The 112,002-nt window shown below is 73.2% G+C and carries 102 protein-coding genes, 2 pseudogenes and 1 riboswitch (2 of these 105 cut by a window edge); of the genes and pseudogenes, 61 read left to right on the forward strand and 43 right to left on the reverse strand.

The genetic code is table 11. From position 1 onward, the window contains the following. The 4 genes in view from ACF1AL_RS08170 to ACF1AL_RS08185 are tightly spaced (at most 17 nt apart) and all read left to right on the forward strand, a layout consistent with a single transcriptional unit that may run on beyond the window. Nucleotides 1-60, forward strand: partial view of an ABC transporter ATP-binding protein gene (locus tag ACF1AL_RS08170; RefSeq protein WP_391825596.1) — the 3' portion only. 1,020 nt of this gene lie to the left of the window's left edge; 60 of the gene's 1,080 nt are visible here — the last part of the coding sequence; the start codon falls outside the window, past its left edge; the stop codon is at nucleotides 58-60. Nucleotides 61-77: 17 nt separating this feature from the next. Next, on the forward strand, nucleotides 78-1,268 hold the full coding sequence (locus tag ACF1AL_RS08175; RefSeq protein ID WP_391825597.1) for an ABC transporter substrate-binding protein: 1,191 nt from the start codon (nucleotides 78-80) through the stop codon (nucleotides 1,266-1,268). A 4-nt stretch (nucleotides 1,269-1,272) separates the two neighbouring features. Further along, entirely contained in the window at nucleotides 1,273-2,166 is an 894-nt protein-coding gene (locus ACF1AL_RS08180) for an ABC transporter permease (RefSeq protein ID WP_391825598.1), read from the forward strand. A 16-nt stretch (nucleotides 2,167-2,182) separates the two neighbouring features. Next, nucleotides 2,183-2,998, forward strand: a complete 816-nt coding sequence (locus tag ACF1AL_RS08185) for an ABC transporter permease (protein WP_391695636.1) — start codon at nucleotides 2,183-2,185, stop codon at nucleotides 2,996-2,998. 22 nt (nucleotides 2,999-3,020) lie between these two features. Here ACF1AL_RS08185 and ACF1AL_RS08190 read toward each other — a convergent pair whose 3' ends face one another. Next, on the reverse strand, nucleotides 3,021-4,307 hold the full coding sequence (locus tag ACF1AL_RS08190; protein WP_391825599.1) for an MFS transporter: 1,287 nt from the start codon (nucleotides 4,305-4,307) through the stop codon (nucleotides 3,021-3,023). A 169-nt stretch (nucleotides 4,308-4,476) separates the two neighbouring features. Between ACF1AL_RS08190 and ACF1AL_RS08195 the strand changes: the two genes are divergently transcribed. Both ACF1AL_RS08195 and ACF1AL_RS08200 read left to right on the forward strand, forming a co-directional pair. Next, the gene (locus ACF1AL_RS08195) at nucleotides 4,477-6,531 is read left to right on the forward strand and encodes a phosphocholine-specific phospholipase C (protein ID WP_391825600.1); all 2,055 of its coding nucleotides are present in this window, start codon (nucleotides 4,477-4,479) and stop codon (nucleotides 6,529-6,531) included. A 95-nt stretch (nucleotides 6,532-6,626) separates the two neighbouring features. After that, nucleotides 6,627-7,472, forward strand: coding sequence for a phospholipid scramblase-related protein (locus ACF1AL_RS08200; protein ID WP_386584815.1), 846 nt, complete (start codon nucleotides 6,627-6,629; stop codon nucleotides 7,470-7,472). Between the two features lie 19 nt (nucleotides 7,473-7,491). Here ACF1AL_RS08200 and ACF1AL_RS08205 read toward each other — a convergent pair whose 3' ends face one another. Further along, nucleotides 7,492-8,547: a hypothetical protein gene (locus tag ACF1AL_RS08205; RefSeq protein WP_391695643.1), complete on the reverse strand. Its 1,056-nt coding sequence runs from the start codon at nucleotides 8,545-8,547 to the stop codon at nucleotides 7,492-7,494. Further along, nucleotides 8,544-9,371: a phosphatase PAP2 family protein gene (locus ACF1AL_RS08210; RefSeq protein WP_386911560.1), complete on the reverse strand. Its 828-nt coding sequence runs from the start codon at nucleotides 9,369-9,371 to the stop codon at nucleotides 8,544-8,546. Before ACF1AL_RS08210 ends, ACF1AL_RS08205 begins: the two co-directional genes overlap by 4 nt. Before the next feature lie 165 nt (nucleotides 9,372-9,536). Between ACF1AL_RS08210 and ACF1AL_RS08215 the strand changes: the two genes are divergently transcribed. Beyond that, nucleotides 9,537-10,151: a TetR/AcrR family transcriptional regulator C-terminal ligand-binding domain-containing protein gene (locus ACF1AL_RS08215; RefSeq protein WP_366834740.1), complete on the forward strand. Its 615-nt coding sequence runs from the start codon at nucleotides 9,537-9,539 to the stop codon at nucleotides 10,149-10,151. 149 nt (nucleotides 10,152-10,300) lie between these two features. Here the strand turns inward: ACF1AL_RS08215 and ACF1AL_RS08220 are convergent, their stop codons facing one another. The 3 genes and pseudogenes from ACF1AL_RS08220 to ACF1AL_RS08230 all read right to left on the reverse strand — a co-directional run. Continuing rightward, nucleotides 10,301-11,185, reverse strand: coding sequence for a hypothetical protein (locus ACF1AL_RS08220; RefSeq protein ID WP_391696259.1), 885 nt, complete (start codon nucleotides 11,183-11,185; stop codon nucleotides 10,301-10,303). 372 nt (nucleotides 11,186-11,557) lie between these two features. Then, nucleotides 11,558-11,728: pseudogene (locus ACF1AL_RS08225) on the reverse strand (DUF2510 domain-containing protein); the annotation flags it as partial. Nucleotides 11,729-11,896: 168 nt separating this feature from the next. Beyond that, nucleotides 11,897-12,085, reverse strand: a pseudogene (locus ACF1AL_RS08230) (hypothetical protein); the annotation flags it as partial. A gap of 264 nt (nucleotides 12,086-12,349) precedes the next feature. On the opposite strand from ACF1AL_RS08230, the gene ACF1AL_RS08235 reads away from it, so the two are divergent. Further along, on the forward strand, nucleotides 12,350-15,043 hold the full coding sequence (locus ACF1AL_RS08235) for an ATP-binding protein (RefSeq protein WP_391825601.1): 2,694 nt from the start codon (nucleotides 12,350-12,352) through the stop codon (nucleotides 15,041-15,043). Between the two features lie 218 nt (nucleotides 15,044-15,261). Here ACF1AL_RS08235 and pcaD read toward each other — a convergent pair whose 3' ends face one another. From pcaD to ACF1AL_RS08270, 7 genes are read right to left on the reverse strand one after another with little or no spacing between them, the layout of a single operon-like run. Next, on the reverse strand, nucleotides 15,262-16,386 hold the full coding sequence (pcaD, locus tag ACF1AL_RS08240) for a 3-oxoadipate enol-lactonase (protein ID WP_391825602.1): 1,125 nt from the start codon (nucleotides 16,384-16,386) through the stop codon (nucleotides 15,262-15,264). After that, on the reverse strand, nucleotides 16,383-17,717 hold the full coding sequence (gene pcaB, locus ACF1AL_RS08245) for a 3-carboxy-cis,cis-muconate cycloisomerase (RefSeq protein WP_391825603.1): 1,335 nt from the start codon (nucleotides 17,715-17,717) through the stop codon (nucleotides 16,383-16,385). The genes pcaD and pcaB overlap by 4 nt, the downstream gene beginning before the upstream one ends. Beyond that, nucleotides 17,714-18,316, reverse strand: a complete 603-nt coding sequence (gene pcaG / locus ACF1AL_RS08250; protein ID WP_391695657.1) for a protocatechuate 3,4-dioxygenase subunit alpha — start codon at nucleotides 18,314-18,316, stop codon at nucleotides 17,714-17,716. Before pcaG ends, pcaB begins: the two co-directional genes overlap by 4 nt. Before the next feature lie 6 nt (nucleotides 18,317-18,322). Further along, entirely contained in the window at nucleotides 18,323-19,096 is a 774-nt protein-coding gene (gene pcaH, locus ACF1AL_RS08255) for a protocatechuate 3,4-dioxygenase subunit beta (protein WP_391825604.1), read from the reverse strand. An 8-nt stretch (nucleotides 19,097-19,104) separates the two neighbouring features. Further along, nucleotides 19,105-20,307, reverse strand: coding sequence for a thiolase family protein (locus ACF1AL_RS08260; RefSeq protein ID WP_391818575.1), 1,203 nt, complete (start codon nucleotides 20,305-20,307; stop codon nucleotides 19,105-19,107). Continuing rightward, nucleotides 20,304-20,948: a CoA transferase subunit B gene (locus ACF1AL_RS08265; protein ID WP_391695662.1), complete on the reverse strand. Its 645-nt coding sequence runs from the start codon at nucleotides 20,946-20,948 to the stop codon at nucleotides 20,304-20,306. The genes ACF1AL_RS08260 and ACF1AL_RS08265 overlap by 4 nt, the downstream gene beginning before the upstream one ends. After that, nucleotides 20,948-21,703 carry a CoA transferase subunit A gene (locus tag ACF1AL_RS08270; protein WP_366834748.1) on the reverse strand — a complete coding sequence of 252 codons (756 nt, stop codon included), beginning with the start codon at nucleotides 21,701-21,703 and terminating at the stop codon, nucleotides 20,948-20,950. Before ACF1AL_RS08270 ends, ACF1AL_RS08265 begins: the two co-directional genes overlap by 1 nt. 176 nt (nucleotides 21,704-21,879) lie before the next feature. Between ACF1AL_RS08270 and ACF1AL_RS08275 the strand changes: the two genes are divergently transcribed. After that, on the forward strand, nucleotides 21,880-22,347 hold the full coding sequence (locus ACF1AL_RS08275; protein WP_391825605.1) for a MarR family winged helix-turn-helix transcriptional regulator: 468 nt from the start codon (nucleotides 21,880-21,882) through the stop codon (nucleotides 22,345-22,347). A 111-nt stretch (nucleotides 22,348-22,458) separates the two neighbouring features. Here ACF1AL_RS08275 and ACF1AL_RS08280 read toward each other — a convergent pair whose 3' ends face one another. Beyond that, nucleotides 22,459-23,508 carry a DUF3048 domain-containing protein gene (locus ACF1AL_RS08280; protein ID WP_391825718.1) on the reverse strand — a complete coding sequence of 350 codons (1,050 nt, stop codon included), beginning with the start codon at nucleotides 23,506-23,508 and terminating at the stop codon, nucleotides 22,459-22,461. A 365-nt stretch (nucleotides 23,509-23,873) separates the two neighbouring features. On the opposite strand from ACF1AL_RS08280, the gene ACF1AL_RS08285 reads away from it, so the two are divergent. Further along, nucleotides 23,874-25,064, forward strand: coding sequence for a zinc-dependent alcohol dehydrogenase (locus ACF1AL_RS08285; protein WP_391658232.1), 1,191 nt, complete (start codon nucleotides 23,874-23,876; stop codon nucleotides 25,062-25,064). Between the two features lie 188 nt (nucleotides 25,065-25,252). Here ACF1AL_RS08285 and ACF1AL_RS08290 read toward each other — a convergent pair whose 3' ends face one another. Continuing rightward, nucleotides 25,253-26,317, reverse strand: a complete 1,065-nt coding sequence (locus tag ACF1AL_RS08290) for an ATP-dependent DNA ligase (protein ID WP_391825606.1) — start codon at nucleotides 26,315-26,317, stop codon at nucleotides 25,253-25,255. A 52-nt stretch (nucleotides 26,318-26,369) separates the two neighbouring features. Here ACF1AL_RS08290 and ACF1AL_RS08295 point away from each other — a divergent pair, with 52 nt between their 5' ends. Together ACF1AL_RS08295 and ligD are read left to right on the forward strand one after the other, a co-directional pair. After that, nucleotides 26,370-26,768 carry a nuclear transport factor 2 family protein gene (locus ACF1AL_RS08295; protein WP_391825607.1) on the forward strand — a complete coding sequence of 133 codons (399 nt, stop codon included), beginning with the start codon at nucleotides 26,370-26,372 and terminating at the stop codon, nucleotides 26,766-26,768. A gap of 63 nt (nucleotides 26,769-26,831) precedes the next feature. Next, nucleotides 26,832-27,872, forward strand: coding sequence for a non-homologous end-joining DNA ligase (ligD, locus tag ACF1AL_RS08300; RefSeq protein WP_391780407.1), 1,041 nt, complete (start codon nucleotides 26,832-26,834; stop codon nucleotides 27,870-27,872). Nucleotides 27,873-27,888: 16 nt separating this feature from the next. Here the strand turns inward: ligD and ACF1AL_RS08305 are convergent, their stop codons facing one another. Next, entirely contained in the window at nucleotides 27,889-28,581 is a 693-nt protein-coding gene (locus ACF1AL_RS08305; RefSeq protein ID WP_391825608.1) for a TetR/AcrR family transcriptional regulator, read from the reverse strand. 53 nt (nucleotides 28,582-28,634) lie between these two features. On the opposite strand from ACF1AL_RS08305, the gene ACF1AL_RS08310 reads away from it, so the two are divergent. Further along, nucleotides 28,635-29,753, forward strand: a complete 1,119-nt coding sequence (locus tag ACF1AL_RS08310; RefSeq protein ID WP_391825609.1) for an FAD-dependent oxidoreductase — start codon at nucleotides 28,635-28,637, stop codon at nucleotides 29,751-29,753. 101 nt (nucleotides 29,754-29,854) lie between these two features. On the opposite strand, the gene ACF1AL_RS08315 is transcribed toward ACF1AL_RS08310, so the two are convergent. Then, nucleotides 29,855-31,951, reverse strand: coding sequence for a HEAT repeat domain-containing protein (locus tag ACF1AL_RS08315; RefSeq protein WP_391825610.1), 2,097 nt, complete (start codon nucleotides 31,949-31,951; stop codon nucleotides 29,855-29,857). 171 nt (nucleotides 31,952-32,122) lie between these two features. On the opposite strand from ACF1AL_RS08315, the gene ACF1AL_RS08320 reads away from it, so the two are divergent. Further along, on the forward strand, nucleotides 32,123-33,208 hold the full coding sequence (locus tag ACF1AL_RS08320; RefSeq protein ID WP_391780404.1) for a LacI family DNA-binding transcriptional regulator: 1,086 nt from the start codon (nucleotides 32,123-32,125) through the stop codon (nucleotides 33,206-33,208). 110 nt (nucleotides 33,209-33,318) lie between these two features. On the opposite strand, the gene ACF1AL_RS08325 is transcribed toward ACF1AL_RS08320, so the two are convergent. Further along, a complete protein-coding gene (locus ACF1AL_RS08325; protein WP_366834758.1) occupies nucleotides 33,319-34,104 on the reverse strand; it encodes a VOC family protein in 786 nt (261 codons plus the stop codon). 191 nt (nucleotides 34,105-34,295) lie between these two features. On the opposite strand from ACF1AL_RS08325, the gene ACF1AL_RS08330 reads away from it, so the two are divergent. Then, on the forward strand, nucleotides 34,296-34,541 hold the full coding sequence (locus ACF1AL_RS08330; RefSeq protein ID WP_384205597.1) for a WhiB family transcriptional regulator: 246 nt from the start codon (nucleotides 34,296-34,298) through the stop codon (nucleotides 34,539-34,541). Nucleotides 34,542-34,626: 85 nt separating this feature from the next. On the opposite strand, the gene ACF1AL_RS08335 is transcribed toward ACF1AL_RS08330, so the two are convergent. The 5 genes from ACF1AL_RS08335 to ACF1AL_RS08355 all read right to left on the reverse strand — a co-directional run bounded on the left by ACF1AL_RS08335 (nucleotide 34,627) and on the right by ACF1AL_RS08355 (nucleotide 41,569). Further along, nucleotides 34,627-35,601 (reverse strand): acyl-ACP desaturase, encoded by a 975-nt coding sequence (locus ACF1AL_RS08335; protein ID WP_366834760.1) that lies wholly within the window; start codon nucleotides 35,599-35,601, stop codon nucleotides 34,627-34,629. Between the two features lie 216 nt (nucleotides 35,602-35,817). Further along, the gene (ddaH, locus tag ACF1AL_RS08340; RefSeq protein ID WP_366835053.1) at nucleotides 35,818-36,594 is read right to left on the reverse strand and encodes a dimethylargininase; all 777 of its coding nucleotides are present in this window, start codon (nucleotides 36,592-36,594) and stop codon (nucleotides 35,818-35,820) included. 178 nt (nucleotides 36,595-36,772) lie between these two features. Continuing rightward, nucleotides 36,773-39,028, reverse strand: a complete 2,256-nt coding sequence (locus ACF1AL_RS08345; protein WP_391825611.1) for an ATP-binding cassette domain-containing protein — start codon at nucleotides 39,026-39,028, stop codon at nucleotides 36,773-36,775. 10 nt (nucleotides 39,029-39,038) lie between these two features. Further along, nucleotides 39,039-40,661, reverse strand: coding sequence for an ABC-F family ATP-binding cassette domain-containing protein (locus ACF1AL_RS08350; protein WP_391825612.1), 1,623 nt, complete (start codon nucleotides 40,659-40,661; stop codon nucleotides 39,039-39,041). A 491-nt stretch (nucleotides 40,662-41,152) separates the two neighbouring features. Beyond that, nucleotides 41,153-41,569 (reverse strand): SsgA family sporulation/cell division regulator, encoded by a 417-nt coding sequence (locus ACF1AL_RS08355; protein ID WP_391658242.1) that lies wholly within the window; start codon nucleotides 41,567-41,569, stop codon nucleotides 41,153-41,155. Nucleotides 41,570-41,797: 228 nt separating this feature from the next. Between ACF1AL_RS08355 and ACF1AL_RS08360 the strand changes: the two genes are divergently transcribed. Together ACF1AL_RS08360 and ACF1AL_RS08365 are read left to right on the forward strand one after the other, a co-directional pair. Beyond that, nucleotides 41,798-42,892, forward strand: coding sequence for a WD40/YVTN/BNR-like repeat-containing protein (locus tag ACF1AL_RS08360; protein ID WP_391825719.1), 1,095 nt, complete (start codon nucleotides 41,798-41,800; stop codon nucleotides 42,890-42,892). 73 nt (nucleotides 42,893-42,965) lie between these two features. Further along, nucleotides 42,966-43,289, forward strand: coding sequence for a plasmid stabilization protein (locus tag ACF1AL_RS08365; protein ID WP_366834764.1), 324 nt, complete (start codon nucleotides 42,966-42,968; stop codon nucleotides 43,287-43,289). A gap of 9 nt (nucleotides 43,290-43,298) precedes the next feature. Here ACF1AL_RS08365 and ACF1AL_RS08370 read toward each other — a convergent pair whose 3' ends face one another. Continuing rightward, complete coding sequence (locus ACF1AL_RS08370; protein WP_391825613.1) at nucleotides 43,299-43,595, reverse strand: YciI family protein; 297 nt, start codon at nucleotides 43,593-43,595, stop codon at nucleotides 43,299-43,301. A gap of 50 nt (nucleotides 43,596-43,645) precedes the next feature. Here ACF1AL_RS08370 and ACF1AL_RS08375 point away from each other — a divergent pair, with 50 nt between their 5' ends. After that, a complete protein-coding gene (locus ACF1AL_RS08375) occupies nucleotides 43,646-44,356 on the forward strand; it encodes an endonuclease V (protein WP_391695708.1) in 711 nt (236 codons plus the stop codon). Here ACF1AL_RS08375 and ACF1AL_RS08380 read toward each other — a convergent pair. Further along, a complete protein-coding gene (locus ACF1AL_RS08380) occupies nucleotides 44,317-44,505 on the reverse strand; it encodes a hypothetical protein (protein ID WP_391825614.1) in 189 nt (62 codons plus the stop codon). The genes ACF1AL_RS08375 and ACF1AL_RS08380 overlap by 40 nt on opposite strands. Nucleotides 44,506-44,718: 213 nt before the next feature. On the opposite strand from ACF1AL_RS08380, the gene mmpA reads away from it, so the two are divergent. Continuing rightward, nucleotides 44,719-44,865 carry a morphogenic membrane protein MmpA gene (mmpA, locus tag ACF1AL_RS08385; protein ID WP_366834768.1) on the forward strand — a complete coding sequence of 49 codons (147 nt, stop codon included), beginning with the start codon at nucleotides 44,719-44,721 and terminating at the stop codon, nucleotides 44,863-44,865. 68 nt (nucleotides 44,866-44,933) lie between these two features. On the opposite strand, the gene ACF1AL_RS08390 is transcribed toward mmpA, so the two are convergent. Then, nucleotides 44,934-46,112 (reverse strand): saccharopine dehydrogenase family protein, encoded by a 1,179-nt coding sequence (locus ACF1AL_RS08390; protein ID WP_391825615.1) that lies wholly within the window; start codon nucleotides 46,110-46,112, stop codon nucleotides 44,934-44,936. Nucleotides 46,113-46,234: 122 nt separating this feature from the next. On the opposite strand from ACF1AL_RS08390, the gene ACF1AL_RS08395 reads away from it, so the two are divergent. The 4 genes from ACF1AL_RS08395 (at nucleotide 46,235) to ACF1AL_RS08410 (ending at nucleotide 51,399) form a co-directional block, all read left to right on the forward strand. Further along, a complete protein-coding gene (locus ACF1AL_RS08395) occupies nucleotides 46,235-46,615 on the forward strand; it encodes an MmcQ/YjbR family DNA-binding protein (protein ID WP_391825616.1) in 381 nt (126 codons plus the stop codon). Between the two features lie 114 nt (nucleotides 46,616-46,729). Beyond that, entirely contained in the window at nucleotides 46,730-47,938 is a 1,209-nt protein-coding gene (locus ACF1AL_RS08400; RefSeq protein ID WP_391825617.1) for a CaiB/BaiF CoA transferase family protein, read from the forward strand. Next, complete coding sequence (locus ACF1AL_RS08405) at nucleotides 47,935-49,149, forward strand: acetyl-CoA C-acetyltransferase (protein ID WP_391825618.1); 1,215 nt, start codon at nucleotides 47,935-47,937, stop codon at nucleotides 49,147-49,149. Before ACF1AL_RS08400 ends, ACF1AL_RS08405 begins: the two co-directional genes overlap by 4 nt. Before the next feature lie 51 nt (nucleotides 49,150-49,200). Further along, nucleotides 49,201-51,399, forward strand: coding sequence for a 3-hydroxyacyl-CoA dehydrogenase NAD-binding domain-containing protein (locus tag ACF1AL_RS08410; RefSeq protein WP_391825619.1), 2,199 nt, complete (start codon nucleotides 49,201-49,203; stop codon nucleotides 51,397-51,399). 45 nt (nucleotides 51,400-51,444) lie between these two features. On the opposite strand, the gene ACF1AL_RS08415 is transcribed toward ACF1AL_RS08410, so the two are convergent. Continuing rightward, nucleotides 51,445-52,143: a MerR family transcriptional regulator gene (locus tag ACF1AL_RS08415; protein WP_366834774.1), complete on the reverse strand. Its 699-nt coding sequence runs from the start codon at nucleotides 52,141-52,143 to the stop codon at nucleotides 51,445-51,447. A 249-nt stretch (nucleotides 52,144-52,392) separates the two neighbouring features. On the opposite strand from ACF1AL_RS08415, the gene ACF1AL_RS08420 reads away from it, so the two are divergent. Continuing rightward, the gene (locus ACF1AL_RS08420) at nucleotides 52,393-53,859 is read left to right on the forward strand and encodes an amino acid permease (RefSeq protein WP_391780394.1); all 1,467 of its coding nucleotides are present in this window, start codon (nucleotides 52,393-52,395) and stop codon (nucleotides 53,857-53,859) included. Nucleotides 53,860-53,901: 42 nt separating this feature from the next. Beyond that, on the forward strand, nucleotides 53,902-54,378 hold the full coding sequence (locus ACF1AL_RS08425) for a macro domain-containing protein (protein ID WP_391780393.1): 477 nt from the start codon (nucleotides 53,902-53,904) through the stop codon (nucleotides 54,376-54,378). Nucleotides 54,379-54,529: 151 nt separating this feature from the next. Here ACF1AL_RS08425 and ACF1AL_RS08430 read toward each other — a convergent pair whose 3' ends face one another. Next, entirely contained in the window at nucleotides 54,530-56,026 is a 1,497-nt protein-coding gene (locus ACF1AL_RS08430) for a M1 family metallopeptidase (protein WP_391825620.1), read from the reverse strand. A gap of 188 nt (nucleotides 56,027-56,214) precedes the next feature. Here ACF1AL_RS08430 and ACF1AL_RS08435 point away from each other — a divergent pair, with 188 nt between their 5' ends. From ACF1AL_RS08435 to ACF1AL_RS08445, 3 genes are all read left to right on the forward strand, one after another. Next, on the forward strand, nucleotides 56,215-58,158 hold the full coding sequence (locus ACF1AL_RS08435) for a Xaa-Pro dipeptidyl-peptidase (RefSeq protein WP_391825621.1): 1,944 nt from the start codon (nucleotides 56,215-56,217) through the stop codon (nucleotides 58,156-58,158). A gap of 144 nt (nucleotides 58,159-58,302) precedes the next feature. Beyond that, nucleotides 58,303-59,310 carry an oxidoreductase gene (locus ACF1AL_RS08440; RefSeq protein WP_391825622.1) on the forward strand — a complete coding sequence of 336 codons (1,008 nt, stop codon included), beginning with the start codon at nucleotides 58,303-58,305 and terminating at the stop codon, nucleotides 59,308-59,310. Between the two features lie 81 nt (nucleotides 59,311-59,391). Beyond that, on the forward strand, nucleotides 59,392-61,029 hold the full coding sequence (locus tag ACF1AL_RS08445) for an ABC-F family ATP-binding cassette domain-containing protein (RefSeq protein ID WP_391658252.1): 1,638 nt from the start codon (nucleotides 59,392-59,394) through the stop codon (nucleotides 61,027-61,029). A 6-nt stretch (nucleotides 61,030-61,035) separates the two neighbouring features. Here the strand turns inward: ACF1AL_RS08445 and ACF1AL_RS08450 are convergent, their stop codons facing one another. From ACF1AL_RS08450 to ACF1AL_RS08460, 3 genes are all read right to left on the reverse strand, one after another. Next, the gene (locus ACF1AL_RS08450) at nucleotides 61,036-61,608 is read right to left on the reverse strand and encodes a putative glycolipid-binding domain-containing protein (RefSeq protein ID WP_366834782.1); all 573 of its coding nucleotides are present in this window, start codon (nucleotides 61,606-61,608) and stop codon (nucleotides 61,036-61,038) included. A gap of 70 nt (nucleotides 61,609-61,678) precedes the next feature. Then, the gene (locus ACF1AL_RS08455) at nucleotides 61,679-64,048 is read right to left on the reverse strand and encodes a Tex family protein (protein ID WP_391825623.1); all 2,370 of its coding nucleotides are present in this window, start codon (nucleotides 64,046-64,048) and stop codon (nucleotides 61,679-61,681) included. A 167-nt stretch (nucleotides 64,049-64,215) separates the two neighbouring features. Next, entirely contained in the window at nucleotides 64,216-64,347 is a 132-nt protein-coding gene (locus ACF1AL_RS08460) for an LPFR motif small protein (RefSeq protein WP_366834784.1), read from the reverse strand. A gap of 274 nt (nucleotides 64,348-64,621) precedes the next feature. Between ACF1AL_RS08460 and ACF1AL_RS08465 the strand changes: the two genes are divergently transcribed. Continuing rightward, nucleotides 64,622-65,581 (forward strand): GlxA family transcriptional regulator, encoded by a 960-nt coding sequence (locus ACF1AL_RS08465; protein ID WP_391825624.1) that lies wholly within the window; start codon nucleotides 64,622-64,624, stop codon nucleotides 65,579-65,581. Nucleotides 65,582-65,592: 11 nt separating this feature from the next. Next, nucleotides 65,593-66,228: a DJ-1/PfpI family protein gene (locus ACF1AL_RS08470; RefSeq protein ID WP_391780387.1), complete on the forward strand. Its 636-nt coding sequence runs from the start codon at nucleotides 65,593-65,595 to the stop codon at nucleotides 66,226-66,228. On the opposite strand, the gene ACF1AL_RS08475 is transcribed toward ACF1AL_RS08470, so the two are convergent. Next, nucleotides 66,215-66,964 (reverse strand): enoyl-CoA hydratase/isomerase family protein, encoded by a 750-nt coding sequence (locus tag ACF1AL_RS08475; protein ID WP_391825625.1) that lies wholly within the window; start codon nucleotides 66,962-66,964, stop codon nucleotides 66,215-66,217. The two genes, ACF1AL_RS08470 and ACF1AL_RS08475, sit on opposite strands and share 14 nt — an antisense overlap. Before the next feature lie 350 nt (nucleotides 66,965-67,314). On the opposite strand from ACF1AL_RS08475, the gene ACF1AL_RS08480 reads away from it, so the two are divergent. Next, entirely contained in the window at nucleotides 67,315-67,824 is a 510-nt protein-coding gene (locus ACF1AL_RS08480) for an ATP-binding protein (protein ID WP_366835055.1), read from the forward strand. A gap of 49 nt (nucleotides 67,825-67,873) precedes the next feature. Here the strand turns inward: ACF1AL_RS08480 and idi are convergent, their stop codons facing one another. Together idi and ACF1AL_RS08490 are read right to left on the reverse strand one after the other, a co-directional pair. Beyond that, entirely contained in the window at nucleotides 67,874-68,470 is a 597-nt protein-coding gene (gene idi, locus ACF1AL_RS08485) for an isopentenyl-diphosphate Delta-isomerase (protein ID WP_366834788.1), read from the reverse strand. A gap of 210 nt (nucleotides 68,471-68,680) precedes the next feature. Further along, on the reverse strand, nucleotides 68,681-69,619 hold the full coding sequence (locus ACF1AL_RS08490) for a cation diffusion facilitator family transporter (protein ID WP_391825626.1): 939 nt from the start codon (nucleotides 69,617-69,619) through the stop codon (nucleotides 68,681-68,683). A 757-nt stretch (nucleotides 69,620-70,376) separates the two neighbouring features. On the opposite strand from ACF1AL_RS08490, the gene ACF1AL_RS08495 reads away from it, so the two are divergent. The 19 genes from ACF1AL_RS08495 to ACF1AL_RS08585 all read left to right on the forward strand — a co-directional run bounded on the left by ACF1AL_RS08495 (nucleotide 70,377) and on the right by ACF1AL_RS08585 (nucleotide 91,645). Beyond that, nucleotides 70,377-72,209: a DUF5941 domain-containing protein gene (locus ACF1AL_RS08495; protein WP_391825627.1), complete on the forward strand. Its 1,833-nt coding sequence runs from the start codon at nucleotides 70,377-70,379 to the stop codon at nucleotides 72,207-72,209. Then, nucleotides 72,206-72,958, forward strand: a complete 753-nt coding sequence (locus ACF1AL_RS08500) for a phosphocholine cytidylyltransferase family protein (RefSeq protein WP_366834791.1) — start codon at nucleotides 72,206-72,208, stop codon at nucleotides 72,956-72,958. The genes ACF1AL_RS08495 and ACF1AL_RS08500 overlap by 4 nt, the downstream gene beginning before the upstream one ends. Further along, nucleotides 72,946-74,007, forward strand: coding sequence for an iron-containing alcohol dehydrogenase family protein (locus ACF1AL_RS08505; protein ID WP_366834792.1), 1,062 nt, complete (start codon nucleotides 72,946-72,948; stop codon nucleotides 74,005-74,007). The genes ACF1AL_RS08500 and ACF1AL_RS08505 overlap by 13 nt, the downstream gene beginning before the upstream one ends. Continuing rightward, nucleotides 73,985-74,764 carry a CDP-alcohol phosphatidyltransferase family protein gene (locus tag ACF1AL_RS08510; protein ID WP_391658256.1) on the forward strand — a complete coding sequence of 260 codons (780 nt, stop codon included), beginning with the start codon at nucleotides 73,985-73,987 and terminating at the stop codon, nucleotides 74,762-74,764. The genes ACF1AL_RS08505 and ACF1AL_RS08510 overlap by 23 nt, the downstream gene beginning before the upstream one ends. After that, entirely contained in the window at nucleotides 74,761-75,645 is an 885-nt protein-coding gene (locus ACF1AL_RS08515) for a glycosyltransferase (protein ID WP_366834794.1), read from the forward strand. Before ACF1AL_RS08510 ends, ACF1AL_RS08515 begins: the two co-directional genes overlap by 4 nt. Before the next feature lie 102 nt (nucleotides 75,646-75,747). Further along, on the forward strand, nucleotides 75,748-76,677 hold the full coding sequence (locus tag ACF1AL_RS08520; protein ID WP_366834795.1) for an ABC transporter permease: 930 nt from the start codon (nucleotides 75,748-75,750) through the stop codon (nucleotides 76,675-76,677). Then, nucleotides 76,670-77,458 (forward strand): ABC transporter ATP-binding protein, encoded by a 789-nt coding sequence (locus ACF1AL_RS08525; protein WP_366834796.1) that lies wholly within the window; start codon nucleotides 76,670-76,672, stop codon nucleotides 77,456-77,458. Before ACF1AL_RS08520 ends, ACF1AL_RS08525 begins: the two co-directional genes overlap by 8 nt. Before the next feature lie 384 nt (nucleotides 77,459-77,842). After that, nucleotides 77,843-78,778, forward strand: a complete 936-nt coding sequence (gene hpnC / locus ACF1AL_RS08530) for a squalene synthase HpnC (protein ID WP_391825628.1) — start codon at nucleotides 77,843-77,845, stop codon at nucleotides 78,776-78,778. After that, entirely contained in the window at nucleotides 78,775-79,725 is a 951-nt protein-coding gene (gene hpnD / locus ACF1AL_RS08535; protein WP_384213089.1) for a presqualene diphosphate synthase HpnD, read from the forward strand. Before hpnC ends, hpnD begins: the two co-directional genes overlap by 4 nt. A 247-nt stretch (nucleotides 79,726-79,972) precedes the next feature. Beyond that, nucleotides 79,973-81,406, forward strand: coding sequence for a hydroxysqualene dehydroxylase HpnE (hpnE, locus tag ACF1AL_RS08540; RefSeq protein ID WP_391825629.1), 1,434 nt, complete (start codon nucleotides 79,973-79,975; stop codon nucleotides 81,404-81,406). Next, nucleotides 81,406-82,542, forward strand: a complete 1,137-nt coding sequence (locus tag ACF1AL_RS08545) for a polyprenyl synthetase family protein (RefSeq protein WP_366834800.1) — start codon at nucleotides 81,406-81,408, stop codon at nucleotides 82,540-82,542. The genes hpnE and ACF1AL_RS08545 overlap by 1 nt, the downstream gene beginning before the upstream one ends. A 119-nt stretch (nucleotides 82,543-82,661) precedes the next feature. After that, complete coding sequence (gene shc / locus ACF1AL_RS08550; protein WP_391825630.1) at nucleotides 82,662-84,686, forward strand: squalene--hopene cyclase; 2,025 nt, start codon at nucleotides 82,662-82,664, stop codon at nucleotides 84,684-84,686. Next, entirely contained in the window at nucleotides 84,686-85,327 is a 642-nt protein-coding gene (locus ACF1AL_RS08555; protein WP_384213096.1) for a 1-hydroxy-2-methyl-2-butenyl 4-diphosphate reductase, read from the forward strand. Before shc ends, ACF1AL_RS08555 begins: the two co-directional genes overlap by 1 nt. Nucleotides 85,328-85,332: 5 nt before the next feature. Then, a complete protein-coding gene (gene hpnH, locus ACF1AL_RS08560; RefSeq protein ID WP_366834805.1) occupies nucleotides 85,333-86,355 on the forward strand; it encodes an adenosyl-hopene transferase HpnH in 1,023 nt (340 codons plus the stop codon). A 4-nt stretch (nucleotides 86,356-86,359) separates the two neighbouring features. Next, entirely contained in the window at nucleotides 86,360-87,523 is a 1,164-nt protein-coding gene (ispG, locus tag ACF1AL_RS08565; protein WP_391658261.1) for a flavodoxin-dependent (E)-4-hydroxy-3-methylbut-2-enyl-diphosphate synthase, read from the forward strand. Nucleotides 87,524-87,554: 31 nt separating this feature from the next. Continuing rightward, a complete protein-coding gene (gene dxs, locus ACF1AL_RS08570) occupies nucleotides 87,555-89,456 on the forward strand; it encodes a 1-deoxy-D-xylulose-5-phosphate synthase (protein ID WP_391695775.1) in 1,902 nt (633 codons plus the stop codon). Then, nucleotides 89,453-90,838 (forward strand): aspartate aminotransferase family protein, encoded by a 1,386-nt coding sequence (locus ACF1AL_RS08575; RefSeq protein ID WP_366834808.1) that lies wholly within the window; start codon nucleotides 89,453-89,455, stop codon nucleotides 90,836-90,838. Before dxs ends, ACF1AL_RS08575 begins: the two co-directional genes overlap by 4 nt. A 70-nt stretch (nucleotides 90,839-90,908) precedes the next feature. Next, entirely contained in the window at nucleotides 90,909-91,529 is a 621-nt protein-coding gene (locus ACF1AL_RS08580; protein WP_391825631.1) for a helix-turn-helix domain-containing protein, read from the forward strand. Beyond that, entirely contained in the window at nucleotides 91,526-91,645 is a 120-nt protein-coding gene (locus ACF1AL_RS08585) for a DUF6126 family protein (RefSeq protein ID WP_366834810.1), read from the forward strand. The genes ACF1AL_RS08580 and ACF1AL_RS08585 overlap by 4 nt, the downstream gene beginning before the upstream one ends. Nucleotides 91,646-91,741: 96 nt before the next feature. Here ACF1AL_RS08585 and ACF1AL_RS08590 read toward each other — a convergent pair whose 3' ends face one another. Further along, nucleotides 91,742-92,539 carry a tyrosine-protein phosphatase gene (locus ACF1AL_RS08590; RefSeq protein WP_391825632.1) on the reverse strand — a complete coding sequence of 266 codons (798 nt, stop codon included), beginning with the start codon at nucleotides 92,537-92,539 and terminating at the stop codon, nucleotides 91,742-91,744. Between the two features lie 458 nt (nucleotides 92,540-92,997). Continuing rightward, nucleotides 92,998-93,159: riboswitch (cyclic di-AMP (ydaO/yuaA leader) on the forward strand. A 5-nt stretch (nucleotides 93,160-93,164) separates the two neighbouring features. On the opposite strand from ACF1AL_RS08590, the gene ACF1AL_RS08595 reads away from it, so the two are divergent. Together ACF1AL_RS08595 and ACF1AL_RS08600 are read left to right on the forward strand one after the other, a co-directional pair. Next, complete coding sequence (locus tag ACF1AL_RS08595) at nucleotides 93,165-94,067, forward strand: LysM peptidoglycan-binding domain-containing M23 family metallopeptidase (RefSeq protein ID WP_366834812.1); 903 nt, start codon at nucleotides 93,165-93,167, stop codon at nucleotides 94,065-94,067. A 247-nt stretch (nucleotides 94,068-94,314) separates the two neighbouring features. Further along, entirely contained in the window at nucleotides 94,315-95,100 is a 786-nt protein-coding gene (locus ACF1AL_RS08600) for an SGNH/GDSL hydrolase family protein (protein ID WP_366835056.1), read from the forward strand. 191 nt (nucleotides 95,101-95,291) lie between these two features. Here the strand turns inward: ACF1AL_RS08600 and ACF1AL_RS08605 are convergent, their stop codons facing one another. The 4 genes from ACF1AL_RS08605 to ACF1AL_RS08620 all read right to left on the reverse strand — a co-directional run bounded on the left by ACF1AL_RS08605 (nucleotide 95,292) and on the right by ACF1AL_RS08620 (nucleotide 99,300). Continuing rightward, nucleotides 95,292-95,894 carry a TetR/AcrR family transcriptional regulator gene (locus ACF1AL_RS08605; protein ID WP_366834813.1) on the reverse strand — a complete coding sequence of 201 codons (603 nt, stop codon included), beginning with the start codon at nucleotides 95,892-95,894 and terminating at the stop codon, nucleotides 95,292-95,294. 79 nt (nucleotides 95,895-95,973) lie between these two features. Beyond that, the gene (locus ACF1AL_RS08610; protein ID WP_366834814.1) at nucleotides 95,974-96,378 is read right to left on the reverse strand and encodes a DUF779 domain-containing protein; all 405 of its coding nucleotides are present in this window, start codon (nucleotides 96,376-96,378) and stop codon (nucleotides 95,974-95,976) included. Next, nucleotides 96,378-97,895, reverse strand: a complete 1,518-nt coding sequence (gene adh / locus ACF1AL_RS08615; RefSeq protein ID WP_366834815.1) for an aldehyde dehydrogenase — start codon at nucleotides 97,893-97,895, stop codon at nucleotides 96,378-96,380. Before adh ends, ACF1AL_RS08610 begins: the two co-directional genes overlap by 1 nt. Before the next feature lie 163 nt (nucleotides 97,896-98,058). Next, a complete protein-coding gene (locus ACF1AL_RS08620) occupies nucleotides 98,059-99,300 on the reverse strand; it encodes a GAF domain-containing protein (RefSeq protein ID WP_384213112.1) in 1,242 nt (413 codons plus the stop codon). A gap of 238 nt (nucleotides 99,301-99,538) precedes the next feature. On the opposite strand from ACF1AL_RS08620, the gene ACF1AL_RS08625 reads away from it, so the two are divergent. Genes ACF1AL_RS08625 through ACF1AL_RS08635 form a run of 3 tightly spaced genes read left to right on the forward strand, consistent with a single transcriptional unit; the run spans nucleotide 99,539 to nucleotide 102,903 of the window. Beyond that, nucleotides 99,539-100,813 (forward strand): iron-containing alcohol dehydrogenase, encoded by a 1,275-nt coding sequence (locus ACF1AL_RS08625; protein ID WP_366834817.1) that lies wholly within the window; start codon nucleotides 99,539-99,541, stop codon nucleotides 100,811-100,813. Between the two features lie 10 nt (nucleotides 100,814-100,823). Further along, nucleotides 100,824-102,188, forward strand: a complete 1,365-nt coding sequence (locus ACF1AL_RS08630) for a histidine kinase (protein ID WP_366834818.1) — start codon at nucleotides 100,824-100,826, stop codon at nucleotides 102,186-102,188. Then, nucleotides 102,178-102,903: a response regulator gene (locus ACF1AL_RS08635; protein WP_391659555.1), complete on the forward strand. Its 726-nt coding sequence runs from the start codon at nucleotides 102,178-102,180 to the stop codon at nucleotides 102,901-102,903. Before ACF1AL_RS08630 ends, ACF1AL_RS08635 begins: the two co-directional genes overlap by 11 nt. Here ACF1AL_RS08635 and mftM read toward each other — a convergent pair. The 4 genes from mftM to mdo form a co-directional block, all read right to left on the reverse strand. Continuing rightward, nucleotides 102,896-103,822, reverse strand: a complete 927-nt coding sequence (gene mftM / locus ACF1AL_RS08640; RefSeq protein ID WP_366834820.1) for a mycofactocin oligosaccharide methyltransferase MftM — start codon at nucleotides 103,820-103,822, stop codon at nucleotides 102,896-102,898. The two genes, ACF1AL_RS08635 and mftM, sit on opposite strands and share 8 nt — an antisense overlap. Next, nucleotides 103,819-105,297, reverse strand: coding sequence for a VWA domain-containing protein (locus tag ACF1AL_RS08645; RefSeq protein ID WP_386583716.1), 1,479 nt, complete (start codon nucleotides 105,295-105,297; stop codon nucleotides 103,819-103,821). The genes mftM and ACF1AL_RS08645 overlap by 4 nt, the downstream gene beginning before the upstream one ends. A gap of 27 nt (nucleotides 105,298-105,324) precedes the next feature. Beyond that, nucleotides 105,325-106,560 (reverse strand): AAA family ATPase, encoded by a 1,236-nt coding sequence (locus ACF1AL_RS08650; protein ID WP_391825633.1) that lies wholly within the window; start codon nucleotides 106,558-106,560, stop codon nucleotides 105,325-105,327. A 122-nt stretch (nucleotides 106,561-106,682) separates the two neighbouring features. Then, nucleotides 106,683-107,975, reverse strand: coding sequence for an NDMA-dependent methanol dehydrogenase (mdo, locus tag ACF1AL_RS08655; RefSeq protein WP_366834823.1), 1,293 nt, complete (start codon nucleotides 107,973-107,975; stop codon nucleotides 106,683-106,685). A 257-nt stretch (nucleotides 107,976-108,232) separates the two neighbouring features. Between mdo and mftA the strand changes: the two genes are divergently transcribed. The 6 genes in view from mftA to ACF1AL_RS08685 are tightly spaced (at most 21 nt apart) and all read left to right on the forward strand, a layout consistent with a single transcriptional unit that may run on beyond the window. Then, the gene (gene mftA / locus ACF1AL_RS08660) at nucleotides 108,233-108,346 is read left to right on the forward strand and encodes a mycofactocin precursor MftA (RefSeq protein ID WP_366834824.1); all 114 of its coding nucleotides are present in this window, start codon (nucleotides 108,233-108,235) and stop codon (nucleotides 108,344-108,346) included. 9 nt (nucleotides 108,347-108,355) lie between these two features. Continuing rightward, on the forward strand, nucleotides 108,356-108,640 hold the full coding sequence (gene mftB, locus ACF1AL_RS08665; protein WP_366834825.1) for a mycofactocin biosynthesis chaperone MftB: 285 nt from the start codon (nucleotides 108,356-108,358) through the stop codon (nucleotides 108,638-108,640). After that, the gene (mftC, locus tag ACF1AL_RS08670; RefSeq protein WP_391825634.1) at nucleotides 108,637-109,878 is read left to right on the forward strand and encodes a mycofactocin radical SAM maturase; all 1,242 of its coding nucleotides are present in this window, start codon (nucleotides 108,637-108,639) and stop codon (nucleotides 109,876-109,878) included. Before mftB ends, mftC begins: the two co-directional genes overlap by 4 nt. Further along, nucleotides 109,875-111,047: a pre-mycofactocin synthase MftD gene (gene mftD / locus ACF1AL_RS08675; RefSeq protein ID WP_366834827.1), complete on the forward strand. Its 1,173-nt coding sequence runs from the start codon at nucleotides 109,875-109,877 to the stop codon at nucleotides 111,045-111,047. The genes mftC and mftD overlap by 4 nt, the downstream gene beginning before the upstream one ends. Before the next feature lie 21 nt (nucleotides 111,048-111,068). Beyond that, the gene (gene mftE / locus ACF1AL_RS08680; protein WP_391780374.1) at nucleotides 111,069-111,905 is read left to right on the forward strand and encodes a mycofactocin biosynthesis peptidyl-dipeptidase MftE; all 837 of its coding nucleotides are present in this window, start codon (nucleotides 111,069-111,071) and stop codon (nucleotides 111,903-111,905) included. Continuing rightward, on the forward strand, nucleotides 111,902-112,002 hold the start of the coding sequence (locus ACF1AL_RS08685; RefSeq protein ID WP_391825635.1) for a mycofactocin-coupled SDR family oxidoreductase. The gene runs 685 nt beyond the window's last position; 101 of the gene's 786 nt are visible here — the first part of the coding sequence; the start codon lies at nucleotides 111,902-111,904; its stop codon lies beyond the right edge, outside the window. The genes mftE and ACF1AL_RS08685 overlap by 4 nt, the downstream gene beginning before the upstream one ends.

The following is a 112,002-nucleotide window of genomic DNA, read 5'->3' on the forward strand; positions in this document are numbered from 1 at the left end:
CGCGGCAGCCGGGTCCGCCTCCAGTGGCACCGCCGCCACGCCGTCCACGTCCCCCACTGACCTTCCAGGAGTACCTCGTGCGCCTCACCCCCGCATGGAAGGCCGCGGCCGCCGCCGCGCTGCTGCTCGCCGCCACCGCCTGCGGCTCCTCCGACACCAAGGCGGGCGGCGGCCTCAACCCGCCCGACCTCAAGGCCCCCGCCAAGCTCGGCGCCCCCGAGGGCCAGGTCAACCTGATCGCCTGGGCCGGCTACGTCGAGGACGGCTCCAACGACCCCAAGGTGAACTGGGTCTCCGACTTCGAGAAGCAGACCGGCTGCCAGGTCCACTCCAAGGTCGCCGCCAGCTCCGACGAGATGGTCAAGCTGATGAAGACCGGCGAGTACGACGCCGTCTCCGCCTCCGGCGACGCCTCGCTGCGCCTGATCGCCTCCGGCGACGCCGCCCCCGTCAACACCGGACTCGTCCCGAACTACAAGGACGTCTTCGGCGGCCTGAAGAACGGCGCCTGGAACTCCGTCGACGGGCAGATGTACGGCATCCCGCACGGCCGCGGCGCCAACCTGCTGATGTACAACACGCAGAAGGTCAGCCCCGCCCCCACCTCCTGGGCCGCCGTCTTCGACGACGCCGCGAAGTACAAGGGCCATGTCACCGCGTACGACTCGCCCATCTACATCGCCGACGCGGCCCTGTACCTGAAGGCCACCAGGCCCGAGCTGAAGATCGAGAACCCGTACGCCCTGGACCGGAAGCAGTTCGACGCGGCCGTGGACCTGCTGAAGAAGCAGAACGCGAACATCGGCGAGTACTGGGGCGACTACCTCAAGGAGGTCTCCGCCTTCAAGAGCGGCGACTCCGTCGTCGGCACCACCTGGCAGGTGATCGCCAGCCTCGCCGCCGGCGAGGGCGCCAAGGTCAAGGCGTTCGTGCCCAAGGAGGGCTCGACGGGCTGGTCCGACACCTGGATGGTCTCGGCCAAGGCCAAGCACCCCACCTGCGCCTACAAGTGGCTCGACTGGATCGTCTCGCCCAAGGTCAACGCGCAGGTCGCCGAGTACTTCGGCGAGGCCCCGGCCAACTCCAAGGCCTGCGCCCTGACCAGCGACAAGAACTTCTGCACCCTCTACCACGCCGCCGACGAGAGCTACTGGAAGAACATCGCCTTCTGGAACACGCCCATCGAGCAGTGCCTGGACGGCCGCACCGACGTGAAGTGCGTGCCGTACGCCAAGTGGGTCCAGGCCTGGACCGAGATCAAGGGCTGAGGCCATGACCGCCGTCACCTCCGAGGCCGCCGGACCGGCTACCGTCCGGCGGCTCGCCGGGGCGCTGCACCGGCGCCCCCGGCTGCGTCTGTCGCTGCTGCTGACCGCCCCGCTGCTGTGGCTGGCCGTGCTCTACCTCGGCTCGCTCACCGTGCTGTTCGTCTCCGCGTTCTGGACGACGGACTCCTTCACCTCCCAGGTCGTCAAGGTCTGGTCCACGGACAACTTCCGCACGCTGCTGACCACCCCGGTCTTCCGCGAGGTGATCGTCCGCAGCATCGGCGTCGCCCTCGCCGTCACCGCCCTGTGCGCGGTGATCGCCTTCCCGCTCGCCTTCTACACCGCCCGCGTGGCCCGCCCCAAGTGGCGCCCGCTGCTGGTGGTCGCGATCCTCACCCCGCTGTGGGCGAGCTATCTGGTCAAGGTGTACGCCTGGCGGCTGATCCTGTCCGAGGGCGGCCTCGCCGACTGGATGCTGCGGCCCTTCGGCCTGTCCGGACCCGGGTTCGGGCTGCCGGCCACGGTGCTGACGCTGACGTACCTGTGGCTGCCGTACATGATCCTGCCCGTCCACACCGCGCTGGAGCAGCTGCCCGGTGGGCTGCTGGACGCCGCCGCCGACCTCGGGGCGCGGCCCTGGCGGACGTTCCGCACGGTGGTGCTGCCCCTGGTGCTGCCGGGTGTGGCCGCCGGGTCGGTGTTCACCTTCTCGCTCAGCCTCGGCGACTACATCACCGTGCAGATCGTCGGCGGGAAGACCCAGCTGATCGGCAACCTCGTGTACTCCAACATCGAGCTCAACCTGCCCATGGCGGCCGCCCTCGGCACGGTGCCGGTCGTCGTCATCGTGCTGTACCTGCTGGCCATGCGCCGCACGGGTGCGCTCAGCAGCCTGTAGAGGAGGTGTCCGACTCGTGCAACTGTCCCGTCCCGCCCGCATCGCGCTGCGCGTCGCCGCCGGGCTCGGCTTCGCGGTGATCTACGTGCCGCTGCTGCTGGTCCTGGTCAACTCCCTCAACCCCGACCGCAGCGCGAGCTGGCCGCCGCCCGGCCTGACCCTGCACTGGTGGTCGGCCGCCTGGGACAACTCCGGGGCCCGCGCGGCCCTGTGGGTGTCGGTGAAGGCCGGCCTCGGGGCGACCGCGATCGCCCTGGTGCTGGGCACGCTCATCGCGTTCGCGGTCGCCCGGTACCGCTTCTTCGGCCGCGACGCGCTCTCCTTCGTCGTCGTCCTGCCGATCGCGCTGCCCGGCATCGTCACCGGCATCGCGCTCAACTCCGCCTTCGGCACCGTGCTGGAGCCGCTCGGCGTCGGCCTCGGCCTGTTCACCGTGGTCGTCGGGCACGCCACCTTCTGCATCGTCGTCGTCTTCAACAACGTGGTGGCGCGCCTGCGGCGCACTTCCGGGTCGTACGAGGAGGCCGCGGCCGATCTCGGGGCGCACACCTTCCGGGCCTTCGCCGACGTCACCTTCCCGCTGGTGCGCACCGCGCTGCTGGCGGGCGGGCTGCTGGCGTTCGCGCTGTCCTTCGACGAGATCGTGGTGACCACGTTCACCGCCGGGCCCGGCATCCAGACGCTGCCGCTGTGGATCTTCGAGAACATGACCCGCCCGCAGCAGGCGCCCGTGGTGAACGTGGTGGCGGCGGTCCTGGTGCTGCTCTCCGTCATCCCGATCTACCTCGCCCAGCGCCTGTCCGCGGACACCGCGACCGGCAGCCGGGTCTGACCGGCCGCCGGCCCGGAGGCCGTCACCGCTCCAGCGGGCGGTGCGCGGTCTCCGGCAGCCGCAGGTACACCAGCGAGGACAGCAGGCACAGCGCGGCGACGTACCACGGGAACAGGCCCGCCCGCCCCCACTCCTTGAACAGCGTGCCGACGTACGGGGCCGTGCCGCCGAACAGGGCGACGGTGAGGGAGTAGGGGAAGCCGATGCCGGCCGCCCGCACCCGGGGCGGGAACACCTCGGCGTTCACGGCGGCGCTGATGGAGGTGAAGCCGGTCAGCAGCACCATGCCGGCCATCTGCACCAGCAGCAGCACGGCGAAGGAGTCGCGCAGCGCGTGCAGCAGCGGCACGCACAGCAGCGCGAAGCCCAGCCCGAAGAACAGCAGCAGGGGGCGGCGGCCGAACCGGTCGGAGAGCAGGCCGCCGACCGGCTGCAGCAGGGCGAAGAACGCCAGTGAGATCGTGCCCGCGAGCAGCGCGTCGGACTTCGCGACGCCCGCGTTGAGTTCGGCGTAGGTCGGCAGATACGACGTCCAGGTGTAGTAGGCGATCGTGCCGCCCGCGGTGATGCCGGCGATCAGCAGGGACTCGCGCGGGTGGCGGCGCAGCGCCTCGAACAGGCCGGGGCGCGGGGCGCGTTGTTGCGCGGTGCTGCGGGTCTCCTCGGCGCCGCGCCGGATCCAGAACCCGGCCAGGGCGAGCAGCCCGCCGATCCAGAACGGCACGCGCCAGCCCCAGCCGTCCATCGAGGACTCGGCGAGCGTGTCCACGAGCAGGGTGGCGATCCCGGAGGCGACGAGCTGGCCGGCCGTGGTGGAGACGTACTGGAAGCTGGAGAACAGTCCGCGGCGGCCCGGACCGGCCGACTCCACCAGGAAGGTGGTCGAGGCGGCGAACTCCCCGCCCACGGACAGCCCTTGCAGCAGGCGCGCCGCGACCAGCACCATCGGGGCCGCGAGTCCCGCCGAGGCGTAGGTGGGGGTGAGGCCGACCAGCAGGCTGCTGCCGCCCATCAGCAGGATGGTGGCCGTCAGCGCGGTCCGGCGTCCGCGCCGGTCGGCGATCGCGCCCATCAGCAGCCCGCCCACGGGGCGCATGAAGAAGCCGACGGCGAACACCGCGAACGTCGACAGCAGCGGCACCAGCGAGTTGCCGGTGCCCTTGGGGAACACCGCCCGCGCGATGTAGGTCGCCAGAAACGTGTAGGCGTACCAGTCGTACCACTCGACGGCATTGCCCACCGATGCGGCAAGAAGCTGCCGTACGGGGCGTTTTGTCCTGATTTCAGCGGTGGTCTGCGTCCCTGTCATGATCGCGACCTCCCCGGGTGGCCGGTTCCGCACACCTGCCGTAGCGATGAGTTCACATGGGTGCCACCAGACCCTTCCCTGACGTTTGATGCTCTTGGAACACTCGCTCCGCGCACATTCCGTCATTCACCGGCGAGTTGCCGCCGCCACGACGAGAGGTCTGTCCCCCATGCCCGAAGTGAACCGGCGTCGCTTCCTCCAACTCGCGGGCGCCACCACGGCGTTCACCGCTCTCTCCGCGAGCATCCAGCGCGCCGCGGCCCTCCCGGCCAACCACCGCACGGCCTCCGTCGAGGACGTCGAGCACATCGTCGTCCTGATGCAGGAGAACCGGTCCTTCGACCACTACTTCGGCGCCCTCAGAGGCGTCCGCGGCTTCGGCGACCCGCGCCCGGTCACCACCCGGCCCGGCGCCAAGTCCGTCTGGTACCAGTCCGACGGCACCAAGGACATCCTCCCCTTCCACCCGGACGCCGACGACCTGGGCATGGCCTTCCTCCAGGACCTCCCGCACGGCTGGAACGACGGACACGCCGCCTTCGACGGGGGGAAGTACGACAAGTGGGTGCCCTCCAAGGGCTCCACCACCATGGCGTACCTGACCCGCGACGACATCCCCTTCCACTACGCGCTCGCCGACGCCTTCACCATCTGCGACGCCTACCACTGCTCCTTCATCGGCTCCACCGACCCCAACCGCTACTACATGTGGAGCGGCTACGTCGGCAACGACGGCACCGGCGGCGGTCCCGTCCTCGGCAACGACGAGAAGGGCTACGGCTGGACGACGTACCCCGAACGCCTGGAGGAGGCCGGGGTGTCCTGGAAGATCTACCAGGACGTCGGCGACGGCCTCGACGCGAACGGCGGCTGGGGCTGGATCTCGGACGCCTACCGCGGCAACTACGGCGACAACTCGCTGCTCTACTTCAACCAGTACCGCACCGCCCAGCCGGGCGACCCGCTGTACGACAAGGCCCGCACCGGCACCGACTACCGCAAGGGCGAGGGCTACTTCGACCAGCTCAAGGCCGACGTGGCCGCCGGAAGGCTGCCCCAGGTGTCCTGGATCGTCGCCCCCGAGGCGTTCACCGAGCACCCGAACTGGCCGGCCAACTACGGCGCCTGGTACGTCGCCCAGGTCCTGGACGCCCTCACCTCCAACCCGGACGTGTGGGCGAAGACCGCGCTGTTCATCACCTACGACGAGAACGACGGCTTCTTCGACCACCTGATACCGCCGTTCCCGCCCGGCTCCGCCGCCCAGGGCAAGTCGACCGTCGACACCTCCCTCGACGTCTTCAAGGGCGACGCGAGCCATGTCGCCGGCCCCTACGGCCTCGGGCAGCGCGTGCCCATGCTGGTGGTCTCCCCCTGGAGCAAGGGCGGCTACGTCTGCTCCGAGACGCTGGACCACACCTCCATCATCCGGTTCATCGAGAACCGCTTCGGGGTGCGCGAGCCGAACATCTCGCCCTGGCGGCGGGCCGTCTGCGGCGACCTGACCTCCGCCTTCGACTTCTCCGCCAAGGACACCACTCCCGTCAGCCTGCCGGACACGGCGGGCTACGAGCCGCCGGACCGGCTGCGCCACCCCGACTACAAGCCCACCCCGCCCGCCACCGGGGCGCTGCCCCAGCAGGAGCGCGGCCTGCGGCCGGCCCGCCCGCTGAAGTACAACCCGGCCGTGGACGGCTCGGTCGACGCCAAGGCCGGGAAGTTCACCCTGACCTTCGCCTCCGGCGCCACCGCCGGCGCGGCCTTCCTCGTGACCTCCGGCAACCGCACCGACGGCCCCTGGACGTACACCACCGAGGCCGGGAAGTCCCTGGCGGACACCTGGAACTCGGTGTACTCGGGCGGCTCCTACGACCTCACCGTGCACGGGCCGAACGGCTTCCTGCGCGTCTTCAAGGGCCGCAACAAGGTCGCCGGCCCCGAGGTCACCGCCCGGCACAGCGGCGACGACGTGGAGCTCACCTTCACCAACTCCGGCTCGGGCACGTCCCGGCTCACCGTCACCGACGGCTACGGCGGCGGCAAGCGGTCGGTGAGCGTGCGGCCGGGCGCCACCGTGAAGCAGCTCGTCGACCTCGCGGTGAGCCGGCGCTGGTACGACCTGACCGTGACGGCCGACGGCGATGCGACCTATCTGCGGCGGTTCGCCGGACATGTCGAGAACGGCCTTCCCGGCGTGAGCGACCCCGCCCTCGCCACCGTCTGACGGTCCGTCGGACCACGGGCGCCCGGCACCGGGCGCCCGTACCGGGCGTTCCGGGCGACGGTTGTCTTCCGGCCGGTGCGCGATAGTGTGCCCCGGTGACCACGCAATCGAACACACCTGCAGGGTGGTACCCGGATCCGCACGGAGCGGCCCAGACCCTGCGGTACTGGGACGGCACCCAGTGGACCGAGCACACCCACGCCGACCAGCAGGGCCAGGCCCAGACCGCGGTACAGGCACCGGCCGCACCGCACGTGCCGGCGCAGCCGGCCGGACCCGACCCGCGCGTCCAGCGCCAGGTGCAGCAGCAGGCGGGCGTCGCCGGGGGCGGCGCCGGCGGGGGGACCCTCTTCTCCGAGCCGGTCCTGGTGGTGAACCAGAAGGCCAAGCTCATCGAGCTGACCAACGAGTACAAGGTCATGGACCAGCACGGCCGCGAGATCGGCGCGGTCGTCCAGGTCGGCCAGAGCATGCTGCGCAAGATCGTGCGGTTCCTCTACAGCATCGACCAGTTCATGAAGGTCAAGCTGGAGATCCGCGACGCCTACGGGCAGCCGGTGCTGCTGCTGACCCGTCCGGGCAAGATCTTCAAGTCGCGGGTGATCGTCGAGCGCCCGGACGGCACGCCGGTCGGTGAGATCGTCCAGCAGAACGTCTTCGGGAAGATCAACTTCGCGATGATGGTGAACGGCCAGCAGGTCGGCGCCATCAAGGCGGAGAACTGGCGGGCGTGGAACTTCGCCATCGTCGACCACGCGGACAACGAGGTCGCCCGGATCACCAAGACCTGGGAAGGCCTCGCCAAGACGATGTTCACCACCGCGGACAACTACGTCCTGCAGATCCACTACCAGCTGCCCGACCCGCTGCTGAGCCTGGTCGTCGCCACGGCCCTGACCGTGGACACGGCCCTGAAGCAGGACGCCCGCGGCCTCGGCTGAGACCACGGGCGTCATCGCCTCACAGCACGCTCAGGTGCCCCGGTTCGCTCGTCGGCCGGGGCACCGCCGCTTGCGCCTCCAGCGCGAGGACGGCGGCCACGGGGTGCTGCTCGTCGGGGACCGGTACGGGCGCGGGCTGCGGCACCGGTGTGGACGTGTGCTCCGGTGCCGGCATGGACTCCGGCCGCGCTTTTGGTGCCGGGGCGGATTCCGGTACTGGCGTGGATTCCGGCACCGGCGTGGTCTCCTGCGCTGGCCCCGGCGTCACGCGGGACAGCAGCACCACGCCCCACGCCGCGCAGGCCGTGCCCGCCAGGGCCAGCAGCACGCCGAGGACGCCGCCCTGGAGCCGTTCGCCGAGCAGGGCCACGCCGATCACCGCGGCGGCCACCGGATTGGCCAGCGTCACCACGGCGAGCGGGGCGCCGAGGCCGCCCCGGTAGGCGGTCTGCGACAGCAGCAGCCCGCCCGTCGCGAACGCCGCGACCAGCACCGCGACACCGATCACCTGCACGCTCAGCAGCGGACCGGTGTGGTCGGTGGCGGCCACGGTGACCGTCTGGGTGAGCGCCGACGCCACACCGGAGGCCACTCCGGACGCCGTCGCGTGCCGCAGGCCCGGCCGCGCGCCCGGCCACGACAGGCTGCCGATCAGCGCCGCCGTCGCCCCCGCGACGACCAGCGCCTCAGGGACGCTCAGCACGTCCTCGGGCGCGGGACCCGAGGCGGTGACGAGGATCGCGCCCAGCCCGAGCAGCGTGAACCCGGTGCCCCGCCACTCGATCGCGCTGACCCGGCGCCCCGCCATCCGCGCCCCGAGCGGCACGGCCGCCACGAGGGTGAGCGCGCCGAGCGGCTGCACCACGGTCAGCGGGCCGTACTTCAGCGCGACGACGTGCAGCAGCGCGGCGCCGGCGTTCAGCAGCACGGACCACCACCAGGCGCCGCTGCCCAGCATGTGCAGCAGCCCGGCGCCGGACGAGCGCGCGGCGAGCCGCTCCTGGGCGACGGCCGCGGACGCGTAGGCGACGGCGGAGAACAGGGAGAGGACCACGGCGAGCAGGGCGGCGTTCATCGGGCCGCCCCCACCAGTTCGCGCTCGTCCACCGGCAGCAGCTTCTCGCTTCCGCGGCCGGCGGTCGTCCTCGACCGGTGCGGCGGGTGGATCACCGCGAGGGTGACGCCGAGCAGGGCGGTCGCGACGAGGGCGTCCAGCCAGTAGTGGTTGGCGGTGCCGACGATCACCAGCAGGGTGAGCGCCGGGTGCGCCAGCCACAGCCAGCGCCGGCGGGACCGGGTCGCCGCTATGAGGCCGATCGCCACCATCAGCGCCCAGCCGAAGTGCAGGGACGGCATCGCCGCGAACTGGTTGGACAGGTGGTCGGCCTGCGGGGGGCCGTACACCGACGGGCCGTACACGCGCGCGGTGTCGATCAGCCCGGTCCCGGCGAGCATCCGCGGCGGGGCGAGCGGGAACGTGAGATGCAGCACCAGCGCGGCGGCCGTGACGACGGCCAGCACCCGGCGGGCCCAGACGTAGTGCGCCGGGCGGCGCAGGTACAGCCAGATCAGGAAGCCGGCCGTGACGGGGAAGTGGACGGTCGCGTAGTAGGTGTTCGCGACGTGGACCAGCGTGTCACCGTGCAGCAGCAGCGACTGCACGCCGCCCTCGCCGGGCAGGTGCAGGGTCCGCTCCAGGTCCCAGACGTGGTGGGCGTCGCGAAAGGCCTCGCCGGTGTGGCCGGTGGCCAGCTGCCGGCCGAACTTGTACACGAGGAACAGCCCCGCGACGAGCAGCAGCTCGCGCAGGAGCGGCGGACGGGCGGTCCGGCCGGCGGTCGCGTCCGGCTCGGATTCCTCCGGTTCCTCGGCTTCTTCAGGCTCGGTGCGGGCGTTCATCCCCCGGCCCCCTCGCTGACGTACGGTGCGGTGGTTCTCATCGATACGATTGCGTACCGATACGCCAGTGTACCGATACGGTCGAGTACCGGTACACTGGCGTATCGATTGAGGTACGAGACACTGGACACAGCGCCCCACGGATCCCAGCGAGGTGAAGCACCGATGACGTCGCAGGCCGCGGACGGACCGGAGACGGCCGCCGCGTCGCGCCGCTCCAAGCTCACGCCCGAGCGCGAGCAGGAGTTCTTCGACGCCGTCCTCGACCAGATCCGCGCGTGCGGGTACGACGCCGTGACCATGGAGGGCGTCGCCGCCAGCACCCGGTGCAGCAAGTCGACGCTGTACCGGCAGTGGAAGACCAAGCCGCAGTTCGTGGCGGCGGCGCTGCGCTCCAGCCGCGCCTGCCGCTTCGCCGGCATCGACACCGGCTCGCTCGCCGAGGACCTGCGCGAGTCGGCCCGGCAGGCCGGCGCCTGGTCGGGCCGCGACACCAGCCTGCTCCAGGCCCTGGGGCACGCGGTGATGCAGGACGAGGAACTGCGCAAGGCGCTGCGCGAGGCGCTCGTCGAGCCGGAGATGGAGGCGCTGCGCGCCATCCTGCGCCGGGGCGTCGAACGCGGTGAGATCCCCGCGGACCATCCGGCGCTGGAGTTCGTCCCGGTCCAGCTGTACGGGGTCCTGCGAGTGCGGCCCGTCATCGACGGGCAGTACGCCGACTCCGACTACCTGCTCCGGTTCGTGGAGGCCGTGGTGCTCCCGGCACTCGGCCTCACCTGAGACTCAGGCCGCCGTCCACGGGATGACTGGACGGTGACCTGACCGCGCCGCACCGTGGGGACGGGGGCGGCGCGCACCCCCCGGCCGGGTGGGATCCCTCTTGAGCGGAGGGGGGTCCCACCCGGCCGCATTCCGCGGCGCGGCCGGCGTCAGACGTTCTGCCCGCTGCCCCCGCCGCTCGCCTGACGGATGCCCTGGGTGATCCGGTCGATCACGGCGACGTCCTGGTCGGCGTCCACGCCGAAACGCACCAGGACGATCATGCGGGGACTGGCCGGGGACGGGAACGCCAGCGACTCGACCACACCGTCGGCCCCCTTGCCGGTGACCGCCTTCCAGCGCACCAGATAGCCCTTCTGCCCGGCCACCGTGACCGCCTTCGACGCCAGCACCTGGTGCGAGGTGATCGCTCCGTAGGTGGCACCGCCGTAGGACTGCTCCGCGTTCCCCGCGATGTCCGCCTTCGCCACCTCCTCCGCGGTGGTGCCGCGCACGCCCAGCAGCGTGGCCGGCGCCGCGTACGCGCCGCCCTTGGTGCAGGTCTGGGAGGCCGCGCCGGGGCACGGGTAGGACGAGTCCGAGGTCACGGCCGCGCCGGCGCCGAACTCCTGGCCGTACCAGCCGTCCGGGATGGGCAGGCTGATGCCGCTCGCCGCGTCCGTCGCCGACCCGCTGTCGATCTTCGGCGCCTCGCTCGGCGCGGGGGACGCCTGGCCGCCGCTTCCCGGACCGCCCTCGCCGGGACCGCCGTCGCCGGGGCCCTGGCCGCGTCCGTCCCGGCCCTCGGGGCCCCGCTGCGCCCCGGCCGTGGTGCGGTCGTGGCCGTCGTCCTTGGTCAGGGCGTACACCCCGACGCCGATGCAGGCCAGCACGGCCACCGCCGCGACGACGGCCACCCCGACCCGCACCCCCCACCGCCCCCGCCGCGCGGGCGGCTGCCCCGGATACCCCGGGTGCGGGGGATACACGGGCGCGGCGTAGGCGGAATACACCGGGTAGGCCGGCTGACCGGGATGCCCCGGCTGGCTCGGCAGGCCCGGTTGACCTGGCTGGCCCGGCTGCCCCGCCTGCCCCGGCTGGCTCGGGTGGCCCGGGTAAGCCGGGTGACCGGTGGGGCCGGGCTGTAGCGGCTGATCGGTCTGCGTGACCTGGTCGCTCTGGGCTGCCTGCCCGGACTGCTCGGCCTGCTCGGTCTGCTCGGTCTGCCCGGTCTGCTCCGCTTGCGCGGTCGGCTCGGCCTGCCCGACCCGATCGGCCTGCCCGGCCAAGTCGGCCTCCCCGGACGGCTCGGCCGGCTCGCCGTGCCCGGCCCGCTCGGCGCGCTCGCCCTGCTCGGCGCGCTCGCCGTGCTCGGCGCGCTCGCCGTGCCCGGCCTGACCGCCGTGCTCGGTCTGCTCGGTGCGTCCGGGCTCGTGCGGTGGCCCCGGCCGACCGGCCGGGGGACCCCACACGGCCGCCGTCCCCGCCGGGCGGATCCGGTCCGTCCAGGCCCGGCCGTCCCACCAGCGCTCGGTGGCGGGACCGTCACTTGTCTGCCCGGGGTCGGGGTACCACCCGGGAGGAGTCACCTGCGTCATGCCCCCACCGTATGAGCCGAGCGTGAAAGCCGGATGAGAGCCCCACCGCGAACGGCACCGCCGCACCGGTCCCGAACCGGGGTCCGACCCCGGGACGAGCCAACCGGGCCCGGACCGCCTGGGGATTGGGGACCCGGGCCGCATCCGGCACCCGGGCCGTATCCGGCACCCGGGCCGTATCCGGCACCCGGGCCGTATCCGGCACCCGGGCCGTATCCGGCACCCGGGCCGTATCCGGCACCCGCGCCCCATCCGGACCGGGCCGCATCCGGGACCGGGCCGTCTCCCGGACCCGGGCCGCCTTTGGAACCGTCCTGGACCGGTACCCGGCGCCCCGTCCCGGCACCACCCCCGCATCCGTCCCGGAACGGGGCACGCGACCCGCCCCGGCAGCCGCAGACGACGCCCCCACCGGGTCAAGCCCCGGCCGATCCGTCGTCAATTTCCTGCGGCCGTTCTCCGGTTGACGCCCCCGTCCCGCGCCGCAGGCACGCCGTGGCGGCCCCCACTACCCCCTTTCACCCTTCGCGGCAAGACCTGGGACGACGGACCACCGCCCGAGCGCGGAGGGGGCTAGGCTCGACGTCGTACGTCGTTCGGGCGACTTGGGGAGGTAGCGGGATGACGGAGGTACGGCCCACGGCGGCCGCCTCGGCTTCCCTGTGGGAGCGCGACGAGGAAGTCGCCGCCGTCGCACGGGCGGTCGACGCCCTGTGCACGGACCAGACGTCCTCCGGCACCCTGCTGGTGTTCCAGGGCGAGGCCGGGCTGGGCAAGACCGCGCTGCTGGCCGAGACCCGCCGGATCGCGGAGGCCCGCGGCTGCACCGTGTGGTCCGCCCGCGGCGGCGAGACCCTGCGGTCCGTCCCGTTCAACGTCGTCCGGCAACTGCTGCAGCCCGCGCTGGTGTCCATGCTCCCGGAGGAGGCCCGCGACTACCTCGGCGACTGGTACGACATCGCCGGGCCCGCCCTCGGCATAGCGGAGCCGGGGGAGCGGCAGGCCGACCCGCAGGGCGTGTACGACGGGCTCGTCGTCGCCGTGCGCCGCCTCGCCGCCCGCGACTGGCCGCTGGTGCTGCTCATCGACGACGCCCACTGGGCCGACCAGGAGACCCTGCGCTGGCTCGCCGCGTTCACCGAGCGCCTCGACGACCTGCCCGTCCTGGTGGTCGTCGCCCGCCGTCCCGGCGAGGTCGGCGGGGAGAGCGCCCGGCTGCTGGAGGACGTCGCCGCCGCCGGACGCCCCGCCACCGAACTCAGCGCCCTCACCCCCGAGGCGGTGGCCGGCCTCACCCGAGCCGCCCTCGGCCCGCACGCGGACGCCCCCTTCTGCCGCGAGGTGTGGGCGGTCACCGGCGGCAATCCGTACGACACGGTCGAACTCCTCGCCAAGGTCCGCGACAGCGAGCTGTCGCCCACCGAGTCCTCCGCCGCCGAACTGCGCGACCTCAACCGCTCCGCCCGCGGCGGCGGCCTGGTCGCCCGCCTGGAACAACTCGGCATAGACGCCACCCGGTTCGCCTGGGCCGCCGCCATCCTCGGCGACGCGATCACCGTCGACCTGGTGGGCCGGCTCGCGACGATGAGGCGGGAGGAGGCCCTGCGCAGCGCCGAACTCCTCAAGAGCGCCCGCATCCTCACCAGCCCCGACCCGGCCGCCGGCCCCGTGGACGCGGACGCCCTGGAGTTCGTCCACCCGCTGATCGCCACCGCCGTCTACAACTCCATCCCCGACGCCCTGCGCCGCGCCATGCACGGCATCGCCGCCCAGCTCGTCACCGACCTGGGCCTCGGCCCCGCGGCCGCCTCCCGGCATCTGCTCCAGGTCCACCCGGACGACGACGAGGAACTGGTCGACCAACTGCGCGAGGCCGCCCGCGAACACCTCGCCGTCGGCGCCCCCGACGCCGCCCGCCGCTGCCTGGAACGTGCCCTGCAGGAGCCGCCGCTGCCGGAGGTACGGGCGCTGGTGCTGTACGAACTCGGCTGCGCCAGCCTGCTCACCGCGCCCGCGAAGACCATCGGCCATCTGCGCGAGGCCCTCGCCCTGCCGGGCCTCGGCGAGGACGTCCGCGTGGACGCCGTCGTACGCCTGTCGCAGGCGCTGCTCCACAACGACCAGCTGGAGCAGGCCGTCCGCACCGTCGAGGCGGAGGCCGCCCGGCTCCCGGACGGACCGGCCCGGCTGCGCCTGCAGGCCGTGCAGTACATGTGGGAGGGCATCTACGCCGGTGAGGCGCCGGCGCCCGGCCGCTCCGAGCGGCTCGCCGCCCTCGCCCGCACCTGCACCGGGCGCGACAACTCCGAGCGCGCCCTGCTCATCCTGCGCGGCTTCGACGCCATGACGCGCGGCGAGAACGCCGAGGAGGTCGTCGAGCTGTGCGACCGCGCCCTCGTCAACGGCCGTCTCGCCGACGGACTCGGCTGGACCGACACCGAGTGGGGCATCGAACTGCTGATGATGCTCGCCGGCGCGTACGCCTACACCGACCGGCTCGACCGTGCCGAGACCCTCTACACCGACGCCCTGCGCGCCTACGAGTCCGCCGGCTGGAGCGGCGGCCATCTCGCCCTCGCGCACGCCTACGTCGGCTTCGGGCACCGCCGGCGCGGCCGGCTGCGGGAGGCGGAGGCGTCCCTGCGCCAGGCGCTGCGGCTCGCCGAACGCGTCGGCCGCGGACTGCCCCTGTACTGGTCGGCCACCTGCAACCTGGTCGACACGCTGCTCGCCCGCGGTCACGTCGGGGAGGCCTGGTCCGTCGCCGAGCAGTACGGCTTCGCGCCGCCCTACCCGTCCACCATCGTGCTGCCCGACCCGCGTTCCCTGCGCGGCCGGCTGCTGCTGGCCGTCGGCCGCACCAAGGAGGGCGTCAACGAACTGGAGGCCGCCGAGAAGGCGGCCGCCGTGCGCGGCCACCACAATCCCGTGATGGTGCCCTGGGCGGGCGACCTCGCCCGCGCGCTGGCGGCCGAGGACCCGGCCCGCGCGGCCCGGCTCGCCGCCGACGCCCGCCGGCACGCCGAGCGGTTCGGCACCGACACCGCCATCGGCGAGGCCCTGCGCTGCGCCGCCGCCCTGGAGACCGGCCGGCGCGCGGTCGACCTGGCCGCGCAGGCCGTCACGCGGCTGGAGGCCTCACCGGCCCAGTACGAGCACGCCGCCGCCCGCGTCGAGTACGGCATCCTGGCCCGCTCCGGGGACGAGCTGGAACGCGGCCTGGAGCTGGCCCGCTCCTGCGGCGCGGACGGGCTGGCCGAGCGGGCGACGCGGGAGCTGGAGACGGTCCGCGGGCTGAGCCGGGTGACGTCCTAGGGGCGGGCGGTACGGGGGCGTCCCGGCGTGAGCGAGCCCGGCTCCTGGGCGGCGCGGCGTGCCTGGGGAGTTTCGCCCCCGCCGCCCCTGCCCGTCCCGTCCCCGGGGGCTCCGCCCCCGGACCCCCGTTCGCGCCGTTCCCCGCGCCCCTTGAAGCCGTTCCCCGTGCCCCTTGAAGGGGCCGGCGGAACTGTGCCGAAGCCACCCGCATCGCGCGCTCAGCCGGTGGTGTCCTCCTCCGCCAGGACCCGCTGGGCCGTCGCGAACGCCGAGTTCGCGGCCGGCACCCCGCAGTACACGGCCGTCTGCAGCAGGACGGCGCCGATCTCCTCCGGGGTGAGCCCGTTGCGCCGCGCCGCCCGCACATGCATGGCCAGCTCGTCGTAGTGGCCGTGCGCCACCAGCGCGGTCAGCGTGATCATGCTGCGTTCGCGGCGGGTCAGCGTCGGATCGGTCCATATCTCGCCCCAGGCGTAGCGGGAGATGAAGTCCTGGAACCGTGCCGTGAACGGCGTCTGCCGCCGCTGCGCCCGGTCCACGTGCGCGTCACCGAGCACCTCCCGGCGTACCGCCATGCCGAGCCCGGCCCCGCCGCCGAGGTGGGCGCGCAGCGCCGTGAGCACCGCCTGCGGGCACTGCGCGGGCGCCAGGTGCGAGGCACCCGGCAACTCCACCAGCGTGGAGCCCGGCACCGCGTCCGCGATCTCCCGCAGATGCGCGGGCGGCGTCGCCGGGTCCTCGCGGCCGGCGATCAGCAGCGTCGGCGCGGTGATCCGGGCGAGCCGGCCGGTGATGTCGAACGCGGCCAGCGCGTCGCAGCACGCGGCGTACGCCTCCGGGTCGGCCTCCGCCTGGTCGCGGACCAGGCGCGGCACGGTGAACCCGGGCGTGAACCAGCGGGCGTCGGCGCTTCGCACCAGCCGGTCCAGGCCCTCGCGCCGCACCTGCTCGGCCCGCTCCTGCCACGGCCCCGCGCCGTTGAAGTGCGCGGAGGAGCAGATCACGGCGAGCGAGGAGATCCGTTCGGGGTGGTGCACGGCCAGGTGCAGTCCGACCGCGCCGCCCAGCGACACACCGGCGTAGGCGAACCGCTCGATGCCGAGGGAGTCGACGAGCGCCAGCACCAGATCGGCGAGATCGCCGACGGTGGCGCCGGGCCCGATCAGGCCGGCGGCGGAGCCGCCGTGGCCGGGCAGGTCCCAGCGCACCACCCGGTGGCTCGTGGACAGCTCCGGCGCGACGGCGTCCCACAGGGCGTACGACGTGCCGAGGGAGGGTCCGAGCAGCAGCGGGGGAGCGGAATCGGGCCCTTCGGCACGGTGGTTGAGGAGTTTCTCGGTCAACGTCGCTCCAGCGCACGGTCGGTGAGGGCTCCGGCGGAGCCGGTGTAGCGGGTGGGGTCGGTCAGCTCGTCGAGGTCGGCGTCCTTCAGCTCGTCCTGTTCGGCGAGGAGGTCGCCGAGGGAACGGTTCTCGGCGGTGGCACGCCGGGCGAGCGCGGTGAGCAGCTCCTTGGCGCGGGCGCGGCCGAGCAGCGGGGCCAGCTGCGCCGACAACCGCTCGGAGACGATCAGACCGTGGGTCAGGCCGAGGTGGGCGCGCATGGCGTCCGGGGCCACACGCAGGTTCTCCGCCAGCTCGGCGGCGTCGCGGGCCGCGCCGCCCACCAGCCGCAGCAGCTCCCGCAGCGGTTCCCACTCGGCGTGCCAGGCCCCGGCCGGCCGTTCGTCCTCGGCGGCCATCGCGCCGTACAGCGTCGCCGCGAGCTGCGGGGCGCGGCGGGCGGCGGACGCGATCAGCGTGGCGCGGACCGGGTTGGCCTTGTGCGGCATGGCCGACGAGCCGCCGCCGCTGCCCTCCGCCACCTCGGCGATCTCGGTGCGGGACAGGGTGAGCACGTCCACGGCCGCCTTGCCCAGCGCGCCGGCCGTGAAGGCCAGGCAGCCGGCGAGGTCGGCGACCGGTGTGCGCAGCGTGTGCCACGGCAACGACGGTGCGGCGAGCCCGAGTTCGTGCGCGTACCGGGCCGCGAGCGCGGTCGGGTCCTCGGCGCCGTACGCCGTGAAGGCGGCCAGCGTCCCGGCCGCGCCGCCGAGTTGGGCGGGCAGCGCGTCCCGTACGGCCGTCACCCGGTCCCGGGCGTCGAGCACCAGCGACCGCCACCCGGCCGCCTTCAGCCCGAACGTCGTGGGTACGGCGTGCTGGGTGAGCGTCCGTCCCGGCATCGGCGTGTCGCGGTGGTCCGCCGCGAGCCGGGCCAGCGCCCGCTCGGTGCGGGCCAGGTCGGCGAGGACCGGGCCGAGGGTGCGCGCGACGACCAGCATCGCGGCGGTGTCCATGATGTCCTGGCTGGTCGCGCCCCGGTGCACGTAGGGGCCGTACTCCTCGCCGACCGCCCGCGTCAGATCGGCGACCAGCGGGATCACCGGATTGCCGCCGCCCCGCGCCCGCTCGGCCAGCGAGGCGAGGTCGAAGCCGCGCGGGTCGGCCGCCGCCTCGGTGACCGCGTCCGCGGCCGCCCGCGGGGCGAGCCCGAGGGCGGCCTGGGCGCGGGTGAGGGCGGCCTCGGCGTCGAGCAGCGCGCGCAGGAACGCGGCGTCGCTCGTCGCCGCGGCCGCCGGGGAGCCGGCCCACCCGGGGGCGAGCAGGCCGGTGTCCGTTGCCTCGGATGTCACTGGAACTCCAGGAAGACCGTCTCGCCTTCGCCCTGAAGGCGGATGTCGAAACGGTACGTGCCGCTCCGCTCCTCCCGGGCGATCAGCGTGTCGCGCCGGTCGCCCACCCGGGCCAGCAGCGGGTCGGCGGCCAGGGCCGCGTCGTCGCCGGGCAGGTAGATCCGGGTGAACAGGTGCACCAGCAGACCCCGGGCGAACACGCACGCGCTCAGATACGGCGCGCTGCGCCCGCGGGCGCCGGGCCGCAGCGTGCGCGCGTACCAGTGGCCGCTCGCGTCGGTCTGCATCCGCCCCCAGCCGGTGAACTCCACGCCGTTGCGGCCCAGATGGCCGCCGGTCGCCGGGTCGCGCCGCATGGAGCCGTCCACCCGCGGGACGTTGCCGTCCGGGTCGGGGCCCCACAACTCCACGAAGGCGTCCGGCAGCGGCGCGCCCTCGCCGTCGAGGACGTGGCCGTGGACGGTGATGGTGTCCGGGTGGCCCAGCGGGGCGATCTCCTCGCCGCCGCGGAAGGGCAGCGCGTAGCCGTAGAAGGGGCCGACCGTGTGCGACGGCGTGGGCAGCACGGTCTCCGGGCGGCCGGTGTCGATCTGCGTCATGTCGCCTCAGCGTCCTTCTTCGATCCAGGTGGCGTTCGGGCCGTCCAGCACGATGTCCCAGCGGTAGCCGAGGGAGAACTCCGGCACCGACAGACCGTGGTCGTAGGTGGCCACCAGCCGCTGCCGGGCGGCGTCGTCGGTCACCGACTGCAGGATCGGGTCGTAGGGGAAGAGCGGGTCGTTCGGGAAGTACATCTGCGTCACGAGCCGCTGCGTGAACGCCGTCCCGAACAGGGAGAAGTGGATGTGCGCGGGCCGCCATGCGTTGACGTGGTTGCGCCACGGGTAGGGGCCCGGCTGGATCGTCGTGAAGTGGTAGCGGCCCTCGGCGTCGGTGAGGGTGCGGCCGACGCCCGTGAAGTTCGGGTCCAGCGGCGCGTCGTGCTGCTCGCGCTGGTGCGCGTAGCGGCCGGCCGAATTGGCCTGCCAGATCTCGACGAGCTGGCCGCGCACCGGGCGCCCGTTCCGGTCGAGCAGCCGGCCGGAGACGGTGATGCGCTCGCCGATCGGCTCACCCGTGTGCTGCCGGGTGAGGTCGTTGTCGGTCTCCGTGATGTCGCGTTCGCCGAAGGCGGGGGAGTGCAGCTCCACCAGCTCCGGGTCCTGGGTCACGTCGATGGTGATCGGCGGCTGCTCGGGGTGCCGCAGGACGGAGGAGCGGTAGGGGGCGTAGTCGCGCCGCGGGTGGTGCTCCACGGGCGCGCCGTCGGCGAGCCGCTTCTCGTACGCGGCGTGCTCGGCCGCGATCTCCTGGTCGATGTCGTGCTGGGTGAGAGTCATGACCGTTCCTAACGCTCCAGGACGAGGGCGAGGCCCTGGCCGACGCCGATGCACAGGGTGGCGACGCCGGTGCCGGATCCCTTGCGGGCGAGTTGGTGGGCGACGGTGCCGGCGAGTCGGGCACCGGAGGCGCCGAGGGGGTGGCCGAGGGCGATCGCGCCGCCCTGCGGGTTGAGGACCGCCGGGTCGAACTCGGGCCATTCGGCGAGGCAGCCGAGGACCTGCGCGGCGAAGGCCTCGTTGAGTTCGAGGACGTCCAGGTCGCCGAAGGTCCGGCCGGCCTTGGCCAGGGCGCGGTGGACGGCTTCGACGGGGGCGAGGCCGAACCAGTGCGGGTCGTTCGCGGCCAGACCGGTGGCGCTGACGCGGGCCAGCGGTTCACGGCCGGTGGCCTTCAGGCCCTCCTCGTCGGTGAGAAGCAGGGCGGCGGCACCGTCGTTGAGGGGGGAGGCGTTGCCGGCCGTCACCGTGCCCCCGTCCTTGCGGAAGGAGGGCTTCAGCTTGGCCATCGCCTCCAGGGAGGCGTCCGGGCGTACGCATTCGTCGGCGGCGAAGTCGACCGGGTCGCCCGTGCGCGCCGGCACCGGGACGGGGGCGAGCTCGGCGTCGAAGCGGCCCGCCGCCTGCGCCGCGGCGGCCTTGCGGTGGGAGGCGAGGGCGTAGGCGTCCTGCTGCTCACGGGTGATCTTGTGCTTGCCGGCGATCAGCTCCGCGCTCTCCCCGAGCGGAACGGTCCACTGCGGGTCCATCCCCGGGTTGACCATGCGCCAGCCGAGCGTGGTCGAGTACAGCTCGGTGTGGGCGGCGGGGAAGGGCCGGTCGCTCTTGGGCAGGACGTAGGGGGCGCGGGTCATCGACTCCACGCCGCCCGCCACGGCGATGTGGGCGTCGCCGGCCGCGATGGCCCGGGCGGCCTGCACGACGGCTTCCAGACCGGAGGCGCACAGCCGGTTGACGGTCACCCCGGGCACGCTGGTGGGCAGACCGGCGAGCAGGGCGGCCATGCGGGCGACGTTGCGGTTCTCCTCGCCGGCGCCGTTGGCGTTGCCGAGGTAGACGTCGTCGATCCGGGCCGGGTCGAGGGCGGGCGTCCGGGCGAGCAGGGAACGCAGGGCGTGGGCGGCCAGGTCGTCCGGGCGGACGGCGGCCAGGCCCCCGTTGTACCGGCCGAACGGCGTGCGTACGGCATCGACGATGTAGACGCTGTTCACAGCAGCTCCTCCGCGACGGTCAGCCGGGCGTCGGTCCGGGCGGTGATCTCCTCGACGCTCACGCCCGGCGCCACCTCGATCAACCGCAGGCCGTCCGGTGTCACGTCCAGGACGCCGAGATCGGTGATGACGCGGTTCACACACGCCTTGCCGGTCAGCGGCAGCGAGCACGACTTCAGCAGCTTGGAGCTGCCGTCCTTGGCGGTGTGGGTCATCACCACGATCACCCGGCGGGCCCCGTGCACCAGGTCCATCGCCCCGCCGATCCCGGTCACCAGCTTGCCGGGCACCGCCCAGTTCGCCAGATCGCCGTTCTCGGAGACCTGCATCGCGCCGAGCACGGCCACGTCGATGTGCCCGCCGCGGATCATCGCGAACGACAGCGCGGAGTCGAAGAAGGACGCCCCGGGCAGGACGGTGACCGTCTCCTTGCCCGCGTTGATCAGGTCCGGGTCGACGGCGTCCTCGGTGGGATAGGGGCCGGTGCCGAGGATGCCGTTCTCGGATTCGAGGACGACCTCCACACCCTCGGGCAGATGGTTCGGGATCAGCGTGGGCAGGCCGATGCCGAGGTTGACGTACTCGCCGTCCTTCAGCTCGCGCGCGGCCCGCGCCGCCATCTCCTGACGCGTCCAGGCCATCAGCTGCTCACCGTCCGCTGCTCGATCTTCTTGTCCGCCGCCTGCTCCGGGGTCAGCGCCACGACCCGCTGCACGAAGATGCCGGGCACATGCACCGCGTCCGGGTCCAGCGCGCCCGGCTCGACCAGCTCCTCGACCTCGGCGACGGTGACCTTGCCGGCCATCGCCGCCAGCGGGTTGAAGTTGCGGGTGGACTTGTTGAACACGAGATTCCCGTGCCGGTCGCCCTTCGCCGCCCGCACCAGCGCGAAGTCGGTGCGGATGCCGCGCTCCAGCACGTACTCCGTGCCGTCGAACTCGCGGACCTCCTTCGGCGGCGAGGCCACCGCCACCTTGCCCGAGCCGTCGTAGCGCCACGGCAGACCGCCCTCGGCGACCTGCGTGCCCACCCCGGCCGGCGTGTAGAACGCCGGGATCCCCGCACCGCCCGCGCGCAGCCGCTCCGCCAGCGTGCCCTGCGGGATCAGCTCCACCTCCAGCTCACCGGCCAGATACTGCCGGGCGAACTCCTTGTTCGCCCCGATGTAGGAGCCCGTGACCCGCGCGATGCGGCCCGCGGCCAGCAGGACCGCCAGCCCGGTGTCCATCGCGCCGCAGTTGTTCGACACCACGCTCAGGCCGCCGACGCCACGCTCGTACAGCGCCTGGATCAGCACATTCGGCACACCGCTCAACCCGAACCCACCGACCGCGAGCGACGCGCCGTCGGGCACGTCACCCACCGCCTCCAGGGCCGAGGCGACCACCTTGTCCATCCGTGAAGCCTTCCAGTTAGTCAGCGCACTGAGTATTTCGGCGAGGTGCCGCTCACGCTGCCACCGAGACCTCAATACCGTCAAGACCTGCGTCGATGTCAATAGATGGCCAAAGACATCGTCCGATCGGCCGGGTATCGTTCAGTACACCAACGAAAACGACCACAGGAGCGCACATGGCCGCGGTGGACCTCTCGACGCACCCCGGACACCTCGCCCGGCGGCTCCAGCAGGCCCACTACCTGCTCTGGAACGCGATGGTCTCGGAGGAGATCACCTCGCCGCAGTTCGCGGTGCTGAACGCGCTCGTGGCCGAGCCGGGGCTCGACCAGCGCACGGTGGGGGAGCGGGTGGGCCTCGACCGCTCCACCATCGCCGAGGTGAGCAGCCGGCTCGGCCGCCGCGGGCTGATCGACAAGGTGCGCGACCCGCAGGACGGCCGCCGCTCCCTGCTGCGCCCGACGGACGAGGGTCTGCGCACCCACCGCAAGCTGACCGTGCGCACGGCGCGGATGAACCAGGTCTTCCTCGCACCGCTGTCGGCCGACGAGCAGACCCAGTTCCTGGACCTCATCCGCCGCGTCGCCGACGCGGCGGAGGGACTGCGCAACGCCGGCGAACCGGCCACGGCGGCGCAGGCCTGACCCGGGCGGGTGGCCGGCGGGCGAGACGGGCGCGGGTGGGCGCGGGGTGGCCGGCGTGCGCCCGGGTGGTCCGTCTGCGCCGGGCGCGACGGTGCACCGGGCGCATCCGGGTCAGGCGGCCTTGGCGAAGACCACCCAGACCTGGCCCGGGGCGAAGGCCATCGGCCTGCCGTCGTTGGTCTCGAACCGCGTGCCGTCCGTGGCCGTCGGCCGCTTCCAGGTGGCCCGGTACGCCCGCCCGTCCCGCAGGACCGTCGCCGCCCCCGAGCCGACCGTCTCCGTGTACGGCGTGGTGTGACCGAGGAAGTCGTGGAACGCGGAGGCGCGCACGGTCACGTACTGCACGACGACCGTCGCCGGCGCCATCCGCCCCGCGTCGGTCGTCACCGCGGGCGTACCGTCCATGTCGACCAGGTAGCGATGGGCGCCGGGTGACCAGGTGAAGGTGAAGCGGGCGAGCGGGTAGCGCACGGTGCGCGACGCCAGCGGGTGCCCGCCCGCCGGTGCGGGACCGTAGCGGAAGCCGGTGGTCAGCGCGGCCGCGCCGGGCTCGTCGCTCACCAGGGCGCGCGGGTGCAGGAACAGGTTGTGCGGGGCCGGGCGGCCGGCGCCGCGCTCGAACGCGCCCCTCGTCCGGCCCGGGGTCTCCGCCCGCAGCGGGGCCCGGCGGATCAGCGGGAGCAGTTTGCTCTGGGCGCCGGAGAAGGCGAGCGTCGGCCGGTCGAACTGGCGCAGCAACTCCAGGTCGGACTCGCGGGCGCTGCGCACCGGGCCGACGGCGGACGGCAGGGTGGTGGCGTACACCGCCATCAGCCGGCTCAGCCCGCCCTCGACCTGCTCGACGTAGACGACGTCCGCCGCGTTGATCCCCGTCTGCGGCCGGGCCGCTGCGGAGTTGTCGATCTTCACCGCGATGACGGGGTTCCGCGCCGCCGTGGGCCGGCCGGTGGAACTGCCGGGGCTGGTGGGCGAGGTGGGTGTCGCGGGGCCGGAGGGACCCGGGCCCGTCGGGCCGGTCGGACTGCCGGGACCGCTGGGACCGGGCCCGGTGGCCGTGCGCCGGGCCTGGTCGCGGCCGTCGTCGTGCGTGCCCCCTGCCGTCGTGCATCCCGCCGCCAGTCCGGCCGTCACCGTGATCGCCAGCAGGACCGTCGCCGGCAGCGCGCGCCGCGACCGGGGGAGCCGTGCCGTGCCCGGTTCGTACGGCCGCCCCGGCTGTCCCGGTCCTCGTGATCGTCGCGATTCCCGTGATTCTCGCGGTCCTCGTGGTTCCCGCGCTCCTGGTGCTGTGCCCACCGTCGCCACCCGCCCAGTCCTGTCCGAGATCATCCGATTGTCAGCTCATCGGTGGCTCTACCCGATCGTCTTCGCCGGGTCGCTCCGGCTGCGCCGATCGGCGCAGCGGAACGGTCCCCCCGGGCTGGGGCAGGGGCGCGGGCGCGGACCGTGGTTCCGGTTCGGGCCGGGACCTGCGGGTACCCGGCCGCTGGTCGTACAGCGCACCCACGGCGGAGGGAGCCGGCGCGATGAAGGCAGTGACGTGGCACGGCAAGCGGGACGTACGGGTGGAGACGGTGCCCGATCCGAAGATCGAGGAACCCACGGACGCCGTCATCCGCGTCACCTCGAGCGGACTGTGCGGGTCCGACCTGCACCTGTACGAGGTGCTGACCGCGTTCATGACGCCCGGCGACATCCTCGGCCACGAGCCGATCGGCATCGTCGAGGAGGTCGGCGCCGGGGTGCCGGACCTGATGGCCGGCGACCGGGTCGTGGTCCCGTTCCAGATCGCCTGCGGCGACTGCTGGATGTGCCTGAACGGGCTGCCCACGCAGTGCGAGACCACGCAGGTCTCCGGCGAGGGCATGGGCGCCGCCCTCTTCGGCTACACCCGTCTGTACGGGTCGGTGCCCGGCGCCCAGGCCGAGTACCTGCGCGTCCCGCAGGCCCAGTTCGGGCCCATCAAGATCCCCGAGGGGCCGCCCGACGACCGCTTCGTCTACCTCTCCGACGTGCTGCCCACCGCCTGGCAGGCGGTCGCCTACGCCGACGTGCCGCAGGGCGGCAGCGTCGCCGTGCTGGGGCTCGGCCCGATCGGCGACATGGCCTGCCGGGTCGCCCAGGTCCGCGGAGCCGGGCGGGTGTTCGGCGTGGACCTCGTCCCGGAGCGGTTGCGCCGGGCGAAGGAGCGGGGCGTGGAGACGTTCGACCTGAGCAGCTTCGACAACGAGAAGGAGCTGGTCTCCGCGATCCGGGACCAGACCGACGGGCGCGGGCCCGACGCCGTGATCGACGCGGTGGGCACGGAGGCACACGGCAGCGCGGCCGCCAAGCTGGCCCAGCAGGCCACCTCGATGATGCCGCGCAAGCTGGTCAGCCCGCTCATGGAGCGCTTCAGCATCGACCGGCTCGCCGCCCTGCACACCGCGATCGAGCTGGTCCGCCGCGGCGGCACGCTCTCCTTGGTCGGCGTCTACGGCGGCATGGCCGACCCGATGCCGATGCTGACCCTGTTCGACAAGCAGATCCAGATCCGCATGGGCCAGGCCAACGTGCGCCGCTGGAGCGACGAGATCCTGCCGTACCTCACCGACGAGGACCCGCTCGGCGTCGACGACTTCGCCACGCACCGGCTGCCGCTGGACGAGGCGCCGCAGGCCTATGAGATGTTCCAGCGCAAGCGGGACGGGGCCGTGAAGGTGCTGATGAAGCCCTGACCCCGGCTTCAGCGGGGCGGCGGTGAGCGGTCGCCGCCGGAGCGTGGTCCCGTCGCTTGGGGCGGTCCGCGACTGGGGCGGGGCCCCCTCGGGTGGGGCGGTCGGCCGCCGGGGCCGGGCCCCTTCGGGTGGCGCGGCCGGCCGCCGGGGCGGGCCCCCCTCGCCTGGGGCGGTCCGTCGCCCGTCGGTCAGGTCCCGAGCACCTCGGCCAGGTCGTAACGCACCGGCTCCTGCAGCTGCGCGTAGGTGCAGCTCTCCGGCGTCCGGTCCGGGCGCCAGCGGCGGAACCGGGCCGTGTGCCGGAACCGCGCCCCGTTCTCCATGTGGTCGTAGGCCACCTCGGCCACGCGTTCGGGCCGCAGCGGGATCCACGACAGGTCCTTCTTGCCGGACCAGCGGCTGGGTGCCCCCGGGAGTCGCGCGGTTTCGTGGGCGGCCTCCTCGGACCAGGCCGCCCACGGATGTTCCGCGGCGTCGTCCATGCGCAAGGGTTCCAGCTCGTCCACCAGTTCCGCGCGTCTCTTCATGGAGAACGCCGCCGACACGCCCACGTGCTGCAGGGTGCCCCGGTCGTCGTAGAGGCCGAGCAGCAGGGAGCCCACGACCGGGCCGGACTTGTGGAAGCGGTAGCCGGCGACGACGACGTCCGCGGTCCGCTCGTGCTTGATCTTGAACATGGCGCGCTCGTCCTGGAGATAGCGCAGGGTGAGCGGCTTGGCGATCACGCCGTCCAGTCCGGCCCCCTCGAACTCCTGGAACCACCGCTGGGCCACCTCGATGTCCCTCGTTGCCGGAGCCACGTGCACCGGCGGGGTGGCCTCCGCCAGCGCCCGCTCCAGCGCCGCCCGCCGGTCGGTCAGCGGCATGCCGGTGAGCGACTCGTCGTCCAGGGCCAGCACGTCGAAGGCCACGAAGGAGGCCGGGGTCTTCTGCGCCAGCATCCGCACCCGCGAGTCGGCGGGATGGATGCGTTCGGTGAGCGCGTCGAAGTCCAGCCGGCCCTCCAGGGCGATCACGATCTCCCCGTCCAGGACGCAGCGCTCGGGCACCCGTTCCTTCAGCGCCTCGACCAGCTCGGGGAAGTACCGGGTCAGCGGCTTGCCGGTCCGGCTGCCCAGTTCCACCTCGTCCCCGTCGCGGAAGACGATCGCCCGGAACCCGTCCCACTTGGCCTCGTAGTGCATGTCCGGCGGGATCTTCGCGACGGACTTGGCGAGCATCGGCTTCACGGGCGGCATGACGGGCAGGTCCATGCTCCGACTGTACGATTCGTCCCGGATGTCCGCCTGATGCATGCTGGACCGCATGAGCGACCGCGACGACTTCCGGACGTGGGTCGAGACCGCGTTGCGCGATGCGGAGGTCGCGCTGCACAACGGCGACGCGGCGCCCCGGCGGGCGCTGTGGTCGCGCGGCGAACCCGTGAGCGTCCTCGGTGCCTGGCACGACGCCCACGGTCAGGACGAGCTCGACCGCCTCTTCGCCGCCCTCTCCCGCACCTTCTCCGACTGCACGTCGTACGCGTTCGAACTGCGGGCGTACGACGTCGTGGGCGACATGGCCTACACGGTCGGCCTGGAGCACACCTCGGCCCGCGTCGACGGCAGGCCGCGCACCTACACGCTGCGCGCGACGCAGATCTACCGCCGCGAGGACGGTGCCTGGCGGGTGGCGCACCGTCACGCCGACACGGTGAGCGAGTGACACCCGGCGCGCCCGCCTGCTGTCCGGTATGCGATGTTTGTGGCCTGCGCCTACGGTGGCCGCATGGGTGACGCGGTCGAACTCGAAGCCGGCGGCAGGACCGTACGGCTGTCCAACCCCGACAAGGTCTTCTTCCCGGAGCGCGGCTACACCAAGCTGGACCTCGCCCGGTACTACCAGGCCGTCGGCCCCGGCATCCTGCGCGCTCTGCGCGACCGGCCCACCACGCTGGAGCGCTACCCGGACGGCGTCACCGGCGAGTGGTTCTACCAGAAGCGCGCCCCGAAGAACATGCCCGACTGGATCCCCACCGCCCACATCACCTTCCCCAGCGGCCGCAGCGCCGACGAGATGTGCCCCACCGAGGAAGCCGCGGTGCTGTGGGCCGCGCAGTACGGCACCCTCACCTTCCACCCCTGGCCGGTGCGCCGCGACGACGTCGACCGCCCCGACGAACTGCGCATCGACCTCGACCCGCAGCCCGGCACCGACTACGACGACGCCGCCCGCGCCGCCCACGAACTGCGCGCCGTGCTCGACGAGTTCGGCGGGCTGCGCGGCTACCCGAAGACCTCCGGCGGCCGTGGCCTGCACGTCTTCGTGCCCATCGAACCGCGCTGGACCTTCACCCAGGTCCGCCGCGCCGCGATCGCGGTCGGCCGGGAGATGGAGCGCCGGATGCCCGAGCAGGTCACCATCAAGTGGTGGAAGGAGGAGCGCGGCGAGCGCATCTTCATCGACTACAACCAGACCGCCCGCGACCGCACCATCGCCTCCGCCTACTCCGTGCGGCCCCGCCCGCACGCCCCCGTCTCCGCGCCGCTGCGCTGGGAGGAGGTCGGCGCCGCCCATCCGCGCGACTTCGACATCGTGACCATGTCGGCCCGCTTCGCCGAACTCGGCGACGTCCACGCCGACATGGACGACCACCGCTTCTCCCTGGAGGCCCTGCTGGAGCTCGCGGCACAGGACGAACGCGACCACGGCCTCGGCGATCTGCCCTATCCACCGGAGTACCCGAAGATGCCGGGCGAGCCCAAGCGGGTCCAGCCGAGCCGCGCCCGCCGCCCCCAGCCGGCCGACCAGCCGAAGAAGTCCTCCTAGCCGGCGCCCTCGTGTCTCAGGCCGACGGGCGGGCGAGCTTGCCGGCCACGGCGTCGAGGACCCATTCGAGGCCGGTCGCGAAGGACTCCCCGGCGTCCACGTGCCTGCCGTCGTGCACCGCCTTGGCCAGCGCCGGGAAGCGGCCCGTGGCCAGCATCCGCGTCACATGCGGCCCGAAGGCGCGCTGCCAGTCGCGCTTGGACAGGCCCGTGGCGCGCTCGGCCCGCAGGTTCGCGATCTCGCGCCGGATCGCGCCGGTGACGTAGGAGCTGACGGTCTCCGCGGCGCGCAGGACGGTGTCGACGTCGGCGAGCCCGTCGAGGGGGGCCAGTGTCGCCTCGGTGACGGCGAGGCCGTTCGGGCCCAGGGCCGGGCGGCCGCCGAGCAGGTCGGCCAGCCAGGGGTGGCGGAGCGCGGTCCGCCTGGTCCGGTGGGCGAGGGCCCGCAGCGCCTCCCGCCAGTCAGCGGGCCGCTCCTCGGGAAGGATCTCGGCCTGGACCTCGTCCATCATGAGGTCGAACAGCTCCTCCTTGGTGGAGATGTATCCGTACAGCCGCATCGGGCCGGCGTTCAGCCGGGCGGCGACCTTGCGCAACGACACCGCCTCCAGCCCGCCCTCGTCGGCCAGCGCGACGGCGGCGGCGACGATCCGCCGCCGGTCGAGCGGCACGGGGCGGGCCGGCGGCTCCGGCCGGTCCCAGACAGTCATGGCCACACCGTACCGTTGTGATACAGCGTCTCGGATCGATACAGTGTATCGCCATGAGACCTCGCATCGCCGTTGTCGGCGCGGGCCCCGGCGGCCTCACCTGCGCCCGTGTCCTGCACCGCCACGGCCACCCGGTCACCGTCCTCGAACGCGATCCCGCCCCCGACGCCCGCCCGCCGGGCGGCGCGCTGGACCTGCACGAAGGGCTGGGGCAGCTCGCCCTGCAGAAGGCCGGGCTGCTGAGGGAGTTCGAGGCGCTGGCCCGCCCCGAGGCGCAGGCCATGCGCATCCTGGACGTGGACGGCACCGTCCTGCGCGACTGGCGCCCCGGCCCGGACGAGCGGGCCAACCCCGAGATCGACCGCGGTCAGCTCCGTGACCTGCTGCTCGGCCCGCTCGACGTCCAGTGGGGCCGAGGCGTCTCGCGAGTGGTGCCGGGGACCGCGGACGGCGTGCTGGTCCACTTCGCCGACGGGAGCCAGGAGACCTTCGACCTCGTGATCGGCGCGGACGGCGCCTGGTCCCGGACCCGCCCGGCGCTCTCGCCGGCCGAGCCGCACTACACCGGCGTCACCTCGGTCGAGACCTCCCTCGACGACGTCGACACCCGCCACCCCGGCCTCGCCCGGTTGATCGGCGACGGCTCCCTGGCCGTTTACGGCGTGAACCGCTCCGTCGTCGCCCAGCGCAACAGCGGCGGCCACGTCAAGGTGTACGCCAAGTTCCGTGCGCCGCTGGACTGGCACGCGCACCTGGACCCGGCCGACGCAGAAGCCCTGCGCGCGAGCGTGCTGGCACTGTTCGACGGCTGGGCCGACACCGTCCTCGACCTCCTCCGGCACGGCACCGCCTTCGTCCGCCGCCCCTTCCACTCCCTGCCCGTGTCCCACACCTGGACCCACGTCCCCGGGGTGACGCTGCTGGGCGACGCCGCCCATCTGATGCCGCCCCTGGGGGCGGGCGCGAACCTCGCGATGCTGGAGGGCGCCGAACTCGCCGAGGCCCTCGCCACCGGCTCCGGGGGCCCGGACGAGGCCGTCCGGGCCTTCGAGGAACGGATGTGGGCACGGGCCGGCCGCTGGGCGCAGATCACGACGGCCGGTCTGGAACGCCTTGTCAGCCCGGACCCGGCCGAAGCCATCGCCCAGTTCGACCAGGTCCAGCCGTCCTGACCGCCCGGCGCGGGGCGAGCGGTGCGAACAGCCCGGCGCGGCACCGTGGCCGTCCGGCGCAACCGTGATCAGGGCCGGACGGTCGCCCGCGCCCGGGCGCGTCAGCCGGCGGTGCCCTCCAGCCGCTCGGCCAGGCGGCGGCAGTCCCGCAGCAGGGACAGGTCCTCGTGGAGGCGGTGCGTCATACCGGGCGCCGCGCCGTCGTTGGTGTGGTGGCGCGGGGAGTCCAGCTCCGCCCGTATGTGCGGCAGGGCGGGCGCGGCGTCCGCGCCCATGTCCAGCAGGCAGCGGGCGATCACGGGACGCTGGTTCGGCTGGGACGTCCACCCCCGCAGCAGCGCCGGCAGCGCCTCGCGCGCGTCCCCGGTCACCCGCCACAGCGCCACCCCCGCCCACCCGGTGGACCGGTCGGCGGCGATCAGCGCGCGCAGTTCCGGCGCCAGAGCGGCCCCGGCCGGTCCCATCGCGCTCGCGGCCCGCAGCGCCTCGTAGACCCGCGCGTCGGGCCCGGCGGACAGGGCCTCCCGCACGACGGGCAGCACGTCCCTCGCGTCCTCGGTCACGGCCCACAGGGCCCGCGCCACCCTGGCCCGCTGCTCCGGGGGGAGCCCGTCGTCGGCGAGCAGGTCCCGCAGCAGGGGAGCGGCGTCCGCGGCGGCGGTGCCGCAGGACGGGAGGGCCTCCACCACCGCCCAGCGGGTGCGCGGATCGTCCGTGGCGCGCAGGACCGCGGTGAGCAGCGGGGCGGACTCCGGCTGCTCCAGGACGCCCAGGGCCCCGACGAGGTGGACCTGGTCGGCGTCGGGGACGGCCGGGTCGAGGGCCGCGAGCCGCTCGCGCAGCACCGGGCCCAGCGGGGCCGCCGCCTCGGGGCCGAGCGCCCGGATCCAGTCCGGCAGCCGGGCGGGCACCTCCAGCGCGACGTCGTGCCCGGACAGCAGCGACACCAGCGTCGGCACCACGTCCGGGGCGCCGGCCAGCGTCAGGACCTCGGTGGCCCGGCACAGCGCCATCTCGTACCAGGGCACGTCCGCTTCCAGCTCGCGGTCGTCCCAGCTGTGGATGTACGTCTCCAGCGACTCGACGGCCGGGCCCACGACCGGCGCGAGGTGCAGCAGCGTGTTCAGCGCCATGTCGGACACCCGCTCGTCGGGGTCCAGCAGCAGCGCGCCGACGGCCGCCACCGGCTCCGCCGCGGGGACACGCCAGCCGGTCAGCAGCTGACGGGCCATGACCAGCGCGGTCAGCTTCTGCCCCCGTCCCGGCGCCCGCAGTTGGTCCATGAGCAGCGGCAGCCGCAGGTCCGTGCGGTCACCGAGGGCGTGGTGCAGCTCCGTGAGCAGGTCGCCCACCAGATCGGCGTCCACGCTGGCCCGGTGGTCCCGCTCCAGCTCGCGCAGATACGAGATCAGGGTGTCGGTGCGAGGCCGCTCGGGCGCGTCTTCGCCGGCCGGCGCCGCCCGCCCCGCGCGCCGCAGCACGTCCCGGCAGATGTCCACCGTGTCCTCGGGCACGGACTGCGGGGCGCAGTGCGCCAGTTGGACGAGGGCCGTCAGCCGCAGCTCGGGATCGGGGGTGCCGGCCACCAGCCGGGTCAGTACCTCTGCCGCCGCGCCGGCCGTCCTCGCCGGGTGCGCCACGCCCAGGCTGCCCACGGCCCGCACCAGCGCCCGGGCCGGTCCGGGCGCGCGCTCCACGCGCAGCCGGTCGCACAGCGCGTCGAACACGCGCACGGGATCGGGATGCAACTGCGCGAGGGCGCCCGGCAACGCGGCCCGCAGCTCCGGGTCCGGGTCGTCCAGCAGGCCGAGGAGGCCGTCCACGCCCTCGCGGATCAGCGCGCGGGCGCGCCCGATCATGCGCCGCCACTCCTCCTCGTCCTCGTCGCAGCCGCAGAACTCCAGCGGGGAGTCCTCCCGCACCGACTCCCCGATGCTGCGCAGCAGTTCCACCACGGCGCCCCGCTCGGGCCTGCCCGCCGTCCGCACCAGCTCGAACAGGAAGGGGACGCACGCCACCGTGCTGTCGTAGACGTCGCCCTGGTGGTGCACCGCCCCGTACATCCCGTCCAGGGCGATCTCCCGGCGCTCCGGGTCGTCCGACGCCAGACCCCACAGCAGGCCCGGCACATCGGTCGCCGTATCGGTGTACGCATGCCCCAGCGACGCCCAGTCGACGTCGTCGATCCCCGTGAACACGGCTGTCCTCCCCGTGGCGCTCCGCGGCGCGTGTCCCGCCGCCGATCACAGCTTGCCGCACACCACTGACAACCCGTCCCCGGCGACGGCCGGTCCCCGGCCCGGCGCACGCTCCGCCACCGCCGAAGGCCGGGGATATCCTGGGCCGCACCCACCGCCGAGGAGCCCGATGTGACCCAGACAGCCCCGCGCCCCACGCTGGAGGCCGTGGCCGCGCGGGCCGGTGTGTCCCGGGCGACGGTCTCCCGTGTCGTCAACGGAGGCGACGGGGTGCGGCCGCACCTCGTCGAGCGGGTCCGGCGGGCCGTCGACGAACTCGGCTACGTCCCCAACCAGGCCGCCCGCAGCCTGGTCACCCGGCGCCACGACGCCGTAGCCGTCGTCATCGCCGAACCCGAGACGCGGGTCTTCGCCGACCCCTTCTTCGCCCTCCAGCTGCGCGGCATCAGCCGCGAGCTGACCGCGCACGACAACCAGCTCGTCCTGCTGCTCACCGAGGGCCGCGACGACCACACGCGCGTCGCCCGCTACCTCGCCGGCGGCCATGTCGACGGGGCCCTCGTCTTCTCCCTGCACCTCGACGACCCGCTGCCCGCCCTGATCCACGACGCGGGTGTGCCGACGGTGTTCGGCGGCCGCCCGGGCTGGGGCGACGGCGACCGCGGAGCCGCCTACGTCGACAGCGACAACCGCGGTGGGGCCCGTGAGGCCGTGCGCCATCTGCTCGCCCTCGGCCGCCGCCGCATCGCCCACATCACCGGCCCGCTCGACCAGACGTCGGCGGCGGACCGGCTGGACGGCTACCGGGACGCCCTGGACGGCGCCGACGACCGGCTGGTCGCCGAGGGCGACTTCACCGCGGCCGGCGGCGAACGGGCCATGCGGGCGCTGCTGCGGCGCTGCCCCGACCTGGACGCCGTCTTCGCCGGCAACGACCTCACCGCCGCCGGCGCCCTGCGGGTGCTGCGCGAGCACGGGCGGCGGGTGCCCGACGACGTCGCCGTGATCGGCTTCGACGACATGGTCACCGTCGCGGAGCAGACCGACCCGCCGCTGACGACGGTGCGTCAGGACATCGAGGAGATGGGCCGCCTGATGGCCCGCCTGCTCCTGCGCCGCCTCGACCGGGGCGCCACCGCGCCCGACGGCGAGCCGGAGAACGACGGGCCCGGGAACGGCGGAACCGAGGACGGCGACCGGGATCCCGCTGCCGCCGTCGTCCTGCCCACGACCCTGGTACGCCGCGCCTCGGCCTAGTGGCCCACGTGCACGGCCACGGCCGACGCCACGGTCACTCCGGGCTTGGCGCGCTCGTGATCATCGCGCGCGTCACTCCGGGCGCGGCGCGTTCGTGATCACCGCGCGCGTCACTCCGGGCGCGGCGCGCTCGTGATCACCGCGAACCGTGCCCCGTAGGGATCGGCGAGGCGGGCCATCCGGCCGACGCCCTCCACGTCCACGGCCGGCACCCGGACCGTGCCGCCCATCTCCTGGGCCGTGGTGACCACCGTGTCCACGTCCGGCACCTCGAAGTACGGCAGCCAGTACGCCTCGGTCTCCGCCGGATCGTCCGCGAGGGGCACCATCCCGCCGAACATGGCGTCCTCGCCGCCCTCCCGGGGGTTGACGCAGGTGTACGTGCCGCCGGGGAAGGGCACCGCCGAGGTCTCCATGCCGAGCACCGCGTGGTAGAAGGCGGCCGCCGCGGCGATGTCCGGCGTGTACAACTCCACCCACGTCAGCGAGCGGCTGTCGCCGGCCACGTCGACGCCCTTGGTACGGCCCGGCTGCCAGATCCCGAAGCGCACGCCCGCCGGATCGGCGAGGACGGCCATGGTGCCCTCGCTCATCACGTCCATCGGACGGAACGGGACGCTGCCGTGCGCCTGCTCGGCCGCCTTGGCGGTGGCCTCGGCGTCCCCGCTCTGGAAGTACACCGTCCATGCCGGCGGGCCCTGCTCCGCCGCGACCTGAACGGCACCCGCCACGGTCCTGCCGTCCAGCTGGAAGAAGCCGTAGCCGCCGGCCTCGGGCCCGGCCGACTGGAACCGCCAGCCGAAGAGGGCGCCGTAGAAGCGCGTGGCGCCCTCGAGGTCGCTCGTGCCGACGTCGAGCCAGTTCGGGGCACCGTTGACGAAACGGGTGGTGAGCATCGTCGCCCTCCTTCGAAGGGTCCCGTTGTCTGCTCTGCCGAGTCTTCCACCGCCCACTGACAATCGCCCCCGCGCGCCGCCGTGCGCCGGCTCGGACGGCGGGGGCATCATCGGGTGGCCGGCGGCCCTGCGAAACAGGCGTTGATCCGGCGTTGATCGAACGTTTCGCGCCGCCCGGCAGGCTTTCGGCCATGCACCTCGACACCATCGACATGCCCGATCTCGCCTGGCAGGAGGAGGCGCTGTGCGCGCAGACCGGCGGCGACTTCTTCTTCCCCGAGCCCGGCAGCTCCGTCCGCGAGGCCAAGCGCATCTGCGGCCTGTGCCCGATCCGCTCGGCCTGCCTCGACTACGCCCTGGAGCACGACGAGCGTTTCGGCGTGTGGGGCGGCCTGTCCGAGAAGGAGCGGCTGGCCCTGCGCCGCACCGCCCCGTGACGGCACCGCCCCGCCCCGTTCGCCCCCACCGGGAAAACGCCGGCGGCACGACTCGCGGGGGGTCGTGCCGCCGGGGCCGGTCGGGTCAGCCGGCCGCCCGGGCCGCCATCCGGGCCCGGCGGGCCGCCAGCTTCTCGTCGAACTTCGTCGCCTCGTCGTTCAGGCCGCCCAGGTAGAGACCGAGCTCCTCCTGGGCCTGCAGGCCCTCGGGGCCGAGGCCGTCGATCTCCAGGACCTTCAGGAAGCGCAGCACGGGCTGCAGCACGTCGTCGTGGTGGATCCGCACGTTGTACACGCCGCCGATCGCCATCTGCGCCGCGGCCCGCTCGAAGCCGGGGATGCCGTGACCGGGCATCCGGAAGTTGACGACCACGTCCCGCACCGCCTGCATCGTCAGGTCGGGCGCGATCTCGAAGGCCGCCTTGAGCAGGTTGCGGTAGAAGACCATGTGCAGGTTCTCGTCGGTCGCGATGCGCGCCAGCATGCGGTCGCAGACCGGGTCGCCGGACTGATGGCCGGTGTTGCGGTGCGAGATCCGCGTGGCCAGCTCCTGGAAGGCGACGTAGGCCACAGAGTGCAGCATCGAGTGCCGGTTGTCGGACTCGAAGCCCTCGCTCATGTGAGCCATGCGGAAACGTTCCAGCTTGTCCGGGTCGACCGCGCGCGAGGTCAGCAGGTAGTCCCGCATCACGATGCCGTGCCGGCCCTCCTCGGCCGTCCAGCGGTGCACCCACGTGCCCCAGGCGCCGTCGCGGCCGAAGAGCGTGGCGATCTCGTGGTGGTAGCTCGGCAGGTTGTCCTCGGTCAGCAGGTTCACCACCAGGGCGATCCGGCCGATCTCCGTGACCTTGGACTGCTCCTTGTCCCAGGCCTCGCCGTCCTCGAAGAGGCCGGGGAAATTGCGGCCGTCGCTCCACGGCACGTACTCGTGCGGCATCCAGTCCTTGGCGACCTGCAGATGCCGGTTCAGTTCCTTCTCGACCACTTCCTCCAAGGCGTACAGCAGCCGGGCGTCGGTCCAGACGGCGGAACTGCCGAGGTGCGCAGAGGTGATCGTCACGAGTACTCCAGGGGGACGACGACGGAGCGGAAGGGTCCGGTGGTGCGGCACCGGGAACCTACGGGATCGTAGGCTACGAGTCCGTAGGTTACGAATCCGTAGGTTAAGAACTCCGTAAAGATCGCTGATCAGCCACTGTGGGCCCGGCCACTGCCGACAGCACGACGGCCCCGGAATCCGCAGATCCAGGGGCCGTGGGGGTGAGTCCCTCACCCGTCAGGCGTACAGCTCCCGCAGCCGTACCGAGAGGCAGGTCACACAGCCCTCGAGCTTCTCGAACTCGCTGATGTCCACGGTGACCACCTCGAAGCCGAGATCGGTGAGCAGGTCCGCGGTGCGCGGCGCGCTCGCGGCCATCAGCAGCGTGGAGCCGCCCAGCAGCACCACGTGCGCGCCGGACTCCTCCGGCACCGGCAAGAAGCGCGGGAACAGCGCCGGCCGGTCCACCTTCGGGATGTGCCCGATCACCGTGCCGTCCGGCAGCGCGGTCACCGCCGACTTCAGGTGCAGCACCTTGCTCACCGGTACGGCGACGACCCGCGCGCCCAGCGGCTCGAAGGCCGCCCGCAGCTGCTGCACTCCGGCGGCGTTGGTGCGTCCGCCGCGGCCCACGTAGATCGTGTCGTCGATCTTGAGGACGTCACCGCCGTCCAGCGTGCCCGGCTCCCAGATCCAGTTCACCGAGCAGCCGAGCCGCGCGACGGCCTCCTCCACGCCGGCGGTCTCCTCGCGCCGGGACTCGGCGCCCGGGCGGGTGATCAGCGCGACGTTCTTGTACATGACGACCGTGTCCTCCACGAACACGGAGTCGGGGCAGTCGTCGGCCGGGTCGACCTCGATCGTCTCCCAGCCGTGCGCGCGCAGGGCGGCCACGTAGGCCTCCCACTGCCCGACCGCCAGCTCGAGGTCGACCTTCTCGCGCTCGATGTGCGTCACCAGACCTTCGGGGAGGCGCGGGCTGGGGCGGCGGACGAGGGCCTTCTTGCTGGGCACGAGCGTGGTCTCCGTATCGGCGGGGTGGTTCTGCCGGGCCATGATGCGGCACCGGTCCGCCATGATGCAGGTCGGGGCGCACTCGGCGAAACCCCGGGTGGAGCGGGGTTACCAGGGCGTAACCCCCACCGCGCGGGCGCCGCCACCGCCGCCCGGCCCCACGGTGCCGGGCCGGCGCTCAGCCCACCGCCGCGCGCAGATGCTCCGCCGTGACCGAGTGCCGGTCGGCCAGCAGGTCCCGCGGCGTCCCCTCGAACACCACTCGGCCGCCGTCCCGCCCCCCGTCCGGGCCCAGGTCGATCACCCAGTCGGCGTGGGCCACCATGTCCAGGTCGTGTTCGACCACCACGACCGTGTTGCCGCCGTCCACCAGCCGGTCCAGCAGCGCGAGCAGGCCGTCGACGTCCGCCATGTGCAGGCCGGTCGTCGGCTCGTCCAGCACGTACACCGCGCCCGTCCGGTGCAGCCGGGTCGCGAGCTTCAGCCGCTGCCGCTCACCGCCGGACAGCGTGGACAGGGGCTGGCCGAGGGCGAGGTAGGTGAGCCCGACGTCCCGCAGGGCGCGCAGCCGCCGCCGCAGCCCGGCGTCCGAGAAGAAGCCCAGGGCCTGCTCGGCCGTCATCTCCAGGACGTCGGCGATGGACCGCCCGTCCACCGTCAGCCGCAGCACCTCCTCCCGGAAGCGCCGCCCCGCGCAGTCGGGGCAGGTCGTCGTCACCGGGTCCATGAAGGCGAGGTCCGTGTACGTCACGCCCCGCCCCTCGCACGTCGGGCAGGCACCGGAGGAGTTGAAGCTGAACAGGCCCGGCTCGCCGCCGGTCGCGCGCGCGAAGATCCGCCGTACGGTGTCCATCACTCCCAGATAGGTCGCCGGCGTGGAGCGCGCGGAGATGCCGATCGACGACTGGTCGACGACCACGGCGTCCGGATGGGCCGTCGTGAACTCCGCGACCAGCGTCGACTTCCCCGACCCGGCGACCCCGGTGACCGCGGTCAGCACCCCGGTCGGGAACTCCACCGTCACCTCCCGCAGGTTGTGCCGGCGCGCGCCCTTCACCCACAGCCCGCCGTCCGCGCGCCGCACCCGCTCCTTGAGCGCCGTGCGGCGGCGCAGACAGCGCCCGGTCCGCGTCCCGGAGGCGGCGAGCGCCCGGGGCGTGCCCTCGAACACCACGCGCCCGCCGTCCGCGCCGGCGCCGGGCCCCATGTCGACGACGTGGTCGGCCAGCGCGATCACGTCCCGGTCGTGCTCGACGACCAGCACCGTGTTGCCCTTGTCCCGCAGCCGCAGCAGCAGGTCGCCGAGGCGGGAGACGTCCCGCGGGTGCAGTCCGACGCTGGGCTCGTCGAAGATGTACGTCATGCCGGTCAGGCTGGAGCCCAGGTGCCGTACGGTCTTCAGCCGCTGGCCCTCGCCCCCGGACAGCGTCGCGGTCTCCCGGTCGAGGCTGAGGTAGCCCAGGCCGATCGCCTCGATGCGCTCCAGCGCCGTGACGGCGGCCCCCGCGATCGGCGCGGCGAGCGGATCGTCGTCCAGCTCCCTCAGGACGGCGATCAGATCGCTCACCTGCATCGCCGCGCAGTCGGCGATGGACAGCCCGCGGATCCGCGTGGCCAGCGCCGCCTCGTTGAGCCGGGCGCCCGCGCAGCGCGGGCAGGTGTCCTCGGTGAGGAAGCGCTGCACCGTCTCGCGGGTACGGGCGCTGAGGGCGGACAGGTCCCGGTTCAGGTAGAGCCGCTCGAAGCGGTCGGCCAGCCCCTCGTAGTCGATGGCGCGCGATCCGCCGGTGTTGTCGACGTGCACGCGCGTGCCGCGCCCCCGCAGCAGGAACTCCCGCTCGGCGTCGGTGAACTCGCCGACCGGCTTGTGCACGTCCAGGTCGGTGGTGCGGGTGTACGTCTGCCCCTGCCAGGTGCCCACGGCGAACGGCGGGAAGAGGATCGCCCCGCCGGCGAGGGAGCGGGCCGGGTCGAGGATGCGGTCCCAGTCGGGCCGGACCGTGCGGCCCAGCCCGTGGCACTCGGGGCACATCCCGGACGGGTCGTTGAAGGAGTACGCCGTCGCCTCCCCGGCGCTCGGGCTGCCGCACCGGGAGAACAGCACCCGCAGCACCGCGTACACGTCGGTCATCGTGCCGACCGTGGAGCGGGAGTGCCCGCCGACCGGCCGCTGGTCGACCACGATCGCCGGCGACAGGTCCTCCATGGCGTCCGCGCGCGGCCGTTCGTACTTGGGCAGCCGGTTGCGCACGAACCACGTGAAGGTCTCGTTCAGCTGGCGCTGCGACTCGACGGCGATGGTGTCGAAGACGACCGACGACTTGCCCGAGCCCGAAAGGCCGGTGAACACGGTCAGCCGGCCTTTCGGGATGCGGAGGGTGACGTCCTTGAGGTTGTTCTCCCTGGCTCCGGTGAGGGTGATGTAGTCGCGCATGCCCCCGACGCTAGGCGGGATACCCGACAGCTTCTGGCGTGATTTCCTTCAGTTCCCCGTCGAGCAGCAGCCAGCGCGTGATGCCGAGGGACTGCAGGAACGGCAGGTCGTGGCTGGCCACCAGCAGCGCGCCCTCGTAGGACTCCAGGGCCGTGGTGAGCTGGCGCACGCTCGCCATGTCGAGGTTGTTCGTCGGCTCGTCCAGCATCAGCAGCTGCGGGGCGGGCTCGGCGAGCATCAGCGCGGCCAGGGCCGCCCGGAACCGCTCGCCGCCGGAGAGCGTGGCCGCCCTCTGGTCGGCGCGGGCGCCCCGGAACAGGAAGCGGGCCAGCTGCGCCCGGATCCGGTTGTTGGTGGCGCCCGGCGCGAACCGGGCCACGTTCTCGGCGACGGTCAGCTCGTCGTCGAGCACGTCGAGGCGCTGCGGCAGGAACCGCAGCGGGACGTGCACCGTCGCCTCGCCCGCCACCGGCGCCAGCTCACCGGCGATCGTGCGCAGCAGCGTGGTCTTGCCCGCGCCGTTGCGCCCGATCAGCGCGATCCGCTCGGGGCCGTACAGATCGAAGCCGCCCCCGACGCGCGCCCCGTGGGCGATTTCGAGGTCCCGCAGCGTGAGCACGCCACGGCCGGCGGGGACGGCGGTGTACGGCAGGTCGACACGGATCTCGTCGTCGTCCCGTACGGCCTCCGCCGCGTCGTCGAGCCGTTCCCTGGCCTCGGCGAGCCTCTCCTCGTGCAGGATGCGGTGCTTGCCCGCGGACTCCTGTGCCGCGCGCTTGCGTGCGCCCATGACGATCTTCGGCTCGCGTTTGTTGTCCCACATCTTCTGCCCGTACCGCTTGCGGCGGGCCAGCTTGACCTGGGCGTCGGCCAGTTCGCGTTTCTGCTTGCGCAGATCGGCCTCCGCCACGCGCAGCATGCGCTCGGCGGCCTCCTGCTCCACGGCCAGTGCCTCCTCGTAGGCGGTGAAGTTGCCGCCGTACCAGGTGATCTCCCCGCCGCGCAGGTCGGCGATCCGGTCGACCCGTTCCAGCAGTTCGCGGTCGTGGCTGACCACGACCGTCACGCCGGGCCAGGACTCCACGGCCGCGTACAGCCGGCGGCGGGCGTACAGGTCGAGGTTGTTGGTGGGCTCGTCCAGCAGCAGCACCTCCGGGCGGCGCAGCAGCAGCGCGGCCAGCCGCAGCAGCACGGACTCGCCGCCCGACACCTCGCCGACGGTGCGGTCCAGGGCGAGATGGCCGAGGCCGAGTTCGCCAAGGGTGGCGAGCGCGCGCTCCTCGACGTCCCAGTCGTCGCCGAGGGTCTCGAAGTGCTCCTCGGCGGCGTCGCCCGCCTCGATGGCGTGCAGCGCGGCCCGCCGGGCGGCGATGCCGAGCGCCTCGTCGACGCGCAGGGTGGTGTCGAGGGTGACGTTCTGCGGCAGGTAGCCGATCTCGCCGGTGGCGCGCACGGTGCCGTCGGACGGGGTCAGTTCGCCGGCGATCAGCTTCAACAGGGTCGATTTGCCGGACCCGTTGACGCCGACGAGCCCGGTGCGGCCGGGACCGAACGCGGCGTCGAGGCCGTCGAGGACGACCGTGCCGTCGGGCCAGGCGAAGGACAGGGCGGTACAGGTGAGGGAAGCGGACATGAAGGCCTCGCGGTTGCTCGATGTGAGACGGGGGGCAAACGCGTGTCGAGACACCGCGAGACGGCAACCGCAGAGGGTCCGGTGAGGCACGGGGGAGCGAAAAAACGAAGCCCTGCGCCGGGGGACGGCTCGTATGCCGAGGTCGCACGCAACGCACACCTGACGGGTGTGACGCGGTGTCTCAGGACCTCAGACGAGCAACGTCCTTCTCCAATCGACGGCAACAGGACCGCTGTACAGCGTACGAGGGGGCTGGGGGACTGTCAACGAATTAACGGCGGACGCGGCAGGGACCGGGCCGGGAGCGGCCGGCGCGGCGCGCACGGGCGACGGGTCCGCACCCGGGCGCGGACAGCGGGGCACCCATTCACGCGCGGACGGCGTGGACGACCCTTACACCCGGACGGCGTGGGCGTACTGGCGCACGGACGGCGGGCGTGGACGCACTCACGCGCGGACGGCGTGCACGCACCCCCACGCGCGCGGGGCGCCTAGCAGGCGTCCCGCATCAGCTCGGCCAGGCCGTGGTCCATGTCGAGCTGCAGGTGCTCCAGGCCCACCGGCACCAGTGCGCACGTGGCCCGCAGGAAGCGCTGTATCTCGCCGGTGCGGACATGGATGACGGCCGTGCCCTCGGGGGCGTGGAACTCCAGGACCGTCCGGTCGAAGCCGTACGGCCGCACCCGGACGTCGCCGTGGCCCTGCGGGCTCTCCAGACCGTCCGCGAGCAGCTCACGGGCGAAGGTCCAGCACACCTCCACGCCCTCCAGGGTGGCCGGCGCGGGGAAGCTCATACGGACCGCGAACGGATCCCGGCGGTCGTAGTGCAGCGTGGCGGGGATGTTCGGCATCCGGGGCGCGGCGGCGACGAGACGCGCCTGGACGGGCTGCTCGATGACGGTGGACAACGCCTTGCTCCCTTGTGACGGCGGGACGGACGGAGGGCGGATGAGGCCGGTCACAGGAAGAGACGTCGGAACCGGCCGATCCGTGCACACACAAAGCGAGTGACCTCTGTCACCGCGTTCATGCACGGCGACGGCCGCCGCTTCGCCCCCCGTGTCGCGGCCACTTGGGGCGCGGGGCGCTCTGGACGGCACCCGGGCCTTCGGCTAGCTTCGCCCGCCATGACGACCATGGGGCGCAGGGGACGCAAGGGCAGCAGAGTGGCGGCGGGAGTGCTGTGCGGGGTGGCGCTGGCCGCCCTGACCGCCGTACCGGCCGAGGCAGGCGACGGCGGGCAGCGGGCGCAGCCGGCGCCGCACTGGGCGGTCAAGGACACCGGCGCGCCCACCGTCCGCTTCCGCGGGCTGGCCGCCGTCGACCGGGACACGGCCTGGCTGGCCGGCACCCAGGGGACCGTGCTGCGCACCACCGACGGCGGCGCGACCTGGCGGAACGTCTCCCCGCCGGGCGCGGGCGCGCTGCAGTTCCGGGACGTCGAGGCGTTCGACGCGCGCCGGGCGGTGGTGCTCGCCATCGGCGAGGGCGAGGACTCGCGGGTGTACCGCACCGAGGACGGCGGCCGCACCTGGACGGAGTCCTTCCGCAACACCGACCCGAAGGCGTTCTACGACTGCATGGCCTTCTTCGACCGGCGGCACGGTCTGGCGATGAGCGACCCGGTCGACGGGCGGTTCCGCATCCTGTCCACGAGCGACGGCGGCCGCTCCTGGACGGTGCTGCCGTCACGCGGCATGCCCGCCGCGCTCGACGGCGAGGCGGGCTTCGCCGCGAGCGGCCAGTGCCTGGTCACCTCCGGGCCGAAGGACGTCTGGCTGGCCACCGGGGGAGGCGCTCACGCGCGCGTGCTGCACTCCGCGGACCGCGGCCGCACCTGGACGGCCTCCGAGGCGCCGGTCCCGGCCGGCGACCCGGCCCGCGGCGTCTTCGCGCTAGCCTTCCGCGACCGCGCCCACGGACTCGCCGTCGGCGGCGACTACCGCCCCGGCGAGCCCTCGCCGCTCGCCGCCGCGGTGAGCTCCGACGGCGGCCGCACCTGGCGCCCGGCGGACCGCCCGCCGCCCGCCTACCGCTCCGGGGCCGCCTGGCTCCCGCACAGCCGCGGCACCGCGCTCGCCGTCGGTCCCACGGGCACCGACCTGACCACGGACGGCGGCCGCACCTGGCGCACCGTCGACACCGGCTCCTACGACACCGTGGACTGTACGGCGGACCGGGCCTGTTGGGCCGCGGGCGAGCAGGGCCGTGTGGCCCGCATGGAGCCCTGAAACAGGCCCCGCAGGTCGGATTCGGGTGCAATGGGGGTACTCGGGGACCGCAGCCGGAAGGAAGTGAACGCAGATGCCACGCGGTTCCAGCCCCAAGCGGGAACGCCAGTACGAGCACATCAAGGAGAGCGCCGAGAAACGCGGCGCGAGCACCGGGCGCGCCAAGGAGATGGCGGCCCGGACGGTCAACAAGGAACGCGCTCGCTCCGGCGAGTCGAAGACGGCGAGCCGCACCTCCACCCAGGACATGTCGTCCGGGAAGAGGGGCGGCCAGCGCTCCGGGAAGGGCTCCCAGGGCCCGACCTACGACCAGCTGTACGAGGAGGCCAAGCGCCGGGACATCTCCGGCCGTTCGAACATGAACAAGAGCGAGTTGCAGCGCGCCCTCGGCAAGTGAGCCGGTCGCTCAGCCGAGGGTCTCGCGGTGGCGCTCCAGCTCGGGCGCCGTCTTGGTGGCGACGAACTCGGTGATGCGGTACTCGCAGACGCCCGCGGCGACGAAGGGGTCGCTCGCGGCGATCGCCTCGATGCGCGCGCGGTCCCCCGCGACGGCGATGATCACCCCGCCGTCGCGGGGTTCCTTGCGTCCGGAGGCCAGGAAGTGGCCCTGGGCGTACTGCTCTTCCAGCCACCCGACGTGGTCCTTCAGGACGGCGTCGACGGCCTCGAGCGGGGCGGTGTAGGTCAGCTCCATCACGAACATGATCAGGAGCGTACGCGGGGTCCGCCGGCGCGTCGTAGGCTCGGGCCATCATGACGACCGTACGCATCCCCGCGGGCTGGCCCGCGACCGAGGAAGAGGCCCGGGCCGTCCAGGACGAACTGCGGGCGCGCGTGGTGCTCGACGAGCCCGGCCCCGAGCCCGGCACCGGCCGGGTGACCGGCGTCGACGTGGCCTACGACGACGACCGCGACCTCGTCGCCGCCGCGGCCGTGGTGCTGGACGCCGCGAGCCTCGACGTCGTCGCCGAGGCCACCGCCGTCGGCCGGGTCTCCTTCCCGTACGTGCCCGGGCTGCTGGCCTTCCGCGAGATCCCGACGGTGCTGGCCGCGCTCGACGCGCTGCCCTGCGCGCCGGGTCTGGTCGTCTGCGACGGCTACGGCCTCGCCCACCCCCGGCGCTTCGGGCTGGCCAGCCACCTCGGAGTGCTCACCGGGCTGCCCACCATCGGCGTCGCCAAGAACCCGTTCACCTTCACCTACGACGCGCCGGACGCGCCCCGCGGCTCCTCCTCCCCGCTGCTGGCCGGCGAGGAGGAGGTCGGGCGGGCGCTGCGCACCCGCGACGGTGTCAAACCGGTCTTCGTGTCCGTGGGCCACCGGGTGAGCCTGGCCGGGGCCTGCGCCCACACGCTGGCGCTGACGCCGGCCTACCGGCTGCCGGAGACGACCCGCCGGGCCGACGCGCTGTGCCGCCGGGCGCTTCAGGAGGCGACGACCCGCCAGGCACCCACCTCCTTGTAGTCCGCGTCGTACACGGCCGCCCCGTCGCCGGGCTCCAGCGGGTAGTGCCGGACGTTCCCGGCCCAGTACCGCAGGATGCGGCCGAGCTCCCGCGCCTTGTCCTCGCTGCTCGCCGCCTCGTCCAGGGTGATGTCGAGAAGGAACTTCATGCCTTCCATCGTTTCATTGACGTGCCCGGTGAGACTTTGCACGACGGCGGGCAGGCGGGCCGGGCATGATGACGGTGAAAGTCTCAAACGGGGTGCACACACGGACGCACGCGCGCGTGCGTGCTCGGCACGCGCCTCCCGCAGGTGTGATGAGTACGGGTACTGAGTACGCGTACGGATGTGGCGCGGGCCGGCGGCCGGAAGGCTGGCCGCATGACGACACATCGCGCCGCCAAGCCCCTCACCGACCCCGCCCGGCCCGTCGAGCGCGCCGTGAACGCGGCGCTCGTCCTCGCCGTGCTCGCCGGACTGGCCTGGATCGGCGGGATGGTCTACACGCTGGTGTCCTGGCCGTTCTAGGGAGACACCCCCCAAGGGGCGGCGCCGCTGCGGCCCGCGCTGTGCGGCGTCCGCGCCGCCGCTGCGCCTCAGCGGCGGGCCGCGACCCGGAAGCCGATGCCCGCCGCCCGCAGCCGCTCGGTCAGGGCCTCGCCCATGGCCACGGCCGTGGTGACCTGCCCGGAGGTCTCCGGCAGGGCGTCCAGCGCCAGGGACTGGGCCGCCTCGGCGAAGATCTTCGCCGTCTCGCCGTAGCCGGGGTCGCCGCCCGAGACCTCGGTGAAGACGCGCCGGCCGCCGCCCTCGCCGACGAAGCGCACCCTGAACCAGCTGCGCGCCCGCTTCTCGGCGCTCGGCCCCTCCCCGGGGCGGACCCGCTCGGACAACCAGCGCCGCGCGGGCGGCACTTGGGAGGCCACCGCGAGGGCGCCCACGGCGGCGATCCCGCCGGCCGCGACCGGCAGCCGGCGCACGGCCGCGTAATGGCGGTAGCGGAAGTCGGGCCCGTAGCGGTCCAGGGAGCGCGCAGAACGCTGCACGACCTGCGGGTCGATCGTGGGCAGCGGCAGCGCCCAGGCGCCGATCTCGGGGGCGTAGCGCGGCGCGCCGATCGGGGCCGTCGCACGGCGGCCCACCAGCCGCGGTTCGTGCCGGGCGCGGTCCCGGGCCGCGGCCAGCATCTGCCGTCCGCGCGCGAACTGGCCCAGCGCCGAGGCGAGGGTGCCACCGGAGAAGGCCGCGTCGACGGAGACGAAGCCGTCCACGGTCAGCGGCACGTCCGGCGGCAACTGCCCCACGGTGAACAGCACGCCGAGATCGTGCGGCACCGAGTCGAAGCCGCACGCGTGCACCAGGCGCGCGCCCGTCTCCCGCGCGCGTGCGTCGTGCCGGACGTACATCAGGTCCACGAACTCCGGCTCGCCGGTGAGGTCCAGATAGTCGGCGCCGGTGTCCGCGCAGGCGGCGACGAGCTGCTCGCCGTAGCGGATGTACGGGCCGACCGTCGTCGCCACCACGCGCGCGTGCTCGGCGAGTGCGCGCAGCGAGGACGCGTCGGCGACGTCCGCACGCAGCACCCCGATCCGCTCGCCGCCGGGCAGCCCCTCGCGCAGCCGCTCCAGCCTCGTCGTGTCGCGTCCGGCTATCGCCCAGCGCAGGTCGTCGGGCGCGTGCGCGGCGAGGTACTCCGCGGTGAGCGTCCCGACGAAGCCGGTGGCTCCGAAGAGCACGAGGTCGTACGGACGGTCCGTCCTGCTCAGCCTGCTCATGACACCCCTCGGTTGCTCGGCAGCCTGCTGGGACACCCGTCGGTGCGCACGGCCGCGCCGCTGTCGGTGGCCGAGGCTAGCGTGAGGAGTGCGCGAGCCGACGACGAGGCCGGAGGTGGCGGATGGCCGTGGCCGGAAACGCCCTGCGGAAGTGGGAGAAAGTGCGCGCATTCGCGCTCTCCCTGCCGGGGGCGGCCGAGGAGTTCCCCTGGGGCGAGACGGTCGCCAAGGCCGGCAAGAAGGTGTTCGCCTTCCTCGGTGCGACCGACGGCGGCCACCCCCTGGCGGTGACCGTCAAGCTCACCGACGAGGCGGCCCACGCCCACGCCCTGACCTGCCCGGGCGCCGAGCCCGCGGGGTACGGCCTGGGCCGGGCCGGCTGGGTGCGCATCCCGCTGGAGGAGAAGGGCGCGCCGGCCGCCGAGCTGCTGTGCGACTGGGTGGAGGAGAGCTACCGCGCCGTCGCGCCCAAGCGACTCGTCGCCGAGCTGGACGCAGGGTGAGGCCCCTGCTGTCCATAATTGGCTAAGCGCTTGCTCGCCCGGGTCTTGTGCCCGGTGGAACCCGTTCTTAGCATCACTGGTGTTACATCAGTAGTGTCACAGCGAGGGGGCTGGATGGCCACGGCAGGGACGACGCCTCGGCACGGGCCGCCGACGACGCCTGGGCACGGGCCGCTGACCGGCGTGCGCGTGGTGGAGCTGGCCGGCATCGGCCCCGGCCCGTTCGCCGCCATGCTCCTGGCCGACCTGGGCGCCGACGTGGTCCGCGTCGACCGCCCCGGCGGCCCCGGCCTCGGCATCGACCCGGCCTACGACGTCACCAACCGCAACAAGCGCTCGGTGGTGATCGACCTCAAGGCCGCCGACGGCCCGGACCGCGTCCTCGCCCTGGCCGCCCGCGCCGACATCCTCGTCGAGGGCTACCGCCCCGGCGTCGCCGAACGCCTCGGCGTCGGCCCGGACGCCTGCCACGCCCGCAACCCCCGCCTGGTCTACGGCCGGATGACCGGCTGGGGCCAGGAGGGCCCGCTCGCCCACCGGGCCGGCCACGACATCGCCTACATCGCCCTCACCGGCACCCTCGGCATGATCGGCGCCCCCGACCAGCCGCCCCCGCCCCCGGCCAACCTGCTCGGCGACTACGCCGGCGGCTCCCTCTACCTGGTCGTCGGCGTCCTCGCCGCGCTGCACCACGCGCGCGTGAGCGGCACCGGCCAGGTCGTCGACGCCGCCATCGTCGACGGCACCGCCCACCTGTCCGCGATGATCCACGGCATGCTCGCGGCCGGCGGTTGGCAGGACCGGCGCGGCGCCAACCTCCTCGACGGCGGCTGCCCCTTCTACGGCACCTACGAGACCGCCGACGGTCGCCACATGGCCGTGGGCGCGCTCGAGCCGCAGTTCTACGACACGTTCGTGGACCTGCTCGGCATCGACGGCGAGCTCCCGGACCGGCACGACGTCGCCCGCTGGGGCGAGCTGCGCGAGGCGGTCGCCACTCGCTTCAAGGCCCGCACCCGGGACGAGTGGACGGCCCTGTTCGAGGGCTCCGACGCCTGCGTGGCGCCCGTCCTCTCGCTCGGCGAGGCCCCGCACCACCCCCACCTGGCCGCCCGCGGCACTTTCGCCGACCACGGCGGCATCACCCAGCCGGCCCCCGCGCCCCGCTTCTCCGCCACCCCGGCCACGATCCGCAGCGGCCCCGCACAGCCCGGCGCCGACACCGACGACGTGGCCCGCGACTGGGACGTACCCGAACTGCTGCGGCCGCCGTCCACCGACCCCCAGCCGTCCTCCCACCCTCAGCGAAAGGCCTCCTCGTGAGCACCGAAGCGTACGTGTACGACGCGATCCGCACCCCGCGCGGACGCGGCAAGGTCAACGGCTCCCTGCACGGCACGAAGCCCGTCGACCTGGTCGTCGGCCTCATCCACGAGATCCGCGCCCGTTTCCCGGGCCTGGACCCCGCGGCGGTCGACGACATCGTGCTCGGCGTGGTCGGCCCGGTCGGCGACCAGGGCTCCGACATCGCGCGGATCGCCGCGATCGCCGCCGGCCTGCCCGACACGGTCGCCGGCGTCCAGGAGAACCGCTTCTGTGCCTCCGGCCTGGAGGCCGTCAACCTGGCCGCGGCCAAGGTCCGTTCCGGCTGGGAGGACCTGGTCCTCGCGGGCGGCGTGGAGTCGATGTCCCGGGTGCCGATGGCCTCCGACGGCGGCGCCTGGTTCAACGACCCGATGACCAACCTCGCCACCAACTTCGTGCCGCAGGGCATCGGCGCGGACCTCATCGCCACCATCGAGGGCTTCACCCGCCGCGACGTCGACGAGTACGCGGCCCTGTCCCAGGAGCGCGCGGCCACCGCCTGGAAGGAGGGCCGCTTCGAGCGCTCCGTCGTGCCCGTGAGGGACCGCAGCGGCCTCGTCGTCCTCGACCACGACGAGCACCTGCGCCCCGGCACCACCGCCGACTCCCTCGCCAAGCTCAAGCCGTCCTTCGCGGACATCGGCGAACTCGGCGGCTTCGACGCGGTCGCGCTGCAGAAGTACCACTGGGTGGAGAAGATCGACCACGTCCACCACGCCGGCAACTCCTCCGGCATCGTCGACGGCGCCTCCCTGGTCGCCATCGGCTCGAAGGAGGTCGGCGAGCGCCACGGCCTCACCCCGCGCGCCCGCATCGTCTCCGCCGCCGTGTCCGGCTCCGAGCCCACCATCATGCTCACCGGCCCCGCCCCGGCCACCCGCAAGGCGCTCGCCAAGGCCGGCCTCACCATCGACGACATCGACCTCGTCGAGATCAACGAGGCGTTCGCGGCGGTCGTGCTGCGCTTCGTGAAGGACATGGGCCTGTCCCTGGACAAGGTCAACGTCAACGGCGGCGCCATCGCGCTGGGCCACCCGCTCGGCGCGACCGGCGCCATGATCCTCGGCACCCTCGTCGACGAACTGGAGCGCCAGGACAAGCGCTACGGCCTCGCCACCCTGTGCGTCGGCGGCGGCATGGGCATCGCCACGATCGTCGAGCGCGTCTGACCTTCCCAACGGATCACCACGGCCATCATGGACCATCACGGAGCAGCTTCCATGAGCACTGAGCCCACCACCATCCGCTGGGAACAGGACGACACCGGCGTCGTCACCCTCGTCCTCGACGACCCGAACCAGTCGGCCAACACCATGAACCAGGCCTTCCGCGACTCGCTCGCCGCGGTCGCCGACCGCCTGGAGGCCGAGAAGGACACGATCCGCGGCGTCATCGTCACCTCCGCCAAGAAGACCTTCTTCGCCGGCGGCGACCTGCGCGACCTCATCCGCGTCACCCCCGAGACCGCGCAGGACCTCTTCGACGGCGGCATGGCCATCAAGCGCAACCTGCGCCGCATCGAGACCCTCGGCAAGCCCGTCGTCGCCGCGATCAACGGCGCGGCCCTCGGCGGCGGCTACGAGATCGCGCTCGCCTGCCACCACCGTGTCGCCCTGGACGCCCCCGGCTCCAAGATCGGCTGCCCGGAGGTCACCCTGGGCCTGCTGCCCGGAGGCGGCGGCGTGGTGCGCACCGTCCGGCTGCTCGGCATCACCGACGCCCTGCTGAAGGTCCTCCTCCAGGGCACCCAGTACAACCCGCGCCGCGCCCTGGACAACGGCCTGGTGGACGAGGTCGTCGACACCCGCGAGGAGCTGATCGCGCGGGCCCGCGCCTTCATCGACGCCCACCCCGAGTCGCAGCAGCCCTGGGACCGCCCCGGCTACCGGATCCCCGGCGGCACCCCGGCGAACCCGAAGTTCGCCGCCAACCTGCCCGCCTTCCCCGCCACCCTGCGCAAGCAGACAGGCGGCGCCCCCTACCCGGCCCCGCGCAACATCCTCGCCGCCGCCGTCGAGGGCGCCCAGGTGGACTTCGAGACCGCCCAGGTCATCGAGGCCCGCTACTTCGTGGAGCTGGCCGCCGGGCAGACCTCGAAGAACATGATCCAGGCGTTCTTCTTCGACCTGCAGGCCGTCAACTCCGGCGCCAACCGCCCGCAGGGCATCGAGCGCCGCCAGGTCCGCAAGGTGGCCGTCCTCGGCGCCGGCATGATGGGCGCCGGCATCGCCTACTCCTGCGCCCGCGCCGGCATCGACGTCGTCCTGAAGGACGTCGCCCTGGAAGCCGCCGTCAAGGGCAAGGGCTACTCCGAGAAGCTGTGCGCCAAGGCCGTCGCCAAGGGCCGTACGACGCAGGAGAAGGCGGACGCGCTGCTCGCCCGCATCACGCCCACCGCCGACGTCGCCGACCTCGCGGGGTGCGACGCGGTCATCGAGGCCGTGTTCGAGGACACCGCGCTCAAGCACAAGGTGTTCCAGGAGATCGAGTCCGTCGTCGCGCCGGACGCGCTGCTGTGCTCCAACACCTCCACGCTGCCCATCACCACCCTCGCCGAGGGCGTGGAGCGGCAGGCCGACTTCATCGGTCTGCACTTCTTCTCGCCCGTCGACAAGATGCCCCTGGTGGAGATCATCAAGGGCGAGCGCACCGGCGACGAGGCCCTCGCCCGCGCCTTCGACCTGGTACGGCAGATCAACAAGACGCCGATCGTCGTCAACGACTCGCGCGGCTTCTTCACCTCCCGGGTCATCGGCCACTTCATCAACGAGGGCGTGGCCATGGTCGGCGAGGGCATCGAGCCCGCCTCCGTCGAGCAGGCGGCGGCCCAGGCCGGCTACCCGGCCAAGGTGCTGTCCCTGATGGACGACCTGACGCTGACCCTGCCGCGGAAGATCCGCAACGAGACGAAGCGGGCGGTGGAGGAGTCCGGCGGCACCTGGACGGCGCACCCGGCCGAGGCCGTCATCGACCGCATGGTCGACGAGTTCGGCCGCCCCGGCCGCAGCGGCGGCGCCGGCTTCTACGAGTACGACGAGAACGGCAAGCGGCTGCGGCTGTGGCCGGGCCTGCGCGAGCACTTCACGCGGCAGGGACAGGAGATCCCCTTCCGGGACATGCAGGAGCGCATGCTGTTCTCCGAGGCGCTGGACACCGTCCGGCTGCTTCAGGAGGGCGTGCTGACCTCGGTCGCGGATGCCAACATCGGCTCGATCCTCGGCATCGGCTTCCCCGGCTGGACGGGCGGCGTGCTGCAGTACATCAACGGCTACGACGGCGGCGCCGGGGCAGGTGTCGGGCTGCCCGGCTTCGTGGCACGCGCGCGTGAGCTCGCCGAGCGCTACGGCGAGCGCTTCACCCCGCCGGCCCTGCTGGTGGAGAAGGCGGAGAAGGGGGAGACCTTCACCGACGCACGGTGAGGCGCCCGTCCGGGCACGGTCGCCGGGGAGCCACGGGTCGCCGTGTCACTCCTCGGCGCCGTCCAGCCACTCCCGCAGCTCCTCCCTGAGCGAGCGCTGGAAGGTCGTGAGGAGGGCCTGCACCACCAGCGGGTGCATATGGGCGGACAGCGACTTCACGTCCTGCGGGCCGCGGTCGGCGACCGCGGCCCGCAGCAGTTCCGACAGCTCCCGCGCCGCCGCGCGGGAGTGCTCGATCAGCACCGTGCGCGCGGCCAGCACGGTCTCCTGCGACAGCGGTACGTCCAGCAGCTCCACGCCGAGCCGCAGCAGACCGGCGTCCACACGCAGGCCGTCGCCCTCCGCGGTGACGACGCCCATCGACGTGAGCCGCCGCACCTCCTCGTCGCTCAGGGCACGGCCCGCCCGCCGCTCCAGCTCCTCCCGGCTCACCGACTCCACGGTCTCCGGCGCCCAGGAGGCGACCACCGCGCGGTGCAGCGCCAGGTCCCGGGCGCTCAGATCGGCCGGCAGCTGCCGCAGGTAGCGTTCGATCGCCGCGAGTGTCATGCCCTGCCGCTGCAGCTCCTCGATCAGCGCGAGGCGTGCCAGGTGACCGGCGCCGTAGCGGCCCACCCGGCGCGGGCCGAGGACGGGTGGCGGCAGCAGACCCTTGGTGCCGTAGAAACGGACCGTGCGCACGGAGACGCCCGCGCGGGCGGCCAGCTCGTCGATCGTGAGGGTCGGCTCCTCGGTCGTCGTCATGTGCAGCAGTATCACTGTCTCACCGGCGCTGTGACACCCGTTCTGCCACGTGGACGGTCATCCGCGCGCCGTGGACGTCCGGTGAACCCCGTGTGAGAAGAACCGCTCTGTGACGTGGGCCATCGCATGAAAGGTGATCTCTCTGGGAAACTGCTGCCTTGGTCTGTGCCGTGAGGGGGTGGTGCGGGCCAAGGCACGTACGAGTCCCGAGGGCAACCCCCGCGGGCACACCAGAGAGTGGAACCACCCGTGAGCAAGGACGCCGTGCACACGGCACAGGCCGCCGCCCACCCCGCGGCGACCGCAACGCCCGCGGACGCGGGCGACGCCGGTTACAGCAAGGATCTCAAGCACCGCCACGTCAACATGATCGCGATCGGCGGCGCGATCGGCACCGGCCTCTTCCTGGGCGCCGGCGGCCGTCTCCACAACGCGGGCCCCGCGCTCGCGCTGGCCTACCTGGTCTGCGGAATCTTCGCCTTCTTCGTGGTCCGCGCGCTCGGCGAGCTGGTCCTGTACCGCCCCTCCTCCGGATCCTTCGTGTCGTACGCGCGCGAGTTCCTCGGTGAGAAGGGCGCGTACGTCGCCGGCTGGATGTACTTCCTGAACTGGTCGACGACCGGTATCGCCGACATCACCGCGATCGCGCTGTACACGCACTACTGGAGCCTGTTCACGCCCATCCCGCAGTGGGTGCTGGCGCTGATCGCGCTCGCCGTGGTCCTCACCGTCAACCTCATCTCGGTGAAGATCTTCGGCGAGATGGAGTTCTGGTTCTCGATCGTGAAGGTGGCCACGCTGGTCGCGTTCATGCTGGTCGGCATCTTCCTGCTGGCCACGCAGCACGAGGTCGGCGGCCAGACGCCCGGGATGAGCGTGATCACCGACCACGGCGGGATCTTCCCGCACGGGGTGATGCCGGTGGTCCTGGTCATGCAGGGCGTGATCTTCGCGTACGCCGCGCTGGAGCTGGTCGGCGTCGCCGCCGGCGAGACCGCCGAGCCGGAGAAGGTCGTCCCCCGCGCGGTGAACTCCATCATGTGGCGCGTGGGCCTGTTCTACGTCGGCTCCGTCGTCCTGCTGGCGCTGCTGCTGCCGGGCTCGGTGTACTCCGCCGACGAGAGCCCCTTCGTCACCGTGCTGTCGAAGATCGGCGTGCAGGGCGCCGGCGACGTGATGAACCTGGTCGTGCTCACCGCGGCCATGTCCTCGCTGAACTCCGGCCTGTACTCCACCGGCCGCATCCTGCGCTCCATGGCGATGGCCGGCTCCGCGCCGAAGTTCACCCGCGTGATGAGCCGCAGCCAGGTGCCCTACGGCGGCATCCTGCTGACCTGCGGGATCTGCGTGCTCGGCGTGGGCCTGAACTACCTGGTGCCGAGCCAGGCCTTCGAGATCGTGCTGAACGTCGCCTCCCTCGGCATCATCAGCACCTGGGTGATCATCATGGTCTGCCACCTGGTCTTCGTCCGCCGGGCGAAGGCCGGCCTGGTCACCCGGCCGCACTTCCGCCTGCCCGGCAGCCCCGTCACGGAGATCGCCACGGTCGCGTTCCTGCTGGCCTGCCTCGGCATGATGTGGAACGACCCGGAGGTCGGCCGCAAGACCCTGCTGCTGCTCCCGGTGATCGCGCTCATGCTGATCGCCGGCTGGTACGGCGTGCGCCGCCGCGTCGCCCAGAACACGGAATCCGAACTGACGGACCTGACGAAGTAGCAGCTCACCGCCCTTGTCAGAGGCATCGCCTACGGTGGCGTCATGTCGGAGATCACGTATGTCCGGGGTGACGCCACCGTGCCGTTCGGCAAGGGCGTCAAGCTGATCGCCCATGTCTGCAACGACCTCGGGGGCTGGGGGAAGGGCTTCGTCCTGGCGCTGTCGCGTCGCTGGCCGGAGCCCGAGAAGGCCTACCGCGCCTGGCACCGCGACCGCGCGGCGAACGACTTCGCCCTCGGCGCCGCGCAGTTCGTCCAGGTCGAGCCGTACGTCTGGGTGGCCAACATGATCGGCCAGCGCGGCATACGCACCGGCAGCAACGGCGTCCCGGTCCGCTACGAGGCGATCGACGCCGCACTGGCCCGGCTGGCGGACAAGGCCCTCGAGTTCGGCGCCTCCGTGCACATGCCCCGCATCGGCTGCGGCCTGGCCGGCGGCCGGTGGTCCCGCATAGAGCCGCTGATCACCGAGCGGCTGGTGCGGCGGGGCGTCCCCGTGACGGTCTACGACCACGACTGACGGACCCGCGGACCCGCGGCAGCCCGGCCGGCCGAACGTTCGCACCTGCCGGGCCTGCCGGGCCTGCCGGGCCTGCCGGGCTGTCCGGGCCTGCCGCACCGGCCGGGCTTCCGGGCCGGTGCGGTCGCGCCGCCCCGGCCCGGCGCCGGGATCAGTGGCCGTGGATCTCGTTCGTTGCCGCGATCTTCTTCCAGGACTTCGGCTGGGCCGGGGACGCCACCGTGCGCGGGGTCGCCTTCGCCGTGCGGGCCGCCGGGGTGGCCGGCTTCACCGGCTCGTACAGCCAGGTGTCGAAGAGCGCCGCGAGCGGCTTGTCGGACACCTGTTCGGCGTAGCGCTGGAAGTCGGCGACCGAGGCGTTGCCGTAGGCGTGCCGCTGCGGCCAGCCCTTGAGGATCGCGAAGAACGCGTCGTCACCGATCGCGTTGCGCAGCGCCTGGATGGCCAGCGCGCCCCGGTCGTAGACGGCGATGTCGAACTGGTTGTCCGGCCCGGGGTCGCCCGGCTTCACCGTCCAGAACGGATCGTCGGCCGGGTGCGAGGCGTACACGTAGTCCGCCAGCTCCTGCGCCGTGCCCTCGCCCTCGTGCTCCGACCACAGCCACTGCGCGTACCGCGCGAAGCCCTCGTTGATCCAGATGTCCTTCCAGCTCTTGAGGGACACGCTGTCGCCCCACCACTGGTGGGCCAGCTCGTGCACGACGACCGACGTGTTCGAGCCGTTCGCGAACTGCCGCGGGCTGTAGTACACGCGGGTCTGCGTCTCCAGCGCGTAACCCGTCGTCGTGTTGGGCACATAGCCGCCCGCCGAGGAGAACGGGTACGGCCCGAAATAGCCGCTGAGCCAGTCGACGAGCTCCCCGGTGCGCTCCACGCTCGCCCGCGCCGCCCCGTCGTTGTCGCCGAGGTCCTTGCTGTAGGCGTTGACCACCGGCACGCCGCCCTCGGAGGTGGACGTCGTGATGTCGAACTTCCCGAGCGCCAGCGTGGCCAGATAGGTCGCCTGCGGCTTGTTCTGCCGCCAGTTCCAGCGGGTCCAGCCGAGCTTGGAACTCGTCGACTGCAGCGTGCCGTTGGACAGCGCCTGCGTCCCGTCCGGCACCAGCACCGACACGTCGTAGGTGGCCTTGTCCAGCGGGTGGTCGTTGCTGGGGAACCACCACCAGGCGGCCTCGGGCTCGTTCGCCGCGATGCCGCCGTCCGGTGTGCGGTGCCAGCTGGTGAAGCCGTACGCCTTCTTCGACGACGGCACCCCGGTGTAGCGCACGACGACAGTGACGGCCGTCCCCTTGGGCAGCGGCGTCCTCGGCGTGACGACGAGCTCGTGCTCACCGGACGTGGTGAAGGCTGCCTTGACGCCGTTGACGCGGACCTCGCTCACGTCCAGCAGGAAGTCCAGGTCGAACCGCGACAGGTCCTGCGTGGTGCGCGCCAGGATCGTCGCCGTGCCCTCCAGCTCGTCGGTGGCCGGCTGGTACTTCAGCCTCAGGTCGTAGTGGGAGACGTCGTATCCGCCGTTGCCGTAGGCCGGGTAATAGGGGTCGCCGATGCCCGGGGCGCCGGGGGTGAAGCTCGCCGCCGATGCCGGGATCGCCAGCAGGACGGAGGCGGCGGCCAGTGCGCCCGGCGCGATGATTCTGCGGTGCACGAAAGCTCCAAGTCGTAGGGGACCGAAGTTCGTTCGAGCCTATTGAGTCCCTCGGCCCCCGGTCATGTCCATGGCCCCTGCTGTCACACGATCGCCATTCAGCCGTCATGACCGAAGCACGCCCACGCACCTCACCGACCCCCGTGTGCCGTCTTCTGCGCGGGAGTTGACCGTTGTAGCGTCCGCGCATGCCCAAACCCACGCGCTTCACGACCTGGAGAACGCTGGTGACCGCCGCGGTCGCCGCCCTGGCGGCCGCTCTCCTCACCCCGGCCGCCGCGCACGGCACCCCGCGCGAGAGCCGGCCCGTCTACTCGTACGAGCACGCCATCCGCGAAGCCGTCTGGGTGGACACCGGATACGACGGCGACGGCGACGGCCGCACCGACCGCGTCGCCGCCGACATCGTCCGCCCCCGCGAGCCGGCCGCCCACGGCCGCAAGGTGCCCGTCATCATGGACGCCAGCCCCTACTACTCCTGCTGCGGACGCGGCAACGAGAGCCAGAAGAAGACCTACGACACGCACGGCCACGTCGTGGGGATGCCGCTGTTCTACGACAACTACTTCGTCCCGCGCGGCTACGCCTTCGTCGGCGTCGACCTGGCCGGCACCAACCGCTCCGACGGCTGCGTCGACGTCGGCGGCCGCTCCGACGTCCTGTCCGCCAAGGCCGTCGTCGACTGGCTGAACGGCCGCGCCAGGGCGTACACCTCCCGCACCGGCACCACCACCGTCGAGGCCGGCTGGACGAACGGCCGCACCGGCATGATCGGCAAGAGCTGGGACGGCACCATCGCCAACGGCGTCGCCGCCACCGGCGTCAAGGGCCTGAAGACCGTCGTCCCGATCAGCGCCATCTCCTCCTGGTACGACTACTACTTCCAGCAGGGCGCCCCGCTGTACGACTCCGGCCCCGAGTGGCTCTCCGACTACGTCGACAGCCCCGACGCCCGCGCCCGCTGCGCCGCCGTCCAGCGGCAACTCGTCGACGGCGCGCCCCGCAGCGGCGACTGGACCCCGCTGTGGACCGCACGCGACTACGTCAAGGACGCGAAGAAGGTCCGCGCGAGCGTCTTCCTGGTGCACGGCATGCAGGACCTCAACGTGCGCACCAAGCACCTCGGCCAGTGGTGGGACGCGCTCGCGAAGAACGGCGTCCACCGCAAGATCTGGCTCTCCCAGACCGGCCACGTCGACCCCTTCGACTTCCGCCGCGGCGCCTGGGTGGACACCCTGCACCGCTGGTTCGACCACGAACTCCTCGGCTACGACAACGGCATCGACCGCGAACCGATGGCCGACATCGAGCGCGGCCCCGACCAGTGGGTCACGTCGCCCGTGTGGCCGCCGCGCGACACCCGGGCCACCGTCCTGCGCCCCGCCCCCGGTGACCGGCCCGGCACCGGCACCCTCGGCCTGCGCCGGGCCGGCGGCACCGCGACCTTCACCGACGACCCGGCGCACGGCGAGACCGACTGGGCCGCGCACCTCGACCAGCCGACCCCGGACAAGGCCGGCTTCACCACCGTGCCGCTCACCCGCGACCTGCGCCTGTCCGGCTCCGCGCAGGTGACCGTCACGGCGACCCCCACCACGGCCACGGCCCATCTGTCGGCCGTGCTCGTCGACGTCGGCCCCGCCACCATCCGCGACTACGGCGACGCGGGCGAGGGCATCACCACCCTCACCGACCGCACCTGCTGGGGTGCGAGCAGCGCCGGCGACAGCGCCTGCTTCCTGACGACGCGGGCGAAGACCACCGACGTCGGCTTCACCGTGGTCAGCCGGGGCTGGGCGGACCTCGGCACCTCCGCGCACGCCGGCAAGGGCGGGCCGCTGACCCCCGGCCGGCCGTACACCCTCACCGTCGATCTGGCGGCCACCGACCACGTCGTCCCGCGGGGCCACCGCCTCGCGCTGATCGTGGCCGGCACGGACAAGGACCTCATCGATCCGCCGTCCACCACGCCGACCCTCACCCTCGACCTGTCCCGGACCTCCGCCCGGGTGCCGCTGGCCGGCGGACCCGCCGCCTTCGCCCGCGCCACGGCGGGAGCGGCCGCCCCGGCCCCGCGTCCGACGGCTCCGGCGGCCGCGCACACGCCGCGTCCCACCTCCCGCATCCCGTAGAAGAGGCGGCCGCTCCCGCCCCGTAGGAGGAGAAGCGGCCGGGCCCGGCGCTCACGCCGGCCCGGTCGCCTCACGGCGCCCCGGACGGTAACGGAATGTGTCCCGCCGGGCACACATCGGTGACGGCGCGGGAATACTCACGGCATGTCTGCCGCGTACGCGACCTTCGGCCTGGCCCCGGCGACCCGTGCCGGCTCCGTCCGCACCGACGGCGGCTTCCAGGTGCACCGGGACTTCCTCGACTTCGTCGTCGACGGCCGCCCGCTGCTGTTCGAGCTGTCCGACCTGGACGCCGTCTCCCCGCTCGCCTCCGACGTGCCGCCCGCCATCCTCGCCGAGCAGGTCCGCGGACTGCTGCGGGAGGCCGACGCGCCCCTGCCCGGCGGGCGGTACGTCCTCTACGGCTGCCCCGAGTGCGCCGACCTGGCCTGCGGGGCGGTCACCGCGGTCGTCGAACGGGACGGCGAGGACTTCGTCTGGCGGGACTTCGCCTGGCAGACCCGCGACGACGTCGACCTGGAACGCGACGGCTACCACGGGATAGGGCCGTTCCGCTTCCGTGGCGCCGAGTACCGCGCGGCCCTGTCCGCGCTGCCTCAGGCGCGCCGCCGCCGGGTGCTGCTCATCGGGGCGCGCGTCGCCCTGCTCGCCAGGCTCGCCGCCGCCCTGCGCACCATCGGCATCGGCGCCGACATCGCGCACGACGCGGACGGCGTGCCCGCCGAGGAACTGCGCGGCTACGGCGCCGTCGTCTTCGGCCGGGGCACGGGCGAAGCCGAACGCGCCGGCGTGCGCCGGGCCTTCGCGGACGCCGGGGTGCCGGTCGCCTGCCTCGACGCGCTCGCGCCGATCGTGCCGCTGCTCGTCGCGCAGGTCGAACACGCCCTGGACCGCAGCCCCCTGGAGCAGCGCCGCCTGACCCGGCTGACCGCCACCCGGGCCGAGGCGGGCGTCGAGGTCACCTCACCCTGCCGGGTGCGGCTCACCGCGTACCGCCTGGACCGGCTCTCCCGCACCCACGCCCACGAGGTCTTCGACGGCATCCTCCCGCCCGGCAGCCACCGCGTCCCGCTGGAGGCCAAGGCGGTGCGGGGCGAGGCGTACCTGGTGGCGCGCACGGCGGGCGGCGTCCTCGTGGAACCGGTGCGCTGACCGGCGCGCAAGCACGGGAAGCCGCCGCAGGCCTCCGCCCGTCTCCCGACGGCAGAGCCTGCCGTTAGGATCGGCGCCCTGATGACTGCCACCCTCGTCGCCAAGAACCTCGCCGCCGGGCACGGCGACCGCTCGCTGTTCTCCGGGCTCGACCTCGTCGTCGCGCCCGGCGACGTGATCGGTCTGGTCGGTGCCAACGGCGCGGGCAAGTCCACCCTGCTGAAGCTGCTCGCGGGGCTCCTGCCGCCCGAGGAGGGCGAACTGCGGCTCTCCCCGCCCACGGCCACCGTCGGCCATCTGCCGCAGGAACCGGAGCGCCGGCCGGGGGAGACCGTGCGGGAGTTCCTGGCCCGCCGCACCGGCGTGGCCGCCGCCCAGCGCGCCATGGACGAGGCCACGCAGGGCCTGGTCGACGAGGTGCCCGGCGCGGACGACGCGTACGCGGCGAGCCTGGAGCGCTGGCTCGGCCTCGGCGGAGCCGACCTCGACGAGCGCGCCGAGGAGGTCGCCGACTCCCTCGGCCTCGCCGTCGGCCTGGACCAGCCGATGACGTCCCTGTCCGGGGGCCAGGCGGCCCGCGCCTCCCTCGCCTCGCTGCTGCTGTCCCGCTACGACGTCTTCCTCCTCGACGAGCCCACCAACGACCTCGACCTGGACGGCCTGGAGCGGCTGGAACGCTTCGTGAGCGGACTGCGCGCCGGCACGGTCGTCGTCAGCCACGACCGGGAGTTCCTCACCCGCACGGTCACCAAGGTCCTCGAACTCGACCTCGCCCAAGGGCGGATCAACCTCTACGGCGGCGGCTACGACGCCTACCTGGAGGAGCGCGAGGTGGCCCGCCGGCACGCCCGCGACGACTACGAGGAGTACGCCGACAAGAAGGCCGCGCTGGAGGACCGGGCCCGTACCCAGCGCGCCTGGATGGACAAGGGTGTCAAGAACGCCCGGCGCAAGGCGGGCGACAACGACAAGATCGGCCGCAAGTTCCGCAGCGAGGCCAGCGAGAAGCAGGCCGCGAAGGCCCGGCAGACGCAGCGGCTGATCGAGCGCCTGGACGTCGTCGAGGAGCCGCGCAAGGAGTGGGAACTGCGCATGGAGATCGCTGCCGCCCCGCGCTCCGGCGCGGTCGTGGCGAGCCTGCGGGACGCCGAGATCCGGCGCGGCGACTTCACCTTCGGCCCCGTCTCCCTGCAGATCGACTGGGCGGACCGGGTGGCGGTGACCGGCGCGAACGGCGCGGGCAAGTCCACCCTCCTCGGCGCGCTGCTGGGCCGGATCCCACTGGACGCCGGGCACGCGGCGCTCGGCTCGGGCGTGCTGGTCGGCGAGGTCGACCAGGCGCGGCGGCTGTTCCACGGGTCCGAGACCCTGCTGGACGCGTTCCACGCGGCGGTGCCCGACACCGAACCGGCCGACGTGCGCACCCTGCTCGCCAAGTTCGGCCTCAAGGCCGGCCACGTGCTGCGCCCGGCGGCCACGCTCTCACCGGGCGAGCGCACCCGGGCGGCGCTGGCGCTGCTGCAGGGCCGCGGCGTCAACCTCCTCGTCCTGGACGAGCCGACCAACCACCTCGACCTGCCGGCCATCGAGCAACTGGAGTCCGCCCTCGACGCCTACGAGGGCACGCTGCTGCTGGTCACCCACGACCGCCGCATGCTGGACGCGGTCCACGTCACCCGCCGCCTGGAGGTCGCCGACGGCAAGGTGACGGAACGCTAGAACCCCTCACTGCGCGGCGATGCGCGTCGCCAGTTGCGGATAGTGGACGACGAACCCGTCCGCGTCGATCTCCAGGTCGCTCCGGAAGGAACCGGAGGAGTAGCGCACCCGGCCGCCGCCGCCCGACAGGCGGGCGAGATGGGTGTAGGTCTGCCGGGACGGCCGGACCACCAGGCCCGGCACCGACACCCAGGCCATGAGGAACTCCTGCTCGCCCTCCGCCCGGTGCAGCGCGTGCCGCAGCACCGGCATGGTGTTGGTGAGCGGGCTGAGCCCGAGGTCGCAGTCGAGGGCGCCGGTCAGCTGGGGCAGCTCTTCCCCGTCGGCGCTCCAGCCGCCCCGGCCGTCGTGCCGCAGCTCCAGCGTGCGGGTGCGGGCGGCGGTCTCGGCGGTCACCCGCAGCCGGGTCGTGACGAAGCCGTCGGAGGTGTCGAGCTCGTAGGAGATCCAGTACGGCTCGGGCGTCGTGCCGACCGCACGGCCCCGGGCGTGCAGGACGTCCTCGCCGCGCTCGATCCACGCGGTCTCGCAGCCCCCGCTCGCCGGCACGTCCCAGGTGAGCACACGGGAAGTGGTCATACGGCCACTGTACGAGCGCGCCCGGCCCCGCCCCCTGCGGAACCGGAACCGGGCGCGCCCGTCGTATGTCCTAGCGGCGGCCCTTGCCCTCGCCCAGCAGGCCCGCGCGGCGCAGGGCGTCGGCCATGGCGCTGTTGGCCGGGGCTGGGGCCTGACGGCCGCCGCCGCCGTTCCCGCCGCCGCGGCCCTGGCGCTGCTGCGGCGGGCGCCCGCCGCGCTGCCGGCCGCCGCCGGGGGAGGCGGCCTTCTCCTGCGGGGCCGCCTCGTCGTCCAGCCGCAGCGTCAGCGAGATCCGCTTGCGCGGGATGTCGACGTCGAGGACCTTCACCTTCACGATGTCGCCGGGCTTGACGACGTCGCGCGGATCCTTGACGAACGTCTTCGACATCGCGGAGACGTGCACCAGACCGTCCTGGTGGACACCGACGTCGACGAACGCCCCGAAGGCGGCCACGTTGGTGACGACGCCCTCCAGGATCATCCCGGAGCTCAGGTCGGAGATCTTCTCCACGCCCTCCTTGAAGGTGGCCGTCTTGAAGGCGGGCCGCGGGTCCCGCCCGGGCTTCTCCAGCTCCTTGAGGATGTCGGTGACGGTCGGCAGGCCGAAGGTCTCGTCGACGAAGTCCTGCGGCCTGAGCGAGCGCAGCACCGAGGTGTTGCCGATCAGGGAGGCGACCTCCTGCCCGGTGGTCTTCACCATCCGCCGCACCACCGGGTAGGACTCCGGGTGCACGCTGGAGGCGTCCAGCGGGTCGCTGCCGCCGCGGATGCGCAGGAAGCCCGCGCACTGCTCGTACGCCTTGGGGCCGAGCCGCGGCACCTTCTTCAGCTCCGCGCGGGAGGTGAAGGGACCGTTGGCGTCGCGGTACGCGACGATGTTCTCGGCGAGCCCGGAGGTGATGCCGGAGACGCGGGCCAGCAGGGGCGCGGACGCGGTGTTCACGTCGACGCCGACGCCGTTCACACAGTCCTCGACCACCGCGTCCAGCGAACGGGACAGCTTCACCTCGGACAGGTCGTGCTGGTACTGGCCGACACCGATCGACTTCGGGTCGATCTTGACCAGTTCGGCCAGCGGGTCCTGCAGCCGGCGCGCGATGGACACCGCGCCGCGCAGCGACACGTCCATGTCGGGCAGCTCCTGCGAGGCGAACGCCGACGCCGAGTACACCGACGCGCCGGCCTCCGACACCATCACCTTGGTGAGGTTCAGCTCCGGGTGCTTGGCGATGAGTTCACCGGCGAGCTTGTCGGTCTCACGGGAGGCGGTGCCGTTGCCGATGGCGATCAGCTCGACCGCGTGCTCCTTCGCCAGCCGGGCCAGCTTGGCGATGGCCTCGTCCCACCGGTTCGCCGGGACGTGCGGGTGGATGACGTCGGTGGCGACGACCTTGCCGGTGGCGTCGACCACGGCGACCTTGACGCCGGTGCGGAAACCGGGGTCCAGGCCGAGCGTCGCGCGCGTGCCCGCGGGGGCGGCCAGCAGCAGGTCCCGCAGGTTGGCGGCGAACACGCCCACCGCCTCGTCCTCGGCGGCCGTGCGCAGCCTGAGGCGCAGGTCGATGCCGAGGTGGACGAGGATCCGGGTGCGCCAGGCCCAGCGGACCGTGTCCTTCAGCCACTTGTCGGCGGGACGGCCGCGGTCGGCGATCCCGAACTTCGCGGCCACGATGCCCTCGTACGACGACGGGCCGTCGGTGGGCTCCTCCGGCTCCAGGACGAGGTCGAGGACCTCCTCCTTCTCGCCGCGCAGCATCGCGAGGACGCGGTGCGAGGGCAGCTCGGTGAACGGCTCGGCGAAGTCGAAGTAGTCGGCGAACTTCGCGCCCGCCTCCTCCTTGCCCTCCCGCACCTTCGCGACCAGCCGGCCCCGCACCCACATGCGCTCGCGCAGCTCGCCGATCAGGTCGGCGTCCTCGGAGAACCACTCGGTGAGGATCGCGCGGGCGCCGTCCAATGCGGCCTGCGGGTCGGCGACGCCCTTGTCCGCGTCGACGAAGGCCGCGGCGGCCGCCGACGGGTCGACGGACGGGTCGCCCAGCAGGCCCTCGGCCAGCGGCTCCAGCCCGGCCTCGCGCGCGATCTGCGCCTTGGTGCGGCGCTTGGGCTTGTAGGGCAGGTAGATGTCCTCCAGCCGCGCCTTGGTCTCGGCGCCGCGGATCCGCGCCTCCAGCTCCTCGGTGAGCTTGCCCTGCTCGCGCACCGACTCCAGGATCGCCGTGCGACGCTCCTCCAGCTCCCGCAGATAGCGCAGCCGCTCCTCGATCGTGCGCAGCTGCGCGTCGTCGAGCATCTCGGTCGCTTCCTTGCGGTAGCGGGCGATGAAGGGCACCGTCGAACCGCCGTCGAGCAGCTCCACGGCGGCCTTCACCTGCCGCTCCCGTACGCCGAGCTCCTCGGCGATCCTGCCTTCGATGGACCCTACGAGGGGTGTGGTCACGATCCCGTACCGCCTTCTCCACTTCGGGTTGCGCGGCAATTGTGGCAGGCGGCACCGACAAAGGGGCAGCAGGGCGTGCCCGGCGCCGCGGCCGCGTCGGCGACGGCGCGCGGCGGCGGGCTCACGGGCTCGCGGGCCCCGGACCGGCGGGAAAGACGCCCGGGCCCTCAGGCCCCGTGCCCCCGCGCGGTTCCCGAGGCCCCGCCGAACAGCCGGGCAACGGCCCGGAACGGCAGCGTCACCACCGTGGCCACCGCCGAGCCGGTCTGCCGCAGTACGTCAGCGATCGCACGCAACACGGAACGTCCCCTCCGCTCTCGTTCGTCCGATGTGCCGCCCGGCCGGGCGGCCGGGCGCAGCGGAACGAGTACCGCGGGGCCGCACACCCATGCCGGTCCGGGGCGTGAGCGAGGACGGCGGTGGTCGTGCCCGCACCTTGCCGACCTCGGTATCGGCTCCCGCGCCGGCCGGCAGGGGGTAGGCCATGGCACAACCGGCAGGGGATACGCCATGGCAGGAAAGGTGGGGTACTCGTCATTGCCGCCATGACCCGCCCCGCGAAGAATCGCTGTCATGGCGCAGCGAACCGTTCTCTTCCTGCTCTTCGACGGCGTCCAGAGCCTCGACGTCACCGGCCCCCTGGAGGTCTTCGCGGGTGCCGAGCAGCACACCCCGGGCACCTACCGCCTGCGGACGGCGTCCCTGGACGGCGCCCCGGTGCGCAGCTCCAGCGGCCTGCTCCTCATCCCGGACGAGGCGCTGGCGGGCGTGGCCGATCCGCACACCCTTCTCGTCCCGGGCGGCCGGGGCACCCGGGATCCCGACCCCCGCCTGGTCGACTGGCTGCGGCACCACGGTCCGCGCGCCGGGCGGCTGGTGTCGGTGTGCACCGGCGCGATCCTGCTCGCCCGGGCCGGCCTGCTGGACGGCCGCCGGGCCACCACGCACTGGGCCTACTGCGACAAGCTCGCCCGCGACCACCCGGCCGTCCGGGTCGACCCGGACCCGATCTACGTGCGCGACGGACCGGTGCACACCTCCGCCGGGGTCACCTCCGGCATCGACCTCTCCCTCGCGCTCGTGGAGGAGGACCTCGGCCGCGACACCGCCCTTGCCATCGCCCGCCACCTGGTGGTGTTCCTGCGCCGGCCGGGCAACCAGGCCCAGTTCAGCGCCCAGCTCGCCGCTCAGACCGCGGCGCGCGAGCCGCTGCGCGAGGTCCAGCAGTGGATCACCGAACACCCCGAGGGCGACCTCGGCGTCGAGGCGCTCGCCGCCCGCGCCCGGCTGTCGCCCCGTCACTTCACCCGCGCCTTCCGCGCCGAGACGGGCATGACCCCCGGCCGGTACGTCGACCGGGTCCGCCTCGAACACGCCCGCCGGCTGCTCGAGGACACCGGCGACGGCGTGGAGGAGATCGCCCGCGCCAGCGGCTACGGCACCCCGGAGGCCATGCGCCGGGCCTTCGTCAAGGCGCTCGGCACCCCGCCGGCGGAGTACCGCCGCCGGTTCCGCCCCGCGACCGTCCACTGAAAGGGACCACCATGCAGATCGCCATCGTCGTCTACGACCGCTTCACGGCCCTCGACGCCGTCGGCCCCTACGAGATCCTCAGCCGCCTGCCGGACGCGCGGGTCTCCTTCGTCGCCGAACAGCCGGGACCCGTGCGCGCCGACACCGGATTCCTCGCCGTGACCGCCGACCAGGCCCTGCGGGAGCTGCCGCGCCCCGACATCGTGGTGGTCGCGGGCGGCCCGGGCACGTTCGAGCAGGCGGAGAACGAGACCCTGACGCAGTGGCTGCGCACCGCGGACGCCACCAGCACCTGGACGACCTCGGTGTGCTCCGGGTCGCTGCTGCTGGGCGCGGCGGGCCTGCTGCGCGGCCGCCGGGCGACGAGCCACTGGGTGGCGCTGGACCTGCTGCGCCAGTACGGCGCCGAGCCCACGGGGCAGCGGGTGGTCTTCGACGGCAAGTACGTCACCGCCGCCGGCGTCTCCTCCGGCATCGACATGGCGCTCGCCCTGGTCGGCCGGATCGCCGGCGACGAGCACGCCCAGGCCGTGCAGCTGCTGACCGAGTACGATCCCCAGCCGCCCTACGACGCGGGGGCGCCCGAGAAGGCGCCGGCGCACCTCGTCGAGGAGTTCCGCACCAACAGCCGGTTCAGCCTGACGTAGTCCAGGTGAAGCGCGGGGGCCGGCGTTCCAGGAACGCGGTGACGCCCTCCGTGGTGTCGGCGTTGCCGCGGGCCTGCCGCGCCCAGTGCGCCTCGCGGTCGGTGAGGCCGTTGGCGAACTCCTTGGCCGCGGCCTGCGTCAGCTGGGAACGGGAGGCCAGGACGCGGGTGAACTCCGCGACCCGCTTGTCCAGTTCGCCCTCGGGCAGCAGCTCGTCGACGAACCCGGTGCGCAACGCCCGCTCGGCGTCGATCAACTCGCCCGAGAACAGCAGGTACTTGGTGGTGGCAGGGCCGACCAGCGCGGCCAGCCGCCGGGTGGCGGAGGCCGGGTAGACGATGCCGAGCTTCGCGGGCGTCACCCCGAACAGCGCGCCCTGTTCGGCGAAGCGCAGATCGCAGGCGGCCGCGAGCTGGGCGCCGCCGCCCACGCAGTGGCCCCGCACCGCGGCCAGCGTCGGCTTGGGGAAGGCGGCGAGCGCCTCCTCGGCGAGCACGGCGAGACGCTGGGCCTCCTCGGGGGAGCCCTGGAGCGTGGAGATGTCGGCGCCCGCGCAGAAGGTTCCGCCGTCGCCGGTCAGCACCATCACCCGCACCCGCGCGTCGGCGGCCAGCGTCCGAAGCAGCGGCGGCAGCGCCCGCCACATCTCCGCCGTCATGGCGTTGCGCTTGGCCGGATGGCGGATGACGACGGTGGCGACGGCGTCGGTGACGCTGTGCAGCAGCTCGGGCTCCATGCGCCGGATGCTATCCACGCCGCTCGGGCGGCGGGCCGGGGGAGGGAGGTGAGACCGCCCACGAGGCCGGGGTGAGGCGGCGCACAGCGGGCGCGTGGGGGCGTCCGGTGGCACGCGCGGCGGTGCCGGCGGCAGGAGCGGACGACGGTCCCGGCAAACCCGTACAACCCGAAGAGTTCCGGAAGGCGGCAGGAGCGGGACATGAGCAGTCCCACATCTGACCGTGTCATACGCCAACGGTCACAAACGCTCGATATGCGCTGACTTCTGGTCAGGTGTGCGGGGCGGAGGGACGCGTTCTCAACACTCGACGTGTGGTGACAATCGAGCGCAAGGGTGGCGACCGGACGATGGACGATCACGGGCGCGGGACCGGCCCACGCCCAGCGGGCAGCACCGACACCCCCGCCGGACCCGTCAGACGGGACCCGCTGCCGTACGAGGGCGTGTGGCGGTTCACCGCCCCCGCCGCCGACGCCTCCGTGCCCCAGGCCCGGCACGCCGTGCGCGACCTGCTGTACCGGCAGGGCGTCCCGGTCTCCGCGGACCTGCTGCAGGGGCTGCTGCTGATCGTCTCGGAGCTGGTGACCAACGCCGTCCGGCACGCGGCGTTGCTGTCGCCGATGCTGGCCGTCGAGGTCGCCGTCGGCGCCGAGTGGGTGCGGGTGTCCGTGGAGGACAACCACCCTTACCGCCCCACCGCACTGGAGGCCGACCACGGGCAGCTCGGCGGCCGGGGGCTGCTGCTCGTCCGCGAGATCACCCGCGAGGCGGGCGGGGTGTGCGACGTCGAGCACACCGCGAGCGGCGGCAAGGTGATCTGGGCCGCCCTGCCGTTCACGCCCGCGCGCGTGCCGTAACGTTCCTCGACCGGTCCGGTGGCGATCGCCGGCCGGACCGGGGCGCCGATCACCAGCCGGCGGAGTGACCCGTCAGTTCCCGGACCGCCGGGCGCGCCGCGTCGAGCACCGTCATGAACCAGGCCGAGAACGTGTCCTTCGCGTGCCGCTCGGCCAGCTCGGCGGCGGTCACGAAGGCCGTCGCGCCGACCTCCTCGGGGTCCGGCCGCAGCGGGGCCTGCACCAGCCCGACGAACAGGTGGTTGTACTCCTGCTCCACCAGGCCCGAGGCCGGGTCCGGGTGGTTGTAGCGCACCGTGCCGGCCTCGGCCATCAGCGACGGCGACACCCCCAGCTCCTCGTACGTGCGCCGGGCCGCGGCGGCGAAGGGCGCCTCGCCGGGGTAGGGGTGGCCGCAGCAGGTGTTCGACCAGACACCGGGGGAGTGGTACTTGCCGAGCGCCCGCTGCTGCAGCAGCAGCCGGCCGCGGTCGTCGAAGAGGAACACCGAGAACGCCCGGTGCAGCCGCCCCGGAGGCTGGTGGGCGGCGAGCTTCTCCTCGGTGCCGATCGTCACGCCGTTCTCGTCGACCAGCTCCAGCAAAATCGCGTCCGCGGTGCCGTTCGACGCCGAGGTGTGCGTCGCGGTGGCAGGTGTGATCGGCATAACCGTCCTTCGCATCGTCCTACGGCCCCAGTCTGCCGTACGTATCGGGCACTCCCGGCGCTTGCGGCACGCCCGCATGTCCCGCGCGCCGACGCGGACCGCGGCCGTGTCCGCCCGGTCACCGGAAGGGGGCCCGGTGGTTGATGTTGCCCGGGGCGACGGCCGTGGAACCGTCCTTTCCGGGTGACGGGGCGGCGCCCAAGGGGGCGCTCAGTGGCACAGACGGGCCTCGTGCTCGGCGTGGCCGCCGGGCTCCAGCTGGAAGGTGCAGTGCTCGACGTCGAAGTGGCCGCCCAGGCACTCCTGCAGCTCGTGCAGCATCTTCTCGTGGCCGATGGCGCTGAGGACCTCGGTGCTCACCACGACGTGCGCGGACAGTACCGGCAGGCCCGAGGTGATGGTCCAGGCGTGCAGGTCGTGGACGTCCTCCACGCCGTCCAGCGCCAGGATGTGCGTGCGCACCTCGGTCATGTCCACGCCCTTGGGGGCAGACTCCAGCAGGACGTCCAGGGTCTCGCGCAGCAGCTTGACCGTCCGCGGGACGATCATCACACCGATGACCAGGGAGGCGATCGGGTCGGCGGCCTGCCAGCCGGTGAGCAGGATCACGGCCGCGGCGATGATCACGGCGACCGAGCCGAGCGCGTCCGCCGCGACCTCCAGGAAGGCGCCGCGCACGTTGAGGCTCTCCGCCTGCCCGCGCATCAGCAGGACCAGCGAGATGCTGTTGGCGGCCAGGCCGACGAGGCCGAAGACGATGGTCAGGCCGCCCTCGGTGGCCACCGGCGTGACGAACCGCTGCACCGCCTCGACCAGCACATAACCGCCGACGCCGAGCAGCAGCAGGCAGTTGGCGAGCGCTGCGAGGATCTCGGCGCGGGCGTAGCCGAAGGTGCGGCGCTCGCTCGGCGGCCGGCTCGCGAAGTGGATCGCCAGCAGGGCCATGCCCAGGCCGAGCGCGTCCGTCGCCATGTGCGCGGCGTCCGCGACCAGGGCGAGGGAGTCGGCGAGGATCCCGCCGACGATCTCGACCACCATGACGGTGAGCGTGATCGCCAGGGCCCCGCGCAGCCGCCCGCGGTAGGCGGCGGTCGCCGTGCCGTGCGCATGCCCGGCATGCCCGTGAGCGTGGTCGTGCCCAGCCCCCATGAAGCTCCTCCTGTGAACGCCGAATCCCCAGTCAACTACGGGTGGGGGGTATGGGGCAACGCGGCACTGAACACCGTTGTCATGTGCCCTGACCTGCGCAAACGAACCGCAGGTCAGACGGTTGCGACGGCCTCCGGCGGTGGGCGGGCGTACGGCGCCGCCGGCCCGTCGGCCCGCCGGCCCGCCGGCGCGCCGCACGCGGTGCGGTGAGACCGCCGCGCTTCGCCTTTCCCGGGTGATCTCGGCGGGAGCGGGCCGGTCGGCGGGGCCGGGCCGGTCGGCGGGGCCGGGCCGGTCGGCGGGGCCGGGCCGGTCGGCGCGCGCCTCATGACGCCGGGAGCCGGCGTCCGGCGCGGGCGCTCCGGCGAGCGCGGGGCGCGCGCCCCTGGCCTCCTGCCTAGGGGGACGCTCTCTGGTCCCCCCGGCGGCGGACCCGCCTCTGATCCCCGCGGCGGGCGGCCCCGCCTCTGATCCCCGCGGCGGCGGCCCCCCTCGCCCCACCTCCATCCCGCCCGTGGGAATGTCCCTGATGTGGGGGTCTGGTCGGGGCGGTTTGTGGGGTGGGGGTGGGATCACCGATGATGATCGCGGCAAAGGCCGGTGCAGCCCGTGTCGAGCGGGCCGTTAACGGGCGGTGAACGAGGGCTTCGCGGCATCCGATAGCCTCTGCCGACATGCCGCCCGCCTGCAGCCCAGGGCGCCCCCCACCATGCACACGACCGGCGCCGACGCGCCGGTGTCCAGGGAGTGAGTTCGGTTGTCGACCGCCATCCTCACCGGCCAGCCGGTCCCCGGAGCGTCGATCGAGGACGACCTGCGGGCGCTGGGCTTCGACGTGCTGCACGCGGCCGGCGCCGCCGACGCCGAGTCCCTGCTCGCCGCCGTCCCCGGTGACCGGCGCGTCGCCCTCGTGGACAGCCGGTTCGTCGGCCACCTGCACGCCCTGCGCCTCGGCCTGACCGACCCGCGCTTCCCGATCGCCGCGATCCCCGGCGCCGTCACCGCGCAGCCCGCCGGTCGCCAGGCCCTCACCCGCGCGATGGCCCGCGAGACCTCCGCCGGCGGCGACAGCGCCGCCGCCCGGACCTCCGGGGCCACCCACACCGCCGTCGCCGGGCTCGCCGACCGCGTCACCGCCGCCCTCGACGCCGAGGGCACCGACGTCCACCGTCCCGCGCTCGGCAGCCTCGTCGCCGCCGTGCCCGCCGATCCGCAGGCCCGCAACGAGGCACGGCAGGCCGTCGCCGCCGTCGACGAGGAGGCCGTACGCCTGAAGTCGGCCGTGAAGGCCGGCGACGGCTTCTTCACGACCTTCTTCATCAGCCCCTACTCGCGGTACCTCGCCCGCTGGTGCGCCCGGCGCGGACTCACCCCCAACCAGGTCACCACCGCCTCGCTGCTCACCGCGCTGATCGCGGCCGGCTGCGCGGCCACCGGCACCCGCGGCGGTTTCGTCGCGGCCGCCGTCCTGCTCCTCGCGTCCTTCGTGCTGGACTGCACCGACGGCCAGCTCGCCCGCTACTCCCTGCAGTACTCCACGCTCGGCGCCTGGCTGGACGCCACCTTCGACCGGGCCAAGGAGTACGCCTACTACGCGGGGCTCGCGCTCGGAGCGGCACGCGGCGGCGACGACGTGTGGGCACTGGCGCTCGGCGCGATGATCCTGCAGACCGGCCGGCACATGGTCGACTTCGCCTTCCACGAGGGCACCGACGACGCCCCGGCCGCCGCGGGGCCCACCGCGCCGACCGACCGGCTCGGCGGTGGCTGGACCCTGTGGGCCCGCCGGATGATCATCCTGCCCATCGGCGAGCGCTGGGCCATGATCGCGGTCCTGACCGCGGCCACCACCCCGCGCATCACCTTCTACGCCCTGCTCATCGGGTGCGCGTTCGCCGCCCTGTACACCACGGCCGGCCGGGTGCTGCGCTCGCTGGCCCGCCGGGGCGAGCGCCGCGGCGACCGCGCCGCGCGGGCGCTCGCGGACCTCGCCGACTCCGGTCCGCTCGCCGAGGGCCTGGCCCGCGTCCTGCCCAAGCGTCTGCCCGGCATCGCCGTCCTCGCGATCGCCCTGCTGGGCGGCGCCGCGGTCGTCGCCGTGTCGGCGCTGACCGGCTACGGCACCGTGTGGCCCGCCCTCGCCGCCGCCGTCTACGTCGTCACCTCCGCGCTCGCGGTCGCCCGCCCGCTCGCCGGCCCGCTGGACTGGCTCCTGCCCCCGCTCTTCCGCGCCGCCGAGTACCTCACGGTGCTCGCGCTGGCCGCGAAGGCGGACGTGAACGGGGCCCTTCCGGCGGCTTTCGGGCTGGTGGCGGCCGTCGCCTACCATCACTACGACACGGTGTACCGCATCCGCGGCGACGCCGGCGCGCCCCCGTCCTGGCTGGTGCGCGCCATCGGGGGACACGAGGGGCGGACCCTGCTCGTGGCCGTCCTGGCCGCGCTGCTCACCGCCTCGCAGTTCAAGGTCGCGCTCACGGCTGTCGCCGTGGTCATCGCCCTGCTGGTGCTCGCCGAGAGCATCCGCTTCTGGGTGTCCGCCCACCAGGGCGGCGCACCCGCCGTACACGACGAAGGAGAACCCGCATGATCGGCCTCGTGCTGGCGGCCGGCGCCGGACGGCGTCTGCGCCCCTACACCGACACCCTGCCCAAGGCGCTGGTGCCGGTCGGGCCCGAGGGCGCCGAGGACAGCCTCACCGTCCTGGACCTCACCCTCGGCAACTTCGCCGAGGTGGGGCTGACCGAGGTCGCGGTCATCGTCGGCTACCGCAAGGAGGCCGTGTACGAGCGCAGGGAGGCCCTGGAGGCCAAGTACGGCCTGAAGATCACCCTGATCGACAACGACAAGGCCGAGGAGTGGAACAACGCCTACTCCCTGTGGTGCGGCCGTGACGCCCTCAAGGACGGCGTGATCCTCGCCAACGGCGACACCGTGCACCCGGTCTCCGTCGAGAAGACCCTGCTCGCGGCCCGCGGCGACGGCAAGAAGATCATCCTCGCCCTGGACACCGTGAAGTCCCTCGCCGACGAGGAGATGAAGGTCGTCGTCGACCCCGACAAGGGCGTGCAGCGCATCACCAAGCTGATGGACCCGGCCGAGGCGACCGGCGAGTACATCGGCGTCACCCTCATCGAGGGCGAGGCGGCCGCCGAGCTGGCCGACGCGCTGAAGGCCACCTTCGAGCGCGACCCGCAGCTGTACTACGAGGACGGCTACCAGGAGCTCGTCAACCGCGGCTTCAAGGTGGACGTGGCGCCGATCGGCGACGTCAAGTGGGTCGAGATCGACAACCACGACGACCTCGCCAAGGGGCGTGAGATCGCGTGCCAGTACTGACCCGGCTGATTCCCTCGCCGGTCGTCGTGGACATCCGCCCGGGTGCCCTCGACGACCTGGCGGGCGTCCTCGCCGACCAGCGCATCTCGCACTCCGGGCGACTCGCCGTCGCGGTCAGCAACGGCTCCGGCGCCCGGCTGCGCGAGCGCATCGCGCCGTCCCTGCCCGGCGCCACCTGGTACGAGGTCGGCGGCGGCACCCTGGACGACGCGATCCGGCTGGCCGGCGACATGAAGGGCGGCCACTACGACGCGGTCGTCGGCCTCGGCGGCGGCAAGATCATCGACTGCGCCAAGTTCGCCGCGGCGCGCGTCGGGCTGCCGCTGGTCGCCGTGCCGACCAACCTCGCGCACGACGGCCTGTGCTCCCCGGTCGCCACCCTCGACAACGACGCCGGGCGCGGCTCCTACGGCGTGCCCAACCCGATCGCCGTCGTCATCGACCTGGACGTCATCCGCGAGGCCCCGGCCCGCTTCGTGCGCTCCGGCATCGGCGACGCCATCTCCAACATCTCCGCGATCGCGGACTGGGAGCTGGCCAACCGCGTCAACGGCGAGAAGATCGACGGGCTGGCCGCGGCCATGGCCCGGCAGGCGGGCGAGGCCGTGCTGCGCCACCCCGGCGGCATCGGCGACAACGACTTCCTGCAGGTCCTCGCCGAGGCCCTGGTCCTCAGCGGGATCGCCATGTCCGTCTCCGGCGACTCGCGGCCGTCCTCCGGCGCCTGCCACGAGATCAACCACGCCTTCGACCTGCTCTTCCCCAAGCGGGCCGCCAGCCACGGCGAGCAGTGCGGCCTCGGCGCCGCCTTCGCGATGTACCTGCGCGGGGCGCACGAGCAGTCGGCGTACATGGCCCAGGTGCTGCGCCGCCACGGGCTGCCGGTGCTGCCCGGCGAGATCGGCTTCACGACCGAGGAGTTCGTCCGGGCCGTGGAGTTCGCCCCGGAGACCCGCCCCGGCCGCTACACGATCCTGGAACACCTCGACCTCACGACCGACCAGATCAAGGACGTCTACGCCGACTATGTCAAGGCCATCGGTAGCTGAACTCCGCCCGGTCGTGCACCCCGCCGGGGTCAAGGACCGGCGCAGCGGTGAGCACTGGGCGGGCCGCCTCTACATGCGCGAGGTGTCCCTGCGGGTCGACCGGTACCTGGTGAACACCCGGGTCACCCCCAACCAGCTCACCTACCTGATGACCGTCTGCGGCGTGCTCGCGGCCCCGGCGCTGCTGGTGCCCGGCATCCCCGGCGCGGTCCTCGGCGTGCTGGCGGTCCAGCTGTACCTGCTGCTGGACTGCGTCGACGGGGAGATCGCCCGCTGGAAGCAGCAGTACTCCCTCGGCGGTGTCTACCTGGACCGGGTCGGCGCGTACCTCACCGACGCGGCCGTGCTGGTCGGCCTCGGGCTGCGCGCCGCCGACCTGTGGGGCAGCGGCCGGATCGACTGGCTGTGGGCGTTCCTCGGCACCCTCGCGGCGCTCGGCGCGATCCTGATCAAGGCGGAGACCGACCTGGTCGGCGTCGCCCGCCACCAGGCCGGCAAGCCGCCCGTGCAGGAGACGGCGTCCGAGCTGCGCTCCTCCGGCATGGCGCTGGCCCGCCGGGCGGCCGCGGCGCTGAAGTTCCACCGGCTGATCCTCGGCATCGAGGCGTCGCTGCTGATCCTGCTGCTGGCGATCGTCGACCAGATCCGGGGTGATTTGTTCTTCACCCGCCTCGGCACCGCCGTACTCGCCGGGATCGCGCTGCTGCAGACCGTGCTGCACCTGGTGTCCGTCCTCGCCTCCAGCAGGCTGAAATGAGCGCCCCGCTGAAGGTCGGCGCGGTCGTCATCACCATGGGCAACCGCCCCGAGGAGCTGCGCGCGCTGCTCGACTCGGTCGCCAAGCAGGACGGCGACCGGGTCGAGGTGGTCGTGGTGGGCAACGGCTCGCCCGTGCCGGACGTCCCCGCGGGCGTGCGCACGATCGAGCTGCCGGAGAACCTCGGCATCCCCGGCGGGCGCAACGTCGGGATCGAGGCGTTCGGCCCGGGCGGCCGGGACGTCGACATCCTGCTCTTCCTCGACGACGACGGCCTGCTGGCGCGCACCGACACCGCCGAGCTGTGCCGCGAGGCGTTCGCCGCCGACGACCGGCTCGGCATCATCAGCTTCCGCATCGCCGACCCGGACACCGGTGTCACCCAGCGCCGCCACGTGCCCCGGCTGCGCGCCTCGGATCCGATGCGCTCCTCCCGGGTCACCACCTTCCTCGGCGGCGCCAACGCCGTGCGGACGAAGGTCTTCGCCGAGGTCGGCGGACTGCCGGACGCATTCTTCTACGCCCACGAGGAAACCGACCTGGCATGGCGGGCCCTCGACGCGGGCTGGATGATCGACTACCGGTCCGACATGGTGCTGTACCACCCGACGACCGCGCCCTCGCGGCACGCGGTGTACCACCGCATGGTCGCCCGCAACCGGGTCTGGCTCGCCCGCCGCAACCTCCCCGCGCCGCTGGTGCCGGTGTACCTCGGCGTGTGGCTGCTGCTCACGCTGGCCCGCCGCCCCTCCCGGCCGGCGCTGAAGGCCTGGTTCGGCGGTTTCCGCGAGGGCTGGACCACTCCGTGCGGTCCCCGCCGCCCCATGCGGTGGCGTACCGTGTGGCGGCTGACCCGGCTGGGCCGGCCCCCCATCATCTGAGAAGCTCGTTCCCGACGGCACGCCGTGGGCCCGACCCCGGCCCGCGGCCCGTGGCCCGGCCCGCACAGGCTGCGCATCGAAACGAAGACGAAAGTTTCCACTGTGAGTGAGACAACGCATGACGGCGGAGTCGCGGTGAGCGCGGTCCCGTCGCCCGACGAGGGCCTCACGGCGGCGCAGCTCGCCGCCCGGTACGGGCTGGCCGTGAGCGGCGCCCGCCCCCCGCTGCCGGAATACGTCCGTCAGCTGTGGGGCCGGCGCCACTTCATCATGGCCTTCTCCTCGGCCAAGCTGGCCGCCCAGTACAGCCAGGCCAAGCTCGGCCAGCTGTGGCAGGTGGCCACCCCGCTGCTGAACGCGGCCGTGTACTTCCTGATCTTCGGGCTGATCCTCAAGGCCGACCGGGGCATGTCCCGCGAGGTGTACGTGCCGTTCCTGGTCACCGGCATCTTCGTCTTCACCTTCACGCAGAACTCGGTGATGGCCGGCGTCCGCGCCATCTCCGGGAACCTCGGCCTGGTGCGCGCGCTGCACTTCCCGCGCGCCTCGCTGCCGATCTCCTTCTCGCTCCAGCAGCTGCAGCAGCTGCTGTTCTCGATGATCGTGCTGTTCGTCTTCGCGATCGGCTTCGGCAGCTACCCGGACGTGTCCTGGCTGCTGATCATCCCCATACTCCTGCTGCAGTTCTGCTTCAACACCGGACTGTCGCTGATCATGGCGCGGGCCGGGGCAAAGACCCCCGACCTCGCGCAGCTCATGCCGTTCGTGATGCGGACCTGGATGTACGCCTCGGGCGTGATGTTCTCCATCCCGGTGATGCTCGCCGACAAGCCGGACTGGATCGCCACCGCGCTGCAGTGGAACCCGACGGCGATCTACATGGACCTGATGCGCTTCGCGCTCATCGACGGCTACGGCGCGTCGAACCTGCCCGACCACGTCTGGGCGGCCGCCGCCGGCTGGGCCCTGCTCTTCGCCGTGGGCGGCTTCGTGTACTTCTGGAAGGCGGAGGAGAGGTACGGCCGTGGCTGAGCAGCAGAGCACCGAGCGGGTCCCGACGGTGATCGCGGACGACGTGCACATCGTCTACCGCGTCAACGGGGCGAAGTCCGGCAAGGGCAGCGCCACCGCCGCCCTGAGCCGGATACTCAGGCGAGGCTCCGACGACGCGGCGCGGGGCGTGCGCAAGGTGCACGCCGTGCGCGGGGTGTCGTTCGTCGCCTACAAGGGCGAGGCGATCGGCCTGATCGGCTCCAACGGCTCCGGCAAGTCGACCCTGCTGCGGGCCATCGCCGGCCTGCTGCCCTGCGAGAAGGGCCGCGTCTACACCGACGGCCAGCCCTCGCTGCTGGGCGTGAACGCGGCGCTGATGAACGACCTGACCGGCGAGCGCAACGTCATCCTGGGCGGTCTGGCCATGGGCATGTCCCGCGAGGAGATCAAGTCGCGCTACCAGGAGATCGTCGACTTCTCGGGGATCAACGAGAAGGGCGACTTCATCACGCTGCCCATGCGCACCTACTCCTCCGGCATGGCGGCCCGTCTGCGGTTCTCCATCGCGGCGGCCAAGGACCACGACGTGCTGATGATCGACGAGGCGCTGGCCACCGGTGACGCGAAGTTCCAGAAGCGCTCCGAGGAGCGCATCCGGGAGCTGCGCAAGGAGGCCGGCACGGTGTTCCTGGTCAGTCACAGCAACAAGTCGATCCGCGACACCTGCGACCGGGTGCTGTGGCTGGAACGCGGCGAGCTGCGCATGGACGGGCCCACCGAAGAGGTCCTCAAGGAGTACGAGAAGTTCTCGGGCAAGTGACCCGCCCGCCGCAGGGCCCCGCCGGACCGGCTCCGGCGGGGCCCTCGCCGTGCGGCGTCGGGGCCCTGTCGGTGCCCTCGCCCTGCGACGGCGGGGCCCCGCCGGGCAAAGGAACCGTCAACTCCGGGCGTCCTTAGGAATCTTGACACCAATCGGTGTGTTGTTGTGATGTGCAGGACACCCCGGCGCACCACGCTGCGTTGTACAACGTAAGCTGGAACCGTCCCCAAAGGCGGCAAGTGGGGAGATACTGCGCGACACCCTCCGCCGGGCAGGCCGCGCGGGGGGTCGGGCGGCGTGTCCGAAATAGTGTGGATCGGGTCCGCGGTGTAGAACGGGAGATGTGACGGCAATGGCTACGGAAACTCCCCAGCTCAACGCAGCATGTGCCGTCCCCGCCCCGGGCAGCCGGCGGTGACGGACACGGCGACGGCGCGTCCCACCACGGATCCGGAGCGCGGCACTCTCGCCAAGGCCGCGGACGAGAACTTCCCCGTGGCCCCCTTCTTCCTGCCCCGGGCCTGGCGGGACGACCTCATGGCGGTGTACGGCTTCGCCCGGCTGGTCGACGACATCGGCGACGGCGACCTCGCGCCCGGCGGCGCCGACGCCCGGCTGCTCGGCGTGCCGGCGGCCGAGGCCGAGGACCGGCTCGTCCTGCTCGACGCCTTCGAGGCCGACCTGCGGCGCGTCTTCGACGCCACGCCCCGGCACCCGCTGCTGCGCCGGCTCCAGCCCACCGTCCGCCGCCGCGGGCTCGCCCCGGAACCCTTCCTCGGCCTGATCGCCGCCAACCGCCAGGACCAGCTCGTCAGCCGCTACGAGACCTGGGACGACCTGCTCGCCTACTGCGAGCTGTCCGCCAACCCCGTCGGCCGCCTGGTGCTCGGCGTCACCGGCACCGCCACGCCCGAGCGGATCCGCCGCTCCGACCAGATCTGCACCGCGCTGCAGATCGTCGAGCACCTCCAGGACGTGGCCGAGGACCTCGGCCGCGACCGCATCTACCTGCCCGCCGAGGACATGAAACGCTTTCACGTCCAGGAGGCGGATCTCGCCGCGACGAGCGCGGGCGCGTCGGTGCGCGCCCTGGTCGCGTTCGAAGCGCAACGCGCCCGCCGCCTGCTGAATGAAGGCGCCCCCCTGGTGGGTAGCGTCCACGGCAGGCTGAAGCTGCTGCTCGCGGGGTTCGTGGCGGGGGGAAGGGCGGCCATCGACGCGATCGCCGCCGCTGGATACGACGTACTTCCCGGCCCTCCCAAGCCCGGCAAGGTCCAGTTGCTGCGCAAGGTGGGCGTGACCCTGCGAGGAGAGGGGTGATCCGGACCGTGGAGCCTCCGTCACACGTGTCCGCACCGGTACTCGCCGCCTACCGCTACTGCGAGGCCGTGACCGGACAGCAGGCCCGTAACTTCGCCTACGGCATCCGGCTGCTGCCCACGCCCAAGCGGCGCGCGATGTCCGCGCTGTACGCGTTCTCGCGCCGCGTGGACGACATCGGCGACGGCGCGCTGAGCGACGAGGTGAAGGCGGCGCGGCTTCAGGACACGCGGGCGGTGCTGGCCCGCATCCGCGCCGGCGAGGTGCCCGAGGACGACACCGACCCGGTCGCGGTCGCCCTCGCCCACGCCGCCGAGCAGTTCCCGATCCCGCTGGGCGGTCTGGACGAGCTCATCGACGGCGTCCTGATGGACGTGCGCGGCGAGACCTACGAGACCTGGGACGACCTGAAGGTGTACTGCCGCTGCGTGGCGGGCGCCATCGGCCGCCTCTCGCTCGGCGTGTTCGGCACGGAACCCGGGGCGCGCGGCGCCGAGCGCGCGCCGGAGTACGCCGACACGCTCGGGCTCGCGCTGCAGCTCACCAACATCCTGCGCGACGTCCGCGAGGACGCCGAGGGCGGCCGCATCTACCTGCCCGCCGACGACCTGGCGAAATTCGGCTGCTCGGCCGGGTTCCACGGGCCGACGCCACCGGAGGGCTCCGACTTCGCGGGCCTCGTGCACTTCGAAGTGCGACGGGCCCGCGCGCTGTTCGCCGAGGGCTACCGGCTGCTGCCCATGCTCGACCGGCGCAGCGGCGCCTGTGTGGCGGCCATGGCCGGCATCTACCGCCGGCTGCTGGACCGCATCGAACGCGAGCCCGAGGCGGTGCTGCGCGGCCGGGTCTCGCTGCCCGGCCGCGAGAAGGCCTACGTCGCGGTCCGCGGCCTGTCCGGCCTGGACGCCCGGCACATCTCCCGGCAGACGGTCAGGAGGCGCGCCTGATGAAGCCCACGGTGCCACCCGCCCCACGGCAGGCCCCCACGGCCCGCGTGCGCGCCGATGCCCCTGTGCGCCCCGCCGCCCGGCGGGACGCCCTGCGTCCCGCCCTCGCCCCCGTCCCCGCCGCGCGATGCGGTCGTGTGTTCGAGGGGTGGGCCCGCGCAACCCTCGTGCCGGGCGCGGCGTCCCTGACGTCGACGGCTCGGCGTGCGGGGGGCACCGCCCGCGTGAGCGCGGGGGAGGGAGCGCGATGAGCGACGGCACGCGGACCGAGGGACCGCAGGCGGACACCCCGGGGCATGCCGGCCCCGGCCGGGACGCCGTCGTGGTCGGCGGCGGCCTCGCCGGCATCACCGCGGCCCTGGCACTCGCCGACGCCGGTGTGCGCGTCACCCTGCTCGAAGGCAGACCGAGACTCGGCGGCCTCGCCTTCTCCTTCCAGCGCGGCGACCTCACCGTCGACAACGGCCAGCACGTCTACCTGCGCTGCTGCACCGCCTACCGCTGGTTCCTCGACCGGATCGACGCAGCCGAGCTCGCCCCGCTGCAGAAGCGTCTCGACGTGCCCGTGGTCGACCTCGACAAGCCCGCGGGCCGGCGGCTCGGCCGACTGCGGCGCGACGCCCTGCCCGTGCCGCTCCACCTGGGCCGCAGCCTCGCCACCTACCCGCACCTCTCGCTCGCCGAGCGGGCGAGGGTCGGGCGGGCCGCGCTCGCGCTGAAGGGGCTCGACCTCTCCGACCCGGCCCTGGACACGCAGGACTTCGGCAGCTGGCTCGCCGCGCACGGCCAGTCGGCGCGGGCCGTGGAGGCCCTGTGGGACCTCGTCGGCGTCGCCACCCTCAACGCGGTCGCCTCCGACGCCTCCCTGGCGCTCGCCGCGATGGTGTTCAAGACCGGTCTGCTGTCCGACCCGGGCGCGGCCGACATCGGCTGGGCGCGCGTCCCCCTGGGCGAGCTGCACGACCGGCTGGCGCGCAAGGCGCTCGACTCCGCGGGCGTGCGTACCGAAGTCCGTACACGCGTCACCTCCGTCAGTGAAGACGGAAACGGACGGCTGCGCGTTCAGATTCCCGGCGAGACGCTCACCGCGGACGCCGTCGTCCTCGCCGTACCGCAGCGCGAGACCCACGACCTGCTGCCGCCCGGCGCGCTCGACGCGCCGGAGGACCTGCTGCGGATCGGGACCGCGCCGATCCTCAACGTGCACGTCGTGTACGACCGCAAGGTGCTCGACGCGCCCTTCCTCACCGCGCTGGGCACCCCGGTGCAGTGGGTGTTCGACCGCACCGACGCCTCCGGGCTGCGCGAGGGGCAGTACCTCGCGCTGTCGCAGTCGGCCGTGCAGGACGAGATCGACCTGCCCGTGGCCGAGCTGCGCGAGCGGTACCTGCCCGAGGTGGAGCGGCTGCTCCCGGGCGCGCGCGCCGCCGTGGTCAAGGACTTCTTCGTGACCCGGGAGCGCACCGCCACGTTCGCTCCCACCCCCGGCGTCGGGCGGCTGCGGCCCGGCGCCCGTACCAGAACCCCCGGCCTGTACCTGGCCGGCGCGTGGACCGCCACCGGGTGGCCCGCGACCATGGAGAGTGCGGTCCGCAGCGGTGTGAGCGCGGCCGAGGCCGCCCTCGGCGCCCTGGGCCGGCCCCGCCCCCGCCGTCTCTTCGCTCTCGAGGAGGCGGCCTGATGCTCGGTGAGCGACGCGCGGCAGGTCCCCGCACCCCCGGTACCGCAACAAGAGGAGTAACTGTGCCCCCTGTCCCCCCGGCCTCGACGGCCGCTCGTGCCACCGAGGTGGACGTGGCCGCGCTGTTGGAGCGCGGCCGGACACTGGCCACGCCGGTACTGAGGGCGGCCGTCGACCGCCTGGCGCCTCCCATGGACACCGTCGCCGCCTACCACTTCGGCTGGATCGACGCGGCGGGCAACCCGTCCTCCGGTGACGGCGGCAAGGCGGTGCGCCCCGCCCTGGCCGTGCTGTCCGCCGAGGTGACCGGGGCGGCTCCGGAGGCGGGCGTGCCGGGCGCCGTCGCCGTCGAGCTGGTCCACAACTTCTCGCTGCTGCACGACGACCTGATGGACGGCGACGAACAGCGCCGGCACCGCGACACCGTGTGGAAGGTGCACGGCCCCGCCCAGGCCATCCTGGTCGGCGACGCCCTGTTCGCGCTGGCCAACGAGGTGCTGCTGGAGCTCGGCACCACCGACGCCGGCCGCGCGACCCGCCGCCTGACCACCGCCACCCGCGCCCTGATCGACGGTCAGGCCCAGGACATCTCCTACGAGCACCGCGACCGCGTCAGCGTCGAGGAGTGCCTGGAGATGGAGGGAAACAAGACCGGCGCCCTGCTGGCCTGCGCCTCCTCCATCGGGGCGGTGCTCGGCGGCGCCGACGACCGCACCGCCGACACGCTGGAGAGGTACGGCTACCACCTCGGCCTGGCCTTCCAGGCCGTCGACGACCTCCTCGGCATCTGGGGCGACCCGGACGCCACCGGCAAGCAGACCTGGAGCGACCTGCGCCAGCGCAAGAAGTCCCTGCCGGTCGTGGCCGCGCTCGCCGCGGGCGGCGCCGCCTCCGAGCGGCTCGGCGACCTGCTCGCCGCCGACGCCAAGGCGAGCGACTTCGAGAACTTCTCCGAGGAGGAGTTCGCGGAGCGGGCCCGGCTCATCGAGGAGGCCGGCGGCCGCGAGTGGACCGCCGAGGAGGCGCGCCGCCAGCACACCATCGCCATCGAAGCCCTCGACGCCGTCGACATGCCCGACCGGGTGCGGGAGCAGTTCACGGCGCTCGCCGACTTCGTCGTCGTACGAAAGAGATGATCACTATCGGGCGAATAACCACCCTCGCGTAGTCGCCGGCCGGGTGCTCGGGCAGACGGGCACCGGCCGACGGCGGACCCACAGCAGCACGACGCGCACGACTGCACGAAGGGGAAGCCATGACAGCGACGACCGACGGAAGCACCGGGGCGACCTTGCCGTCCCGCGCTGCCGCGGCCAGCGAAATCCACACCCACACCCCCGCAGCGGCCGGGGTGCACGACGCCGCCACCCGCGCCGTCCGGCGCGCCACCGACTTCCTGCTGTCCAAGCAGGACGCCCAGGGCTGGTGGAAGGGCGACCTCGAGACCAACGTCACGATGGACGCCGAGGACCTGCTGCTGCGCCAGTTCCTGGGCATCCTCGACGAGGAGACCACCCGCGCCGCCGCCCTGTTCATCCGGGGCGAGCAGCGCGAGGACGGCACCTGGGCCACCTTCTACGGCGGACCCGGCGAGCTGTCCACCACCATCGAGGCGTACGTCGCCCTGCGGCTGGCCGGGGATGCGCCCGAGGCCCCGCACATGGCGAAGGCCTCCGCCTGGATCCGTCAGCAGGGCGGCATCGCCTCCGCCCGCGTCTTCACCCGTATCTGGCTGGCCCTGTTCGGCTGGTGGAAGTGGGAGGACCTGCCCGAACTCCCGCCGGAGCTGATCTGGTTCCCCACCTGGGTGCCGCTGAACATCTACGACTTCGGCTGCTGGGCCCGGCAGACGATCGTGCCGCTCACCATCGTGTCCGCCAAGCGCCCGGTGCGCCCCGCGCCCTTCCCGCTGGACGAGCTGCACACCGACCCGGCGCACCCGAACCCGCCCCGGCCGCTCGCCCCGCCGGTCAGTTGGGACGGCGCCTTCCAGCGCCTGGACAAGGGCCTGCACGCGCTGCGCAAGGTGATCCCCAGGCGGCTGCGCAAGGCGGCCATGGACACCGCCGCCCGCTGGATCATCGAGCGCCAGGAGAACGACGGCTGCTGGGGCGGCATCCAGCCGCCGGCCGTGTACTCGGTCATCGCGCTGCACCTCCTCGGCTACGACCTCGACCATCCCGTCATGCGCGCCGGCCTCGAGTCGCTGGACCGTTTCGCCGTGTGGCGCGAGGACGGCGCCCGGATGATCGAGGCCTGCCAGTCGCCGGTGTGGGACACCTGCCTGGCGACCATCGCGCTCGCCGACGCCGGCCTGCCCGCCGACCACCCGCAGCTGGTCAAGGCCGCCGACTGGATGCTCGGCGAGCAGATCGTGCGTCCCGGCGACTGGTCGGTGAAGCGTCCCGGACTGCCGCCGGGCGGCTGGGCGTTCGAGTTCCACAACGACAACTACCCCGACATCGACGACACCGCCGAGGTGGTGCTCGCGCTGCGCCGGGTCCGCCACCACGACCCGGACCGGCTGGAGAAGGCCATCTCCCGCGGCGTGCGCTGGAACCTCGGCATGCAGTCGAAGAACGGCGCGTGGGGCGCCTTCGACGTCGACAACACCAGCCCCTTCCCCAACCGGCTGCCGTTCTGCGACTTCGGCGAGGTGATCGACCCGCCGTCGGCGGACGTCACCGCGCACGTCGTGGAGATGCTCGCCGTCGAGGGGCTCGCCCACGACCCGCGCACCCGGCGCGGCATCGCGTGGCTGCTGGCCGAACAGGAGCCGGACGGCTCGTGGTTCGGCCGCTGGGGCGTCAACTACGTCTACGGCACCGGCTCCGTCGTACCGGCGCTGGTGGCGGCCGGCATCCCCGGCGCGCACCCGGCGATCCGGCGGGCCGTGGCGTGGCTGGAGTCCGTGCAGAACGACGACGGCGGCTGGGGCGAGGACCTGCGCTCCTACAAGTACTCCAAGGAGTGGAGCGGCAGGGGCGCCTCCACCGCCTCCCAGACGGCGTGGGCGCTGATGGCGCTGCTCGCGGCCGGGGAGCGGGAGTCCAAGGCCGTCGAGCGCGGCGTCGCGTGGCTCGCCGCCACCCAGCGCGAGGACGGCTCCTGGGACGAGCCGTACTTCACCGGCACCGGCTTCCCCTGGGACTTCTCCATCAACTACCACCTGTACCGGCAGGTGTTCCCGCTCACCGCGCTCGGCCGCTACGTCCACGGCGAGCCGTTCGCCGACCGGATTCCGGCACACCGGGCCCGCGCCGAGGCCAAGGGGGCCTGATGAGCACCCAGCCCGCCCCGGCCCCGCTGCTGATCGCCTGCGCGCTCGGCATCGAGCACCTCGCCCTGCGCGCCGGTGACCGCGGCGGGGCGGGCGGGCCGGTCACCGTGCTGCGCACCGGGATGGGCCCGAAGGCGGCCGAGCGCGCCGTCGGGCGGGCCCTGGCCGACCCGGCGCTGGCCGGCGCGGCCGTGCTGGCCACCGGCTTCTGCGCGGGGCTCGCCCCCGGGATGCACCCCGGCGACCTGGTCGTCGCCGAGGAGACCCGGGCCCCGGGCGGCACCGTCCCGTGCATCGGCACCGAACCGCTGGTCAAGGAACTCGCCCGTACCCTGCCGGGGCGCACCGTCCACACCGGGCCGCTCACCGGATCCGACCACGTCGTGCGCGGCGCCGAACGGTCCGCGCTCGCCGCGGGCGGCGCGATCGCCGTGGACATGGAGTCGGCGGCCACGCTGCTGACCGCCGTGCGGGCCGGGACGCGTCCGGTTGCGGCCGTCCGGGTGGTCGTGGACGCTCCAGAACATGAACTCGTCCGGATCGGAACGGTACGCGGTGGAATATCGGCTTTCCGCGTTCTTCGGTCCGTATTGCCTACTTTTTTCGAATGGCACCGTAATGTGCTGCTCCCCAGGAGGTGAGCCCGATGGCCATGCCGCTGCGCCAGTCCATCAAGGTCGCTACATACTTGGCCGAACAGAAGCTGCGCCGGCGGGACAAGTTCCCGCTGATCGTGGAGCTCGAGCCGCTGTTCGCCTGCAATCTCAAGTGCGAGGGCTGCGGCAAGATCCAGCACCCGGCGGGCGTGCTCAAGCAGCGCATGCCGGTGGCGCAGGCCGTGGGCGCCGTGCTGGAGTCGGGTGCGCCGATGGTGTCCATCGCGGGCGGTGAGCCCCTGATGCACCCGCAGATCGACGAGATCGTGCGCCAGTTGGTGGCCAAGCGGAAGTACGTCTTCCTGTGCACCAACGCGATGCTGCTGCGCAAGAAGATGGACAAGTTCACGCCCTCGCCCTACTTCGCCTTCGCCGTGCACATCGACGGGCTGCGCGAGCGGCACGACGAGTCCGTGGCGAAGGAGGGCGTGTTCGACGAGGCGGTCGCGGCCATCAAGGAGGCCAAGCGGCGCGGCTTCCGGGTGACCACGAACTCCACCTTCTTCAACACCGACACCCCGCAGACCGTCATCGAGGTGCTCAACTACCTCAACGACGACCTCCAGGTCGACGAGATGATGATCTCGCCCGCCTACGCCTACGAGAAGGCCCCCGACCAGGAGCACTTCCTCGGCGTCGAGCAGACCCGCGAGCTGTTCAAGAAGGCCTTCGCCGGCGGCAACCGCCGCAAGTGGCGGCTCAACCACTCGCCGCTCTTCCTGGACTTCCTGGAGGGCAAGGTCGACTTCCCGTGCACCGCGTGGGCCATCCCCAACTACTCGCTCTTCGGCTGGCAGCGCCCCTGCTACCTGATGAGCGACGGCTACGTGCCGACGTACCGCGAGCTGATCGAGGACACCGACTGGGACAAGTACGGCCGCGGCAAGGATCCGCGCTGCGCCAACTGCATGGCGCACTGCGGCTACGAGCCCACCGCCGTCCTGGCCACCATGGGGTCGCTCAAGGAGTCCCTGCGCGCCATGCGCGAGACCGTCTCCGGGAACCGGGACTGAGGCCATGACCGCCGTTTCCCTGGGCGTCCCCGAGGTGCCGGCCCGGCCGGTCGCCGCGCGGCGTGCCTCGCGGCAGATCCACGTCGGCCCGGTGCCGGTCGGGGGTGGCGCCCCGGTGTCGGTGCAGTCCATGACGACGACCCGGACCTCCGACATCGGCGCCACGCTCCAGCAGATCGCCGAACTCACCGCGTCCGGCTGCCAGATCGTGCGGGTCGCCTGCCCCACCCAGGACGACGCCGACGCGCTGGCGACCATCGCGCGCAAGTCGCAGATCCCGGTGATCGCGGACATCCACTTCCAGCCGAAGTACGTCTTCGCCGCGATCGAGGCCGGGTGCGCGGCGGTGCGCGTCAACCCGGGCAACATCAAGAAGTTCGACGACCAGGTCAAGGAGATCGCGCGCGCCGCGAAGGACCACGGCACCCCGATCCGCATCGGCGTCAACGCGGGCTCGCTCGACCGGCGCCTGCTGCAGAAGTACGGCAAGGCCACCCCCGAGGCGCTGGTCGAGTCCGCGCTGTGGGAGGCGTCCCTCTTCGAGGAGCACGGCTTCCGCGACATCAAGATCTCCGTCAAGCACAACGACCCGGTCGTCATGATCGAGGCCTACCGCCAGCTCGCCGCCCAGTGCGACTACCCGCTGCACCTGGGCGTCACGGAGGCCGGACCGGCGTTCCAGGGCACGATCAAGTCGGCCGTGGCGTTCGGCGCGCTGCTCTCGCAGGGCATCGGCGACACCATCCGGGTGTCGCTGTCCGCGCCGCCCGCCGAGGAGGTCAAGGTCGGCATCCAGATCCTGCAGTCCCTGGGGCTGAAGGAACGCCGGCTGGAGATCGTCTCGTGTCCGTCCTGCGGCCGCGCCCAGGTCGACGTCTACAAGCTCGCCGAGGAGGTCACGGCGGGCCTGGAGGGCATGGAAGTGCCCCTGCGGGTGGCCGTCATGGGCTGCGTCGTCAACGGCCCCGGCGAGGCCCGCGAGGCGGACCTGGGCGTCGCCTCCGGCAACGGCAAGGGGCAGATCTTCGTCAAGGGCGAGGTCGTCAGGACCGTACCCGAGTCGAAGATCGTCGAGACCCTGATCGAGGAGGCGACGAGGATCGCCGAGCAACTGGAGCGGGAGGGCTCCGGACCCGCCACGGGGAAACCGGCAGTGACGGTGAGCTGACGTACGGCACGGACCGAGAGGGGGCCCGAGCGTGACGATTCTGGAGACCATCCGGCAACCACGCGACCTGAAGGCGCTGTCCGAGACGGAACTGCGGGAACTGTCCGAGGAGATACGCGAGTTCCTGGTGCAGGCGGTCACCAGGACCGGCGGCCATCTCGGGCCCAATCTGGGCGTGGTGGAACTGACCATCGCCCTGCACCGGGTCTTCGAGTCCCCGGTCGACCGCATCCTGTGGGACACCGGCCACCAGTCCTACGTCCACAAACTGCTCACCGGACGCCAGGACTTCTCCAAACTGCGCGGCAAGGGCGGCCTGTCCGGATACCCCTCACGCGAGGAGTCCGAGCACGACGTCATCGAGAACAGCCACGCCTCCACCGCGCTCGGCTGGGCCGACGGCCTCGCCAAGGCCCGCCAGGTGCAGGGGGAGAAAGGCCACGTCGTCGCGGTGATCGGCGACGGCGCGCTGACCGGCGGCATGGCCTGGGAGGCGCTGAACAACATCGCGGCGGCCAAGGACCGGCCGCTGATCATCGTCGTCAACGACAACGAGCGCTCCTACGCGCCCACCATCGGCGGCCTCGCCAACCACCTGGCGACCCTGCGCACCACCGACTCCTACGAGAAGGTCCTCGCCTGGGGCAAGGACGTCCTGCTGCGCACGCCCGTGGTGGGCGCCACCGTCTACGAGTCCCTGCACGGCGCCAAGAAGGGCTTCAAGGACGCCTTCGCGCCGCAGGGCATGTTCGAGGACCTCGGCCTGAAGTACGTCGGCCCCATCGACGGCCACGACGTGCGGGCCGTCGAGTCGGCGCTGCGGCGCGCCAAGCGGTTCCACGGCCCGGTGCTGGTGCACTGCCTCACGGAGAAGGGCCGCGGCTACGAACCCGCCCTGAACCACGAGGAGGACCACTTCCACACCGTCGGCGTCATCGACCCGCTCACCTGCGCGCCGCTCACCCCGTCCGAGGGGCCCTCGTGGACGTCGGTGTTCGGCGACGAGATCGTGCGGATCGGCGAGGAACGGGACGACGTCGTCGCCATCACCGCCGCCATGCTGCACCCGGTCGGGCTCGGCAAGTTCGCCGAGCGGTTCCCGGACCGGGTCTGGGACGTGGGCATCGCCGAACAGCACGCGGCCGTCTCCGCCGCGGGCCTGGCCACCGGCGGGCTGCACCCCGTCGTCGCCGTCTACGCCACCTTCCTCAACCGCGCCTTCGACCAGCTGCTGATGGACGTCGCGCTGCACCGCTGCGGGGTCACCTTCGTCCTCGACCGGGCCGGCGTCACCGGCGCCGACGGGCCCTCCCACAACGGCATGTGGGACATGTCCGTCCTCCAGGTCGTGCCCGGCCTCAGGATCGCCGCCCCGCGCGACGCCGACCAGCTGCGCGCCCAGCTGCGCGAGGCCGTCGCCGTGGACGACGCGCCGACCCTGGTGCGCTTCCCGAAGGAGTCCGTCGGCCCGTCGATCCCGGCGGTCGACCACGTGGGCGGCCTGGACGTGCTGCACCGCTCGCCGGGACAGCCGCAGGTGCTGCTGGTCGCCGTCGGCGTGATGGCCCCGGTGTGCCTGCAGGCCGCCGAGCTGCTGCAGGCGCGCGGCATCGGCTGCACGGTCGTCGACCCGCGCTGGGTCAAGCCGGTCGACCCCGCCCTGCCGGGCCTCGCGGCCGAACACCGGCTGGTCGCCGTCGTCGAGGACAACAGCCGCGCCGCGGGCGTCGGCAGCGCGGTCGCCCTCGCTCTCGGTGACGCCGACGTGGACGTGCCGGTGCGGCGCTTCGGCATTCCGGAGCAGTTCCTCGCCCACGCCAAGCGCGGGGAGGTGCTGGCCGACATCGGCCTCACGCCCGTCGAGGTGGCCGGCCGGATCGGCGCGAGCCTGGCCGTCAGGGACCTCGACGGCACAGTCAAGGAGAGTGAATGACCACCGAGTTCGACCTCGGCGCGCTGCTCGCCGAGCGGGGCGGGGAACGCTACGAGCTGCACGCACGACACCTCAATCCGCAGCTCCCGCGCATGCTGCACACCATCGGCTTCGACAAGGTCTACGAGCGGGCCGAGGGCGCCCACTTCTACGACGCCGACGGCAACGACTACCTGGACATGCTCGCCGGGTTCGGGGTGATGGGCCTCGGCCGCCACCACCCGGTCGTCCGCAAGGCGCTGCACGACGTCCTGGACCTCGACCTGGCCGACCTCACCCGGTTCGACTGCCAGCCGCTGCCCGGCCTGCTCGCCGAACGGCTCCTCGCGCACAGCCCGCACCTGGACCGGGTGTTCTTCGGCAACAGCGGCACCGAGGCCGTCGAGACGGCCCTGAAGTTCGCCCGGTACGCCACCGGCAGGCCGCGCGTCCTGTACTGCGACCACGCCTTCCACGGGCTGACCACGGGCTCGCTGTCGGTCAACGGCGAGTCCGGCTTCCGGGACGGCTTCGCGCCGCTGCTGCCCGACACGGCGGTCCCCCTCGGCGACCTCGACGCGCTCGCCCGGGAGCTGAAGAAAGGCGACGTCGCCGCGCTGATCGTCGAGCCGATCCAGGGCAAGGGCGTGCACGAGGCCCCGCCCGGCTATCTGCGCGCCGCGCAGGAGCTGCTGCACCGGCACAAGGCGCTGCTCATCGCCGACGAGGTGCAGACCGGCCTCGGCCGCACCGGCGACTTCTACGCCTACCAGCACGAGGACGGCGTCGAACCGGACCTGGTGTGCGTGGCCAAGGCGCTCTCCGGCGGCTATGTGCCGGTGGGCGCCACCCTGGGCAAGGAGTGGATCTTCAAGAAGGTCTACTCGTCCATGGACCGCGTCCTGGTCCACTCCGCGAGCTTCGGCTCCAACGCCCAGGCGATGGCGTGCGGCCTCGCGGTCCTGTCGGTCATGGAGCAGGAGCAGATCGTCGCCGGGGTGCGGCGGACGGGGGAGCTGCTGAAGTCCCGGCTGGCCGCGCTGACCGACACCTACGAGCTGCTCGCCGACGTGCGCGGCCGGGGCCTGATGATCGGCATCGAGTTCGGCCGGCCGCAGTCGCTGAAGCTGCGCAGCCGCTGGGCCATGCTGCAGGCGGCCCGCAAGGGACTGTTCGCGCAGATGGTCGTCGTCCCGCTGCTCCAGCGGCACCGGATCCTCACCCAGGTCTCCGGTGACCACCTGGAGGTGATCAAACTGATCCCGCCGCTGATCATCGACGAGGCGGACGTGGACCGCTTCGTCGAGGCCTTCGCCGCCGTGATGGACGACGCGCACAGCGGCGGCGGACTGGTGTGGGACTTCGGCAAGACGCTGATCAAGCAGGCGGTGGCCAACCGCTGACGCGGCCCGCGGGTTTTGCCTCTGGGGCAAGAAATTTGCCGCAGAGGCAAGACTGCGGCTCAATGGAGGCATGAACTCCTCCGAGTTTCCGGCGGAAACGGCCGGTGACCTGCCCGCCGTGGCCCCGCAGCTGCGGGCCCTGCGCCGCCGCGCCGGCCTCACCCTGGAGGCCGCCGCCCGCGCCGCCGGACTGTCCGCGGCCCATCTGTCCCGGCTGGAGACCGGGCAGCGCCAGCCCTCGCTGCCGATGCTGCTCGCGCTCGCCCGTATCTACAGTACGACCGTCTCGGAGCTGCTCGGCGAGAGCGTCGCCGAGCGGGACGCCGTGGTGCGCGGGGCGGACATGGAGCCGACGGCCGCCGGCGGCTGGACGTACCGGCAGGCCGGAGCGCCCGGCCGCGGTATGCAGGCCCTGCGGGTGCGGGTGCCCTACGGGGCGCAGGGCGACATCGTGCGCGTGCACCCCGGCGAGGAGTGGCTGTACGTCCTGGACGGCCGCCTCAGGCTCCGGCTCGGGGACACCACCCACCGGCTCGGCCCGGGGGACAGCGCGCACTTCGACTCGCTCACCCCGCACCGGATCGCCGCCGAGGACCCGGGCGGGCTGGAGCTCCTGTTCGTCCACACCCTGCTGCAGAGCCCCACGGCCACGCTGTGCCTGGGGCCCGCCCACCCCGGAGAGGCACGATGAGCAACCTCGAGGAGAAGTTCCCCCGGACCCTGTGGATCCGGCTCATCATCTACATCGCCGTCGGACACGTCCTGGCCGGCTTCATCTGGCTGCTGTTCGAGGTGGGCGCGAAGTAGCCCCCCGGGTCGCCCGAGCCGAAGGAGTCCCCCGGGTCGAAGGCCCCCCATGGTCGAAGGATCCCCGGGCGCCGGCCCCCGGCGTGGCGCCGCGGCTCAGTCGAGCAGCCGCGCCCGCAGCCGCTCCCGCGTCGCGGGGGTGAGCTTCAGTCCCTGCTCCAGGTAGGCGTCGACGCCGCCCCAGGTCTCCTCGATGGTCTCCATGGCCGCGGTGAGGTACTCGGCCCGCGCGTCGAAGAGGGGGCTGAGCAGCTCCATCACCTCGGGCGTGTACGCCGACTCCGCCGAGCCGCTGCGGCGCACCTTGTAGCGGCGGTGCTTCTCGTTGGACTTCAGGTAGTCCTCGACGATCGCGTCCCGCTCCACGCCCAGCGCGAGCAGGGTGACCGCTATCGACAACCCCGCACGGTCCTTGCCGGCGGCGCAGTGCATCAGCGCCGGGACGTTGTCCTCGGCGAGCGCGTGCAGCACCCGGGAGTGCTCGCCGGTGCGCTCCTTGATGATCGTGCGGTAGGAGGCGATCATCCGGTGCGCGCCCTTGCCGTCGGCGAGGATGCCGCGCAGCTGGTCGAGGTCGCCGTCGCGCACCATCTTCCAGAACTCGGCGCCGTCCGCCGGGTCGGACAGCGGCAGGTTGACGTTGCGCACGCCCGGCAGCTCGACGTCCGGGCCCTCCAGCTTCTGGTCGGCGGCGTTGCGGAAGTCGAAGATCGTGTGCAGTCCCAGGGAGGAGAGGTAGGCCGCGTCCTCCTGCGTGGCGTGCGCGAGGTGACCGCTGCGGAACAGCACTCCGTGCCGCACGCGCCGCCCGTCGGTGGTGGGCAGTCCGCCCACGTCGCGGAAGTTGCGCACTCCGGCCAGCTCGGGTTCGGTCGACGGCACCTGCTGCGTCACGAAGGGCTCCTCCCGCTCGGCCCCGCCGGCGCGGCTCGGTGGCCGACGGGTGCCCCTCGACGATACGACATGGATTCCCGGGGCAACCGGTTGTCCCGGCGTCCCCGGCGGCGGTGGGCGAATGGGACGGATATCCGCCCGTGCCGCATCTGGGCTTTCTGTCCGAATTGCAGCCTTCCTTCCAACTCGCCAGGTAATAAAGGCTGCTGGGAAACCGCCGCGTGAGGAGCGTCATAACCGTGACCGTCCGTCGTACGTCATGTTCACGTAATCAGGACGGATTTCCTGGGGAATTGGTGAAAACGCCGGGCACGGAATGCACATAGCGTGACGGCGGAAACGGAAAGTCGATCACAGAAAACGCCCGTCGGCGCAACCTTCTGCTTGTCCCCGTGCGTCCTGCTCGCTTACGTTCCCCACCGAATCCGGACGGACGCCGAATCCTGCCGCCGTCCGGCGCACCGCACCCACCCACCCGACGTACGGCAGGAGCGGGGGACCCACAGGTACGACGCCTGTTCCGGTTCCCGGAACGGCTTTGGGGTGAAGCCGCGCCCAGCGCGGCCGGGCATCTCCCGCCCGAACCCGACAGCTCACCTCGCAGGCGCCGGAGAGGAATTGCGCCATGCCCGCGAAGGGTAAGCACCGCCGTCCGAAGGCCCAGCGTCTCGCCCGTACTCTCGCCGTCGCCGGCACCGGTGGCGCCGCGCTCGCGCTGCCGCTCGTGAGCGCCGCCGGCGCCCACGCCGCGACGCCGCAGGCCGCCGCCCAGTCGGTGACGGACAAGGCCGTCCGGACGCTGCCGTCCACCGCCCAGAAGGCCGCGCAGTCCGGTGCGCGCGTCTACACCGTGAAGGCCGGCGACTACCTGTCCAAGATCGCCGACGAGCAGCACGTCGCCGGCGGCTGGAAGAAGCTGTACGAGGACAACCGCGAGGCCGTCGGCAGCGACCCGTCGCTCATCCACCCCGGTCTGAAGCTGTCCCTCGGCAAGAAGGCCGCCACCGCGCACAAGGCCGCCCCGACGCACAAGAGCGAGGCGCCCGCGCGGAAGTCCTCCGCCAAGCCCGCCGAGGCCGCGAAGCCCGCCGAGGCCGCCAAGCCCGCGACCGCCGCCAACGGCTTCACCCTGCCGGTCTCCGGTGCCACCATCGGCACCGCCTACCACACCGCCGGCAGCATGTGGTCCAGCGGCTACCACACCGGCGTCGACTTCGTCGTCCCGACCGGCACCCCCGTCAAGGCCGTCGGCGCGGGCACCGTCGTCTCCGCCGGCTGGGGCGGCGCCTACGGCAACCAGGTCGTCATCAAGCTGAACGACGGCTACTACGCCCAGTACGCCCACCTGTCGCAGCTGTCCGTCTCCGCCGGGCAGAGCGTGACCGCGGGCCAGCAGCTCGGCCTGTCCGGCGCGACCGGCAACGTGACCGGCCCGCACCTGCACTTCGAGATCCGCACCACGCCGGACTACGGCTCCGACGTGGACCCGGTCGCCTACCTGCGCGCGCACGGCGTGGCCGTCGGCTGACCCCGCGCCGCGTCGCGGCACCCCACCTGACACGCCGTCGAAGGCCGGGCCCCCGCCAGGGGCCCGGCCTTCGACGTGGTGCGCGGTCCCGGGCCGCCTGCCGCCCGGGTCTATTCCCTGCTTGGCCAACCCTTTAGGAGTGGCTTATCTCACCGCCCGTCAACCCCTTCCTACGGTCGCGTAGGTCACATTCGAAGGTGAATCATGGACTGCTGTGGCAGACGATTCGAAGAGTGACAGCAGAGCAGTGATCGGGTCGTACGTGGCGGTGGGGGACAGCTTCACCGAGGGCGTGGGCGACCCCGGCCCCGACGGGCAGTTCGTCGGCTGGGCCGACCGGTTCGCCGTACTCCTCGCCGACCGGCGGCCCGAAGGCGACTTCACGTACACGAACCTCGCGGTACGCGGCAAACTCCTCGACCAGATCGTGGCCGACCAGGTGCCGAGGGCCGTCGAACTCGCCCCCGATCTGGTGTCGTTCTGCGCGGGCGGCAACGACATCATCCGGCCCGGCACCGATCCCGACGAGGTCGCCGAGCGGTTCGAGAAGGCGGTCGCGCAGCTCACCGCGGTGGCCGGCACGGTCATGGTGACGACGGGCTTCGACACGCGGGGCGTGCCGCTGCTCAAGCATCTGCGCGGCAAGATCGCGACCTACAACGGGCATGTGCGGGCCGTCGCCGACCGCTACGGCTGCCCGGTGCTCGACCTGTGGTCGCTGAAGTCCGTCCAGGACCGCCGCGCCTGGGACCACGACCGGCTGCACCTGTCGCCGGAGGGCCACACGCGCGTGGCGCTGCGGGCCGGCCAGGTGCTCGGCCTGAAGGTCCCGGCCGATCCGGAGCAGCCCTGGCCGCCGCTGCCGCCGCGCGGCACGCTGGAGGTCCGGCGCGACGACGTGCACTGGGCCCGCGAGTACCTGGTGCCGTGGATCGGCCGCCGGCTGCGCGGCGAGTCCTCCGGCGACCACGTGACCGCGAAGGGCACGCTCTCCCCGGACGACATCAAGCTGCGCATCGCAGCGGTGGCCTGACCGGCCCGCCCACCCGCCGAGGACACCGGTGGCCCGCCCCGCCCGGGGCGGGGCGGGCCACCGGTGTCCTCGCTTCCCCACGTCCCGTCGCCCCGGAGCGGCCGGGACCACCCGCGAACGAACGCCGCGGCGCTCGGCGGGGCCCGCGTTCGGGGTCCGGGGTCGCCCCCGTGGTTACTTCGGTGGGGTCGTCAGGGCTTTCCGGTGAGGCCCAGTTCGTGGGTCAGGGCCTCGTCGACCCATTGCTGGGCGCGGGTGCGGGGGACCGTGCCGCCGTAGGCGGTGAGCTGGACGGCGAGCCCGTCGAGCAGGGCCGTCAGCCGCAGCGCGGTGGCGGCCGGGTCGGGGCAGGTGAACTCGCCCGCGGCCACGCCGTCCGCGACGACCTCGGCGAGCGCCGCCTTCCACTGCCGGTCCAGGTCGCGCGTGACCTCCCGCAGCGCGGGCTCGCGCAGCGCCGCCGACCAGCCCTCGATCCACAGCCGCCAGCCCTTGGCCTGCCCGGTCGGCGCGTACCAGCGCACCGCCGCGCGCAGCCGGCGCAGCGCGCTGGTGCGGCGGCCGAGCAGCTCGCGCAGCCGGGCGAGGTCGGCCTCGGCGGCGTACGCGAAGGCCGCGGCGACCAGCTTCTCCTTGGTGGAGAAGTGGTACAGCACCAGCGCGTTGCTCACCCCGAGAGCCTGGGCGACGTCGGCGATCCGCACCGCCGCCACGCCCCGCTCCTCGATCTGCTCCACGGCGGCGCGCAGGATCTCGCCCTGCCGCTCCGCCACGCTCAACCGCACTCTCGCCACGGCGATTCACCCTAGTGCAGCGCGCGGGGCCGGACACAGCCCACGTGTCCGGCCCCACGTCCCGGCGCCCGGCCCGGGATCAGCCCTGGGTCTCGGCCCCCGTCGGCAGCGGCGGCTCGGCCGCCACCCGGGCCCACTCCTCGTCGGTCAGCACCCGGGAGCGCAGCAGGAACCGGACGCCCTCGGGGGCTTCCAGGGAGAAGCCGCTGCCCCGGCCGGGGACCACGTCGACGGTGAGGTGGGTGTGCCGCCAGTAGGCGTACTGGTCGGCGCTCATCCAGAACGGGACGTCCCCGGCGACATGGCCGAGCAGGACGTCCGAGCCGCCGACCCGGAACTCGCCGCGCGGGTAGCACATGGGCGCGCTGCCGTCGCAGCAGCCGCCGGACTGGTGGAACATCACCGGTCCGTGACGGGCCGTCAGCTTGGCGAGGAGATCCTCGGCCTCCTCCGTCAGCTCCACCCGGGTCACCCGCTCGCCCATCAGAAGAACCCGAGCTTCTTCGCCGAGTAGCTCACCAGCAGGTTCTTCGTCTGCTGGTAGTGGTCGAGCATCATCTTGTGGGTCTCACGGCCGATGCCGGACTTCTTGTAGCCGCCGAACGCCGCGTGCGCCGGGTAGGCGTGGTAGCAGTTCGTCCACACACGCCCGGCCTTGATCTCCCGGCCCATCCGGTAGGCGGTGTTGCCGTCCCGGGTCCACACGCCGGCGCCGAGGCCGTACAGCGTGTCGTTGGCGATCTTCAGGGCCTCCTCGACCGAGTCGTACGTCGTCACCGACACCACCGGGCCGAAGATCTCCTCCTGGAAGATCCGCATGTCGTTGGTGCCGCGGAAGATCGTCGGCTCGATGTAGTAGCCGCCCTCCAGGCCGGCCACCGAGCGCGGCGCGCCGCCGGTCAGCAGCTCGGCGCCCTCCTTCTTGCCGATGTCGATGTACGACAGGATCTTCTCGTACTGGTCGTTGCTGGCCTGCGCGCCGATCATGGTCGCCGGGTCCAGCGGGTCGCCGCTGACGATGGCCTTGGTGCGCTCCACGCACCGGGCCATGAACTCGTCGTAGATCGAGGAGTGGATCAGGGCGCGGGACGGGCAGGTGCACACCTCGCCCTGGTTGAGGGCGAACATCACGAAGCCCTCGACCGCCTTGTCCAGGAAGTCGTCGTCGGCGGCCGTCACGTCCGGCAGGAAGATGTTCGGGCTCTTGCCGCCCAGCTCCAGGGTGACCGGGATGATGTTCTCGCTCGCGTACTGCATGATCAGCCGGCCGGTCGTGGTCTCGCCGGTGAAGGCGATCTTGGCGATGCGCGAGCTGGACGCGAGCGGCTTGCCCGCCTCCACGCCGAAGCCGTTGACCACGTTGAGCACACCGGGCGGCAGCAGGTCGGCGATCAGGTCGATGACGTACAGCAGGCTGGCCGGGGTCTGCTCGGCCGGCTTGATGACCACGCAGTTGCCGGCGGCGAGGGCGGGGGCGAGCTTCCACGCGGCCATCAGGATGGGGAAGTTCCACGGGATGATCTGGCCGACCACGCCCAGCGGCTCGTGGAAGTGGTAGGCGACCGTGTCGTCGTCGATCTCCGCGATGCTGCCCTCCTGGCCGCGCACCACGCCCGCGAAGTAGCGGAAGTGGTCGATCGCGAGGGGGATGTCGGCGGCCAGCGTCTCGCGCACCGGCTTGCCGTTCTCCCAGGTCTCCGCGACGGCGATCTTCTCCAGGTTCGCCTCCATGCGGTCCGCGATCCGGTTGAGCACCGCGGCGCGCTCGGCGGCGGAGGTACGGCCCCACTTCGGCGCGGCGGCGTGCGCGGCGTCGAGGGCGAGGTCGATGTCCGCGGCGGTGGAGCGGGCCACCTCGCAGAAGCTCTTGCCGGTCACGGGCGACAGGTTCTCGAAGTACTGGCCCTCGACGGGGGCGACCCAGTCGCCGCCGATGAAGTTGTCGTAACGGCGGGCGAACTGGACGATGCTGCCCTCGGCTCCGGGCTGTGCGTACACCATGGCGGCTCTCCTCGGCGGATGGTGAGTGCGGTGCCACGGCGGCCCCTGCCACCGTGACGCGCCTCACTGTGACCCCGCGAGGTTGGCGGGAGGTTGGCGCACCTCCCGCGCCCGCCGGACCCCGCACGGCACCCCGCTCCCGAGCGGGCGAACCGGTGCCGGGTCAGTCCCGCAGTGCCGCGCTCAGGCGGCCCGCGGCGATGGCGCGGCGCAGGTCGTCCGGGGGGAGCAGGCGCCAGGCGTGCTCGTGCACCTCCGTGTCGTACGGGGCGCACTCGCCGTAGCGCAGGGCGTGCTCGGGGCCGTTGCTGGCGAGGACCGCCTCGCGCACGGCGACCTCCAGATGGTCCCGCCAGCGCAGGATGCCCGGCGCCTCCGAGCGGGGCAGCAGCGGCCCCCGGTAGTGCTGCAGCGCGGTCGTGGTGTCGCCGCGCTCCAGGGCGCGCAGCACCTCCACGGCGTCGCACACGACGGGCACCGTCAGGGCGTAGCGCCGCGCGGCGATCCCGCCGCCGAGGGCCCGGCGCAGATGGGAGACCTCGGCCTTGAAGGTGGACGCGGTCACCGGCCGGTCCCCGTACAGCGCGTCGCGCAGCCGCTCGGAGGTGAAGCCGTCGGGCTCCAGCGCGAGCAGGGTGAGGATCTCCAGCTGGCGGGGGCGCAGCGGCAGCGGTGTGCCGTCGCGTTCGGCGCGCTCCACGCCCAGGCAGCTCAGCCGGACGGGGGAGGTCTCCACGAGGGTGGGGCGCTGCGCGGGCAGCTCGCTGGCCAGCCGGGTCTCGATGGCGCTGGCCAGCGACCGCACCGTCGACATCGCCAGCGGATGCGAGCGGTCCCAGGTCGTCGACAGGTCCAGCACGCCCAGCACCCGGCCGTCGGGGGCGCGCAGCGGGGCGCAGTAACAGACCCAGCCGTGCAGCGCGGTCACCAGGTGCTCGGCGGAGAAGACGGTGCTGGGGCGGCCGGTGCGCAGCGCCAGGGAGAGCGCGTTGGTGCCCATGTCCGGCTCGTCCCAGCGCCCGCCGGGCGCGAAGTTGACCCGCTCCGCGCGGTGCCGCATGGTGCGTCCGCCGCACGTCCACAGGATGGTGCCGGACTCGTCCGTGACCGCGGTGACGAACCCGGCGTCGTCGGCGATGCTGTGCAGCTCGCCGGCCAGGTCGGCGACCGGGCGGCGCAGCGGGGAGCGGGCCCAGCGGTGGGCCACGGAGTCGCCCTCCAGGCCCGGCGCGCTGTCGCGGTGCGGGTCGACGTGGCTCAGCGAGCGCACCCACGACTCGGTGACCTCGGGCCGCAACGACCCGTCGCCGGGCGAGAGCCTGGCCTCCTTCAGCCGCGGCACCCACCGGGTCCACTCGTCCTCCAGCGTGGCCCTGCGCCGCCGGAGGTCACTGCGCTGTGACATCTCTTCCCCTGCCGTCGTTCGGGGACAATCGCCCATTGTCCACCCGATCCGCGCGTGGCGCACCTGTCCGGTCGGACAGGGAAACCCACCCCGGTCGGAGGGGTGGTGCGCCCGGCCCCGGCCCGCCTACCTTGGCCTTCGGGGCCGACGACAGAGTTATCGGACAACACGTCGGTGAAATCAAGGTCGCGCACCCGGTGGGGACCTCGCCCCAGGGACGGATTCGGGAGGAGGTCGCATGTCGCTTCTGCCCGGCGTCATGGTGACCGGCCGTGGTGATCCGGCCGCCCGCTGGAGTCACGACGAACGCCAGTGCGAGCTGCCCGGGCCGCAGCCGGCGGACGGCGTGCCGGGCGGCGGGAGCGTGCGGCTGGCCAAGTTCCACGTCCCCGAGGTCGTCTTCGGGCCGGGCTCGCTGGCCGAGCTCGGGCACTGCGCGGTGCGGCTCGGCGCCCGCCGCCCCTTCCTGGTCACCGACCCCGGGCTGATCGAGGCCGGCTGGGTGGAGGAGGCCGTCGGCCATCTGCGCCGGGTGGGCCTCAGGCCCGTGGTGTGGCACGACGTCACACCTAACCCGAAGGACCACGAGGTGGAGGCCGGCCACGCGCGGTACGCCGACAGCGGCAGCGACGTGATCATCGGCGTGGGCGGCGGGTCCGTCGTCGACGCGGCCAAGGGCGTGGCGATCCTGTCCGGCAACGGCGGGCGCATCCTCGACTACGAGGGCGTGGACCGGGTCGGCCGGCCGATCCCGCCGACCGTGATGGTGCCCTCCACCTCCGGCACCGGCGCGGACGTGTCGCAGTTCGCCGTGATCACCGACACCGACGCCCACATCAAGATCACCATCATCAGCCGCACCCTCGTCCCGGACATCTCCGTGATCGACCCCCGGCTGCTGACCACCATGCCGCAGTGGCTGAACGCCGCCACCGGCCTGGACGCCCTCACCCACGCCGTCGAGGCGTACGTCTCGCGCGCCCACAACCCGCTCACCGACACCCACGCCCTGCACGCCGTGCGGCTGATCACCGGCAACCTGGTGCGCACCCAGGTCCAGCCCATGGACTTCGGTGCCCGGCTCGCCATGGCCCAGGGCTCGCTGGAGGCCGGAATGGCGTTCACCAACGCCATCCTCGGCGCCACCCACGCCATGAGCCACCAGGTCGGGGGCCTGCTCGACGCCCCGCACGGCGTGGTCAACGGCGTGCTGCTGCCGCATGTGATCCGCTTCAACGCCGAGGCCTGGCCGGAGCGGTTCGCCGCGCTCGGCGCCGCCGCCGGCCTGCCCACCGAGGGCGTGCCGCCGTACGAGGTCGCCCTGCGCCTGGCCGACCTGGTGCGCGCCCTCGCCGACGACGTCGGCGTGCCCAAGTCCCTGGCCGCGCTCGGCGTCGCCGACAGCGACGTGCCGCTGCTCGCCCGCACCACGCTCAAGGACGCCTGCATGGCCACCAACCCCCGCAGCGTCGACGTCCACGACGTCGAGACCCTGTTCCGCGAGGCGCTGTGAGGCACGCCCGATGACCGCCCCCGAACCCGCCGACCTCGGAGTCCTCACCGGGCTGCGCTCCGGCAAACGCTCCTACTACCCGGCCTACCGGCGCTCCACCGAACGCCTGGAACGCACGGTGGAGGCCCTCGACGGGATCTCCCGCGCGCTGGTGCGCACCGCCGAGGGCCCGCGCGCGCTCGTCGAGGCCGTCGTGCGCACCGCCGCCGACCATCTGCAGGCCCGCTGGGTGCTCCTCGCCGTCGCCGACGGCGCGCTGCGCGCGGCCCGGCCGCGGTTCCTGCTGTACGCCGACGACGTGCTCATCGACGACGAGACCCTGCTGCCCGCCGACGTCCGCCCGCATCTGAGGCTGCTGCGCGCCCGCCCCTGGGAGGCGGCCGGCACCGCCGGGGCGCGCGGCCGGGTGTGCGCGCCGATGACCCTGGACGGCGAACCCGTCGGCGGCATCGCCGCCGAGCCCGGCACCGGAGTCGAGGTCGCCGAGACCGACCTCGCGATCCTGCGGGTGCTCGCCAACCAGGCCGCCGTCGCCCTGCACAACACCTACCTCTTCCACGCCGCCGCCGCGCTGCGCGGCCGCACCGAGGAGCTGTCCGAGGCCGCCGAACGGCAGGCCCGCGACCTCGCCGCGCGCAGCGTCGAGCTCGCCCGCACCCAGGAGCGGCTGCTGCACGCGATGCAGCGCCAGGCGCTCGACGACGAACGCCACCGCATCGCCCGCGAACTGCACGACAGCGTCACCCAGTACGTGCTCAGCGCCGGCATGACCGTCGAGGTGTGCCGCGCCGAACTGGCCGCCATGGGCGGCGAGGCGGCCGCCATCGCCGACCGGCTCGCCGAGGCCAAGGACCTCAACCGGCAGGCCGTGGAGCGGCTGCGCGCCTCCATCTACGCCCTGCACCACTCCTCGCAGGAGCCGTCCGGGCCGCTGCCGGTGATGCTGCAGCGGCTGTCCTCGGTGCACCTGCCGACCGCGCTGGACGTTCGGGTGCAGGTGCTCGGGCCTCCGGTGCCGCTGCCCGCACCGGCCGAGGAGTCCGTGCTGCGGCTGGCCGGGGAGGCCCTGTTCAACTCCGCCACCCACGGCCGGGCGAGCCGTGCCCTGGTCCGGCTGCGCTACCAGGCCGGCGCCGTCGTGCTGAGCGTGTCCGACGACGGCACCGGCGATCCGGCGCAGCTGCGGCGGGCGCTGGCGATGTCCCGGGCCGCCGACCTCTCCGGCCGGCACCGGGGCCTTGCCAACATGGTCGCCCGCGCCGAGGAGCTGGGCGGCACCCTGACCATCCGCCGCTCCGGCATGGGCGGCGTCCTGCTGCGGGTGCGCATCCCGCTGCCCGTCCCCGCCGAGGAGGCAGAAGCCGATGACCGCTGACCCGGCCCCGCACACCCCGCCGGCCCCGCACACCCCGGCGACCACGGGCGCCACGGCGACCACGGGCACTCCGGGTACCGCGGGCACCCTGCGGATCGTCCTCGTGGACGACCACGCGATCGTCCGGCACGGGCTGAAGTCGATCCTCGAACGCGAGAGCGACCTGGAGGTGGTGGGGGAGGCGAGCACCGCCGCCGAGGCGGAGGCCGTCGTGGACCGGGTGCGCCCGCAGATCGTGCTGCTCGACCTGAAGCTGTCCACCGGCGCCGACACCGAGGGCCTCGACCTCTGCGCGAAGCTGACGAAGCGTCACCCGGGCCTCGCGGTCCTGGTGCTGACCACGTTCCTCGACGACACCCTCGTCGTCGACGCCATCCACCACGGGGCGCGCGGCTATGTCGTCAAGGACGTCGACACCACCGAACTGCTGCGCTCCATCCGCGCGGTGGCAGTCGGCGACAGCGCCTTCGACTCGCACGCCGCCGCCGCGATGGTCCGCTCGATGCGCGGCCGCCCCGAACAACCCCGGTTCACCGAACGCGAGTTGCTGGTGCTCCAGCATCTGGCCCGCGGGCTGAGCAACCGGGACATCGGGGCGCGGCTGTACGTGTCGGAGACGACCGTGAAGTTCCACCTGCGCAACATCATGCGCAAGATGAACGCGAGCAGCCGCGCCGAAGTCGTCTACGAGGCCAGCAAGCTCGGCGTCATCTGACCCCGGAGCGGTCGAGCACCAGCCACCCGCCGTGGTGGTCGGCGACCTGGAACGCCAGCCCCGAGCCGCGCCCCAGCGCGGCCAGCGCCGCCCGGTCGAAGGTGCGCACATGCCCGTACGCGGCGGTCGGCTCCTCCTCGTACGGTACGGCGACCACGACCCGCCGCCGGGCCAGCCGCACCGCCTCGCGCACCACCGCCGCGCCGTGCGCCGGCTCCAGGTGCTCCAGCACGTGGATGACGGTGACCGTGTCCACCGCCGCGTCGGGCAGCGGCACCCGGGCCGCGTCGCAGGCCAGCGTGGCCAGCGGCGCGGCCCGCTCGGCGGCCACCGCGGACAGCAGCCGCATGGTGCCCGCGGCGAGGTCGGAGGCGGTCACGGCGGTGCCGGGACGCTCGGCGAGCAGCAGCGGCAGGAAGCCGAAGCAGGAGCCCACGTCGAGGACCGTCCCGGCGCCCACCAGGTCCAGGGTGCGCCGGTAGACGGGGGCGAAGCCCGCGATCGAGGAGTGGTCGGCGGCGCCCGGACCCGCCCAGGAGCGGCGGATCCGGGTCAGCGTGTTGGCGTAGAAGGTGGTCCACGCCGGCAGCGCACCGTCCACGCAGGAGCGCACCACCCCGGTGAAGACCCGCTCGAAGACATCGCTGCCGGACAGCCAGCCGGGCGCGAACAGCTCCTCGGCGAGCAGCCCGGCCAGGTCGTTGTCCAGCTGCCCGGGCCGCAGCCAGTGGCCCACCTCCACCCGGCGGCCACGGCGGCGCAGCCGGAAGTGCGCGGTGCGCACCAGCAGCCCGGCCGCCGGGCCGCCCGCGTCGGGCGGTTCGCGCAGCACGCGCACCAGCTCGTCGTCGTAGCGGCCCGGCGGGTGCGCGGCCAGGGGATCGATACGGTGCCGGGGAGCGGCCTGCGGTGTGCTCATCGCCCCACCGCCGCCATCCGCAGTGCCGTGCGCTCCAGCCCCGTCAGATCGGCGACCTGCCGGACCCGGTCGCAGTACGGCGCGTACTTCGGCAAATCGCAGGCGCCCAGCCCCCAGGAGAAGCGCGGCTCCGGGGTCAGCCACACCGTCTCGCGCACCCGGCGGGTGATCTCCTCGAACGCCTCGACGGCCGGCGGCCGGCCGTTGCCGCGCCCGTCGCCCAGCACCAGCAGGGTGGTGCGCCGCCCGAGCGCCGGGGCGTGCTCGGCGAGCAGCCGCTCGAAGGTGCGGCCGTAGTCGGAGTGGCCGTCCACGTCGAGCAGCCCGCCCGCCGGCAGCCCGTCGAAGACCAGACCGAGGGCCTTCTCCAGCGGGTGCTCGGCGAACAGCTCGGTGATCTCGGTGGGTTCGTCGACGAACGCGAACGTGCGCACCTGCCCGAACAGCGACTGCAGCCCGTGCACCAGGTGCAGCGTGAAACGGGCGGTCGCCCGCACCGACAGCGACACGTCCGCCAGCACCACCAGCCGCGGCCGGTCCTCGGCGCGGGTGACCGTGACCGGGCGGAACGGCACCCCGTCGTAGCGCATGTTGCGCCGCATGGTGCGGGCCGGGTGGACCCGTCCGCGCGGGGTGACGCGCCGGCGGGCGGTCGGCGCGCCGTGCAGCGTGCGGCCCATGCGGCGCAGCGCCTCCTCCAGCCGGTCCCGCTCGCTCTCGTCGACCGTCTCGGTGCGGGCCCGCTCGGCGAGCCGCGCCGTCTCCACGGCCGCCGACTGCAGTTGTGCGAGCCGGTCGAGGTGGCGTTTGAGCAGCTCGGGCAGGCCCTCGACGGTCCCTGCCAGGGGAGCGGCCTCGCCCTGCGGCCCTTCGGGCACGCTCTCGTGCCGCGCCACGGTCAGCTCCGTCTCCAACGGCCGCCCGGCCGGCGGGGCGAGCCGGCCGGGCACCCCGGCGCCGTGCAGCCGCTCGGTCTCCAATTGCACGGACCCGCCGGCGCCCGGCCCGCGCGCCCCGTCCTGCGCCAGCACGATCTCGTCGGTCAGCGCGGCCAGGTCCAGCTTGTTGGCCTCCTGGTGGAGGTTGTAGCGCTGGGCCAGGTCCTGCTGGTCGAAGAAGTCGCGGATGTCGGCCGGCTTGCCGTGGCTGTGCCCCTGCTGGGGCGTCTCGGACGGCTCCTCGGAGACGGTGTACGACTCCAGCTCGCCGGTGTCGCTCAGGTCGTCGTGCGCGTGCCCGTGCTCGTGCTCGCCGTCCGCCCCGGTCACCGGGCGCAGCGCGAAGAACGCCGAGAACAGCTCGTCGAACACGGCGTCGTCGCGGCGGTCCTTCACCAGCGTCAGGCGCAGCGCCTCGCGCAGCGTCTCCCGGCCGCCGAGCACCCCGGGCTGGCCGGCCGCGCGCAGCGCGTCCAGCGCCTCCGACACGGACACGCGCAGCCCGAACAGCCGCAGCAGACGGACGAATCGGTGCACCCCGGCTTCCATGCCCGCCCCCTCCGCTCAGTCCGCGCGGCGGCGGGTGACGGCGGCGAAGGCCCGCGCGCCCTGGCCCGCGCCGGGGGAGGGACGCCGGGTGGGACCCGGGCCGGGGGCGCCGTAGTAGTCCTCGTCGTGGCGGCCCTGCCGGTCCATGGCGGCCCGCAGCGCGCGGCCGTCGGTCCCGCCGTCGCCGTCACCACCGGTCCCGCCGTGCGGCTCGTGATCGGGGTCGTGGCCGTGATCGTGGGAGTGGTGACCCTGGTGGTGGTGCCCGTCGTGGTGATGGTGCCCGTCGTGGTGGTGGCCCGGCTCCGGCAGCTCCCGGTTGGGGTCGACCAGGCGCGGCAGCACCTCGCGCGCGCGGCCCAGGTCGCGCTCGTACTTCAGGACGACGTTGACGGTGTCGGCGAGCACCTGCGCGTCGAGTTCCTCCACGCCGAGCACGGCGAGCGTGCGGGCCCAGTCGACGGTCTCCGAGATGCTCGGGTTCTTGCGCAGCTTCAGCTCGCGCAACCCGCGCACCACGTCCACCAGGTGACGGGCCGTCGCCTCCGGCAGCCCGGTGTCCTTGGCCCGCAGGATCTCCAGCTCCCGCCCGGCATCCGGGTAGTCGAGGAAGAGATGCAGGCAGCGCCGCTTGAGCGCGGCCGACAGATCCCGGGTGTTGTTCGACGTCAGCACGACGTACGGCGGGACCTTCGCGCGGAACGTGCCGATCTCGGGGACGGAGACCTGGTACTCGGCCAGGCACTCCAGCAGCACGGCCTCCAGCGCCTCGTCGGCCCGGTCCACCTCGTCGATCAGCAGCACCGCGGGCTCCTCGCCGCGCACCGCGTCCAGCAGCGGGCGCGGGGCGAGGAAGCGGTCGGAGAAGAACACGCTGTCCTGCTCCTCGATCCGCCGCACCGCGCTCGCCAGGTCGGGCGCGTCGGCCGTCAGGTCGCCGATCTTGTCGCGCAGCATCTGCGTGTACAGCAGCTGCTTGCCGTAGTCCCACTCGTACAGGGCGCGGCTCTCGTCCTGGCCCTCGTAGCACTGCAGGCGCAGCAGCCGGCGGCCGGTCGCCGCGGCGAGCGTCTTGGCCAGCTCGGTCTTGCCGACGCCGGCCGGGCCCTCCAGCAGCACCGGCTTGTCCAGCCGGGTCAGCAGGAACACGGTCGTGGCGAGCCGGCGGTCGGCGATGTAGCCATGGCCGGCGAACCGCTCGACGACCTCGTCGACCGAGCCGAAGGCGGGGTTTGCGGATGTGGCGGGCACGGGTCCTCCGTCCGTCAGGCAGGGAAGGCGGGGGCGGGGCGGCGACCTCCCGGCCGCCCCGCCCCCGGGGGACGCGGGGACGGCGCCGGATGCGCCGCCCCGCGACCCCGGCTGGGAAGGGCTCAGCCGAGCAGGTCGTCCAGGTCGCCGTTCATGCAGTGGTCCACGACCGGACGGACGGTGTCGAAGGTGCACTCCTTGGCGTTGCCCGGGGTGCAGGCGTCACCGAGGACATGGTTCGTGATGCGGTCCACGTCGGCCGCGTCGCCCTTGATCACCTTGGCCTGCTCGTAGAACTTCGTCGGGCCCTGGCCCAGCCGGTTCTTGGAGTACGTCTCCTGCTGGACGTCGGTGAACTTCTCCGGGATGCCGACGTCGCGCAGCAGCCGGATCCCGGCCGCGAGCGCCGCCTCGGCGGCCTGCACCTTGGTCATGCCGTGCGTGTCCACGCCCATCGCCTCGGCGATGTCCGCGAACCGCTCGTAGTGCGCCGGCATGTTGAACGCCCACACGCGCGGCAGCGCGATCGCGTTGTTCAGGCCGTGGTGGGTGTCGTAGAAGGCGCTCACCGCGTGCGAGATGGAGTGGATGATGCCGAGGCCACCGGAGTTGAAGGCCTGCGCCGCGATGTACTGCGCGTACATCATCCCCTCGCGCCCGGCCAGGTCCTGGCCGTTCCACACCGCCTGGCGCAGGTGGCGCGCGGTCAGCTTGATGGCGTGCAGCGCGTTGCCCAGCGACGGCTGGAAGTCCAGCCGCGACACATACGGCTCGGAGGCGTGCGCGAGGACGTCGAAGCCGCACTGGGCGGTGTAGTCCAGCGGGCAGTCGTAGTACAGCGTCGGGTCGTCGATGGCGAGGCTGGCCACCGAGGCGTCGTCGAACGCCACGTACTTGTGCGGGTTGTCCGGGTCGGTGGTGGTGTCGGTGATGACGTACGCCCACGACGTCTCCGAGCCGGTGCCGGCCGTCGTCGACACCGCGATGTGCGGCGGGTTCTTCGGGTTCTCCGACTTGTTGAAGCCCTCGAAGTCGTTGACGTTGCGGCCGTCGTGCGCCACCGAGATACGGGCGCCCTTGCAGGCGTCGTGCGACGAGCCGCCGCCGATCGAGACGAAGGAGTCGCACCGGTTCTCCTGGTACAGCGCCACGGCGTCCATGACGTTGTAGTCCTTCGGGTTCGACTCGACCTTGTCGTACACGACGACCTCGAGACCGTGGTACTTCATCGACTCGACGATCTTGTGCACGGTGTCGCTGCCGCGCAGCCCCGTGGTCATCACCAGGGTGCGGCGAAAGCCCAGCTTCTTGGCCTCCGGGCCGATCAGCTCATGGGCGCCCGGGCCCATCAGCGCCCGGGGGAAGGGGTGGAACTCCTTGATCGGGAACGGCTTGAGAAGTTCTTCGACCTGCATGATCGCGTGCTTCCTCTCTCTGCGGGACCGCGGCGTGCATCACCTTCGCCGCTCGGCGCCCGGCGGCGACACAGGCCACCCGGGCGGCCGCCGGGCACGGACGGAGAGGGGACGCCCTGTCCGAACGGACAGGGGGTGGTGCGTACCTGACCGTTCGGGCAGGGCGAGGCGGGCCGGAAGCAGGGTGAGCACGGCGGCCGGCCGCTCCTAGCGTCGAGGGGACACCACCACCCACCACTCACCTCACGGAGGCCCTCATGCAGGACGAACCGCGCACCCTGGAGCAGGACGCCACGATCAACGCCGAGGAGACGGCCGAGGAGATCCTCGTCGAGGAGGTCTCCATCGACGGCATGTGCGGCGTCTACTAGGCCGCCGCCGTGCCGTCCGCGTTCGACCCGGCCCGGCCCTACCGGCTGAGTCCCGCCGTCGCGCTGCGCCCCGAGCCGTTCGGGGCGCTCGCCTACCACTTCGGCAACCGCCGGCTGTCCTTCCTCAAGGCACCCGAACTGGTCCGCCTGGTCGAGGACCTCGGCCGCCACGCCAGCGCGCGGGACGCCCTGGCCGGCGTGCCCGAGCGGCGCCGGGCGGCCTTCGGGCAGGCGCTCGCCGCCCTCGCCGCCGCCGACATGATCACCCCCACCGAAGCGGAGCCGCAGCCGTGACCCTCACCGAACCAGCGCTCGCGCCGCCGGCCGTCCCGGCGGCGCACGCGCCCGTCCCCGCCCTGGTCGAGCAGTTCAAGGGCGGCCTCGCCGCCCCCATCTGCCTGACCTGGGAGTGGACGTACGCCTGCAACCTCTCCTGCGTGCACTGCCTGTCCTCCTCCGGACGGCGCGACCCGCGGGAACTCACCACGGACGAGATCCGGTCCGTGATCGACGAACTGCAGCGCATGCAGGTCTTCTACGTCAACGTCGGCGGCGGCGAACCCACCGTCCGCCCCGACTTCTGGGAGCTGCTGGACTACGCCGTCGACCACCAGATCGGCGTCAAGTTCTCCACCAACGGGCTGCGGCTGACCCCCGAGCGGGCCCGCCGCCTCGCCGCCACCGACTACGTCGACGTGCAGATCTCCCTGGACGGCGCCACCCGCGAGGTCAACGACGCGGTACGCGGCCGGGGTTCGTACGACATGGCGGTGCGCGCCATGGAGAACCTCTCCGACGCGGGCTTCCGCGACTTCAAGATCTCCGTGGTGATGACCCGTCAGAACGTCGGCCAGCTGGACGACTTCGCCGAACTCGCCGACCGGCACGGCGCCCAGCTGCGCATCACCCGGCTGCGCCCCTCCGGACGCGGCGCCGACGTCTGGGACGAGCTGCACCCCACCGCCGACCAGCAGCGCGCGCTGTACACCTGGCTGCTCGCGCACGGCGAGAAGGTCCTCACCGGCGACTCGTTCTTCCATCTCAACGCGCTCGGCTCCGAGCCGCTGCCCGGCCTCAACCTGTGCGGCGCCGGACGCGTGGTGTGCCTGATCGACCCGGTCGGGGACGTGTACGCCTGCCCGTTCGCCATCCACGACGCCTTCAAGGCCGGCAACATCCGCACCCCGGGCGGCTTCACGCGCGTGTGGCGCGACTCCGCCCTCTTCGCCGACCTGCGGCGGCCGCAGACCGGCGGCGCCTGCACGAGCTGCGCCGCCTACGACGCCTGCCAGGGCGGCTGCATGGCCGCGAAGTTCTTCACCGGGCTGCCGCTGGACGGCCCGGACCCCGAGTGCGTCAAGGGACACGGCGCCGCCGCCCTCGCGGCCGTCGACCCCGCCGCGCTGCCCCCGCAGGGCAACGACCACTCCCACCGCACCGTGCCGCTGGGCATGCCCGCGGTGCGCACCCGGCGGCCCGACCGCCTCTGCGACGAGAGCCCCCTGGCCGCCTTCGAGGAAGGAACCCCATGAGCACCTGGTTCGAGACGGTCGCCGAGGCCCAGCGGCGCGCCCGCAAACGCCTGCCGAAGTCCGTCTACAGCGCACTGCTCGCCGGCTCCGAGAAGGGCGTCTCCTACGACGACAACACCACCGCCTTCACCGAGCTCGGCTTCGCCCCGCACGTGGCCGGACTGTCGGCCAAGCGGGACCAGTCCACCACCGTGCTGGGCGAGCAGATCGCCCTGCCCGTGATCATCTCCCCGACCGGCGTGCAGGCCGTCCACCCGGACGGCGAGGTCGCCGTCGCCCGCGCCGCCGCCGCCCGCGGCACCGCGATCGGGCTCAGCTCCTTCGCCAGCAAGCCGCTCGGCGACGTCGTCGCGGCGAACCCGCGGACCTTCTTCCAGATGTACTGGATGGGCTCCAAGGACGCGATGGAGCGCCGCGTCGCCTACGCCCGCGAGGCCGGCGCCAAGGCACTGATCGTCACCCTCGACTGGTCCTTCTCGCACGGCCGGGACTGGGGCAGCCCGCGCATCCCCGAGCGGCTCACCCTCAAGGAGATGGCCCGCTTCGCGCCCGAGGCGCTGACCCGGCCGCGCTGGCTGTGGGACTTCGTCTCCGCGGGCACCCTGCCCGACCTCACCGCCCCGAACGTCGCCGAGGACGGCGAGGCCCCGCCCACCTTCTTCGGCGCCTACGGCACCTGGATGCAGACCCCGCCGCCCTCCTGGGAGGACGTGCGCTGGCTGCGCGAGCAGTGGGACGGGCCGTTCCTGCTCAAGGGGATCTGCCGGGTGGACGACGCGCTGCGCGCCGTCGACGCCGGCGTCACCGCGATCTCCGTGTCCAACCACGGCGGCAACAACCTCGACGCCACCCCCGCCCCCGTCCGCGCCCTGCCGGCCGTCGCCGACGCCGTCGGCCACCAGGTGGAGGTCCTCCTCGACGGCGGCGTGCGCCGCGGCAGCGACGTCGTCAAGGCGCTCGCGCTGGGCGCCCGCGCGGTCCTCATCGGCCGCGCCTACCTGTGGGGGCTGGCCGCCGGAGGACAGGCCGGCGTCGAGAACGTCCTCGACGTCCTGCGCGGCGGCATCGACTCCGCGCTCCTCGGCCTCGGCCGCTCCTCCGTGCAGGAGCTGACCCGCGACGACGTCGTGATACCGCCCGGGTTCACCCGCACCCTGGGCGCCCCCTGAGACACGGACGGACGGTGCGTCATGAGCGTGACCCGCCTCGCGGACCTCACCTGGCCGGACCTGGAGGGCCGCCGGCCCCTGGTGCTGCTGCCGCTCGGCTCCCTGGAGCAGCACGGCCCCCATCTGCCGCTGGACACCGACGCCGCGGTGGCCGCCGCGGTCGCCGAACGGGCCGCCGCGCGGCTGGCCGCCGACACCGACGTGGTGCTCGCCCCACCGCAGTACTACGGGGCGAGCGGCGAACACGAGGGCTTCCCCGGCACGGTCTCCGTCGGCCACACCGCGCTGCGCCTGCTCCTCACCGAGGCCGGCCGCTCCCTGCTGCGCTGGGCCGGACGGCTGCTCGTGGTCAACGGGCACGGCGGCAACCTCGCCGGGCTCACCGACGCGGTCACCGGCCTGCGCGACGAGGGACGCGACACGGCCTGGTGGCCGTGCGTGCCGCCGGCCGGCGACGCGCACGCCGGCCGCACCGAGACCTCGCTGATGCTCCGGCTGCGCCCCGCCGCCGTACAGGCCGGGCGGGCCGTGGCCGGAGTGACCGACCCCGTGGAGGCGCTGATGCGGCGCCTCGTCGCCGAGACCGTGCGCGGGGTCAGCCCGTCCGGCGTCCTCGGCGACCCCGCGGGGGCCGGCGCCGCGGAGGGCGAACGCCTCCTCGACGCGATGGCGGACCGCCTGGCCGCCGACGCGCGCGGCTGGCGCGTGTCCCAGCGCGGCCGCCTCACGACCGCGCAGCCGTCGCCGGCCGTACGTCCGGCACCGTCCGCGCAGTCACCGGCCCCGCCGCCGTCGCCGGCCGGGCTCACGGCGGCCGCGCAGGCGTCACCGGCCGCACGGTCCGGAGGCGGGCGATGACCGCCCCGCGGGTGGCCCTCGTCACCGGCGCCGCGCGCGGGATCGGCGCCGCGACCGTGCGCCGCCTGGCCCGCGACGGCTGGGCCGTCGTCGCCGT

The organism is Streptomyces sp. NPDC014801, from assembly GCF_043082085.1.
Taxonomy (GTDB): Bacteria; Actinomycetota; Actinomycetes; order Streptomycetales; family Streptomycetaceae; genus Streptomyces.

Excerpts from the sequence above, each read along its gene's own strand:
- ACF1AL_RS08475 (WP_391825625.1), bottom strand. The coding sequence starts at position 66,964 with ATGGAGCCCGAGCTGCTGCACAGCGTCACCGACGCCGTCGCCACCGTC.
- ACF1AL_RS08435 (WP_391825621.1), top strand. The coding sequence starts at position 56,215 with ATGCCCAAACCCACGCGCTTCACGACCTGGAGAACGCTGGTGACCGCC.
- ACF1AL_RS08510 (WP_391658256.1), top strand. The coding sequence starts at position 73,985 with ATGTCAAGGCCATCGGTAGCTGAACTCCGCCCGGTCGTGCACCCCGCC.
- ACF1AL_RS08235 (WP_391825601.1), top strand. The coding sequence starts at position 12,350 with ATGACGGAGGTACGGCCCACGGCGGCCGCCTCGGCTTCCCTGTGGGAG.
- ACF1AL_RS08410 (WP_391825619.1), top strand. The coding sequence starts at position 49,201 with ATGAGCACTGAGCCCACCACCATCCGCTGGGAACAGGACGACACCGGC.
- ACF1AL_RS08295 (WP_391825607.1), top strand. The coding sequence starts at position 26,370 with ATGAGCGACCGCGACGACTTCCGGACGTGGGTCGAGACCGCGTTGCGC.
- ACF1AL_RS08450 (WP_366834782.1), bottom strand. The coding sequence starts at position 61,608 with ATGACCACTTCCCGTGTGCTCACCTGGGACGTGCCGGCGAGCGGGGGC.
- pcaH (WP_391825604.1), bottom strand. The coding sequence starts at position 19,096 with ATGACTCTCACCCAGCACGACATCGACCAGGAGATCGCGGCCGAGCAC.
- ACF1AL_RS08180 (WP_391825598.1), top strand. The coding sequence starts at position 1,273 with ATGACCGCCGTCACCTCCGAGGCCGCCGGACCGGCTACCGTCCGGCGG.
- ACF1AL_RS08470 (WP_391780387.1), top strand. The coding sequence starts at position 65,593 with ATGCAGATCGCCATCGTCGTCTACGACCGCTTCACGGCCCTCGACGCC.
- mftA (WP_366834824.1), top strand. The coding sequence starts at position 108,233 with ATGCAGGACGAACCGCGCACCCTGGAGCAGGACGCCACGATCAACGCC.
- ACF1AL_RS08625 (WP_366834817.1), top strand. The coding sequence starts at position 99,539 with ATGTCGCTTCTGCCCGGCGTCATGGTGACCGGCCGTGGTGATCCGGCC.
- ACF1AL_RS08480 (WP_366835055.1), top strand. The coding sequence starts at position 67,315 with ATGGACGATCACGGGCGCGGGACCGGCCCACGCCCAGCGGGCAGCACC.
- ACF1AL_RS08395 (WP_391825616.1), top strand. The coding sequence starts at position 46,235 with ATGGCCGTGGCCGGAAACGCCCTGCGGAAGTGGGAGAAAGTGCGCGCA.
- ACF1AL_RS08610 (WP_366834814.1), bottom strand. The coding sequence starts at position 96,378 with ATGGGCGAGCGGGTGACCCGGGTGGAGCTGACGGAGGAGGCCGAGGAT.
- ACF1AL_RS08490 (WP_391825626.1), bottom strand. The coding sequence starts at position 69,619 with ATGGGGGCTGGGCACGACCACGCTCACGGGCATGCCGGGCATGCGCAC.
- ACF1AL_RS08415 (WP_366834774.1), bottom strand. The coding sequence starts at position 52,143 with ATGACGACGACCGAGGAGCCGACCCTCACGATCGACGAGCTGGCCGCC.
- mmpA (WP_366834768.1), top strand. The coding sequence starts at position 44,719 with ATGACGACACATCGCGCCGCCAAGCCCCTCACCGACCCCGCCCGGCCC.
- ACF1AL_RS08215 (WP_366834740.1), top strand. The coding sequence starts at position 9,537 with ATGACGTCGCAGGCCGCGGACGGACCGGAGACGGCCGCCGCGTCGCGC.
- ACF1AL_RS08350 (WP_391825612.1), bottom strand. The coding sequence starts at position 40,661 with ATGTCCGCTTCCCTCACCTGTACCGCCCTGTCCTTCGCCTGGCCCGAC.
- ACF1AL_RS08370 (WP_391825613.1), bottom strand. The coding sequence starts at position 43,595 with ATGTTCGTGATGGAGCTGACCTACACCGCCCCGCTCGAGGCCGTCGAC.
- ACF1AL_RS08465 (WP_391825624.1), top strand. The coding sequence starts at position 64,622 with ATGGCGCAGCGAACCGTTCTCTTCCTGCTCTTCGACGGCGTCCAGAGC.
- ACF1AL_RS08580 (WP_391825631.1), top strand. The coding sequence starts at position 90,909 with ATGAACTCCTCCGAGTTTCCGGCGGAAACGGCCGGTGACCTGCCCGCC.
- ACF1AL_RS08195 (WP_391825600.1), top strand. The coding sequence starts at position 4,477 with ATGCCCGAAGTGAACCGGCGTCGCTTCCTCCAACTCGCGGGCGCCACC.
- idi (WP_366834788.1), bottom strand. The coding sequence starts at position 68,470 with ATGCCGATCACACCTGCCACCGCGACGCACACCTCGGCGTCGAACGGC.
- ACF1AL_RS08265 (WP_391695662.1), bottom strand. The coding sequence starts at position 20,948 with ATGGCCTGGACGCGTCAGGAGATGGCGGCGCGGGCCGCGCGCGAGCTG.
- ACF1AL_RS08285 (WP_391658232.1), top strand. The coding sequence starts at position 23,874 with ATGAAGGCAGTGACGTGGCACGGCAAGCGGGACGTACGGGTGGAGACG.
- ACF1AL_RS08555 (WP_384213096.1), top strand. The coding sequence starts at position 84,686 with ATGAGCACCCAGCCCGCCCCGGCCCCGCTGCTGATCGCCTGCGCGCTC.
- ispG (WP_391658261.1), top strand. The coding sequence starts at position 86,360 with ATGACCGCCGTTTCCCTGGGCGTCCCCGAGGTGCCGGCCCGGCCGGTC.
- ACF1AL_RS08425 (WP_391780393.1), top strand. The coding sequence starts at position 53,902 with ATGTCGGAGATCACGTATGTCCGGGGTGACGCCACCGTGCCGTTCGGC.
- ACF1AL_RS08515 (WP_366834794.1), top strand. The coding sequence starts at position 74,761 with ATGAGCGCCCCGCTGAAGGTCGGCGCGGTCGTCATCACCATGGGCAAC.
- ACF1AL_RS08635 (WP_391659555.1), top strand. The coding sequence starts at position 102,178 with ATGACCGCTGACCCGGCCCCGCACACCCCGCCGGCCCCGCACACCCCG.
- ACF1AL_RS08210 (WP_386911560.1), bottom strand. The coding sequence starts at position 9,371 with ATGAACGCCCGCACCGAGCCTGAAGAAGCCGAGGAACCGGAGGAATCC.
- ACF1AL_RS08380 (WP_391825614.1), bottom strand. The coding sequence starts at position 44,505 with ATGAAGTTCCTTCTCGACATCACCCTGGACGAGGCGGCGAGCAGCGAG.
- ACF1AL_RS08400 (WP_391825617.1), top strand. The coding sequence starts at position 46,730 with ATGGCCACGGCAGGGACGACGCCTCGGCACGGGCCGCCGACGACGCCT.
- mftM (WP_366834820.1), bottom strand. The coding sequence starts at position 103,822 with ATGAGCACACCGCAGGCCGCTCCCCGGCACCGTATCGATCCCCTGGCC.
- ACF1AL_RS08290 (WP_391825606.1), bottom strand. The coding sequence starts at position 26,317 with ATGGACCTGCCCGTCATGCCGCCCGTGAAGCCGATGCTCGCCAAGTCC.
- ACF1AL_RS08305 (WP_391825608.1), bottom strand. The coding sequence starts at position 28,581 with ATGACTGTCTGGGACCGGCCGGAGCCGCCGGCCCGCCCCGTGCCGCTC.
- ACF1AL_RS08330 (WP_384205597.1), top strand. The coding sequence starts at position 34,296 with ATGCACCTCGACACCATCGACATGCCCGATCTCGCCTGGCAGGAGGAG.
- hpnC (WP_391825628.1), top strand. The coding sequence starts at position 77,843 with ATGTGCCGTCCCCGCCCCGGGCAGCCGGCGGTGACGGACACGGCGACG.
- ACF1AL_RS08390 (WP_391825615.1), bottom strand. The coding sequence starts at position 46,112 with ATGAGCAGGCTGAGCAGGACGGACCGTCCGTACGACCTCGTGCTCTTC.
- ACF1AL_RS08345 (WP_391825611.1), bottom strand. The coding sequence starts at position 39,028 with ATGCGCGACTACATCACCCTCACCGGAGCCAGGGAGAACAACCTCAAG.
- ACF1AL_RS08620 (WP_384213112.1), bottom strand. The coding sequence starts at position 99,300 with ATGTCACAGCGCAGTGACCTCCGGCGGCGCAGGGCCACGCTGGAGGAC.
- ACF1AL_RS08190 (WP_391825599.1), bottom strand. The coding sequence starts at position 4,307 with ATGACAGGGACGCAGACCACCGCTGAAATCAGGACAAAACGCCCCGTA.
- ACF1AL_RS08595 (WP_366834812.1), top strand. The coding sequence starts at position 93,165 with ATGCCCGCGAAGGGTAAGCACCGCCGTCCGAAGGCCCAGCGTCTCGCC.
- ACF1AL_RS08445 (WP_391658252.1), top strand. The coding sequence starts at position 59,392 with ATGACTGCCACCCTCGTCGCCAAGAACCTCGCCGCCGGGCACGGCGAC.
- ACF1AL_RS08630 (WP_366834818.1), top strand. The coding sequence starts at position 100,824 with ATGACCGCCCCCGAACCCGCCGACCTCGGAGTCCTCACCGGGCTGCGC.
- ACF1AL_RS08360 (WP_391825719.1), top strand. The coding sequence starts at position 41,798 with ATGGGGCGCAGGGGACGCAAGGGCAGCAGAGTGGCGGCGGGAGTGCTG.
- adh (WP_366834815.1), bottom strand. The coding sequence starts at position 97,895 with ATGGTGTACGCACAGCCCGGAGCCGAGGGCAGCATCGTCCAGTTCGCC.
- ACF1AL_RS08310 (WP_391825609.1), top strand. The coding sequence starts at position 28,635 with ATGAGACCTCGCATCGCCGTTGTCGGCGCGGGCCCCGGCGGCCTCACC.
- mftE (WP_391780374.1), top strand. The coding sequence starts at position 111,069 with ATGAGCGTGACCCGCCTCGCGGACCTCACCTGGCCGGACCTGGAGGGC.
- ACF1AL_RS08325 (WP_366834758.1), bottom strand. The coding sequence starts at position 34,104 with ATGCTCACCACCCGTTTCGTCAACGGTGCCCCGAACTGGCTCGACGTC.
- ACF1AL_RS08275 (WP_391825605.1), top strand. The coding sequence starts at position 21,880 with ATGGCCGCGGTGGACCTCTCGACGCACCCCGGACACCTCGCCCGGCGG.
- ACF1AL_RS08365 (WP_366834764.1), top strand. The coding sequence starts at position 42,966 with ATGCCACGCGGTTCCAGCCCCAAGCGGGAACGCCAGTACGAGCACATC.
- ACF1AL_RS08440 (WP_391825622.1), top strand. The coding sequence starts at position 58,303 with ATGTCTGCCGCGTACGCGACCTTCGGCCTGGCCCCGGCGACCCGTGCC.
- ACF1AL_RS08575 (WP_366834808.1), top strand. The coding sequence starts at position 89,453 with ATGACCACCGAGTTCGACCTCGGCGCGCTGCTCGCCGAGCGGGGCGGG.
- ACF1AL_RS08545 (WP_366834800.1), top strand. The coding sequence starts at position 81,406 with ATGCTCGGTGAGCGACGCGCGGCAGGTCCCCGCACCCCCGGTACCGCA.
- hpnE (WP_391825629.1), top strand. The coding sequence starts at position 79,973 with ATGAGCGACGGCACGCGGACCGAGGGACCGCAGGCGGACACCCCGGGG.
- ligD (WP_391780407.1), top strand. The coding sequence starts at position 26,832 with ATGGGTGACGCGGTCGAACTCGAAGCCGGCGGCAGGACCGTACGGCTG.
- ACF1AL_RS08375 (WP_391695708.1), top strand. The coding sequence starts at position 43,646 with ATGACGACCGTACGCATCCCCGCGGGCTGGCCCGCGACCGAGGAAGAG.
- ACF1AL_RS08270 (WP_366834748.1), bottom strand. The coding sequence starts at position 21,703 with ATGGACAAGGTGGTCGCCTCGGCCCTGGAGGCGGTGGGTGACGTGCCC.
- shc (WP_391825630.1), top strand. The coding sequence starts at position 82,662 with ATGACAGCGACGACCGACGGAAGCACCGGGGCGACCTTGCCGTCCCGC.
- ACF1AL_RS08205 (WP_391695643.1), bottom strand. The coding sequence starts at position 8,547 with ATGAACGCCGCCCTGCTCGCCGTGGTCCTCTCCCTGTTCTCCGCCGTC.
- pcaG (WP_391695657.1), bottom strand. The coding sequence starts at position 18,316 with ATGACGCAGATCGACACCGGCCGCCCGGAGACCGTGCTGCCCACGCCG.
- mdo (WP_366834823.1), bottom strand. The coding sequence starts at position 107,975 with ATGCAGGTCGAAGAACTTCTCAAGCCGTTCCCGATCAAGGAGTTCCAC.
- mftD (WP_366834827.1), top strand. The coding sequence starts at position 109,875 with ATGAGCACCTGGTTCGAGACGGTCGCCGAGGCCCAGCGGCGCGCCCGC.
- ACF1AL_RS08585 (WP_366834810.1), top strand. The coding sequence starts at position 91,526 with ATGAGCAACCTCGAGGAGAAGTTCCCCCGGACCCTGTGGATCCGGCTC.
- ACF1AL_RS08500 (WP_366834791.1), top strand. The coding sequence starts at position 72,206 with ATGATCGGCCTCGTGCTGGCGGCCGGCGCCGGACGGCGTCTGCGCCCC.
- hpnH (WP_366834805.1), top strand. The coding sequence starts at position 85,333 with ATGGCCATGCCGCTGCGCCAGTCCATCAAGGTCGCTACATACTTGGCC.